The 115,343-nt window shown below is 40.2% G+C and carries 104 protein-coding genes and 1 tRNA gene (2 of these 105 cut by a window edge); 67 read left to right on the top strand and 38 right to left on the bottom strand.

Annotated elements, in window-relative coordinates:
• Both AACV33_RS09700 and motX read left to right on the top strand, forming a co-directional pair.
• A protein-coding gene (locus AACV33_RS09700) for an adenylosuccinate synthase (RefSeq protein ID WP_017022671.1) crosses the window boundary here: on the top strand, positions 1-1,084 show its 3' portion. Its footprint begins 233 nt before the window's first position; only the last 1,084 of its 1,317 coding nucleotides appear in the window; its start codon lies off the left edge, out of view; its stop codon occupies positions 1,082-1,084.
• Positions 1,085-1,310: 226 nt separating this feature from the next.
• Complete coding sequence (gene motX, locus AACV33_RS09695) at positions 1,311-1,949, top strand: flagellar protein MotX (protein ID WP_422107277.1); 639 nt, start codon at positions 1,311-1,313, stop codon at positions 1,947-1,949.
• Between the two features lie 100 nt (positions 1,950-2,049).
• Here the strand turns inward: motX and hmpA are convergent, their stop codons facing one another.
• Positions 2,050-3,234 (bottom strand): NO-inducible flavohemoprotein, encoded by a 1,185-nt coding sequence (gene hmpA / locus AACV33_RS09690; RefSeq protein ID WP_023604138.1) that lies wholly within the window; start codon positions 3,232-3,234, stop codon positions 2,050-2,052.
• Positions 3,235-3,368: 134 nt separating this feature from the next.
• Between hmpA and nsrR the strand changes: the two genes are divergently transcribed.
• The 8 genes from nsrR (at position 3,369) to metF (ending at position 10,035) form a co-directional block, all read left to right on the top strand.
• Positions 3,369-3,794: a nitric oxide-sensing transcriptional repressor NsrR gene (nsrR, locus tag AACV33_RS09685; protein WP_023604139.1), complete on the top strand. Its 426-nt coding sequence runs from the start codon at positions 3,369-3,371 to the stop codon at positions 3,792-3,794.
• Between the two features lie 79 nt (positions 3,795-3,873).
• Complete coding sequence (gene rnr / locus AACV33_RS09680) at positions 3,874-6,381, top strand: ribonuclease R (protein ID WP_023604140.1); 2,508 nt, start codon at positions 3,874-3,876, stop codon at positions 6,379-6,381.
• Positions 6,382-6,451: 70 nt separating this feature from the next.
• Positions 6,452-7,195, top strand: coding sequence for a 23S rRNA (guanosine(2251)-2'-O)-methyltransferase RlmB (gene rlmB, locus AACV33_RS09675; RefSeq protein ID WP_017022666.1), 744 nt, complete (start codon positions 6,452-6,454; stop codon positions 7,193-7,195).
• A 233-nt stretch (positions 7,196-7,428) separates the two neighbouring features.
• On the top strand, positions 7,429-7,809 hold the full coding sequence (gene rpsF, locus AACV33_RS09670; RefSeq protein ID WP_012551202.1) for a 30S ribosomal protein S6: 381 nt from the start codon (positions 7,429-7,431) through the stop codon (positions 7,807-7,809).
• A gap of 8 nt (positions 7,810-7,817) precedes the next feature.
• Positions 7,818-8,120 (top strand): primosomal replication protein N, encoded by a 303-nt coding sequence (priB, locus tag AACV33_RS09665; RefSeq protein ID WP_012551201.1) that lies wholly within the window; start codon positions 7,818-7,820, stop codon positions 8,118-8,120.
• A 15-nt stretch (positions 8,121-8,135) separates the two neighbouring features.
• Entirely contained in the window at positions 8,136-8,363 is a 228-nt protein-coding gene (rpsR, locus tag AACV33_RS09660; protein WP_005421136.1) for a 30S ribosomal protein S18, read from the top strand.
• A 40-nt stretch (positions 8,364-8,403) separates the two neighbouring features.
• Positions 8,404-8,853 carry a 50S ribosomal protein L9 gene (gene rplI / locus AACV33_RS09655; protein WP_012551200.1) on the top strand — a complete coding sequence of 150 codons (450 nt, stop codon included), beginning with the start codon at positions 8,404-8,406 and terminating at the stop codon, positions 8,851-8,853.
• 285 nt (positions 8,854-9,138) lie between these two features.
• Positions 9,139-10,035, top strand: coding sequence for a methylenetetrahydrofolate reductase (gene metF, locus AACV33_RS09650; RefSeq protein ID WP_012551199.1), 897 nt, complete (start codon positions 9,139-9,141; stop codon positions 10,033-10,035).
• A 160-nt stretch (positions 10,036-10,195) separates the two neighbouring features.
• Here metF and ppc read toward each other — a convergent pair whose 3' ends face one another.
• Together ppc and argE are read right to left on the bottom strand one after the other, a co-directional pair.
• Positions 10,196-12,826: a phosphoenolpyruvate carboxylase gene (gene ppc / locus AACV33_RS09645; protein WP_017022483.1), complete on the bottom strand. Its 2,631-nt coding sequence runs from the start codon at positions 12,824-12,826 to the stop codon at positions 10,196-10,198.
• Between the two features lie 177 nt (positions 12,827-13,003).
• On the bottom strand, positions 13,004-14,140 hold the full coding sequence (argE, locus tag AACV33_RS09640; RefSeq protein WP_182699265.1) for an acetylornithine deacetylase: 1,137 nt from the start codon (positions 14,138-14,140) through the stop codon (positions 13,004-13,006).
• Between the two features lie 206 nt (positions 14,141-14,346).
• Between argE and argC the strand changes: the two genes are divergently transcribed.
• The 4 genes from argC (at position 14,347) to argH (ending at position 19,564) form a co-directional block, all read left to right on the top strand.
• Positions 14,347-15,351, top strand: coding sequence for an N-acetyl-gamma-glutamyl-phosphate reductase (argC, locus tag AACV33_RS09635; RefSeq protein WP_017022485.1), 1,005 nt, complete (start codon positions 14,347-14,349; stop codon positions 15,349-15,351).
• A gap of 15 nt (positions 15,352-15,366) precedes the next feature.
• Positions 15,367-16,146, top strand: coding sequence for an acetylglutamate kinase (argB, locus tag AACV33_RS09630; RefSeq protein ID WP_026025521.1), 780 nt, complete (start codon positions 15,367-15,369; stop codon positions 16,144-16,146).
• Between the two features lie 67 nt (positions 16,147-16,213).
• The gene (locus tag AACV33_RS09625; protein WP_023604145.1) at positions 16,214-17,425 is read left to right on the top strand and encodes an argininosuccinate synthase; all 1,212 of its coding nucleotides are present in this window, start codon (positions 16,214-16,216) and stop codon (positions 17,423-17,425) included.
• A gap of 264 nt (positions 17,426-17,689) precedes the next feature.
• Positions 17,690-19,564 carry an argininosuccinate lyase gene (gene argH, locus AACV33_RS09620; protein WP_017022487.1) on the top strand — a complete coding sequence of 625 codons (1,875 nt, stop codon included), beginning with the start codon at positions 17,690-17,692 and terminating at the stop codon, positions 19,562-19,564.
• A gap of 153 nt (positions 19,565-19,717) precedes the next feature.
• Here the strand turns inward: argH and AACV33_RS09615 are convergent, their stop codons facing one another.
• The 3 genes from AACV33_RS09615 to AACV33_RS09605 all read right to left on the bottom strand — a co-directional run bounded on the left by AACV33_RS09615 (position 19,718) and on the right by AACV33_RS09605 (position 22,392).
• Positions 19,718-19,981 (bottom strand): DUF3624 domain-containing protein, encoded by a 264-nt coding sequence (locus AACV33_RS09615; protein WP_017022488.1) that lies wholly within the window; start codon positions 19,979-19,981, stop codon positions 19,718-19,720.
• A gap of 126 nt (positions 19,982-20,107) precedes the next feature.
• Positions 20,108-21,574: a dihydrolipoyl dehydrogenase gene (locus tag AACV33_RS09610; RefSeq protein WP_017022489.1), complete on the bottom strand. Its 1,467-nt coding sequence runs from the start codon at positions 21,572-21,574 to the stop codon at positions 20,108-20,110.
• 89 nt (positions 21,575-21,663) lie between these two features.
• Complete coding sequence (locus tag AACV33_RS09605; protein WP_017022490.1) at positions 21,664-22,392, bottom strand: glutathione peroxidase; 729 nt, start codon at positions 22,390-22,392, stop codon at positions 21,664-21,666.
• A gap of 179 nt (positions 22,393-22,571) precedes the next feature.
• On the opposite strand from AACV33_RS09605, the gene oxyR reads away from it, so the two are divergent.
• Positions 22,572-23,468 (top strand): DNA-binding transcriptional regulator OxyR, encoded by an 897-nt coding sequence (gene oxyR / locus AACV33_RS09600; RefSeq protein ID WP_023604148.1) that lies wholly within the window; start codon positions 22,572-22,574, stop codon positions 23,466-23,468.
• Positions 23,469-23,545: 77 nt separating this feature from the next.
• On the opposite strand, the gene AACV33_RS09595 is transcribed toward oxyR, so the two are convergent.
• Complete coding sequence (locus AACV33_RS09595) at positions 23,546-26,044, bottom strand: PBP1A family penicillin-binding protein (protein WP_182699264.1); 2,499 nt, start codon at positions 26,042-26,044, stop codon at positions 23,546-23,548.
• A 138-nt stretch (positions 26,045-26,182) separates the two neighbouring features.
• Between AACV33_RS09595 and pilM the strand changes: the two genes are divergently transcribed.
• The 17 genes from pilM to AACV33_RS09510 all read left to right on the top strand — a co-directional run bounded on the left by pilM (position 26,183) and on the right by AACV33_RS09510 (position 43,142).
• The gene (gene pilM / locus AACV33_RS09590) at positions 26,183-27,181 is read left to right on the top strand and encodes a type IV pilus biogenesis protein PilM (protein ID WP_023604149.1); all 999 of its coding nucleotides are present in this window, start codon (positions 26,183-26,185) and stop codon (positions 27,179-27,181) included.
• Positions 27,166-27,735: a PilN domain-containing protein gene (locus AACV33_RS09585; RefSeq protein WP_182699263.1), complete on the top strand. Its 570-nt coding sequence runs from the start codon at positions 27,166-27,168 to the stop codon at positions 27,733-27,735. The genes pilM and AACV33_RS09585 overlap by 16 nt, the downstream gene beginning before the upstream one ends.
• Positions 27,728-28,309 carry a type 4a pilus biogenesis protein PilO gene (locus tag AACV33_RS09580; protein WP_017022494.1) on the top strand — a complete coding sequence of 194 codons (582 nt, stop codon included), beginning with the start codon at positions 27,728-27,730 and terminating at the stop codon, positions 28,307-28,309. Before AACV33_RS09585 ends, AACV33_RS09580 begins: the two co-directional genes overlap by 8 nt.
• Positions 28,302-28,820 (top strand): pilus assembly protein PilP, encoded by a 519-nt coding sequence (locus AACV33_RS09575; protein WP_017022495.1) that lies wholly within the window; start codon positions 28,302-28,304, stop codon positions 28,818-28,820. Before AACV33_RS09580 ends, AACV33_RS09575 begins: the two co-directional genes overlap by 8 nt.
• A 26-nt stretch (positions 28,821-28,846) precedes the next feature.
• The gene (locus AACV33_RS09570; protein ID WP_182699262.1) at positions 28,847-30,568 is read left to right on the top strand and encodes a type IV pilus secretin PilQ; all 1,722 of its coding nucleotides are present in this window, start codon (positions 28,847-28,849) and stop codon (positions 30,566-30,568) included.
• Between the two features lie 224 nt (positions 30,569-30,792).
• Positions 30,793-31,311, top strand: coding sequence for a shikimate kinase AroK (gene aroK / locus AACV33_RS09565; protein ID WP_012551169.1), 519 nt, complete (start codon positions 30,793-30,795; stop codon positions 31,309-31,311).
• A 38-nt stretch (positions 31,312-31,349) separates the two neighbouring features.
• Entirely contained in the window at positions 31,350-32,438 is a 1,089-nt protein-coding gene (gene aroB / locus AACV33_RS09560) for a 3-dehydroquinate synthase (RefSeq protein WP_012551170.1), read from the top strand.
• A gap of 3 nt (positions 32,439-32,441) precedes the next feature.
• A complete protein-coding gene (locus AACV33_RS09555; RefSeq protein WP_182699261.1) occupies positions 32,442-33,959 on the top strand; it encodes an SPOR domain-containing protein in 1,518 nt (505 codons plus the stop codon).
• Between the two features lie 71 nt (positions 33,960-34,030).
• Positions 34,031-34,861 carry an adenine-specific DNA-methyltransferase gene (gene dam / locus AACV33_RS09550; protein ID WP_182699260.1) on the top strand — a complete coding sequence of 277 codons (831 nt, stop codon included), beginning with the start codon at positions 34,031-34,033 and terminating at the stop codon, positions 34,859-34,861.
• A 122-nt stretch (positions 34,862-34,983) separates the two neighbouring features.
• A complete protein-coding gene (gene rpe, locus AACV33_RS09545; RefSeq protein ID WP_012551173.1) occupies positions 34,984-35,661 on the top strand; it encodes a ribulose-phosphate 3-epimerase in 678 nt (225 codons plus the stop codon).
• Between the two features lie 5 nt (positions 35,662-35,666).
• A complete protein-coding gene (locus tag AACV33_RS09540; protein ID WP_182699259.1) occupies positions 35,667-36,350 on the top strand; it encodes a phosphoglycolate phosphatase in 684 nt (227 codons plus the stop codon).
• A 119-nt stretch (positions 36,351-36,469) separates the two neighbouring features.
• On the top strand, positions 36,470-37,486 hold the full coding sequence (trpS, locus tag AACV33_RS09535) for a tryptophan--tRNA ligase (protein WP_182699258.1): 1,017 nt from the start codon (positions 36,470-36,472) through the stop codon (positions 37,484-37,486).
• A gap of 96 nt (positions 37,487-37,582) precedes the next feature.
• The gene (locus AACV33_RS09530) at positions 37,583-38,161 is read left to right on the top strand and encodes an aminodeoxychorismate/anthranilate synthase component II (RefSeq protein ID WP_012551176.1); all 579 of its coding nucleotides are present in this window, start codon (positions 37,583-37,585) and stop codon (positions 38,159-38,161) included.
• Between the two features lie 308 nt (positions 38,162-38,469).
• Positions 38,470-39,684, top strand: coding sequence for an aspartate aminotransferase family protein (locus tag AACV33_RS09525; RefSeq protein ID WP_182699257.1), 1,215 nt, complete (start codon positions 38,470-38,472; stop codon positions 39,682-39,684).
• Between the two features lie 164 nt (positions 39,685-39,848).
• The gene (gene astA, locus AACV33_RS09520; protein WP_023604156.1) at positions 39,849-40,865 is read left to right on the top strand and encodes an arginine N-succinyltransferase; all 1,017 of its coding nucleotides are present in this window, start codon (positions 39,849-39,851) and stop codon (positions 40,863-40,865) included.
• Positions 40,866-40,877: 12 nt separating this feature from the next.
• On the top strand, positions 40,878-42,335 hold the full coding sequence (gene astD, locus AACV33_RS09515) for a succinylglutamate-semialdehyde dehydrogenase (protein ID WP_017022504.1): 1,458 nt from the start codon (positions 40,878-40,880) through the stop codon (positions 42,333-42,335).
• 12 nt (positions 42,336-42,347) lie between these two features.
• A complete protein-coding gene (locus AACV33_RS09510) occupies positions 42,348-43,142 on the top strand; it encodes a DUF1338 domain-containing protein (protein ID WP_012551180.1) in 795 nt (264 codons plus the stop codon).
• 84 nt (positions 43,143-43,226) lie between these two features.
• Here AACV33_RS09510 and crp read toward each other — a convergent pair whose 3' ends face one another.
• The gene (crp, locus tag AACV33_RS09505; RefSeq protein WP_005421074.1) at positions 43,227-43,859 is read right to left on the bottom strand and encodes a cAMP-activated global transcriptional regulator CRP; all 633 of its coding nucleotides are present in this window, start codon (positions 43,857-43,859) and stop codon (positions 43,227-43,229) included.
• A 245-nt stretch (positions 43,860-44,104) separates the two neighbouring features.
• On the opposite strand from crp, the gene AACV33_RS09500 reads away from it, so the two are divergent.
• A complete protein-coding gene (locus tag AACV33_RS09500; protein ID WP_182699256.1) occupies positions 44,105-44,506 on the top strand; it encodes an OsmC family protein in 402 nt (133 codons plus the stop codon).
• Positions 44,507-44,579: 73 nt separating this feature from the next.
• On the opposite strand, the gene hslU is transcribed toward AACV33_RS09500, so the two are convergent.
• From hslU to priA, 5 genes are all read right to left on the bottom strand, one after another.
• Positions 44,580-45,914, bottom strand: coding sequence for an HslU--HslV peptidase ATPase subunit (hslU, locus tag AACV33_RS09495; protein ID WP_012551182.1), 1,335 nt, complete (start codon positions 45,912-45,914; stop codon positions 44,580-44,582).
• A 12-nt stretch (positions 45,915-45,926) separates the two neighbouring features.
• A complete protein-coding gene (hslV, locus tag AACV33_RS09490; RefSeq protein ID WP_012551183.1) occupies positions 45,927-46,457 on the bottom strand; it encodes an ATP-dependent protease subunit HslV in 531 nt (176 codons plus the stop codon).
• Between the two features lie 177 nt (positions 46,458-46,634).
• A complete protein-coding gene (locus AACV33_RS09485) occupies positions 46,635-47,204 on the bottom strand; it encodes an SPOR domain-containing protein (protein WP_017022507.1) in 570 nt (189 codons plus the stop codon).
• A gap of 171 nt (positions 47,205-47,375) precedes the next feature.
• The gene (cytR, locus tag AACV33_RS09480) at positions 47,376-48,383 is read right to left on the bottom strand and encodes a DNA-binding transcriptional regulator CytR (RefSeq protein WP_012551185.1); all 1,008 of its coding nucleotides are present in this window, start codon (positions 48,381-48,383) and stop codon (positions 47,376-47,378) included.
• Between the two features lie 204 nt (positions 48,384-48,587).
• Positions 48,588-50,789 (bottom strand): primosomal protein N', encoded by a 2,202-nt coding sequence (gene priA / locus AACV33_RS09475; protein ID WP_182699255.1) that lies wholly within the window; start codon positions 50,787-50,789, stop codon positions 48,588-48,590.
• A 237-nt stretch (positions 50,790-51,026) separates the two neighbouring features.
• On the opposite strand from priA, the gene rpmE reads away from it, so the two are divergent.
• Both rpmE and AACV33_RS09465 read left to right on the top strand, forming a co-directional pair.
• On the top strand, positions 51,027-51,245 hold the full coding sequence (rpmE, locus tag AACV33_RS09470; RefSeq protein ID WP_012551187.1) for a 50S ribosomal protein L31: 219 nt from the start codon (positions 51,027-51,029) through the stop codon (positions 51,243-51,245).
• Between the two features lie 232 nt (positions 51,246-51,477).
• Positions 51,478-52,725: a malic enzyme-like NAD(P)-binding protein gene (locus AACV33_RS09465; RefSeq protein WP_012551188.1), complete on the top strand. Its 1,248-nt coding sequence runs from the start codon at positions 51,478-51,480 to the stop codon at positions 52,723-52,725.
• Between the two features lie 340 nt (positions 52,726-53,065).
• On the opposite strand, the gene metJ is transcribed toward AACV33_RS09465, so the two are convergent.
• Positions 53,066-53,386 carry a met regulon transcriptional regulator MetJ gene (gene metJ / locus AACV33_RS09460; protein WP_012551189.1) on the bottom strand — a complete coding sequence of 107 codons (321 nt, stop codon included), beginning with the start codon at positions 53,384-53,386 and terminating at the stop codon, positions 53,066-53,068.
• A gap of 187 nt (positions 53,387-53,573) precedes the next feature.
• Here metJ and AACV33_RS09455 point away from each other — a divergent pair, with 187 nt between their 5' ends.
• The 7 genes from AACV33_RS09455 (at position 53,574) to AACV33_RS09425 (ending at position 65,241) form a co-directional block, all read left to right on the top strand.
• Positions 53,574-54,740, top strand: a complete 1,167-nt coding sequence (locus AACV33_RS09455) for an O-succinylhomoserine (thiol)-lyase (RefSeq protein WP_012551190.1) — start codon at positions 53,574-53,576, stop codon at positions 54,738-54,740.
• The gene (locus tag AACV33_RS09450) at positions 54,740-57,160 is read left to right on the top strand and encodes a bifunctional aspartate kinase/homoserine dehydrogenase II (protein WP_023604160.1); all 2,421 of its coding nucleotides are present in this window, start codon (positions 54,740-54,742) and stop codon (positions 57,158-57,160) included. The genes AACV33_RS09455 and AACV33_RS09450 overlap by 1 nt, the downstream gene beginning before the upstream one ends.
• 341 nt (positions 57,161-57,501) lie before the next feature.
• A complete protein-coding gene (leuO, locus tag AACV33_RS09445) occupies positions 57,502-58,476 on the top strand; it encodes a transcriptional regulator LeuO (RefSeq protein ID WP_012551192.1) in 975 nt (324 codons plus the stop codon).
• Between the two features lie 247 nt (positions 58,477-58,723).
• Complete coding sequence (locus AACV33_RS09440) at positions 58,724-60,568, top strand: AMP-dependent synthetase/ligase (protein WP_182699254.1); 1,845 nt, start codon at positions 58,724-58,726, stop codon at positions 60,566-60,568.
• A 441-nt stretch (positions 60,569-61,009) separates the two neighbouring features.
• A complete protein-coding gene (locus AACV33_RS09435; RefSeq protein WP_182699253.1) occupies positions 61,010-62,731 on the top strand; it encodes an acetolactate synthase 3 large subunit in 1,722 nt (573 codons plus the stop codon).
• Positions 62,731-63,225 carry an acetolactate synthase small subunit gene (ilvN, locus tag AACV33_RS09430; RefSeq protein WP_012551156.1) on the top strand — a complete coding sequence of 165 codons (495 nt, stop codon included), beginning with the start codon at positions 62,731-62,733 and terminating at the stop codon, positions 63,223-63,225. The genes AACV33_RS09435 and ilvN overlap by 1 nt, the downstream gene beginning before the upstream one ends.
• A 120-nt stretch (positions 63,226-63,345) precedes the next feature.
• Complete coding sequence (locus tag AACV33_RS09425; RefSeq protein WP_182699252.1) at positions 63,346-65,241, top strand: sensor domain-containing diguanylate cyclase; 1,896 nt, start codon at positions 63,346-63,348, stop codon at positions 65,239-65,241.
• A gap of 311 nt (positions 65,242-65,552) precedes the next feature.
• On the opposite strand, the gene AACV33_RS09420 is transcribed toward AACV33_RS09425, so the two are convergent.
• From AACV33_RS09420 to AACV33_RS09400, 5 genes are all read right to left on the bottom strand, one after another.
• Positions 65,553-66,212, bottom strand: a complete 660-nt coding sequence (locus AACV33_RS09420; protein ID WP_017022517.1) for a GntR family transcriptional regulator — start codon at positions 66,210-66,212, stop codon at positions 65,553-65,555.
• Between the two features lie 228 nt (positions 66,213-66,440).
• Complete coding sequence (gene pykF, locus AACV33_RS09415; protein WP_023604164.1) at positions 66,441-67,853, bottom strand: pyruvate kinase PykF; 1,413 nt, start codon at positions 67,851-67,853, stop codon at positions 66,441-66,443.
• 387 nt (positions 67,854-68,240) lie between these two features.
• Positions 68,241-68,642 carry a hypothetical protein gene (locus AACV33_RS09410; protein ID WP_182699251.1) on the bottom strand — a complete coding sequence of 134 codons (402 nt, stop codon included), beginning with the start codon at positions 68,640-68,642 and terminating at the stop codon, positions 68,241-68,243.
• An 88-nt stretch (positions 68,643-68,730) separates the two neighbouring features.
• The gene (locus AACV33_RS09405) at positions 68,731-70,275 is read right to left on the bottom strand and encodes a long-chain-fatty-acid--CoA ligase (RefSeq protein ID WP_182699250.1); all 1,545 of its coding nucleotides are present in this window, start codon (positions 70,273-70,275) and stop codon (positions 68,731-68,733) included.
• A 187-nt stretch (positions 70,276-70,462) separates the two neighbouring features.
• Entirely contained in the window at positions 70,463-71,083 is a 621-nt protein-coding gene (locus tag AACV33_RS09400; RefSeq protein ID WP_017022520.1) for an outer membrane beta-barrel protein, read from the bottom strand.
• A 187-nt stretch (positions 71,084-71,270) separates the two neighbouring features.
• Here AACV33_RS09400 and AACV33_RS09395 point away from each other — a divergent pair, with 187 nt between their 5' ends.
• On the top strand, positions 71,271-71,453 hold the full coding sequence (locus tag AACV33_RS09395; protein ID WP_017022521.1) for a hypothetical protein: 183 nt from the start codon (positions 71,271-71,273) through the stop codon (positions 71,451-71,453).
• Positions 71,454-71,478: 25 nt separating this feature from the next.
• Here AACV33_RS09395 and AACV33_RS09390 read toward each other — a convergent pair.
• The 5 genes from AACV33_RS09390 to rpsU all read right to left on the bottom strand — a co-directional run bounded on the left by AACV33_RS09390 (position 71,479) and on the right by rpsU (position 76,210).
• Positions 71,479-71,554 (bottom strand) — tRNA-Ile (locus tag AACV33_RS09390).
• A gap of 151 nt (positions 71,555-71,705) precedes the next feature.
• Positions 71,706-73,550, bottom strand: coding sequence for an RNA polymerase sigma factor RpoD (rpoD, locus tag AACV33_RS09385; RefSeq protein WP_065610026.1), 1,845 nt, complete (start codon positions 73,548-73,550; stop codon positions 71,706-71,708).
• Between the two features lie 97 nt (positions 73,551-73,647).
• Positions 73,648-75,408 carry a DNA primase gene (gene dnaG / locus AACV33_RS09380; protein ID WP_023604166.1) on the bottom strand — a complete coding sequence of 587 codons (1,761 nt, stop codon included), beginning with the start codon at positions 75,406-75,408 and terminating at the stop codon, positions 73,648-73,650.
• A 113-nt stretch (positions 75,409-75,521) separates the two neighbouring features.
• Complete coding sequence (locus tag AACV33_RS09375) at positions 75,522-75,965, bottom strand: GatB/YqeY domain-containing protein (protein WP_182699249.1); 444 nt, start codon at positions 75,963-75,965, stop codon at positions 75,522-75,524.
• 29 nt (positions 75,966-75,994) lie between these two features.
• Positions 75,995-76,210 (bottom strand): 30S ribosomal protein S21, encoded by a 216-nt coding sequence (gene rpsU, locus AACV33_RS09370; RefSeq protein WP_005421025.1) that lies wholly within the window; start codon positions 76,208-76,210, stop codon positions 75,995-75,997.
• A 227-nt stretch (positions 76,211-76,437) separates the two neighbouring features.
• On the opposite strand from rpsU, the gene tsaD reads away from it, so the two are divergent.
• On the top strand, positions 76,438-77,454 hold the full coding sequence (gene tsaD / locus AACV33_RS09365; RefSeq protein ID WP_017022527.1) for a tRNA (adenosine(37)-N6)-threonylcarbamoyltransferase complex transferase subunit TsaD: 1,017 nt from the start codon (positions 76,438-76,440) through the stop codon (positions 77,452-77,454).
• A 57-nt stretch (positions 77,455-77,511) separates the two neighbouring features.
• Here tsaD and plsY read toward each other — a convergent pair whose 3' ends face one another.
• Positions 77,512-78,108 carry a glycerol-3-phosphate 1-O-acyltransferase PlsY gene (gene plsY, locus AACV33_RS09360; protein WP_017022528.1) on the bottom strand — a complete coding sequence of 199 codons (597 nt, stop codon included), beginning with the start codon at positions 78,106-78,108 and terminating at the stop codon, positions 77,512-77,514.
• Positions 78,109-78,253: 145 nt separating this feature from the next.
• Between plsY and folB the strand changes: the two genes are divergently transcribed.
• From folB to AACV33_RS09345, 3 genes are read left to right on the top strand one after another with little or no spacing between them, the layout of a single operon-like run.
• Positions 78,254-78,607 carry a bifunctional dihydroneopterin aldolase/7,8-dihydroneopterin epimerase gene (gene folB, locus AACV33_RS09355; RefSeq protein WP_182699248.1) on the top strand — a complete coding sequence of 118 codons (354 nt, stop codon included), beginning with the start codon at positions 78,254-78,256 and terminating at the stop codon, positions 78,605-78,607.
• Positions 78,604-79,092, top strand: a complete 489-nt coding sequence (gene folK / locus AACV33_RS09350; RefSeq protein ID WP_182699247.1) for a 2-amino-4-hydroxy-6-hydroxymethyldihydropteridine diphosphokinase — start codon at positions 78,604-78,606, stop codon at positions 79,090-79,092. Before folB ends, folK begins: the two co-directional genes overlap by 4 nt.
• 8 nt (positions 79,093-79,100) lie before the next feature.
• Positions 79,101-79,907 carry an undecaprenyl-diphosphate phosphatase gene (locus AACV33_RS09345; protein ID WP_017022530.1) on the top strand — a complete coding sequence of 269 codons (807 nt, stop codon included), beginning with the start codon at positions 79,101-79,103 and terminating at the stop codon, positions 79,905-79,907.
• A gap of 62 nt (positions 79,908-79,969) precedes the next feature.
• On the opposite strand, the gene AACV33_RS09340 is transcribed toward AACV33_RS09345, so the two are convergent.
• Positions 79,970-81,193: a multifunctional CCA addition/repair protein gene (locus AACV33_RS09340; RefSeq protein ID WP_182699246.1), complete on the bottom strand. Its 1,224-nt coding sequence runs from the start codon at positions 81,191-81,193 to the stop codon at positions 79,970-79,972.
• Between the two features lie 141 nt (positions 81,194-81,334).
• Between AACV33_RS09340 and AACV33_RS09335 the strand changes: the two genes are divergently transcribed.
• Positions 81,335-82,894, top strand: coding sequence for an ExeA family protein (locus AACV33_RS09335; protein ID WP_182699245.1), 1,560 nt, complete (start codon positions 81,335-81,337; stop codon positions 82,892-82,894).
• Positions 82,895-83,596: a general secretion pathway protein GspB gene (locus tag AACV33_RS09330; protein WP_182699244.1), complete on the top strand. Its 702-nt coding sequence runs from the start codon at positions 82,895-82,897 to the stop codon at positions 83,594-83,596.
• Between the two features lie 93 nt (positions 83,597-83,689).
• Here AACV33_RS09330 and AACV33_RS09325 read toward each other — a convergent pair whose 3' ends face one another.
• The 3 genes from AACV33_RS09325 to AACV33_RS09315 all read right to left on the bottom strand — a co-directional run bounded on the left by AACV33_RS09325 (position 83,690) and on the right by AACV33_RS09315 (position 86,482).
• A complete protein-coding gene (locus tag AACV33_RS09325) occupies positions 83,690-84,313 on the bottom strand; it encodes a TIGR04211 family SH3 domain-containing protein (protein ID WP_182699243.1) in 624 nt (207 codons plus the stop codon).
• A 174-nt stretch (positions 84,314-84,487) separates the two neighbouring features.
• On the bottom strand, positions 84,488-85,774 hold the full coding sequence (locus AACV33_RS09320) for an inorganic phosphate transporter (RefSeq protein WP_017022535.1): 1,287 nt from the start codon (positions 85,772-85,774) through the stop codon (positions 84,488-84,490).
• Between the two features lie 27 nt (positions 85,775-85,801).
• On the bottom strand, positions 85,802-86,482 hold the full coding sequence (locus AACV33_RS09315; protein WP_012551136.1) for a TIGR00153 family protein: 681 nt from the start codon (positions 86,480-86,482) through the stop codon (positions 85,802-85,804).
• A 186-nt stretch (positions 86,483-86,668) separates the two neighbouring features.
• Here AACV33_RS09315 and AACV33_RS09310 point away from each other — a divergent pair, with 186 nt between their 5' ends.
• Complete coding sequence (locus AACV33_RS09310; RefSeq protein WP_182699242.1) at positions 86,669-88,186, top strand: CYTH and CHAD domain-containing protein; 1,518 nt, start codon at positions 86,669-86,671, stop codon at positions 88,184-88,186.
• Positions 88,187-88,240: 54 nt separating this feature from the next.
• On the opposite strand, the gene AACV33_RS09305 is transcribed toward AACV33_RS09310, so the two are convergent.
• Positions 88,241-89,002, bottom strand: coding sequence for a potassium channel family protein (locus AACV33_RS09305; RefSeq protein WP_182699241.1), 762 nt, complete (start codon positions 89,000-89,002; stop codon positions 88,241-88,243).
• A gap of 109 nt (positions 89,003-89,111) precedes the next feature.
• Between AACV33_RS09305 and AACV33_RS09300 the strand changes: the two genes are divergently transcribed.
• The 3 genes from AACV33_RS09300 to hldE all read left to right on the top strand — a co-directional run bounded on the left by AACV33_RS09300 (position 89,112) and on the right by hldE (position 95,278).
• Positions 89,112-90,713, top strand: a complete 1,602-nt coding sequence (locus AACV33_RS09300; RefSeq protein ID WP_023604173.1) for a methyl-accepting chemotaxis protein — start codon at positions 89,112-89,114, stop codon at positions 90,711-90,713.
• A gap of 124 nt (positions 90,714-90,837) precedes the next feature.
• On the top strand, positions 90,838-93,678 hold the full coding sequence (gene glnE / locus AACV33_RS09295) for a bifunctional [glutamate--ammonia ligase]-adenylyl-L-tyrosine phosphorylase/[glutamate--ammonia-ligase] adenylyltransferase (RefSeq protein WP_182699240.1): 2,841 nt from the start codon (positions 90,838-90,840) through the stop codon (positions 93,676-93,678).
• Positions 93,679-93,847: 169 nt separating this feature from the next.
• Positions 93,848-95,278, top strand: a complete 1,431-nt coding sequence (gene hldE / locus AACV33_RS09290; RefSeq protein WP_023604175.1) for a bifunctional D-glycero-beta-D-manno-heptose-7-phosphate kinase/D-glycero-beta-D-manno-heptose 1-phosphate adenylyltransferase HldE — start codon at positions 93,848-93,850, stop codon at positions 95,276-95,278.
• Positions 95,279-95,353: 75 nt separating this feature from the next.
• On the opposite strand, the gene tolC is transcribed toward hldE, so the two are convergent.
• Positions 95,354-96,679 (bottom strand): outer membrane channel protein TolC, encoded by a 1,326-nt coding sequence (gene tolC, locus AACV33_RS09285; RefSeq protein ID WP_017022541.1) that lies wholly within the window; start codon positions 96,677-96,679, stop codon positions 95,354-95,356.
• 232 nt (positions 96,680-96,911) lie between these two features.
• Here tolC and nudF point away from each other — a divergent pair, with 232 nt between their 5' ends.
• From nudF to parC, 6 genes are all read left to right on the top strand, one after another.
• Positions 96,912-97,559, top strand: coding sequence for an ADP-ribose diphosphatase (gene nudF, locus AACV33_RS09280; RefSeq protein ID WP_017022542.1), 648 nt, complete (start codon positions 96,912-96,914; stop codon positions 97,557-97,559).
• Positions 97,552-97,983, top strand: coding sequence for a DUF1249 family protein (locus tag AACV33_RS09275; protein ID WP_182699239.1), 432 nt, complete (start codon positions 97,552-97,554; stop codon positions 97,981-97,983). Before nudF ends, AACV33_RS09275 begins: the two co-directional genes overlap by 8 nt.
• A gap of 23 nt (positions 97,984-98,006) precedes the next feature.
• Positions 98,007-98,831 (top strand): 3',5'-cyclic-AMP phosphodiesterase, encoded by an 825-nt coding sequence (gene cpdA, locus AACV33_RS09270; RefSeq protein WP_065610010.1) that lies wholly within the window; start codon positions 98,007-98,009, stop codon positions 98,829-98,831.
• Between the two features lies 1 nt (position 98,832).
• A complete protein-coding gene (gene yqiA / locus AACV33_RS09265; RefSeq protein WP_023604176.1) occupies positions 98,833-99,417 on the top strand; it encodes an esterase YqiA in 585 nt (194 codons plus the stop codon).
• Between the two features lie 143 nt (positions 99,418-99,560).
• A complete protein-coding gene (gene parE / locus AACV33_RS09260; protein ID WP_017022546.1) occupies positions 99,561-101,441 on the top strand; it encodes a DNA topoisomerase IV subunit B in 1,881 nt (626 codons plus the stop codon).
• A 3-nt stretch (positions 101,442-101,444) separates the two neighbouring features.
• On the top strand, positions 101,445-103,715 hold the full coding sequence (parC, locus tag AACV33_RS09255) for a DNA topoisomerase IV subunit A (RefSeq protein ID WP_017022547.1): 2,271 nt from the start codon (positions 101,445-101,447) through the stop codon (positions 103,713-103,715).
• A gap of 89 nt (positions 103,716-103,804) precedes the next feature.
• Here the strand turns inward: parC and degS are convergent, their stop codons facing one another.
• The 3 genes from degS to zapG form a co-directional block, all read right to left on the bottom strand.
• Positions 103,805-104,869, bottom strand: coding sequence for an outer membrane-stress sensor serine endopeptidase DegS (degS, locus tag AACV33_RS09250; protein ID WP_012551123.1), 1,065 nt, complete (start codon positions 104,867-104,869; stop codon positions 103,805-103,807).
• A gap of 132 nt (positions 104,870-105,001) precedes the next feature.
• Entirely contained in the window at positions 105,002-106,369 is a 1,368-nt protein-coding gene (locus AACV33_RS09245; protein WP_017022629.1) for a Do family serine endopeptidase, read from the bottom strand.
• A gap of 80 nt (positions 106,370-106,449) precedes the next feature.
• The gene (gene zapG / locus AACV33_RS09240) at positions 106,450-106,905 is read right to left on the bottom strand and encodes a Z-ring associated protein ZapG (protein ID WP_017022630.1); all 456 of its coding nucleotides are present in this window, start codon (positions 106,903-106,905) and stop codon (positions 106,450-106,452) included.
• A gap of 124 nt (positions 106,906-107,029) precedes the next feature.
• Here zapG and zapE point away from each other — a divergent pair, with 124 nt between their 5' ends.
• From zapE to sspB, 8 genes are all read left to right on the top strand, one after another.
• A complete protein-coding gene (gene zapE / locus AACV33_RS09235) occupies positions 107,030-108,136 on the top strand; it encodes a cell division protein ZapE (protein WP_012551120.1) in 1,107 nt (368 codons plus the stop codon).
• Between the two features lie 278 nt (positions 108,137-108,414).
• The gene (gene rplM / locus AACV33_RS09230) at positions 108,415-108,843 is read left to right on the top strand and encodes a 50S ribosomal protein L13 (RefSeq protein WP_012551119.1); all 429 of its coding nucleotides are present in this window, start codon (positions 108,415-108,417) and stop codon (positions 108,841-108,843) included.
• 15 nt (positions 108,844-108,858) lie between these two features.
• Entirely contained in the window at positions 108,859-109,251 is a 393-nt protein-coding gene (gene rpsI / locus AACV33_RS09225) for a 30S ribosomal protein S9 (RefSeq protein WP_012551118.1), read from the top strand.
• Between the two features lie 396 nt (positions 109,252-109,647).
• Entirely contained in the window at positions 109,648-110,241 is a 594-nt protein-coding gene (gene petA / locus AACV33_RS09220) for a ubiquinol-cytochrome c reductase iron-sulfur subunit (protein WP_023604180.1), read from the top strand.
• A complete protein-coding gene (locus tag AACV33_RS09215; protein WP_012551116.1) occupies positions 110,241-111,509 on the top strand; it encodes a cytochrome b in 1,269 nt (422 codons plus the stop codon). The genes petA and AACV33_RS09215 overlap by 1 nt, the downstream gene beginning before the upstream one ends.
• A complete protein-coding gene (locus AACV33_RS09210) occupies positions 111,506-112,243 on the top strand; it encodes a cytochrome c1 (protein ID WP_012551115.1) in 738 nt (245 codons plus the stop codon). Before AACV33_RS09215 ends, AACV33_RS09210 begins: the two co-directional genes overlap by 4 nt.
• A gap of 156 nt (positions 112,244-112,399) precedes the next feature.
• Positions 112,400-113,035, top strand: a complete 636-nt coding sequence (gene sspA, locus AACV33_RS09205; protein ID WP_017022631.1) for a stringent starvation protein SspA — start codon at positions 112,400-112,402, stop codon at positions 113,033-113,035.
• Positions 113,035-113,490, top strand: coding sequence for a ClpXP protease specificity-enhancing factor (gene sspB, locus AACV33_RS09200; RefSeq protein WP_017022632.1), 456 nt, complete (start codon positions 113,035-113,037; stop codon positions 113,488-113,490). Before sspA ends, sspB begins: the two co-directional genes overlap by 1 nt.
• Before the next feature lie 46 nt (positions 113,491-113,536).
• On the opposite strand, the gene AACV33_RS09195 is transcribed toward sspB, so the two are convergent.
• The 4 genes in view from AACV33_RS09195 to AACV33_RS09180 are tightly spaced (at most 5 nt apart) and all read right to left on the bottom strand, a layout consistent with a single transcriptional unit that may run on beyond the window.
• On the bottom strand, positions 113,537-114,124 hold the full coding sequence (locus AACV33_RS09195) for a BON domain-containing protein (protein WP_017022633.1): 588 nt from the start codon (positions 114,122-114,124) through the stop codon (positions 113,537-113,539).
• A 5-nt stretch (positions 114,125-114,129) separates the two neighbouring features.
• A complete protein-coding gene (locus AACV33_RS09190; RefSeq protein WP_012551111.1) occupies positions 114,130-114,720 on the bottom strand; it encodes a phosphoheptose isomerase in 591 nt (196 codons plus the stop codon).
• Positions 114,721-114,723: 3 nt separating this feature from the next.
• Complete coding sequence (locus AACV33_RS09185) at positions 114,724-115,095, bottom strand: YraN family protein (protein ID WP_012551110.1); 372 nt, start codon at positions 115,093-115,095, stop codon at positions 114,724-114,726.
• Positions 115,076-115,343 carry the end of a penicillin-binding protein activator gene (locus AACV33_RS09180; protein ID WP_182699238.1) on the bottom strand. It continues 1,544 nt past the right edge of the window, so 268 of the gene's 1,812 nt are visible here — the last part of the coding sequence; its start codon lies beyond the right edge, outside the window; the stop codon is at positions 115,076-115,078. Before AACV33_RS09180 ends, AACV33_RS09185 begins: the two co-directional genes overlap by 20 nt.

Below are 115,343 nucleotides of genomic sequence, written 5' to 3'. Positions count from 1 at the left end.
TGCCTTACTAAAAGAAATGGCGCCACTTGAAGCGCGTGGCATTCCAGTTCGTGAACGCCTATTCATTTCTGAAGCTTGTCCTCTAATTCTTCCTTACCACATCGCATTAGACCAAGCGCGTGAGCTTGCTCGTGGTAATAAAGCAATTGGCACAACTGGTCGTGGTATCGGTCCAGCGTACGAAGATAAAGTATCTCGTCGTGGTCTACGTGTTGGCGATCTGTTTGATAAAGTGACTTTTGCAGAAAAACTAAAAGAAGTAATGGAATACCATAACTTCCAATTAGTAAATTACTATAAAGTAGAAGAAGTAAATTACGAAGAAGTACTTGAGCAAGTGATGAGCTATGCTGATTTACTTGTATCGATGGTTATTGATGTTACTGATACTCTTGATGCAGCGCGTAAGCGTGGCGACAAAATCATGTTTGAAGGTGCTCAAGGTACGCTTCTAGATATCGACCACGGTACATACCCATATGTAACTTCTTCGAACACAACCGCTGGTGGTGTTGCTGCTGGTTCTGGTTTTGGTCCTCGTCACTTAGGTTACATTCTAGGTATTACCAAAGCATATTGTACTCGTGTAGGTTCAGGTCCATTCCCTACAGAGCTATATGACGGTCTAGATAAACAAGACCCAATTGGTAAGCACTTAGGCGATGTTGGTCATGAGTTTGGTGCAACAACAGGCCGTTTACGCCGTTGTGGTTGGTTCGATGCTGTTGCTATGCGTCGTGCAATTCAAATCAACTCATTATCTGGAATTTGTCTAACTAAACTAGACGTTTTAGATGGCCTAGAAGAGCTAAAAATCTGTACTGGTTACAAGATGAAAGATGGCTCTTTATTAGAAGTTTCTCCAATGGCTGCTGAAGCATTTGAAGAAGCGACGCCAGTATATGAAACTATGCCTGGTTGGTCTGAGAATACATTCGGTGCACAAACAATCGAAGCGCTTCCACAAGCGGCTCTAGATTACATTAAGCGTATCGAAGAACTAACAGGTGTTCCAATTGACATTATCTCTACTGGTCCTGACCGTAATGAGACAATCGTTAAAGTACACCCATTCGAAGTTTAATAACGAACGAATGAATAAAAGCCAGCTCATGTTCATGTAGCTGGTTTTTTTGTGCCTGAAATTTGAGAATAGATATAGAATTCGATCTAATCGGTAGCGTGATTTTTGTGTTTTTCATCTTTATCAATAACTTATAACTATGGGCAAAAACTTGCCACGAAAGGCAAATTTTGTCTAAAGATATTGCCGCTTACGTCGATATAATAAATACAGTTATAAAGAGTTGATGAATATGAAATTACGACATCTCGTCGTTGCGTGTATGGTGGCTTTAGCGCCAACGCATGCATCGACTAAAGAGATCGGAGAACCGGTCCCGATCTATACCGAAGATCAATTATTTAGATTATTTGATACGAACTCACATTTAACGCGAGTTCAAAAAGTAGATAATTGCCAACTAGTTGAAGATATTGTCGCCCGTGCAACAAAAATAGATTCTCCAGCTTATGAATTCTTGTATGGAGATATGTTGGCGTGGGGGGTTTGTGTTGACCGTGATGTAGAGCTTGGCCTCTATTATATGGAAAACGCAGCCAGACAAGGGTTACCTGCCGCATTAGAGCAAATTGGACGATACTACTCTAAAGGCACCTTAGTTCAGCAAGACAGAGAAAGAGCGATACCTTACTTACGTGAAGCCGCTGCAATGGGAAATCTTAATGCCCGTATTAGTTTAGCTGAGTTGCTTTTGAGTGATTATGGAAGTCCATTAGACTATGAAGATGCGTATCGATGGTTATACAATTCGGTTACGTCAGATGGGCGCAAACACCAACGTATTGCCAATCTTCGTGATGGATTAGAAATGCGAATGCCAGGAAATGTCATTGCTAGAGCAAAGCGTCGAGATACGTTCTGGTAGTGTAATTAAAATATTCGCATTAAGTTAACCTTAATGTAAACATCAGCTCTAAAAAAGCAGCATTGATAATATATCAATGCTGCTTTTTGCATTTTTAAGGTTATAGAACTTTATGAGGACCAAAACATTCATAGTGAATGCGATCTTCAGAAACCCCAAGCGCGATTAGCTGTTTAGCAACATGCTGCATAAATCCAACAGGGCCACAGAAGTAATAGTGACCATCATCAGAAATGATATCTTCTTTAACTTCAGTTAGGTTAATTAAGCCACTGAATTGAAAATCTTGACCGATTTTATCCATTTCTTGTGCTTGGTTATACCAAGTGTAAGCCGAAATATGCTCATGCTTTTCAGCTAAAGCAGAAATGTGTTGCTTGAACGCATGTTGAGAGCCATTTTCTGTCGCATGCAACCAAGTTACTTTTTCTTCATGCTTAGTGAGTGTTTCTAACATAGAAAGAGTCGGCGTTAAGCCTACGCCTGCTGAAATAAGCGTAACTGGTGTTGATTTCTCAACGTCTAAGAAAAAATCTCCAGCGGGTGCCGTAAGGTTTACTTTATCACCAATATTAAGTGAACTGTGTAGGTAGTTTGAGGCTTTACCACCTTCTTCTCGTTTTACGGAGATGCGATATGTTTTTTCTTGAGGCGCAGAAGATAAACTGTATTGGCGCACTTCTTGGTTTTCGAATTCTTCAGGATTTAAATAAATACCAATGTACTGACCAGGTTTATATGAAGAGACGGTAAGATCATCTGTCGGCATAAATGTGAAACTAGTGATGTATTCACTTTCTTTTTCTTTTGCAACTAATTCAAATTCGCGCAGGCCACGCCATCCACCCTCAAGTACATCATTTTCTTGGTAGATTTGTTCTTCACGTTGGATAAATACGTTAGCAAGAATGCCATAAGCTTCAGCCCATGCATCGAGAACTTCTTGACCAGGAGAGAACATCTCATCCAATGTTGCAATTAAGTGGCCGCCAACAATATTGTATTGTTCAGCAGTAATTAGAAAACTCGTGTGTTTGTGGGCGATTTTTTCAACGGCAGGAAGAAGGACCGCAAGATTTTCAATGTTACCAGCATAAGCACAAATAGCATTGAATAGCGCTTCACGTTGATCGCCATTGCGTTGATTGCTCATGTTGAAAATATCTTTTAGCTCAGGGTTATGATCAAACATACGATCATAAAAATGAGCCGTTAATGCTGGACCTGTCTGAGCAAGTAATGGAATAGTCGATTTAATGATATCAATAGTATTTTTGTTAAGCATTTGGCTGACCTGTTTAATTTATATTTATAGTATGAATGTAAAGTTGTATTTATAATGTATGTTATAAGTTGTATCTAAAATATATCTTTTAGTCAAGAGAAGAATTACAATGAAAAAACAGGATAGGAGAGCATATGCAACTTACAAACTTTACCGACTTTGGCCTTAGAGCCTTGATATACCTCGCTTCACTACCAGAAGGGGAGCTTACAAGTATTACTGTTGTGACTGAAACTTTTGATGTCTCACGTAACCATATGGTCAAAATAATTAATAAATTAGGCCAAGAAGGGTTCATAAAAACAGTAAGAGGCAAGAATGGAGGGATCTGTTTAGGCCGGCCAGCAGATCAGATTGTTATTGGTGAAGTGATACGATCTATCGAGCCTTTTAACATTGTAAATTGCGCGCCCGAATTCTGTCATATTACTCCTGCGTGTCGTTTGAAAACGGCGTTAGCTAAAGCAAAACAAGCGTTTTTAGATGAACTTGATCAACATACAATTCAAGATATGTTGACAGAAAATAATGAATTATTGATTTTGTTAAAACGAGTGTAATTACTGATACTTTCCTATCTGTTGTTTCTATACTCAGGTACAATTACCTTATTATCTCCCCTGACTAAGCAGGTCGCCTATGTCTAAGATTATTCAAAACGATCCTTTCAAAGATCGAGAAGCAGAAAAGTACGAGAATCCAATTCCAAGTCGTGAGTTCATTCTTGAATTTTTCCAAAAAGCAGAAGCGCCTTTAAATCGTAATGACTTATTCGAAGCCCTAGGTTTATCTGGTGAAGATAACTATGAAGGCTTACGTCGTCGTTTAAGAGCAATGGAACGAGATGGGCAATTAGTCTTTACTCGTCGTCAGTGTTACGCGCTACCTGAACGTATTGAAGTATTGAAAGGCCTTGTTCTTGGTCACCGTGATGGCTTCGGTTGGATCCGTCCTGAAGGCAGCATTGGTAAAGATAACGATGTGCTTTTGCCTTTCCACCAAATGAAAAAAGTCATTCATGGTGATGTGGTATTAGTGCAACCAACGGGTACCGATAAACGAGGCCGAAAAGAAGGTCGTGTTATCCGTGTATTAGAGCCTCATAACGATGGCATTGTTGGTCGATTCTTTACGGAAGATGGATTAAGTTTCGTTGTGCCTGACGATTCGCGTATTAACCAAGATATCTTCATTCCTAATGAGCATAAAATGAGTGCTCGTATGGGAAATGTTGTTGTGATTAATATCACTGACCGTGGTGGCCGTGCTCGCGGCATGTCAGGTCATGTTATTGAAGTTCTTGGTGAGAATATGGCACCGGGAATGGAAATTGACATTGCACTTCGTACTCACAATATTCCTCATGTATGGCCAGCTGCGGTTGAAAAACAAGTTGAAGGGCTAGCAGAGGAAGTGCCAGAAGAAGCAAAAGAAGGTCGTGTCGATCTTCGTGAACTGCCATTAGTCACCATTGATGGTGAAGACGCTCGAGATTTCGATGATGCGGTATTCTGTCAAGCAAAAGCCTCAGGTGGCTGGCGCTTATGGGTTGCGATTGCCGATGTTAGTTATTACGTTCGTCCAGAAAACGCATTAGACAAAGAAGCGATTCAGCGTGGTAATTCAGTTTACTTCCCTGCTCAAGTGGTTCCGATGTTACCGGAAATCTTGTCTAACGGTTTATGTTCATTGAATCCTCAAGTTGACCGTTTATGTATGGTGTGTGAGATGACTATCTCTGCATCAGGAAAACTATCAGGCTTTAAACATTACGAAGCGGTGATGAACTCACACGCGCGTCTTACGTATAATAAAGTAAGCGACATTCTTGATGGTGACGAAGAGCTAACTCAACGTTATGAACCGCTGGTTCCGCACTTGAAAGAACTGCACAACATGTATCAGGTGCTAAAAACAGCACGTGAAGCGCGTGGTGCCATTGAATTTGAAACCATTGAAACTAAATTTATTTTCAATGCTGAACGTAAAATTGATCGCATCGAACCTGTGATTCGTAATGACGCACATAAAATCATCGAAGAATGTATGATTTTGGCGAACATCGCTTCAGCGACCTTTGTAGAAAAAGCAAAAGAGCCAGCGTTGTACCGTGTGCATGAAGCGCCAGGTGAAGAACGCTTAACGGGTTTCCGTGATTTCTTAGGAGAACTGGGTTTAAGCTTATCTGGTGGGTTAACGCCATCTCCGACAGATTACGGTCAATTAGTTCATTTGATTGCCGATCGTCCAGATAAAGAATTGATTCAAACGATGTTACTGCGCTCAATGAAACAAGCGGTATATAACGCAGATAATCAAGGTCACTTTGGTTTGGCTCTTAAGCGTTATGCGCACTTTACATCGCCAATTCGTCGTTACCCTGATTTATTATTGCATCGTGCTATTAAGTATCTTATTGCAAAAGAAAAAGGTCATAACACCGATCGTTGGACACCAACAGGCGGGTATCATTATTCGTTTGATGATATGGATGTGTTTGGTGAGCAATGTTCAATGACAGAGCGTCGTGCAGACGATGCGACACGTGATGTGTCTGATTGGTTGAAGTGTGAATACATGCAAGACCATATTGGCGAGGAACTAGAAGGTGTGATTGCGAATGTTACGGGCTTTGGTTTCTTTGTTCGATTGAATGAGTTACACATTGATGGTCTGGTACATATTTCATCTTTGGCAAATGACTATTATCAATTTGATGCTGCGGGTCAGCGTTTAACGGGTGAGAGCTCTGGTCAGATCTTCCGATTGGGTGATCAAGTGACGGTGAAAGTGCTTGCTGTTAACTTAGATAGTCGCAACATTGACTTTGAATGCACAACCTCAATGCGTAAAGCGCGTGGCCAAGGCAAAACAGCCAAAGACAATGCAAAGAAGCGTGATGATAAAAAAGCCCCTCGCCGTGATCCTAACTTTAAAGCGAAAAAAGGCGATAAAGTTGAACCAAAAGGTCGTGGTCAATTAGGTGATCGTAAATCCAAAGGTAAGGGCAAAGTTAATTCAAAAGCTCAAGCCATGGTTGAACCAACAAAGCGTCCTGACAGCTCTGCTGAAGGTGCTCCGGCGAAGAAAAAACCAAGACACAAGAAAAAAGTACGCGCAAGAAAGCCGAAGCCAAAGGCTGAGTAAGTAAACATTCGATGATGAGGCAACGTTGCCTCATTAGCTCCACTAATTTGTAATAGAAAGAAGCGATAACATGAGTAATGAATTTCTTTTTGGTATCCACGCAACCAAAGCTGTATTAGAGCGTGATCCTGCCCGTTTCATTGAAATCTTTGTATTAAAAGGTCGTGAAGACGATCGTTTATTACCGATCATCACTGAACTGGGTGAGCTTGGATTTAAGATCCAAGAACTTCCACGTAAAACGTTAGACGACAAAGCGAAAGGTGCAAATCACCAAGGTATTATTGCTCGTGTTACGCCTGCTAAGCAGTTGAATGAACGTGATTTAGACGACATCATGGATAAAACAGAGAATCCATTATTCTTAGTTCTTGATGGTGTAACTGATCCTCACAATCTTGGTGCTTGTTTGCGTAATGCTGATGGTGCAGGTGTGGCCGCTGTTATTGTTCCTAAAGACAAATCAGCATCAATGACAGCAACAGTAAGTAAAGTTGCTTGTGGTGCGGCTGAAATGGTGCCTCTTGTACGTGTAACTAACTTGGCTCGTACTATGCGTGCACTTCAAGAGAAAGGTGTATGGTTTGTTGGTACTGCTGGTGAAGCGACGCAAGATGTATTCCAATCGAAGTTAACGGGTCCATTAGCTATTGTTATGGGTGCGGAAGGAGATGGCATGCGCCGTCTAACTCGCGAGACTTGTGATGACTTGATTAAAATCCCTATGGCTGGCTCTGTAACCAGTTTAAACGTTTCTGTAGCGTCTGGTGTTTGTTTGTTTGAAGCCGTACGTCAGCGTTCGTTACAAGACTAAATAGTCTATAAAAACAACTAGCTAAGAGTGAGGGTAATGATCATTTCATTGCCTTCTTTTTTTATACTAAATTAACAAAAATATTTTTGTGATTTAGGTATCTTTTTCTTGCTAATAACGCTGTTTTTCTATACTATCCGCCGTTCTTAATTCTCAGTCTTTTTTTTAGTTCCTTGCTTCCCTTGGATGACTGAGCCAATCGTGGAAGCTGAATAATCCGTAAGGAGCAACCAATGCGTCATTATGAAATCGTATTCATGGTGCATCCTGATCAAAGCGAGCAAGTTGCTGGCATGATCGAGCGTTACACAGGTTCAATCACAGAAGCTGGTGGTACTATCCACCGTCTAGAAGATTGGGGTCGTCGTCAAATGGCTTACCCAATCAACAAGCTGCATAAAGCACACTACGTTCTTATGAACGTTGAGTCTGAGCAAGCTGCAATTGATGAACTAGAAACTGCATTCCGTTACAACGATGCTGTTCTACGTAACATGATCATGCGTACTAAAGCTGCGATCACTGAGCCATCAGTAATGATGAAAGCTAAAGAAGAGCGTACTGCTAAGCGTGAAGACGCTGCACCACGCGCTGAAGAAGCTGCTGCTGAGTAATTGATTTGATGACCAATCGATTGGAGTTAAGCGGTCTTATCGCAAAGGCTCCGGTTCGAAGTCTTAGTCCTGCGGGCATACCTCATTGTCATTTTGTCATTGAGCATCGTTCGGTTAAACAGGAAGCTGGCTTATCACGTGAAGTCTATTGCAGAATGAACGTGGTAGTTAGTGGACAAGGGTCTCAAGCTTTAACTGCAAACTTGGCTCAGGGTAGTAACGTTATGGTAGGTGGTTTTATCACGTACCAGACAGGCCGAAATGGTGTGTCTAGAGTAGTGTTACATGCTGAGCATATTAAATTCATTTAGATCTGGAGATAGCCCATGGCTCGTTTCTTCCGTCGTCGTAAATTCTGCCGTTTTACAGCAGAAGGCGTACAAGAGATTGACTACAAAGACGTAGCAACTCTAAAAAACTACATCACTGAAGCTGGTAAAATCGTACCTAGCCGTATCACTGGTACTCGTGCTAAATACCAACGTCAGCTAGCTCGCGCTATCAAGCGTTCTCGTTACCTTGCACTTCTACCGTACACAGATAAGCATCTGTAAGTCGATAGCGGTTTAAATAAGTTTATAGAGGACTAAGATAATGCAAGTTATTCTACTTGATAAAATCGGTAACCTAGGTGGCCTTGGCGACCAAGTTAACGTTAAAGCTGGTTACGCACGTAACTTCCTTATCCCACAAGGTAAGGTTGTTATGGCAACTAAAGCTAACGTAGAGATGTTTGAAACTCGTCGCGCTGAATTAGAAGCTAACGTTGCTAAGCAACTAGCTGCTGCAGAAGCTCGCGCTGAGTCTGTTAACGCTCTAGAAGTTACTATCGCATCAAAATCTGGTGACGAAGGTAAACTATTCGGTTCAATCGGTAATCGTGACATCGCTGACGCTGCTACAGCTGCTGGCGTTGCAATCGCGAAAAGCGAAGTTCGTCTTCCTGAAGGCGCTCTACGTACAACTGGTTCTTTCGAAGTTAGCATCCAACTTCACTCTGAAGTATTTGCTACATTGAAATTAGAAGTTGTTGCTGCTGAGTAATCAATAGCCAACTAATAATTTTAAACGCCAGCACTCGTGCTGGCGTTTTTTTATGTTTGAATTTAATATCTAATTAATGACCTTAAAATAAATGGTCACGTTATCTCTTCTCTTTATTTCTGCTTGAAAATCCCTCATTGTTAACTTGAAAAAAATTCATAATCAGATCCTTGACTTTGAACTCTATAACATACATTCTGTAGACATATAGACGTCCAAAAATGATGTCACGGATGATAGAGTTTTGTAGTATTCCTTTTAATACTACAGCAGGGAGAGCAAGACATGGCCTATTCACACGCAAGCCACTTAGAGTCGTTAAATCAAAATATTGCAGAGCTTAATGGCTGTATCAATGTATCTTTTGAGTTTTTTCCACCAAGTTCAGAGAAGATGGAAGAAACGCTCTGGAACTCAATTCATCGTTTAAAAACACTAAAACCAAAATTTGTGTCTGTAACGTATGGGGCTAATTCTGGTGAACGTGATCGTACCCATTCCATTATTAAAGAAATTAAAGAGCAAACGGGTCTTATTGCTGCTCCGCATTTAACGTGTATTGATGCAAGCCGTTCAGAGTTAATCGACATTGCGAATGATTACTGGGCAAATGGTATTAAAGATATTGTTGCATTGCGTGGTGATATTCCAGCGGGTGGTGGTGCACCAGATATGTATGCTTCAGATTTGGTTGAACTGCTAAAATCTCAACATGATTTTGATATTTCAGTGGCTGCATTTCCTGAAGTACACCCAGAAGCTAAAAGCGCACAAGCGGATTTATTAAACCTAAAACGTAAAGTAGATGCGGGTGCTAACCGTGCGATTACTCAGTTTTTCTTTGATGTGGAAAGCTATTTACGTTTCCGTGATCGCTGTGTTTCTGCGGGCATTGATGTTGAAATTATTCCAGGTATTTTACCCGTTTCAAATTTCAAGCAAGCCTCACGTTTTGCTAAAATGAATAACGTAAGAATCCCAGGTTGGATGGCTCAGCAATTTGAAGGCTTGGATGATGATCCTGTGACTCGTCAAATGGTTGGGGCAAGTCACGCGATTGATATGACGCGAATTTTAAGTCGTGAAGGCGTAAAAGATTTTCACTTCTATACGCTAAATCGTGCAGAACATACCTATGCTCTTTGTCATACATTAGGGGTTCGTCCTGACGTTAATCGTTAATGATAATGTATTAAGAAAAACCGCCATTTGTGGCGGTTTTTTTGTTTGTATAAGATGATTTCTTAACGTTAATTCATCGTAATTGTTAATAATAAGATTATAAAAAAAGGCCACCGAAGTGACCTTAATGTAGAGTGCGTTATGTCATGCTAATCAGGCATTAACCAGTGTTTCGCATACCTGCAGCGATGCCTGCAATAGTGACCATCAGCGCTTCTTCAAGCTCAGGAGAGGTCTCTTCTTGCTGACGTGTTCGATACAGTAATTCAGCTTGCAGCATATTTAGTGGATCAACGTAGATATTACGCAGACGTATCGATTCCGATCCCCACGGGTCACTTTCCATTAAGTGGTCACTGTTTTCTACATTCAAGACCGCTTTAATGTCTGCTTGTAATTGATTACGTAGACGTACGCCTAGAGGCCATAAGGATTTATCCGTTAAGCGTTGGTCGTAGTACTCTGACATTTGTGGATTACACTTAGTGTAGACCATCTCAAGCATACCAAGACGGGTAGAGAAGAATGGCCATTCACGACACATTTCTTCTAATAGTTCTTGGTGACCTTTATCAATCGAGTATTGAATCGCTTCACCCGCGCCTAACCATGCAGGAAGTACCAGACGGTTTTGGCTCCATGAGAATATCCAAGGAATCGCTCGTAGACTTTCAACACCGCCATTTGGATTACGCTTTGCAGGGCGAGATCCTAACGGTAATTTGCCTAACTCTAACTCAGGGGTTGCTGCTCGGAAGTAAGGCACGAAGTCTTTTTCGCCACGAACAATATTACGGTACGCTTCACACGATACTTCAGAAAGTACTTCCATTAAATCGCGCCATTCTTGCTTAGGCTCTGGTGGTGGAAGAAGATTCGCTTCAAGAATCGCACTTGCGTATAAATTAAAGCTGTTTACTGCCACTTCAGGTAGACCAAGCTTAAACCGGATCATCTCACCTTGCTCAGTAACACGTAGGCCACCTTTTAAGCTTTTTGGTGGTTGAGATAGAAGTGCGGCATGGGCTGGTGCACCCCCACGACCAATTGTACCGCCACGGCCGTGGAATAAGGTTAGTTCAATGCTTTCTTTCTCACAGACATCAACTAAGGCTTCCATCGCACTGTATTGCGCCCAGCCAGCAGACATCACACCGGCATCTTTTGCTGAATCTGAATAGCCGATCATGACCATTTGATGATTTTGAATAAATCCGCGGTACCAATCAATAGAGAACAATTGTTCCATGACTTCTTTAGAGCGGTTTAAATCGTCTAATGTTTCAAATAATGGGCAAACATCCATACGGAATGGGCAACCCGCTTCTTGAAGCAGAAGATGAACAGCCAATACGTCTGATGCGGTGCGAGCCATTGAAATTACATAAGAACCGAGAGCTTCTTTTGATTGCTCAGCTACGATTTTACATGTATCAATAACTTCTTGAACTTCTGCTGTTGGAGTCCAATCGCGAGGAAGAAGAGGGCGTTTAGAGCTTAATTCGTTCACTAAGAAAGAAATCTTATCTTGTTCGCTCCATTGATCGTAATCACCAATGCCTAAGTAACGCGTTAGTTCAGAGAGTACATTTGAATGGCGAGTACTTTCTTGACGTATGTCTAGACGAACAAGATGGGCTCCAAAGGCTTTGACACGGCGTAGCGTATCTAATAAAGAACCTTCAGCAATGATACCCATACCGCAAGCGTGTAGTGACTGGTAACAAGCGTGCAAAGGTAACCATAATTGTTCAGCATTACGAAGGATTGGTTTGTTATTGGTTAACTCACCTTTCATTTGTGCATCAAGGTTTTCAAGCGTATCGTTTAATAGAGTACGAAGTTGTTTTAAGATAGCTCGATAAGGTTCGTGTTGATCACCGGCAAGCTCACGAACTTCATCGGTACACTTTACCATCGATAATTCACTGATTAACTCATTCACGTCTTTTAAGTAAAGATCGGCCGCTTTCCAGCGAGAAAGCAGCATAACTTCGCGTGTTATCGTGTGAGTTACAAATGGATTACCATCGCGATCTCCACCCATCCAAGAAGACATATGGACAGGACGAGCATCAATCGGTAAGCCTTCACCTAAATGATTTTCAAGACGTTGATCAAATTCACGTAAGAAATCAGGAATACCTTGCCATAATGAATTTTCAACAACGGCAAAACCCCATTTTGCTTCATCTAATGGCGTTGGACGTTCTTGACGAATAACATCAGAATGCCAAGCTTGAGCAATCAGTTGCTCAAGGCGACGTTCTGTTTTTTCTCGTTCAGAAAATGAGATATCACTCAGTTCAAGTTTTGATAAACATTCATTGATCTTTACCAATTTATTGATCATGGTACGGCGCGCAATTTCTGTTGGATGCGCAGTTAGCACTAGCTCAATGTTGAGTTCACGCACCGCTTGTACCGTATCTAATTTGCTGATGTTGTTTTGGCTTAATTTAGAAAACAGTGAGCTGATCGCATCAGGTTCGCATACGTGTTCTTCGCAGTGACGAGAAATCGTATGATACTGTTCTGCCATATTGGTTAAATTTAGGAACTGACTGAATGCACGAGCAACTGGAGTCAGTTGATCATTAGGGAGACTTTTAATCTCTTCAATTAATGCATTACGGTCATTGTCGCTTCCTGCGCGCGCTGTTTTAGACAGCTTACGAATGGTTTCAACTTTTGCTAATAGCTCTTCACCATGAGCGTCTCTAATTGTGTTTCCAAGTAGATGACCCAACATGCTTACATTGCTTTTTAAAGCCGCGTACTTTTCATTCATACATACTTCCTATACTGTAATTTTGTTACATCCTAAATTTTTTCTGCATTCAATCTATCCGAATTTACGGCTCTTCGTCAAACTTTGAAGAATAAACGATGATTTTTCAAACGATATATTGCCGTAGATCATCGAATATTGATTTGCTCTTCATGAGTGTTGTAAATTTATTTCAGATTAAAAGCAATGTTTATACATTAATTTGCTCAATATATTGATTGTCGGGTCAATGAATGAAAATGCTAAAAATTCATCAGGTTGGTGCGCTTGTTCAATGGAACCCGGACCTAACACTAATGTTGGGCAAAGGTCTTGTAAGAAAGGAGCTTCAGTACAGTAATTAACGGTTTCTACTTCTTGGCCACAAATTTCAGCAACACTTGTTACGATTGGACTATCAGCGCTACATTCGTAACCAGGGATAGGTTCATGCAATGGGGTTATTTCAATTCTTCCTGGCCACTTTGCTTCGACGTCTTTCAATGCATCACGCAGCATATTATCTAATCCATCAAGGCTAATTCCCGGTAATGGACGTACGTCATAATGAAGTTCACAACAGCCGCAAATACGATTCGGGCTATCACCGCCATGGATATGACCAAGATTAAGGGTTGGGTAAGGAATAGAAAAACCAGGGTTGTGGTATTCCTTAACTAATTTATTTTTTAAATTCATTAAAGCAAACATGATTTCATTCATGATCTCTAGCGCATTAACACCATAAGCAGGGTTTGATGAATGACCAGATTTACCGGTAACACGAACGGCGTTGGCTACATGGCCTTTATGACCACGAATAGGCATTAAGCTTGTTGGCTCACCAATAATACAGTAATCCGGTTGGATGCTAGTGTTTGAGGCGAAATGGCGGGCGCCAAGCATGGTTGTTTCTTCATCACAGGTGGCCAAAATATAAAGTGGCTTAGATTGGTCTTTCCAATTGATGTTTTTTATTGCCCCTAAGATAAAGGCAAAGAAGCCTTTCATATCCGCGGTTCCAAGCCCATAAAATCGATCGTTGGCTTCGGTTAGTGTGTGAGGGTCGTAGTTCCAACGTCCTTGATCATAAGGGACGGTATCTGTGTGTCCTGCGAGTAATAACCCGCCTTCTCCTGAACCTAATTTAGCCAATAGGTTGAGTTTTCCTTTCTCTATTTCTTCAATTTCAACTTCACAGCCTAAATCTTCACACCATTGCGCTAACTTATGTATGACTTCTGCATTACCTTCATCCCAGCTTGAGTCTGTAGAGCTGATTGAAGAGGTTGAGATGAGCTGTTGATAATATTCTTTAAATTCTGGTATTTTCATTTATTCATACATCCACTGTTGACACAAAAGAGAGAACCCTGTAAAACACATATTAAATCACAATAAGTGAATAGAAATACAGTTTAGTTTAATTTTAATGAATAAACTAAAATTTAAAAAGGAAAGCAGTATCTAATATGTGTAACGCTCAAGTTACCTTGAATGGCTTTTTCCTTCAATAGTTGAAGAGCTAAATGGACGTATTTATGTTGAAAACAACCATCATCGGAGCAAGCGGATACACAGGTGCTGAATTGGCACTGATGGTATTTAAACACCCGCACCTTTCTTTATCTGGCTTATATGTGTCTGAAAATAGTTTGGATAAAGGAAAAGCGATCAGTGAATTACATGGTTCATTAAAAGGGGTGGTGGATGACACATTGCAACCTCTAGTAAATGTAAATCAAGTGGCTAAAGAGAGTGATATTGTTTTATTAGCGACAGCTCATGAAGTGAGTCACGATTTGGCGGCCACTTTTTTAGAGAATGGTTGTGTTGTTTTTGACTTGTCAGGTGCGTTTCGTGTTCAAAAAGAAGGTTTCTATTCTGAGTTCTATGGCTTTGAACATAAATATGAAGATTGGCTAGATAAAGCGGTTTATGGATTGGCTGAGTGGAATGCGGATGCGATTGCTAAAGCTCAATTAATTGCCGTTCCGGGATGTTATCCAACGGCGTCACAATTAGCGTTAAAACCATTAGTTGATGCTGGATTATTAGATCAAAATCAGTGGCCTGTTATTAATGCAACGAGCGGAGTGACAGGGGCTGGACGTAAAGCTAATTTAGCCAGTAGTTTTTGTGAAGTGAGTCTTCAACCTTATGGGGTGTTCAATCACCGTCATCAACCTGAAATTGCCGCACATTTAGGGTGTGATGTTATTTTTACGCCTCACCTTGGTAACTTTAAACGTGGGATCTTAGCAACCATCACGACTAAATTACAAAAAGGGGTGACAGAAGAGCAAATTCAAAAAGCATTTGATGCCGCTTATACCGATACACCAGTGGTTCGTCTACTCGGTAATGAGATGCCAAAATTGCAATCAGTAGAGAAGACACCTTTCTGTGATATTGGTTGGAAAGTGCAAGGCGAACACTTAATTGTTGTTTCTGCGATCGATAATTTATTAAAAGGTGCATCAAGCCAAGCGATGCAGTGCATTAATATTCGTTTCTGCTTTCCAATGTTAACCGCTTTAATATAAGGTATGGGATATAGTATGAATCAATGTCCATTAGTGATTAAGTTAGGTGGTGCGGTATTGGCATCAACCGAAACGTTAACACTATTATTTAAAACGGTTTCAAATTATCAACAACAAGCCCAACGATCATTAGTGATTGTTCATGGCGGTGGGTATTTAGTTGATGAGTTAATGGAAAAGCTTCAATTAGAAACGATTAAAAAAGAAGGCTTACGTGTAACACCAAAAGAGCAAATTGGTTATATCACCGGCGCACTGGCAGGGACGGCAAATAAAATGCTGCAAGGCCAAGCGATGAAAAATGGTGTGAATGCGATTGGATTAAGTTTGGCTGATGGCGGTTTATGTAGCATCACTCAATTAAGCCCTGAGCTCGGAAATGTGGGTTTAGCGACAGCGGGTGATGCAAAGGTATTAAATGCCATTCTAGCGACACAAGTTACCCCCATTATCAGTTCTATTGGCATTACTGCTGATGGTGAGCTGATGAATGTGAATGCTGACCAAGCTGCTGTGGCGGTTGCTACCGTATTAAATGCAGATCTCGTTTTACTTTCGGATGTTGCTGGCGTACTCGATGCAAATAAATCATTGATACCAAGTTTGGATTCAGAGCAGGCCGAGTTGTTAATTCAACAAGGTGTTATCACTGATGGCATGATAGTGAAAGTGCGCGCGGCTCTAGAAGCGGCACAAACATTAGGCAAAGCGATAGAGGTCGCGTCATGGCGCTCACCTGAAAAATTAGCCGAGTTGTTTATTGGAAACAGCATCGGCACACAATTTCAGCCTTAATTGGCATTGAATCGAATTAACTTTATAGAATACAGTCGCCGCGAGTATGCGGATCAAGGAGAATAGAATGAATAAGAAAGTAAACGTAAACAAGGTCGTTGTTGCATACTCTGGTGGTCTAGATACATCTGTGATTATCCCGTGGTTAAAAGAAAACTACGATTGTGAAGTGATTGCATTTGTTGCTGATGTGGGTCAAGGGGCTGAAGAGTTAGAAGGTATTGAGGCTAAAGCGATTGCTTCCGGTGCATCTGAGTGTTATGTGGCTGACTTAAAAGAAGAAATGGTCTCTGAGTACATTTTTCCTACGTTAAAAACAGGCGCTCTTTATGAGGGTAAATACCTACTTGGTACGTCAATGGCTCGTCCTATTATCGCAAAAGCACAAGTTGAAGTAGCGCGTAATGTGGGCGCAGATGCACTTTGCCATGGCTGCACAGGTAAAGGTAATGACCAAATCCGTTTTGAAGGTGCATTCGCAGCATTAGCACCAGATCTACACGTAATTGCACCATGGCGTGAGTGGGATTTAGTGAGCCGTGAAGAGTGTCTTGATTACCTTGCTGAACGTAATATCCCTTGTACTGCTTCACTTACAAAGATCTACTCTCGTGATGCAAACGCATGGCATATCTCAACTGAAGGTGGTGTTCTTGAAGATACATGGAACGAGCCAAACGAAGATTGCTGGGCATGGACAGTCGATCCAGAGCAAGCGCCAAATGAATCAGAAACAGTATCAATAAAAGTTGAAAAAGGCGCGGTTGTTGCAGTTGATGGTAAAGCGATGACCCCTTATGAAGTGGTTGTTTATCTAAACGAGAAAGGAATAAAACACGGTGTTGGTCGTATCGATATCGTTGAAAACCGCCTTGTTGGAATGAAATCTCGTGGTTGTTATGAAACTCCAGGTGGCACGATTATCAATGAAGCACTACGTGCGGTTGAGCAATTGGTGTTAGATAAAGCGTCATTTGAATTTCGTGAAGAGTTAGGGATCAAAGCCTCTCATCTTGTTTATGATGGTCGTTGGTTTACACCATTGTGTAAATCAATCTTAGCGGCAACAGAAGAACTGGCTCAAGACGTTAATGGTGATGTTGTTATTAAGCTTTATAAAGGTCAAGCGATCGTAACTCAAAAGCGCTCTGATAATAGCTTGTATTCAGAAGAGTTTGCTACTTTTGGTGCTGATGAAGTTTACGACCAAAGCCATGCAGAAGGTTTTATCCGTCTTTACTCACTATCAAGCCGTATTCGTGCTCTAAATAGTAAGTAATTACTATTATGTAACAACTGTTTGATAATTTGTTTTACACTAGTCGAAGTTCATTTAATGATTAAATGGACTTCGATTTTTTTTTCTAAATTATTATAATAAGCACTTTTAGTAATAATTGAATAAATATGTAAAAACAATGCATTTAATTCTTTATTTTTATCTGGAATTGCCGTAAGTTTGAATCATCAAGAAAAATACTGAATTAAATCAGACTTAATAGTTTCAAAAAGCAGTGAGCACTGTGCATTTAGGAGAAACACCATGGCATTATGGGGCGGACGTTTTAGTCAAGCAGCAGACACAAGATTTAAACAGTTTAACGATTCACTTCGTATTGATTATCGCCTTGCAGAACAAGACATTGTCGGCTCTATCGCATGGTCTAAAGCACTACTTTCTGTCAATGTTATTACAGAAATAGAACAACAAAAACTTGAATTAGCATTGAATGAATTGAAATTAGAAGTGATGGAAGATCCTGAACAGATCTTATTGTCAGACGCTGAAGATATTCATAGCTGGGTTGAGACACAGCTTATCGGTAAAGTGGGTGATTTAGGTAAAAAACTCCACACTGGTCGTTCTCGTAATGATCAAGTGGCGACAGATTTAAAATTATGGTGTCGTCAACAAGGCCATCAACTGCTTCGCACATTAGATTTATTATTGAACCAACTCGTGAATGTAGCGAGTGAGCATCAGGCGACGGTGCTTCCTGGTTATACTCACCTACAACGTGCACAACCTGTGACATTTGCGCATTGGTGTTTGGCGTATGTTGAAATGATTGAGCGTGATTACTCTCGCCTTGAAGATGCGATTAAGCGTTTAGATACGTGTCCATTAGGATCAGGGGCTTTGGCTGGAACGGCTTATCCAATGGATCGTGAGAAATTGGCTCGTAATCTTGGTTTTCAAAGAGCAACACGTAATAGCTTAGACTCTGTATCGGATCGTGATCATGTGATGGAGTTAATGTCGATTGCTTCAATCTCTATGATTCACCTTTCTCGTCTTGCCGAAGACATGATTTTTTATAACTCAGGTGAATCTAATTTCATTGAGTTAGCGGATACCGTGACGTCTGGTTCATCATTGATGCCACAGAAAAAGAACCCGGATGCCTTAGAGCTTATCCGTGGTAAATGTGGCCGTGTATATGGCGCACTGGCTGGTATGATGATGACAGTAAAAGCGTTGCCCTTAGCCTATAATAAAGACATGCAAGAAGACAAAGAAGGTTTGTTTGATGCATTAGACAGCTGGTCTGATTGTATTGAAATGGCAGCACTTTGCTTTGAAGGCATTAAAATAAATAAAGAACGTACTTTAGAAGCGGCGAAACAAGGGTATGCAAACTCAACCGAATTAGCCGATTATCTGGTAGCGAAAGGCATTCCATTCCGCGAAGCTCATCATATCGTTGGTGTTGCTGTGGTTAGTGCTATAGAAAAAGGCTGTGCATTAGAAGAGTTATCTATTGCAGAATTAAAAGTATTCTCTGACGTGATTGAAGACGATGTGTATGCAATTTTAACTATCGAATCTTGTCTTGCGAAACGTAATGCCCTAGGTGGTGTTGCTCCTGAACAGGTAGCTTATGCTGTTGAGCAAGCAGGTAAACGTTTAGAAGAGCGTGATTCTACAGGGGTTAAAGTTCGTCCTGCACGATTAACGGATTTAGATGCATTAGAAGGAATGGTCGCTTACTGGGCTGGTCTTGGAGAGAATTTACCACGTAGTCGTAATGAGTTGGTGCGTGATATTGGATCGTTTGCAGTATCAGAACATCATGGGGAAGTGACTGGGTGTGCCTCTTTGTATGTGTACGATTCTGGTTTAGCTGAAATTCGCTCATTAGGTGTTGAAGCGGGGTGGCAGAGTCAAGGTCAAGGGAAAGCGATTGTTCAACACTTGGTAGAAAAAGCGCGTGAAATGGCGATTAATAAAGTGTTTGTATTAACGCGTGTTCCTGAATTCTTTATGAAACAAGACTTTATTCCAACATCTCGTTCGTTGTTACCAGAGAAAGTATTGAAAGATTGCGATCAGTGTCCTCGTCAACATGCGTGTGACGAAGTGGCATTAGAGGTGAATCTGCAAGAGCAAATTATTATCAAAACGAATGTGGCTTAACTGGCGTTCAATGGTAATGATCGGCACTGAGCTAAAAATACAGAATAAAAGAGAAAAAGTGGTGAACTTTTTAATTAAAGACTAGTCTTATTAATACTGCTTTTTCTTAGATAGATTCTAAGAGGCCCTAATATCTTTATTGGTATTGGGGCTTTATTTTTTGTGCTTACCTTTAATATTTGATGATTTTATCAAACGATAATAGCCCATCGCTAATAAATGCAATGTCAGTAATCCGCTAAATGCAGCGCTTACCATGAAAGTGGCAATGGCTTCGATTTGATAAGGTGTTGCTTGAAAAAACTCCAGCCATGTTAGCCATCCACCGATAGATAAAAAAGTAAGTTGTTTCATACAGCGAGAGCATCGGCCTAATTTTTGTTTAAATATATCAGAGTGACAAAATTGGCAAGCCATGTTGATTCCATTTTAAATGACGAGTTATGGCCGTTATTTTAACGAGTGATGGGTAAGATAGAAATAAAAAAGGTCGATGTTTTCACATCGACCTTTTTCTTTTGTTTTTATGTTAGTTGCTGGTGATTAACAACCAGGACCACAATCCATACAATGTTTAATCATTTCAGGGCCTAAATGCAGTTTCGCATTTAAATCACGAAGTGCAGTACGAATACCTTCTTCGATTACTGGGTGATAAAATGGCATATCTAGCATTTCAGAAATAGTCATTTTATTTTGGTGTGCCCAAGCTAATAGGTGGGCTAAATGTTCTGCATTTGGCCCCATCATTTCAGCGCCTAAGAAACGACCTGTTCCTTGTTCGCCGTACACATGAAGAATCCCTTTGTTTCGCAGCATTACTCGTGAACGGCCTTGATTTTCAAAAGAAACCTCACCAGTTGCGAAACAACCACAAGTCCCTAAACGAGTTGTGATTTCTTTATAGCTTTCTCCAACCATTGCGATTTGTGGGTCTGAGAATACCGCTGAGATTTTCGAGCGACGAAGGCCTGCGCGGATCTCGGGGAAACGTCCTGCATTATCACCAGCAATACGTGCTTGATCAGCGGCCTCGTGCAATAGGGGCAATTGATTACTGGCATCACCAGCAATGAAGATGGTTGGTAATGATGTTTGTAATGTGTAGTGATCGGCTGTTGGTACACCGCGTTCGTCTACTTCAACCGATGTGTTTTCTAAGCCCAATTTGTCGGTGTTTGGACGACGACCGGTTGCTGCAAGTACATACTCAACTAGGATAGTTTCTTGTTCGCCTTGTTTATTGATGAATTTGATTTCAACTTTATCTTCTTCATCATTAAGAGATATGCGTTTCATGCTCTCTATTTTCACATCGGCATCAAGGTAAAACTCTTCGTTGAAGGCCTTGTTTGCATAAGCCATTACTTCAGGATCTGTTACTGGACCGACTTGACCACCTAAACCAAAAAGCTTAGTTTCAACGCCTAAACGGTGAAGTGATTGTCCAAGTTCAAGACCAATAACGCCAGGACCAAATACGGCGACTGATGTCGGTAAATCATCCCAATCAAATACGTCATCATTGATGATAAGGCGATCACCTAGTTCATTCCATACCGCAGGGTAAGCAGGGCGAGACCCTGTTGCAATAACAATACGTTTTGCTGTAATGATCGTATGATCATCGACTTGCAATGTATTGTCGTCTAAAAATTTAGCGTAGCCAGAGATTTTATCTTCTGCTGGGATTTCATCAACGCCTTCTAAAACAAACCCAACAAAACGGTCACGTTCAAATTTAACACGGGCCATGACTTCGCGGCCGTTAATTACGATGTCACCTTGAGGGTGAATACCGAACTGAGGTGCTTTTTCAATTTGGTGAACGCTTTCTGCCGCTGCAATTAACAGTTTTGATGGCATGCAACCAACACGAGCACAAGTGGTACCGTAAGGACCGCCTTCGATCATGACAACACTGTCAGTATGTGCTTTTGCTGCACGGTAAGAGCCTAAACCTGCTGTACCACCACCGATAACAGCTACATCAACATTGACTTGTTTCATAATTCATATCTCACGTAGATTCATTTTAGAAGAAGTTTTGAAATGGCCCACGGTATCGTGGGCCATTTTTATTCATTTCGAGCTAGAGATTAAGCTAGGAAAGCTTCAAGCTCTTCGCTACCACCAATGTGTTTACCACCGATGAATACTTGAGGAACGGTAGTGCGGCCAGTAATTGCACGTAGACTTACTGTTGTCGCATCTTTACCCAGTACCACTTCTTCGTAGTTCAAACCTTTGTCGATTAGGTTTTGTTTCGCTTTCATGCAGAAAGGACAACCAGGTTTTGTGAATACAGTGATTGATTCTTGCTCTTTGTGCTCAGGAGCAAGGTAGTTCAGCATCGTATCTGCATCAGAAACTTTGAACGGGTCACCCGGTACGTTTTCTTCTATGAACATTTTTTCAACGATGCCGTTTTTCACTAGCATGCTGTAGCGCCATGAACGCTTACCAAAACCAATGTCATTTTTCTCAACTAACATGCCCATGCCATCGGTGAAATCGCCGTTACCATCTGGAATGAAGGTAATGTTTTCTGCTTCTTGGTCTGCTTTCCATGCGTTCATTACAAACGTATCGTTTACAGAGACACAAACAATTTCATCAACGCCGTTGTCTTTAAATACAGAATAAAGCTCGTTGTAGCGAGGTAGGTGGCTTGAAGAACATGTTGGTGTAAATGCACCAGGAAGACTAAATACGATAACGGTTTTGTCTTTGAATAGCTCTTCTGTTGTCACGTTAACCCAAGCGTCACCTTTACGTGTTGGAAAAGTTACTTGAGGAACTGATTGGCCTTCTTTAGATGTAAACATAATGATGTCCTTTAATTTTTAATAAATTTTAAATTTCTTTCCGGGGTCTGCCCGGTTGATGTAGCTATTATGCAAAAGCTGGCTTGATAGTTCTAATCGTTTGGTGTTATCGTTTCAATCGTTAAAAGCTATCGAACTTATTGCCATCAATAAGATATAAGCTTTCAGGAGTGTAATACATGAATATCCGTGATTTTGAGTACTTGGTCGCACTTGCTGAGCATAAACATTTTCGTAAAGCTGCAGAGTCTTGTTTTGTTAGTCAACCAACGCTAAGTGGCCAAATCAAGAAGTTAGAAGAAGAAGTAGGATTGACGCTGCTAGAGAGAACCAGTCGTAAAGTATTGTTCACCGAAGCGGGCTTACAATTGGTCGATCAAGCAAAGCGTATTCTTATTGAAGTAAAGTTATTTTCAGAGCTTGCTAATCAGCAAGGTAAAGAGATGACAGGGCCATTACATTTAGGCTTTATCCCAACGGTTGGTCCTTATTTGTTGCCTTGGATCGTACCGACATTAAAAGCACAGTTTCCTGATTTGAATTTATATCTTCATGAAGCCCAGACACATCAATTGGTTAAAATGCTAGAAGAAGGCAAGATTGATTGTATGATTTTGGCCTCGGTTGATGAGACGAGTGGCTTTATTGAAGTGCCTGTCTATGATGAACCGATGGTGTTGGCTGTTCCTAAAGAGCATAAGTGGGCAGAAGAAAAGTCGATCGATATGTCTCGTCTTAATGGTGAATCCGTACTGATGCTTGGCGATGGTCATTGCTTACGAGATCAAGCATTAGGTTTTTGCTTTGCGGCAGGAGCAAAAGACGACGATCACTTTAAAGCAACAAGCTTAGAAACGTTGCGAAATATGGTCGCCGCTGGAGGAGGGATAACATTGATGCCTTATCTTTCTGTGCCAAAAGAAAAAGAGCGTGATGGGGTGTGTTATTTGCCTGCGAAAGCACCTGTACCGCATCGCCAAATTGTATTGGCTTATCGTCCGGGTTCACCTTTAAAGAGTCGCTATGAGGCATTAGCAAAAGAAATAGAAAGTAAAATGGCTGACGTTATCCATTAAACTGTTTTATAGATAAAATACGAATAAAAAAGGGACGCTAAGTGAGCGTCCCTTTTTCTTTATTTCAACTAAGTCACTTAGAATAAGCTTTCGTCTTCTTCGCCGTCGCCATCAGCATCACCTGATGAGTAGATAGTATCTTGGAAATCTTGTTTTACGTATTCAGTTGGCTCCGTACCGCCAGCAAAATATTCCCACATACTCGTTTCATCATTTTTATTACTTAATAGGCCAGTTTCACGGTCTATTTTTACTTTAATGATGTTGGCTGGAAGTCTTAATTTTTCTTCAGGTACGCCTTCTAAAGCAACCTTCATGAAATTAACCCAAGCGTAGATTGCTGTTTTACCGCCAGCTTCTCCGCCGGTTAGCATCTCATCTTTGGACATGTTGTCATTTTTACTTGTGCTACCTAAATGGTGTGATGGGTTATCAAAACCAACCCAAGCCGTTGCAACAACGTTTGGACCGTAACCGTTATACCATGCATCAACAGAGTCATTGGTTGTACCGGTTTTACCACCAATATCACGACGTTTTAGCACTTGTGCTCGCCAGCCCGTACCATTCCAACCTGTACCTTTACTCCATACGCCACCACCCCAGATATTGCTATACATCATCTGTTTTGTGAGGAACGCATTTTGAGCTGAGATAACTTTTTTCGCATAAGGTGAGTTTTCATCATTTTGGTGATCGCACTCTTTTTGGCAGATAAGTTTTGGCGTTGCTTTGTAAACCTCATCGCCGTATGGGCTTTCAATATGGTCTATATAATAAGGTTCCACATAGTAACCATTATTAGCAAAGACTGAAAAGCCTTGTGCCATTTGTACTGGGCTTAAACTGCCCGCACCAAGAGCAATGGTATCTGAGCGAGGTAACTCATCTTTCTTGAAACCAAAACGAGTAAGATAATCAATCGTTTCATCTAAACCGACATCACGCAAAACGCGAACAGCCATTACATTTTTCGATTGAGCTAAACCAATACGTAAACGAGCAGGACCAATGTAGGTTGGTGGTGAGTTTTTAGGTCTCCATGCCGTACCTTGGCTTTCATCCCATGTATTGATCGGTGCATCGGTAATTAAGCTTGCTAGTGTTTTACCGTGATACAACGCCGCGGAATAAATAAATGGTTTAATACTCGAACCAACTTGACGAACAGATTGAGTCGCACGGTTAAATTTATTATGAACAAAGTTGAAACCACCAACCAGAGAGGTAATCGCTCCGTCATTAGGATCCATTGCAACAAATGCGGTATTCGCTGCGGGAACTTGGCTTAGCTTCCAGACGATAGTCGTAACGTCGTCTTTTGTTTCTTCGCTGAGAGGACGAACGTAAATTTGCTCACCAACGCTCAAAATATCAGAGGCACGACGAGGTGCAGAACCTTGACGTTTATCTGTTTTGAAGCGACGAGCCCATTTTAATCCATCCCAAGGAATGGTTGCTGTACCGTTATTTTTGATATTAACCGTGGCTGTTTTTCCTTTCACTTGAGTAACAATTGCAGGCATTAATTCACCGTACGAAGGTTCTTTTTTCAAGTGTTTTGCCATCGCGTCTTCATCAAGCGGTGTGGCTTTCTGTTCCCAGACTGTTTTGACTGCACCACGGAAACCATGGCGTTCGTCATAAGCAAGTAAGTTATCGATTGATGCTTTGTTTGCAGCGGCTTGCATTTTTGAATCTACAGTCGTGTAGATATTCATACCTGATGTATAAGCCGCTTCTTCACCGTACTTATTCACCATCCATGCACGAGCTATTTCTGCAACATAGGGGGCTTGTAGTTTAATTTCTGCGCCGTGATATTTAGAAATAACCACTTCCGCTTTTGCGTCTTCAAACTCTTGTTTTGTGATATAGCCTTCATCGAGCATACGAGCCAGTACGACATTTCGACGAGTCGTAGCACGGTCAACAGAATAAATAGGGTTCATCGTTGAAGGCGCTTTTGGTAAGCCAGCAATGATAGCGACTTCACCTAGCGTTAATTCGTTTACTTCTTTACCAAAATAAACATGAGCGGCAGCACCAACACCGTATGAACGGTAACCAAGATAAATTTTATTTAAATAGAGTTCTAAAATTTCTTGTTTTGTTAGTAATTGCTCAATGTGAACCGCGATAAAAATCTCTTTGATTTTTCGCATGATTTTCTTCTCATTTGATAAGAAGAAATTACGTGCAAGTTGCTGAGTAATGGTACTCGCCCCTTGTTTTGCGGAACCTGAAGCAAGTACTGCAAATGCGGCACGAGTAATACCAATAGGATCAAAACCATAATGGCTATAGAAACGACTGTCTTCAGTTGCAATGATGGCCTCAAGTAAATGAGGGGGCATGTCTTCCAATTTTAAAGGAATACGGCGTTTTTCACCAAATTGAGCGATCAACTTTCCATCGCGGCTATAAACTTGCATTGGCGTTTGTAGCTGAACGTCTTTCAATGTCGCAACATCTGGTAATTCTGGTTTCACATATTGGTAAAAACCAAAAATTGTAGTGACCCCAATAATTATGCAAACAAATGTAACTATGAGCAGTGCCTTTATGAACTTCACCTGATATTTCCCGTTTACTTTAATCTGTATTGTCGTTTCTAACCAATAACTGAGTAGTATAAATATAACACAACGAAAAATAACGTAAATTAACGCTTAATTTTGAGATATTTATTTTTTACTCGGAGCTAAATCAAGATGATTTATCCTACAGTCACTGGTGTAGACATAGGGCATCATAGCATTAAAGCGGCGTCTATAAGGTTAAAAAAAGGTCAATTTGAACTGATTGCTTGTCATGAAGTGTTATTACCTGACTCTGTTTTTATTGATACGAACTCAGTAAACCTCGAAGAGTTAACGCCATATCTGACTCGTTTAAAAAAAATGCTCTCATTTAATCAAAAGCGTATCGCTTTTTCTGTACCTGATAGCAACATTATCAGCAAGGTCATACAGATAGACAGTCAGCTTGATGAAAAAGAAACAGAGTTCGCGATTGCGCATACTTTTAACCAGCAATCCTCTTTTTCTGTGGAAGATCTTAATTTAGATTATGTCGCGTTAAATCAGCGAGGGGTAAGCAGCGTTAAAACAACAACATATCAAGTGTTTGCTACACGTAAGGATCTCATCGAATCTCGTCAATTATGTTTCTCTTCTGGAGGATTAACCCCCGTTTTAGCCGATGCTCATTCACATTCGTTATTCGCATTGTGGAAGAAGGCGACAGAATCCTATCCGAATAAAAAGAACTGGATGTTAATTGATATTGGGCACGCTCAAACTATTTTTTGTGTGATGTCACCGAATCATAACTTTTACTCTAAAAATATCATGTTTGGAGCGCAAGACTTACAGAGTAAAGACGAACAAGAAACCAGTGAAAGTATTAGTTTTGAACATGATACGACTTTTATTGCTCAACTCTCTGAGCATATTAAACGGCAAGTCACACTCTATTCGTCGATCCATCACCATAAAATTGAAGGTGTGTGGGTTGTCGGTGGTGGAGCACTGTTACCTGGCTTATCGGATTGCCTAAGCTATGAAGTCTCTCTCCCAACAATGGAATTAAATGTATCGTCTCTTTTTTTTCAAGATAAAAAACGAGTGATGCCTATGGCTGTCAATGCAAGTCAATATGCGGTTGCTTTAGGTCTGGCGTTGAGAGGGGTGTCATGGCTTACGAGATAAACTTGCTGTCTTGGCGAGATGAAAAAAGGCTTAAATATAAACAACGGTTTATAGCGATATTAGTCTTGGCGGTTATTCTTTCGGTTTGTTTGCAGTGGGGTTTTGCTCGGTATTTGAATCATCAAGCTTCATTGCAAGATTCACGTAATAACTCATTAACGACCCACGTGACTTGGCTTAATAGTGAACTAAAGGGATTGGCAGAAATAGGAAAGCAGCATGAGGCTATTTTGACTCGCTTAAAAGTGGTCGAGAATCTGCAGCAAAATAGAAATAAAACAACGCAAATTCTTAATCTATTACCGGAAGTGATTACTGAAGGTGTCTATTTAAACAAAATTAGAATGGATGCTCGCAGTATTGAAATGAAAGGGTTTAGTGACAGTAATGCTCGATTGGCGACGATGTTGGATAAATTGGAACGGTCCACGCAGATTGTTGATGTCGAAATGCATTCGATTGTTTCTGGGCAAACGATGTTTGGGCATGAAATGAGTCGTTTTGACGTGTCCTTTCGATTATTAGCCCCAAAGAAGAGGGGAAATAATGATTGATTGGCGTGAGTTAGATGTAGATGAAATTACTGAGTGGCCATTGTTACCTCAGTTACTTGTCGTGTTTTTACTGTGCCTATGTGTGCATGCCGCAGGGTATTGGTTTTGGTTATCACCGATTCAGGAAAAAACAGAGCAATTAAAGAGAGACGAATTAACGTTAAAAACAACCATCAAATATAAATACAATCAAGTCGCGGCAATGCCTGAAATGGAAGACCAATTAAATGAATTGAATTTACGTTATGAATTTTTAGCGCAGCAACTTCCTGCACAAAAAGAACTAGCGAGTATGTTGTCAGGGATAAATCAAGTTGGGATTCAAAACAAACTCACGTTTACTCGTATTGATTGGGGAGAAAAACAGAATCAAGAATTTCTATATAAACTGCCTCTAAACATCGAGTTAACGGGGCAATATCATGATATTGGGTCATTTTCAGAGGCAATTGCTGATCTTCCTAGAATTGTAAGTTTAGAGAATATTGATATTCAACGAGTGAGTAAAGAGAGCAGTACATTGCACTTTCGAGTAATGGCTTATACCTATCAATTTAGGGGGACCCATGAGTAAGCAATTATTCGTTATGCTCACTTTTCTTTTCGTGATGGTCGGGTGCAAAGCAAACAAAGACTCGCTAGATGACTTTTATGTAGAGGCTAAATTACAAGGCACTAGAGACGTTGAAGTATTAGCTGGCGTGCTTCCTTTTGACGTCGATTCCTATAATGGGGCTGATGAACGTTCCCCTTTCGTTTTACCTAAGTTGCCAGAAAAAGTGAGTCAGCCAATCGCTAAGAAATCATGCTGGCAACCAACATACAGAAAGAAAAGCGGCAGTTTAGAGCGTTATTCATTAAGGAAATTACGTCTTAAAGGTGTTATGGGAAGTGAAAATGACATTACTGCGTTAATACAAACACCAAAAGGTGGGGTTATAAAAATTCGAAAAGGACAATTTATGGGCATGAATAATGGTCAAGTTGTCGATATTCAATCAAAACAAATCACGCTAAAAGAAACGCTGTCTGATGGGATGGGGTGTTGGCAAAAACGGTACATAAAATTAGCGTTAAACAATTAATTAATTTTTAGGATTAGGAAAATAACATGTCGCAAGGATGCAGAGGTAACATGAATACTGGAGCAATGAGATGGTGTGCTTTTCTTATACTGTTTTTTGTTCATATTCATGTATTTGCTGAAGAGTCAGTTGAGAATCAACTCGTTTCTGTCGATTTTCAATTAAGTAAACAAAAAGAAGGGCTGATAACGGTTGAGCTTGCTTCAGGTGCGGCTACGGTAGATTTACGTAAAGAGAGCGGTAAGCTAGTCATTGAGCTTCATGACACTAAAGTAAATGATGATAAATTAGTCATTTTGGATGTTGAAGATTTTGCGACCTTGGTTTCTCGTATCGAGACGTTTAGAGAACCGAATAGTACGTTGCTTTTTGTTGATATTAAGGGGGATTATGATTATGACTATTCTCTTAAAGGGGCTTTTTTAGAAGTGATCGTGTCTGCCCCTGTTGTTTTAACCGCGCAAAAAGAAGCGACGAAAGCTAAAGAAGAGAGTAAACCGATCTCAATCAATTTCCAGGATATCCCCGTACGCCATGTATTACAGTTGATCGCTGATTATAACGACTTTAATTTAGTGGTTGCCGATTCAGTAAAAGGCAATTTGACGTTGCGTCTCGATGGTGTTCCATGGCAGCAGGTTCTCGATATTATTTTGAAAGTAAAAGGATTAGATAAGCGAGTTGAAGGTAATGTGGTTTTGATCGCACCTAAAGCCGAGCTCGATGCACAAGAGAAGCAAGTGTTAGAGCAAGCTCAGATGGCGTCAGAGTTAAGTGCATTATCGTCTGAAATACTGTCGATTAAATACGCTAAGGCCTCTGAGATTGCTGATTTATTGGTAGGCGAAGGTGATATAACCATGTTATCGAGCCGAGGTAGTATTACGGTCGATGAAAGAACGAACTCCTTATTATTAAGAGATTTATCAGAAAATATAACGGTAATAAAAGACATTATTGAATCATTAGATATTCCGGTTAAGCAGGTGCAAATAGAAGCCCGAATTGTTACCGTTAATGAAGGAAATCTTGATGAGTTAGGGGTTCGCTGGGGATTCTCAAATACCAACGGAAGTGCAACGGCAGGAGGGTCGATTGAAAGTAATTTGGCGGCTGTGGGTTTATATGATGGTGGAAAAGATGGGTTGCCCGTAGACGATTTTTTAAATGTGAATTTAGGGCTATCGAATCCAGCAGCATCAAGTATTGCTTTTCAAGTGGCGAAACTCGGTTCAAACTTATTACTGGATCTTGAACTGTCCGCGCTTCAATCGGAATCAAAAGCGGAGATTATTTCGAGTCCTCGCTTAATTACGACGAATAAAAAGCCCGCTTATATCGAACAAGGGACTGAAATTCCTTATTTAGAGTCGTCATCGAGCGGTGCAACAACCGTTGCCTTTAAAAAAGCGGTATTAAGTTTAATGGTTACACCACAGATAACGCCGGATAATCGATTGGTTCTTGATTTGATTGTGACGCAAGATAGACCAGGTCAAATTGTGAAAACGGGGACAGGTGAAGCGGTCGCAATTGAAACACAAAGAATAGGGACTCAAGTTTTAGTGGATAATGGCGAAACCGTTGTTTTGGGTGGTATTTATCAGCATTCCTTATCAAATAGTGTAGAAAAAGTACCACTACTGGGTGATTTACCCCTACTTGGAGTGCTATTTCGTCGCAGCTCCGAAAATATAGGTAAAAAAGAATTATTAATCTTTGTTACACCAAAAGTTGTTATACAATAGTAAGATAGCTTCAAATTTGATGGTTTATTTTTGATGAAATAGGTGTAAAGAAAAATAATTATGCTGAACTTTTCATCTAGCTATTGCAATTACTAGCTATTAACTGAGATAATTTTTGGTCTTATCACGAAATATCTGTGAGGAATATGGTGCCACAGAAGCATGTCTGTTGAAGAGACAACTGTTGGCAATGTCGTTAATGAACTTTGCATAATTTCTAAAAAATGGCTGAAAAACGAAATATTTTCCTTGTTGGCCCAATGGGCGCCGGCAAAAGTACAATTGGTAGACACTTAGCACAGCAACTTCACATGGAGTTTCTTGATTCTGATACGGTAATTGAAGAACGCACAGGCGCAGATATCGCTTGGGTATTCGACGTTGAAGGTGAAGAAGGTTTCCGTATACGTGAGGAAGGTGTAATTAACGATTTAACTCAAGAGCAAGGCATTGTACTTGCGACGGGTGGTGGCTCTGTAATTAGTAAAGAGAGTCGCAATCGTTTATCTGCTCGTGGTGTCGTTGTATATCTTGAAACTACGATTGAGAAGCAATTAGCTCGCACACAACGCGATAAAAAACGTCCGTTGCTTCAAACTGATGAGCCTCGAGAAGTGTTAGAAGCACTAGCGAAAGAACGTAATGCACTTTATGAAGAAGTGTCTGATTACGTTGTTCGTACCGATGATCAAAGTGCAAAAGTTGTAGCAAATCAAATCATCCAAATGCTTGAAGAGCGTTAATTCAAGTCATTTTATAAGACAGATATTGGGAACGAATCATGGAAACGATTCATGTAGATTTAGCAGAACGTAGCTATCCCATCTCTATCGGCGCCGAGTTGTTTTGCAACCCGGCGCATTTTTCATCTGTAATACCTGCCAAAAAACGTGTTGTCGTTATTAGTAATGTAACGGTTGCGCCGTTGTATGCTCAACAAATCATCGACACTTTAAATACGTTTGAATGCCAAGTATCACTGCTTGAATTAGACGATGGCGAACAATATAAAAATCTTGATACTTTCAATCAAATCCTGACGTTCTTATTAGAAGAAAATCACAGCCGAGACGTGACTATTGTTGCATTAGGCGGTGGTGTTGTTGGTGATGTGGTTGGTTTTGCCTCTGCGTGTTATCAGCGTGGTGTCGATTTTATTCAAGTTCCAACGACGTTATTGTCCCAAGTGGATTCATCCGTTGGTGGAAAAACAGCAATAAACCATCCGCTAGGTAAAAATATGGTGGGTGCCTTTTATCAACCTAAAGCGGTTATTATTGATATTAATTGTCTTAAGACGTTACCTGAACGCGAATTTGCAGCGGGCATGGCTGAAGTCATTAAATATGGCATTATTATTGATAGTGATTTCTTTGATTGGCTTGATGAGAACATGGAAAAACTCTATGCACTCGATCACGATGCATTGGTGTATGCCATTTCACGTTGTTGCCAAATCAAAGCGGATGTTGTGGCCAAAGATGAAAAAGAATCAGGCGTTCGCGCACTTTTGAATTTAGGTCATACTTTTGGCCATGCGATAGAGGCCGAAATGGGTTACGGTAATTGGCTTCATGGTGAGGCCGTGTCTGCTGGAACCGTAATGGCTGCAGTGACAGCTCAAAAAGAAGGCTTAATTTCACAGCAAGAAGTGGATCGCATCTGTGCTCTACTTAAAAAAGCGAAATTACCTTTGAAAGCACCTAAAGAAATGACGGTAGAGGCATTTATGAAGCACATGATGCGTGATAAGAAAGTATTGTCAGGCAAGTTACGTTTGGTGCTCCCAACTTCAATTGGTAGCTCTGAGGTCGTAACAGGTGTTTCTGAACGTGTTCTCGCTGATGTGATAGAGCAATGTAAGGCATAAACGATGAATATTGGTCATGATTCAACTGTTTTAGAATTAGAAAGTCAGATTGATGTGTTATCTCGCATTCAGTTTGTTTCTCGTTTTGGTTCTAATTTGGTACATATTGAAGGAGTTAAAGGCTCTGGAAAGTCATGGCTATCTCAGCGTTACCTTGAAAAATGGTGTGATGATGCAGATCAAGTACTATTGATGTGCCATACCAATCAATCAATATATCAACAGCGTGGGATCATTTTAAAACAGATGGTTCGTGATCCGCTTTTTAATGAGCTCGATACTGTTGTTGATAGTATTAGTCGGATGTTAGCGGGTGAAAAGTGCAACTTAGTTCTGGTTATTGATGACGCACATCTACTCTCTTCTGAGTTACTTAGTGAGTTGTGGTTACTGGTTCAAAAAGCACAGTCAGCGTCTAACTGGCAAATTAATGTGCTGCTTTTTGCTGATAAAGGAACGTTAACACAGCCTTTATCGCAGATGTCTTATGGGCAGGACAGTAAACCGATTGATATTGATATTGAGTTATTGACGCAAGATGAAGCGGCAACGTTTTCTGAAATGCTTGTGATTCGTTTTGCATCAAGCAAAGAAGAGAAAGCAAGAATTCGTCGCTTGGTGAATAAGAATAATAGATTGCCAGGGGAACTTATTATATTAGGTGAGAAAAAAGCAGAACGACGAGTAATTATTCGTTCAGTAGCGCAATCTCCCGTTGGTGTTTTAAGTTTAGCGGCTATTTTACTTCTTGGTTCCGCAGGTGGTTATTGGTGGATGAATCAGTCATCGCTGCCTTCTATGAACTCAATGCTTGATGATTCGCTGAATCAATCATTAAATAATGACAGTTTGGTCTTCGATGCACTTAATAAAGAAAACTCAGAGCTTAACAGTATTAATCTGCCTGAAGATGATTCACATACGATCCCTCCTGATGTGATTGATAAGCCGATAATTATCGAATCAAGTAAAGAGGAAGGTAAGCGTGTTGTCGTCCCCTCTGAAGTGGTTGATGCTTTAGTCGGTGGGTCTGAACCTTCGGATGAATCGGCGTCATTAACTTCTTCTGCGGATGATATTCTTGCTACTCAAGAGACGGTAAATAAAGAAAATACGACATCAGTGTCTTCTAAAAAAGAAGACATGACGAGTATTGTTGATGAGAGTAAGCCTTTAGTCGCCGAAAAAAATACAGACGTAGGCAAAGAACGTATTACGTTTACTTTGGCTAATTCTGAACTTAAAGCCATTTCTGAAAAACGCTATATATTGCAATTAGCCGCTTTAACAAATGAAGAAGCAGTGCAAGAGTTCTTAGATGAACATCAACTTGGACATTCAGCTCGAATTTATCAAGCATTAAGAAATGGTTCGATTTGGTATATTGTGAGTTATGGTGATTATGTCTCCATTTCAAAAGCTCGTGGTGCGGTGAAGAATCTGCCAAATTCAGTTCAAACTCTGGGTCCTTGGGCAAAATCTTTAGTTCAAGTACATCGAGAAATTGATTCTTTAAAATAACACTGAGTATTGATTAAAAATAGGGTACAATCGCCCGCTTTCTGGATTAGGGTAAAAGGCTAAAAAGACGTATGAAAAAGCATCGCGCATTTCTTAAGTGGGCTGGCGGCAAATATAGCCTAGTAGAAGAAATTCAACGTCATCTTCCTGATGCTAGAAAATTGATCGAACCCTTTGTTGGGGCGGGTTCTGTATTTTTAAATACAGACTATGATCATTATCTTCTTGCGGATATTAATCCTGATTTGATCAATCTTTATAACCATCTTAAAGAGAATCCAGAGCGCTTTGTTGAAGACGTTCGTGAATTATTCCAACCTGAATATAATCAAAAAGAAGCCTATTTAGATCTGCGTATTGAATTTAATCAATGTACAGATACGTACCGTCGTTCTTTGTTATTTCTCTATATGAACCGTCATGGCTTTAATGGGTTGTGTCGTTATAACAAAAAAGGAGGGTTTAACGTTCCTTTTGGTTCTTATAAAAAACCGTATTTCCCTGAAAAAGAAATGTATTTTTTTGCTGAGAAAGCAAAGAAAGCGACGTTTGTTTGCGAAGGCTATCTAGAAACCTTTAAGCGAGCACGCAAAGGTTGTGTGATTTATTGCGATCCTCCTTATGCCCCTTTGTCTACAACTGCGAACTTTACTTCGTACGCAGGGAATGGTTTCTCTTTAGATGATCAAGCAGCTCTCGCTGATATTGCGGAAAAAGCGGCATTTGAGCGAGATATTCCAGTTCTGATTTCTAATCATGACACCATTTTGACTCGTCGTTTGTATCATGGTGCAACGCTGAATAAGATAAAAGTTAAACGTACCATTAGTCGAAATGGTGCTGGCCGAAATAAAGTTGATGAACTCATGGCTTTGTTTTATGCACCAAAATGTACCGAGTAATCTAAGCGACCCTTTTCAAACAATTGCCTAAGACAGTGTTTAAAATATCAGGTAGAATTGCGCCGTCGATTTAATCGATTGCGTAACTCTTATCAGATACTTATTTTAACCTGAGGCTCAACATGAAAGATTTTTTGATCGCACCATCTATTCTCTCTGCTGATTTTGCTCGTCTTGGTGAAGACGTAGACAAAGTATTAGCGTCAGGCGCTGATGTGGTTCACTTTGATGTGATGGATAACCACTACGTACCAAACTTAACGTTCGGTGCGCCGATTTGTAAAGCGTTACGTGATTACGGTATTACCGCTCCAATTGATGTGCATTTGATGGTGAAACCAGTGGACAGTATTGTTCCTGAGTTTGCAAAAGCCGGTGCAACAATGATCACTTTCCATGTTGAAGCATCTGAACATGTTGATCGTACCCTTCAGCTAATTAAAGAGCACGGCTGTAAAGCGGGTGTTGTTCTTAATCCTGCTACGCCATTATCCTGTCTTGACTACATTCTTGATAAAGTCGATATGATCTTACTTATGTCAGTTAATCCGGGTTTTGGTGGTCAGTCATTTATTCCTAGTACGCTAGATAAATTGCGTGCAGTACGTAAATTGATCGATGACTCTGGTCGTGATATCCGCCTTGAAATTGATGGTGGCGTAAAAGTGGATAACATTCGTGAAATCGCAGAAGCGGGCGCGGATATGTTTGTGGCAGGCTCTGCAATCTTTAATCAACCAAATTATAAAGAAGTGATTGATGAAATGCGTGCTGAACTCGCTAAAGTGAAAGGTAATTAAGAGACATGTTTGAAAACATCAAACTGATCGCGTTTGATTTGGATGGAACACTGCTAGATAGTGTTCCAGACTTAGCTCGTGCGGTTGATCTTGCTATGCAAGACCTAGATTACCCTGGCGTTACATTAGAGCAAGCTTCTCATTGGATTGGCAATGGTGCGGATGTTTTGGTCTCTCGTGCTTTAAGTCAAAGTGTGGTCGTTGCTGAAGGTCTTAATCCTGAGTTGGTAAAAACAGCTCGTGCGCGTTTAGATCATCATTACCATGAGGGTGGTCATAAGCTGAGCCATCTTTACCCAAACGTAAAAGAGACATTAGAGTCGCTATATCAGGAAGGGTATACGCTAGCGCTTGTGACGAATAAGCCCGCGCAATTTGTTCCTGAATTATTAAAACAACATCAACTTGAACATTTATTTGTTGATGTTATTGGTGGCGATACCTTTGTCGAGAAGAAGCCTAATCCATTCGCTTTAAATTGGTTACTCGATAAGCATCATCTTTTGCCGACGCAAATGTTGATGGTGGGTGATTCTCAAAATGATATTCAAGCCGCTAAAGCCGCTGGTTGTTATAGTTTCGGATTAACTTATGGTTATAACCATGGGGAACCTATTGCAGACAGTGATCCTGATGTTGTGAGTGATGAATTTAATCATTTATTAGCCGTGATGAGTGTGGCAAGATAGTATTCGTTAATAAGTACACGGATTAACGTAATTCGGCATTATTAATATCGATAGAATAACCATTAAATGATCCGATAACGGGTCATTTAATTTTTACAGTTAAACAAGGAATCATAACCATGAGCAAGCCCATCGTATTAAGTGGTGTTCAACCGTCAGGTGAACTGAGTATTGGTAACTACTTGGGTGCTCTACGTCAATGGCAACAGATGCAAGACGATTATGATTGTCAGTACTGTGTTGTAGACCTTCATGCCATTACGGTTCGTCAAGATCCTAAAGCATTGCATGAAGCGACACTCGATGCTCTGGCAATTTGTCTCGCGGTTGGTGTTGACCCAAAGAAGAGCACGTTATTTGTTCAGTCACATGTACCAGAGCATGCTCAACTAGGTTGGCTTCTTAACTGTTATACCCAAATGGGTGAACTAAGTCGTATGACTCAGTTTAAAGATAAGTCTGCTCGTCATTCAAATGATGTGAATGTTGGGTTATTCGGTTACCCAGTCTTAATGGCGGCTGATATTTTATTGTACGGCGCGCATCAAGTGCCTGTGGGCAGTGATCAAAAGCAGCATTTAGAATTAGCGCGTGATATTGCGAATCGTTTCAATAATGCTTACTGCCCTGAATCGCCTTTATTCACGGTTCCAGAACCCTACATCCCACAAGTGAATGCTCGTGTGATGAGTCTACAAGATGCGACGAAGAAAATGTCTAAATCAGATGATAACCGTAAGAATGTTATTACGCTGTTAGAAGATCCTAAGTCGATTCTTAAGAAAATCAATAAAGCGCAAACAGACGCAGAAATGCCACCTCGTATTGCTCATGATTGGGAAAACAAAGCCGGTATTTCAAACCTTATGGGTCTGTATTCAGCAGCAAGTGGCCAAACGTTTGAAGAGATCGAAGCTCAATACCAAGGTGTTGAAATGTATGGTCCATTCAAGAAAGACGTTGGTGAAGCGATTGTGACGATGCTAGAGCCGATTCAATCTGAATATAAACGTATTCGTGATGATCGTACGCATATGGATTCAGTAATGAAAGCGGGAGCCGAAAAGGCATCAGAACGCGCTGCAGTTACACTGAAAAAAGCGTATGAAGCCGTTGGTTTTGTTACTCGCCCATAGTTAGTCTGCCAATGAGTTAAATGAATTGCTCGTTAGCTTTTTGCTAGCGAGCAATTTTTATTTCTTCTTCTCTACTTAGCGAATGTAGTCTTTTTTATGCTGTTAATGATCGATAATTATGATTCTTTTACTTATAACCTATATCAGTACTTTTGTGAGTTAGGTATAGAGGTCAAAGTAATACGTAATGATGAAATTGATATTAAAGGTATTGAGGCGCTTAACCCTTCACATTTAGTCATATCTCCTGGCCCTTGTACCCCGAATGAAGCGGGTATTTCATTAGAAGCCATTACGTATTTTTCTGACAAATTACCTATTTTAGGCGTGTGTTTAGGCCACCAAGCGATTGCTCAAGTTTTTGGTGGTGATGTTGTGCGTGCAAGAAAAGTGATGCACGGTAAAACATCGTTAATTACACACACCAATTGCAGTGTATTTACAGGGTTGAATAATCCGTTAACGGTTACTCGTTATCATTCTTTAGTCGTGAAAGCAGACACATTACCTGCGTGTTTTGATATCACTGCTTGGACTGAAAATGATGAGGGAGAAATGGATGAGATCATGGGGTTTCGTCATAAAACATTACCAATAGAAGCGGTTCAATTTCATCCTGAATCGATAATGACAGAACAAGGTCATGAGATTTTATCTAACTTTATTAATAAATAATTAATATCTCTCTTAATTAAGAGAGCGATCCAGTTCACCCTTCTTGCTTTTTCTTTTTTCTCCGTTTTAAAAATAATAAGTGCTGATTTATGCATGATAAATTGAGCGTTCATCCTAATAAAGTCGTTTACATATAAACAAACCTCCTATAGCTTGATTTTATAACTATTCTAAAATAATGACTGAGCAGTCATTTAATTACAGAAGGTGAAACTTTTTTAGTTCAAAAAAAGAATTTTGTACTATTGAAAAGGTTAATGGTTTGTAAATACTATGCTGAAAAACGGCATACGCAGAAGGAAAGTGTGATGACGACCAATTCACAAGTAGAACGTAAAGACTTTAATGATGTAATGGTACCTTGTTATAACCCGATGGAAATTATTCCAGTAAAGGGGCAAGGTGCACGAGTGTGGGATCAAGCGGGAAAAGAATACGTTGATTTTGCTGGAGGGATTGCAGTTAGTTGTCTTGGCCACTGCCATCCAATTATGGTTAATGCACTGCAAGAGCAGTCACAAAAACTGTGGCACTTAAGTAACGTGTTAACGAATGAACCTGCAATTCGTCTGGCTAAAAAATTAACTGAAGTTTCTTTTGCTGAAAAAGTTTTTTTTGCTAACTCTGGCGCAGAGGCAAATGAAGCGGCATTGAAATTGGCTCGTCGTTGGGCGGTTGATGTTCATGGTGCAGAAAAAAGTGAAATCATTGCATTTAAGCAAGGCTTTCATGGGCGTACTTTCTTTACCGTAACGGTCGGTGGGCAAGAAGCTTATTCTGATGGTTTTGGACCTAAGCCGGGTGATATCTCTCATCTTGAATACAATAACCTTGCCGAACTTGAAGCGCACATGTCAGAAAAAACCTGTGCGATCATGATGGAACCACTGCAAGGTGAAGGTGGGTTAATTTCACCAACGGCTGAATTTGTTGAGGGCGTCAGAGCGCTATGTGATAAATACAACGCACTGCTTATTTTTGATGAAGTTCAAACCGGAAACGGCCGTACTGGTGACTTTTATGCATACCAAGGCTTAGGGGTTACGCCTGACATTTTGAGTACTGCGAAATCACTCGGTGGTGGCTTTCCTATTGGCGCGATGCTTACCACAACCGAGCTTGCTCAACATTTAAAAGTGGGTACACATGGGTCAACTTATGGTGGTAATCCATTAGCTTGTGCAGTGGCAGAAGCCGTTGTAAACGAAGTGAGCAAGCCAGAAGTATTGGCTGGCGTGAAAGAGCGTGAACAATGGTTTCGTGACGGCTTAGAAGCGTTGAATACCAAATACGATATGTTTGCCGAGATACGTGGTAAAGGGTTATTGCTTGGTGCAGCATTAAATGAAGCATGGCAAGGGCGAGCTCGTGACGTGTTAGTTGCCGCTGGTGAACAAGGTTTAATGGTCTTAGTTGCCGGTGTTAATGTTGTTCGTTTTACGCCATCGCTAGTTATCACAAAAGAAGATGTTGAGTTAGGTTTCGAGCGTTTAGATAACGCATTAGCCTCATTAACTAAATAATCGTCATCTCTTAATTATGTCAGTGACCCACTAATTTGGGTCACTCTTCTCAGTTCGATCTCACTTTTATTTCTACAGTATAGTGCTCACTCCAATGAATAGTCTCGTGGTTTTATTTATTGGAATTAGCATGATCTTTATACATCGCATCGGAGGGATTATTGATGCTTGTTATTCGCCCTATTACTCAGGCAGATTATCCTGCACTTCATCAGTGTGCCGTAGAATCTGGACATGGTTTTACGTCATTACCCGTTAATGAAGAGCAGCTTAGAAATCGTATTGATCATTCCACAGAAAGTTTTGAAAAAGAAGCGCTTTCCCCTGGGACTGAAGGCTACCTTATGGTTGGCGAAGACACGGTTACCGGTGAAGTGACCGGAACCACAGGGATAGAAGCAGCAGTCGGACTCGATTCACCATTTTATAATTATCACATCAGTAAAGTGGTTCATTTCTCTCGTAAATTAAACGTAAACAATGTGGTAAAAGTGCTGACGTTCGGCAGTAATTACACGGGAAGTACTGAGATTTGTACTCTATTTCTACGTCCGGAATTTCGTGAAGGCCTCAATGGTCGCTTGATGTCAAAAGCCCGATTTTTAATGATGGCAGAACACCCGCATCGTTTCTCAGACACTATTTTTGCAGAGATGCGTGGTGTGTCAGATGAAGAGGGGCAATCGCCGTTTTGGAAATGGTTGCAAAAACACTTCTTTTCTATTGATTTCACCGAAGCCGATTATTTAACAGGTATTGGTTACAAAGGCTTTATTGCCGATCTTATGCCTAAATTACCGATCTATGTCAGTCTGTTAAGCACTGAGGCACAAGCGGTTATCGGCAAGGTGCATGACAGTACTAAACCGGCTTTAAAACTGTTAGAGAATGAAGGGTTTCGTTGTCGTGGTTATGTGGATATTTTTGACGCGGGCCCAACAGTAGAGTGCGATTTACGCAGCATTGAATCGGTGCGAAATTCATTTAAAGCCAAAGTTATCATTACAGAACATAACAGCTCTCAACAGTATTTAATTTCAAATACATCGTTTGAAAATTTTAGAGCAACGGCAACAACAGCTGCTTATGACAAAGCCACTGATACCGTTCATTTAACTAGAGATGCGGCAGATGCATTACAAGTCGATGTTGATGATTACGTACGTTTACTGGCTCAATAGAGGACAAAGGATATGACACATTGGATTGCAGGGGATTGGGTTTCTGGCCACGGTGAAACAATACAATCATTAAGCCCATACAACAGCAACGTTGTATGGCAGGGAGAAAGCGCAACCAAAGATCAAGTTGAGTCTGCGGTTAGTGCGGCACGACATGCCTTTATTGAGTGGAAAAAGCAGCCTTTCGAAGCGCGCCAAGTGATTATTGAGCGTTTTGCAGCGTTAGTGAAAGAGAACACGGATAAGATTGCTGAAGTCATTTCTAAAGAGACTGGAAAGCCTTTTTGGGAAACAAAAACAGAAGCGGGCGCGATGGTAGGTAAAATTGCCATCTCTATACGTGCGTATCATGAAAGAACGCCCCATAAAGAGCGTGAAGCGGCGGGAAATAAAATAGTACTCAGACATCGCCCATTAGGTGTAATGGCGGTCTTTGGACCGTATAACTTCCCTGGTCACCTCCCTAATGGCCATATCGTTCCTGCATTGCTTGCGGGTAACACGGTGGTATTAAAACCATCAGAGCAAACACCGTGGACCAGTGAAGTCATTATGACATTATGGCAACAAGCGGGTTTGCCAAATGGGGTGATTAATTTGGTGCAAGGCGCTCGTGAAACTGGTGAAGCGTTAGCGAGTGCCAAAGGTATTGATGGTTTGCTGTTTACTGGCAGTGCCAATACGGGGCATATCCTGCATCGTCAATTTTCTGGTGATACCGGGAAAATGCTCGCTCTAGAAATGGGTGGCAATAATCCAATGGTTATTTCCAAGTCCTTTGGTGAGCAAGAGGCCGCAGTTTATACGATTATTCAATCGGCATTTATTAGTGCAGGCCAGCGTTGTACTTGTGCCCGTCGTTTGTATGTTCCTACAGGTAAGGCGGGAGATGAGTTATTAGTTCGTCTCGTTGAAGTGGCAAAAACCATCGTGGTTGATCAACCTTTTGCCGAGAATACGCCATTTATGGGACCACAAATCTCAGTCGCAGCAGCAGAGTTTATTCTCAACGCTCAGAAGAATTTACAAGATTTAGGTGGGGAGTCTCTACTTGAAGCTAAAAGCCTAGGTCACGCCTTTGTTTCTCCGGGGATTATCGATGCTACTAACGTTGCTGAATTACCCGATGAAGAATACTTTGGACCATTACTACAAGTCGTGCGTTATGAGACATTAGAAGAAGCGGTAGAGCTTGCTAATGACACTCGCTATGGTTTATCTGCGGGTCTAGTATCGACGGATGACAGTGAGTGGGAATACTTTGTTGAACACATTCGTGCAGGTATCGTTAATCGCAATCGTCAATTGACAGGTGCGAGTGGTGATGCGCCATTTGGTGGCCCAGGTGCATCGGGTAATATGAAGCCGAGTGCGTATTATGCGGCAGATTATTGTGCTTATCCAATGGCATCGATGGAAGGTGACGCGTGTGAAATTCCTGCACAATTATCTCCAGGACTAACTCTTTAAGAGGTAACGAGTATGAATAATGTGAATTCTTTATTTTCGGCACTATGGCAAGATTATGTCGTTCGTTTATCTCCTTCTGCTGGGAAGGTTCGACAATTACTGTCTGGCGGTGACGAGATTATTAATGATCACATCGCATTAAGAACGTTTAATCTATCTAAAGTGGGTTTATCTACGTTAGCGGCGCCATTTTTAGCGATGGGCTATAAAGCGTGTGATGAATATGAGTTTGTTGCTAAAAAATTAAAAGCTCAACATTTCGAACACCCAGATCCAAAAGCGCCTAAAGTGTTTATTAGTGAATTATTAGTTGAGGAACTTTCTGTTCAGGCTCAAGATATTATTCATAAGTTAGTTAAACAAGTGCCTGCCCACTATTTTGTTAGTAATGACTTTTTGTCTTCTGGCCGACCTTGGTCATTAAGTTATGAAGAGTACGAAACGTTAGCAAAAGAAAGTGAATACGCTTCTTGGTTGGCGGCTCATGGTTATGGGGCAAATCATTTTACTGTGTATGTTAATCAGTTGGATGGTTTTGATAGCGTGGTGGATGTAAATCAACATCTTCGAAAAGCGGGTTTTTCTATTAATGAAGTTGGTGGAGAAGTCAAAGGATCTCCTGAGGTTCATTTAGAGCAGTCCTCAACGATGGCTGATAAAGTAACCGTAAACTTTACTGAGGGTGAATTTGATATTCCGGGTGGTTTTTATGAGTTTGCCAAACGTTATGCCTTACCTACAGGGGAATTATATCAAGGGTTTGTTGAGGCTTCTGCGGATAAGATTTTTGAAAGTACCGATGGGTAATTTACGTCTTTAGGTCGTAAAGTCTACTCATAAAAAAACGCAGCTTATGGGCTGCGTTTTTATTTGTTTATGGTTATCGTTAAATTAACGAGTGCCGTAAACTACAATTGTTTTACCGTGTGCTGAAATCAAGTTTTGCTCTTCAAGCATCTTCAAGATACGACCAACAGTTTCACGTGAACAACCTACAATTTGACCGATCTCTTGACGAGTGATCTTAATTTGCATGCCGTCTGGGTGAGTCATTGCATCTGGTTGTTTAGCTAGATTCAGTAGAGTCTGAGCGATACGGCCTGTTACGTCTAGGAATGCTAAATCACCCACTTTTTGGCTAGTGATTTGTAGACGAGTTGCCATTTGAGCAGAAAGACGCATCAGAATATCTGGGTTTACTTGAATCAGTTGACGGAATTTCTTGAATGAAATTTCAGCGACTTCACAAGGACTTTTTGCACGAACCCATGCTGAACGTTCTTGGCCTTCTTCAAACAAACCAAGTTCACCAATGAAGTCACCTTGGTTAAGGTAAGAAAGGATCATTTCCTTTCCTTCTTCATCTTTAATCAGTACAGCAACAGAACCTTTTACGATGTAGTAAAGAGTCTCAGCTTTTTCACCCGCGTGAATCAAAGTACTTTTTGATGGGTACTTATGAATGTGACAATGAGATAAGAACCACTCTAATGTTGGATCTGTCTGAGGTTTACCTAGAACCATACTTTATACTTCCTCTGCGTTTGCCAAGTAGGCGATGTCCATTTTAAAATAACTGAGCCAAATATCAGTTTGGCCTATAGAATATGGTTATCGGAACAAGGCTGCATGTTCGTTGAGATAATTGATAAAATAATACCCTGTTTCGCAATCGATTTCTTGACTTTGATCGTATGAATAGTGCGACCAAGGGCACAATTTCGTGAAATGGATCACGAGTTTTCCTTTTATGTTGTAAAGAGGCTTTTATGAATGCTGAAGTTAAATGGATTGATGGATTTACTTTCTTAGGTCAATCACAATCTGGTCACTCTGTTGTTATGGATGGTAATGGTGGAGAAAAAGCACCAAGCCCGATGGAATTGGTATTAATGGCGGCGGGAGGATGTAGCTCTGTTGATGTGATTGATGGCTTGAAATCAGCCAATCAAGCGGTCACGGGTTGTGTCGCTAAGCTATCAAGTGCTCGTCGAGATGTGGCACCAAAATTATTTACTCACGTAAATATTCATTTTGAGATAACAGGGGATAAGCTTGATCCTACGATCGTGGAAAGAGTGACGGCAGATTCTTTACAGAAATATTGTTCAGTGTGTTTAATGCTCGGCTCGGGTATTGAAATGACTCACAGTTGGGAAATCATTGCGTAATTACATTTGAAAAAATTAATGTAAAAAGGCCCGATTCAGTGTTGAATCGGGCCTTTTTTAAAAGGGGGAATGATTACAAAATGAAGCGACTTAAGTCTTCATTTTCAATTAATTCACCTAAACGAGAGGTTACATAAGCGTCATCTACCGTTAAGCTGTCACCGCCTTTCTCTGAAGCATCATAAGAAATTTCTTCCATTAGACGTTCCATTACGGTGTGCAAACGACGAGCACCGATGTTCTCTGTCGTTTCATTAACTCTAAATGCAGACTCTGCAATACGACTAATACCATCTTCAGTAAATTCGATATTGACATTTTCAGTCGCTAATAGAGCGATGTATTGCTCAGTTAGTGAGGCATTTGGCTCGGTTAAAATACGCTTAAAGTCATTTGCCGTTAGCGCTTCTAGCTCAACACGGATCGGTAAGCGACCTTGTAATTCAGGGATCAAATCGGATGGTTTCGCCATTTGGAATGCACCTGATGTGATGAATAGCATGTGATCAGTTCTAACCATGCCATGTTTCGTGCTTACTGTGCTGCCTTCCACTAATGGAAGAAGGTCACGTTGAACGCCTTCGCGAGATACATCACCAGATTGAGAATTTGATCCTTTGCAGATTTTATCGATCTCATCAATAAAGACGATGCCGTGATTTTCTACGTTAAATATGGCTTGTTCTTTTAGCTCTTCAGGGTTGACTAATTTAGCGCCTTCTTCTTCAGCAAGGGCTTTAAGCGCATCTTTGATTTTCATCTTGCGCTTTTTCGTTGTTTCGCCACCAGATAGGTTCTGAAACATGCCCTGAAGTTGGTTCGTCATTTCTTCCATGCCTGGAGGAGCCATGATTTCGACACCCACTTGAGGTGCAGCAACATCAACGTCAATCTCTTTATCGTCTAATTTGCCTTCACGCAATTTCTTACGGAAAGATTGACGAGTGCCAGAGTCATTATCACCTTCTTCATTCTTACCCCATGCATCGCGAGCGGGTGGTAATAAAATATCAAGGATACGATCTTCAGCTTGCTCTTCAGCGCGGAATTTTACTTTTTCTACCGCCTGTTGATGTGTCATTTTGATCGCGACATCGGTTAAATCACGAATGATGCTGTCGACTTCTTTGCCTACATAACCGACTTCTGTGAATTTAGTCGCTTCTACTTTAATGAACGGTGCATTGGCCAGTTTCGCTAAACGACGAGCAATCTCTGTTTTACCGACACCTGTAGGTCCGATCATTAAAATGTTTTTAGGCGTTACTTCTGCGCGTAATTCTGGTTGAAGTTGCATTCGACGCCAGCGGTTACGTAATGCAATGGCGACTGATCGTTTTGCTTTATCTTGACCAATAATATGGCTATCTAATTCGTGTACAATTTCACGAGGAGTCATTTCAGACATGGGTATTCCTTACTATTTGTTGGTATCAAGAACTTCAACGGTATGGTTATGATTGGTGTATACATCAGTATCACCAGCGATAGTCAGTGCTTTCACTGCAATATCGTATGCATCTAAATCTGTATTTTCTAATAATGCGGTTGCCGCAGAACGAGCAAAATAACCACCAGAACCAATAGTGAGGAGGTCATTATCTGCATTGATTAAGTCACCAGTACCACTGATGATCAGTGAGGTAGTGTCATCGGCAACAATTAGCATGGCTTCAAGACGACGTAAATTACGATCACTACGCCAATCTTTTGCTAGTTCAACGGCGGCTTTCGTTAAATTACCTTGGTGCATTTCTAATTTTCGTTCACATAGGTCGAACAAAATGAAGGCATCTGCGGTGCTGCCTGCGAATCCAACGAGTACAGAATCGTTATATAAACGACGAACTTTTTTTACGTTGCCTTTAGCGATCATATCGCCTTGAGATGCTTGGCCATCACCAGCAATAACGACTTTGCCTTCACGGCGAACAGAAACAATTGTAGTCACGAGTAAAACCTCTTATTCGATGAAGTAGTTACTTTTTAAATAACTGTCTTCTTCATGATTATTACTTATGTAATGGGGGGAGGGATTGCGGTTTTCAAGTTGCTTGAATAGAAAAAGGAGCACCTTAGGTACTCCTTTTTAAATATGTGATGTGTTGTCTACTTTTTTAAATGACGGTTATTGATCTTTCCAAATTGCACAAGGTTCTATTTTTGCACGTTGCAATTTATGACGATCTTTTTCTGCGTCACGCTTGAATTTATAAGGTCCAAGCACAACTTTAAACCAACTGCTTCCTTCTGAGTGTCGAACCGTCGACGTTAACCCTTGGAAAGCAATATTCATTTTTCGCTCTTCTGCTTGAGAACGATTTTTATAAGCACCACATTGCATTATGTATGGAATTTCTGAGACTTTTAGGTCTTTTTGCTCAACGGCGATTTCTTTATTTGGAAGCTCATCCATGTAGCTCCACTGCTCTTTTGGTAGCGGTGGAATATTGCTTGTTGAGTCTTTTGGCTTAGGAGCAACAGCTTCTACTATTTCAGGTTTTGTTTTTGGTTCTGGCGCATCGTTTAGAAAGTACAATGCATAACCAAATACGGCGACAAGTAATCCTGCAACAGCAACAGCTTTCCATGGCGTTGAGCCACTAGATACTGGTTTTTTTGCGCCTTTTTTCTTGGCGGTTTTTTTTGGCGCTTTCTGAGGAGAGCGTCCACGTTTCACATAATCTTTATTAGCCACGGTCTTTACTTAAATGCAGTCACTGATACTTACAATGGTAATCAGTTGTGAGAACTCATACCAGTCTTAGTGTAAAAAAGTACGCAAAAAGTCACTATTTGGACAAAATTATTGTTCTTAATAATGACTTTACTAAAGTGTGCTTAATTAAGTTATGAATAAAAGGCTCAATTAGGTGTTTTTAGGGGGAGCCGTACTTTCTCTTACCACTAAAGATGACTCTAAAAGTCGAGAGCCTGAACGCACATCATGACCTTTTAATAAATCTAAAAGCATTAACATAGATTGGCGCCCTATCTCATATCTAGGCTGAGATATGGTGGTGAGTGGCGGATCGCAGTACTGTGAAAATTCAATGTCATCAAAGCCCATGATTGAAATGTCTTGTGGAACTCGAAATCCCATTTGTTTTGCTTTTTGAATCGCACCAATCGCCATTATATCGTTATGACAAAAAATAGCCGTTGGCGGTGATGATAATGAGAGTAAGCTTGTGATTGCTTTAGCGCCAGCCTGAAAAGAAAAATCAGAATAATGAACATAAGTGGTGTTCATTGTTATTCCTGCGCGGCGTAATGCTTGTTGGTAACCTTGATGCCTAAATTGGCACAATGCTGAATCTTCAGGACCTGAAATTTCAGCGACGCGCTTATGACCCAGTTTTGTTAGGTAATTCACCGCTTCATAAGCCGCGGTTAGGTTATCAATGTGAACGGTAGGTAATTCGAGTTCTGGAGCGTATTCACACGCCATCACTAATGGGGGTAAATTCTTTTGTTCTTGACGACTGACGCTAAATGGAAGATCTGAACCGAGGAGAACCATACCGTCAACTTGTTTGGTATAGACTAAATTGACAAAAGTTTGTTCACGTTTCTTTTGTTGGCTACTGTCGCCAACCAAAATGATGTAGCCATTCTCTACGGCTGCATCTTCAATACCACGTAGGATATCACTGAAATAGGGATCACAGATATCAGGCACAATGGTTACGATGGTTTTTGATTCGTTACGACGCAAAGTTCGCGTCAATGTTGTTGGAGAGTAACCCGTCTCCAAAACGGCGTCCTCCACTCTTTTTCGAGTGCTTAATGATACCTTCTCTGGTGTCATTAATGCCCGTGATACGGTTGCTGTTGATACTCCCGCAGACAAAGCAACATCCTTCATTGTCGCCATAAAGACCTCTCCTAACTATTTATATAAAGTTAAACACCACACGTAAAGTAAACGATTGCTTTGTTTATTGAGAAGATATTTTATGTGTAAAATAAAGATTTAAATACGGCGCATTTAACAAAAGTTACATCTATATTGTGATATCCCTCACATGAGAGGGTATTTCCTGAGTAAGTCTTAATTTTGAAATTAAAAAAAGCGTGATTAACTAAGGTCTTGTGGCTCAATGTCTAAAGTCCAACGTACTTTTTTAGCTAATGGTAATAGCTCAATCGCGGTTTTTGCACCACGCAACATTGATTGCATTACGGTACGATTTGGCGCTTGAAAGAGCAGTTGCCAACGGTATTTTCCGGCTCGACGTGCTAAAGGTGCCGGAATAGGCCCTAGCACTGGTGTGGCGTCATAATATTGAGGGTGACTTTCTAAAATATCACGGACTTGTCGTAAGAATTGCTCGACATTGTCATTGTTATTGGATTCTGCTCTAAAGAGAGATAAATGCGTATAAGGAGGAAGCTGAGCGAATTTGCGCTCATTTAACGCATGTTCAGCAAAGTGACCATAACCATGATGTAGAAGGCTTTGTAAAAGAGAGTGTTCAGGGTGGTGAGTTTGTAAGATTACTTCCCCTGGTTTACTTGCTCGCCCTGCGCGTCCAGCGACTTGGATAAACAACTGAGCTAAACGTTCAGGAGCTCGAAAATCACTACTAAACAATGAACTATCTACATCAATTAAACCGACAAGGGTTACGTTAGGGAAATGGTGCCCTTTTGCTAGCATTTGAGTGCCAATAAGGATTTGGTATTCGTTGTTTTTAATTGCGTCTAGATAGTTTTCTAAGCTGCCTTTTCTGCGAGTACTGTCTCGATCGATACGAACGGTTTTGTATTCAGGAAAGAGGGTCATTAGTTGAGTTTCGAGCTGTTCGGTACCGACCCCGACAGAAATAAGCTGAGTGGATCCACAGCCTTGGCATTGATGCATTATTGGCTGCTGTGAACCACAGTGGTGGCAGCGAATTTCATTACTGTGTTGGTGGAATGTATAATAAGCATCACAGCGCTTACATTCGGCCATCCAGCCACATTCATGACACATTAAGGCTGGGGAGAACCCTCGGCGATTCAAAAATAACATCACCTGATTGCCTTCAGATAAATGTTTTCTCATTTGAGCAATTAAAGGTGCAGATAACCCACTGTTTAGATACAAGCCTTTGACATCTAACACACCATGTCGAGCTGGGATTGCAGTACCCGCGCGTTTGGTTAATGTGAGATGGTGGTATTTACCGACCTTAGCATTATGTAATGTCTCTAGAGCTGGCGTCGCTGAGCCTAACACAATCGGAATATTGTCTAAGTTTGCTCGCATTACTGCCAGATCTCGGGCGTGATATCTCATGCTGTCTTGCTGTTTATAAGAGGCATCGTGTTCTTCATCGACAATGATGATACCGAGATCATTAAATGGGGTAAAAAGTGCTGAGCGAGTACCTATAATGATGCCGGCATGGTTGTCTCGTGCCGCTAACCATGCATTCAAACGTTCGGTATCATTAAGTGCAGAATGGATCATATCGACAGGCACATTAAAACGACGCTTAAAGCGATTAATGGTTTGTGGGGTTAATCCTATTTCAGGAACAAGAATCAGTGCTTGTCGGCCTGCTTGTAAAATAGGCTCTAATAACTGGAGATAGACTTCCGTTTTACCCGATCCCGTAACGCCATCTAATAAGTAACAACCAAATTCAGGGTTTGCATTAACCGTGGCAATAGCAATGGCTTGCTCCTCATTTAACTGTGGCTTTTCTTGTGTTATTTCGACATTACGTTGCCAATAAGTTGGTTTTGGAGCGAGAGAGATTTCTTCTATCCATCCTTTATCCACGACGGCTTTTAAGGTTGCAGCAGTAATGTCTTTTTCAAGCATTTGTTCGTGACTGCATTGTTGGTGACGAACAAGGTTTAGGGCCTTGGCTTGTTTCGGTGCTCGAGTCAGTTTGTTGAGATCTTGATTTTTTCCTAGCTCAGTAATTTGCCACGCTTTTAGTGCCGCAAAACTGGCTTCTCTGCCTTTACGTAGCCACGCTGGCATCGCATTCGCTAAGGTTTCCCCTAATGGGTATTGATAATAAGTGCTGCTCCAATTAAGAAGCTTATAAAGGTGAGGAGGCCAGAGAGAAGTGCTATCGAGTACGGAGTCTAATCCTTTTAATTTCTCACGAGCAAATTCAGAGTCATTGCTTAATTTTGTGACTATACCGATAAGGCGTTGACGACCAAAAGGCACTTTTACACGGCCCCCAATGACAGGGTGTTGTCCGGCTTTAATTAAGTAATCAAAGGTGCGGTCAAGAGGAACGGGCAGTGAAACGTGTGCAATTGAATAGGACATAGCCAACATTAATCAGGAATAATAGGATGAATAGTCTACTCTTAGATAAAAATATCGCAAAGGAGTAAAATAATCGGTGGAAAAAGTAACAGATTAGTTGATTGATTGGCCGCGATTCATTATTATACGCGACCTTAAGTAGGTGTAATTTATTTATGCTTATTATTTTTGTTACACGACGTGTGGTGTCCGGCTTAGATTCGGATGGCGACACGGCCTAAATTATAAGGTTTTCCCATGAAAGTAGGTATCCACCCAGAATACAAAGCTGTTAAAGCTACTTGTTCTTGCGGCAACGAATTTGAATTCAAATCAGCGCTAGGCAAAGACACAATCCACCTAGACGTATGTGGCGAATGTCACCCGTTCTACACTGGTAAGCAACGTATCGTAGATACTGGCGGCCGTGTTGATCGCTTCAACAAACGTTTCGGTGCAATTGGTTCTAAAAAATAATTACCAATTTCCGATAAGAAAGGAGTCCATTAGGACTCCTTTTTTTATGTCTAAAATTCAGAGTAAGGTCACTTTCTTATTTGAAATTAAGTCATAAAATCATCAATTAACCCGACATTTTTGTTGGTACGATCTGTAAGCGAAGACTATGAAGTTTGAGCTAGATCAACTATTATATAGTTTACTATTTTGAAACAATTCTCTTATATTTATTAGCATTCAGGAAAACCCCATGTCTGAAGATTTTCGCGAACAAGCTCTCCATTATCACGCTTACCCAACGCCGGGTAAAATTGAAATAGCACTGACTAAACCCGCCGATACGGTAGAAGACCTTGCTTTGGCTTATAGCCCAGGAGTAGCTGAACCAGTACGTGAAATCGCGAAAAACCCAGACGATGTTTATAAATACACATCTAAAGGCAACATGGTTGCGGTTATTTCAAATGGTACGGCTATTTTAGGCTTAGGTAATTTAGGTCCTCTGGCTTCAAAACCTGTAATGGAAGGCAAGTCATTACTTTTCAAACGATTTGCCGGTCTAGATTCGATTGATATCGAAGTGAAACACCGCACTATTGATGAATTTGTAGATACGGTAGCGAACATTGCAGATACTTTTGGTGGTATTAACTTAGAAGACATCAAAGCCCCTGATTGTTTTGAAATTGAACGTCGTTTAATTGAACGTTGTGATATTCCTGTATTCCACGATGATCAGCACGGTACTGCAATTGTAACGGCAGCTGGCATGTTGAATGCTATCGAGCTTCAAGGTAAGAAGTTAGAAGATGCGATCATTGTTTGTTTAGGTGCGGGTGCCGCGGCGGTTGCCTGCATGGAAATGCTGATTAAATGTGGCGCGATGCGCGAGAAGATCTACATGCTTGATCGTAAAGGCGTAATTCACACTCGTCGTGATGACATTAATGAATATAAACAACGTTTTGCGAACAACACAGATAAACGTACGCTTGAAGATGTTATTGAAGGCGCTGATTTATTCTTAGGGGTATCGGGTCCTAACCTATTGCCACCTGAAGCGCTTAAATTAATGGCTGATAAGCCCGTTGTATTTGCTTGTTCAAATCCAGATCCTGAGATCAAACCAGAATTGGCTCATGAAGTTCGGAATGATTTAATTATGGGTACTGGTCGTTCTGATTATCCTAACCAAGTAAATAACGTACTTTGTTTCCCATTTATCTTCCGTGGTGCACTCGATGTTCGTGCAAGCGTGATTAATGATGAAATGAAATTGGCTGCGGTTGAAGCAATTCGTCAATTAACGAAAGAACCTGTGCCTGTCGAAGTATTAAAAGCGGCGGGTGTTGATTCTTTAGAGTTTGGCAAAGGTTACATCATTCCTAAACCGATGGATCCTCGTTTACTTCCTCGAGTTGCAAAAGCGGTAGCACAAGCAGCGGTTGATTCAGGCGTCGCTCGTATTGAAATGCCAGAAGGATACATGGAAGCGTAAACTGCTTTTATATATTAATTAAAGTAAAAAGGCTTCCTACGTCATTGATGAGGAAGCCTTTTTATTAGGGGGAATTAAATTATGGGTTTACCACCAAGCGTTAACTTGAATACCACTAATGTATTCGTTGTTGTTTAGCACTATTGTAATACAGTCGGTAGAGTAAATTATCATTCGCTTTTAGAACTTGAACATGGCCAATTGGATAGGGTAAGTATGAGACAGAGAGGTAATGTAAAATTGAAATGAGCAGAAAAACAGAGGGGATAAAGAAAGTAGGAAATAATCGAAAATGTGATCTAGCTAATGACTGTTCTCATTAGCTAGGAGTTAATCACTTTTATTCTTCGTCGAATGCTTCGAATTCAATGCCCATTGCGGTCATTAACGCTTTTGCTTCTGTTGGAATATCATCAGGACGATCTTTACGTAAATCTTCATCTGTTGGCAATGGTTGGCCAGTATAAGCATGAAGAAACGCTTCACATAACAATTCGCTGTTTGTGGCGTGGCGAAGATTACTTACTTGACGACGAGTACGTTCATCCGTAAGGATTTGTAGTACCTTCGTTGGAATTGACACGGTAATTTTTTTTACCTGTTCACTTTTTTTACCATGCTCGGCATAAGGACTTAAATAGTCACCATTCCAATCAGCCATTGCTCACCTTCGTTCTAATATTATTGTTGTTTAAAATGCGATGAGCTAATTCTAGCGATATTTACGTCTATAAGCAAAGATATATAGACGTCTAGAAGTATTGACGTCTCATTTTGTGATGGTAAAGTAGAAGAATATAACTTATGGATTAGATTATACCACTGCATAGCAGTTTGGAAGGGAAATAATGAGCGAGAGAAAACCTGCAACTATTGCTGTTCGTACTGGCATTGAAACCGATTCACAACACAATGCGGTTGTGCCTCCTATCTATTTATCGACTAATTATAGCTTTCCAGAATTTGGAGATGTTCCAACGTACGATTACGCTCGCTCAGGGAATCCAACCCGAACTCAATTAGAAACAACATTGTCTGATTTAGAGTGTGGTGCGGGTGCGGTGGTGACGAACTGTGGCACTGCGGCTCTTAATTTAATGGTATCAGCCTTGCTTGGTCCTGATGATTTAATTGTTGCCCCTCATGACTGCTATGGCGGCACTTATCGACTCTTTAACACCAGAGCAAATAAAGGTGATTTTCAAACGTTGTTTGTGGATCAGTCTAATGCCGCCGCTTTAGATGAAGCGCTTGCTAAAAAGCCAAAACTGATCTTATTAGAAACGCCTTCTAATCCATTAGTTCGCGTAGTCGATATTGCCGAAATTTGTAAAAAAGCGGCAGAAGTCGGTGCATTAGTTGCGGTTGATAACACGTTCCTTTCTCCTGTATTACAGCAGCCACTGACTCTTGGGGCTGATTTCGTTCTTCATTCCACAACAAAATACATTAATGGGCATTCAGACGTTGTTGGTGGTGTGATCATATCTAAAACGAAAGAACATGCCGATGAATTGGCATGGTGGGGGAACTGCATTGGTGCAACAGGTACTGCATTTGATAGCTATTTAACCCTGCGAGGAATTCGTACTCTTAGTGCTCGTATGCGAGTGCATGAAGAAAATGCGATGGAAGTATTAAAATGCTTACAACAGCAAGAGTTAGTGGGAACGATCTATCACCCTAGTCTACCTGAGCACCCAGGGCATGAAATAGCAAAGCGTCAGCAAGCGGGTTTTGGTGCAATGCTGAGTTTTGAATTAAACGGTTCGTTAGACCAACTTAAAGTTTTTGTGAAAGCGTTAAAATATTTCTCTTTAGCTGAATCGTTAGGGGGAGTAGAAAGTCTGATTGCTCATCCGGGAACGATGACACATAGAGCGATGTCAGATGAAGCTCAGGCTGCTGCCGGTTTAGTGCCGACGTTATTACGTATTTCTGTTGGCCTAGAAGACAGTAGAGATTTAATCGCAGATCTTACACAAGCGTTTGCTGTGGCTGCAGAGGTGAAATAATGACAACGTCTTTGGTGCAACGTCAGTTACATAAATTTGGTGGCAGCAGTCTTTCTGATCCTGAGTGTTATCGCCGTGTGGCAACCATCTTAAAAGAATATTCAAACGAGCATGATCTTGTTGTTGTTTCTGCCGCGGGTAATACAACAAACCGTATTCTTGAATGGATTGATAACTTATCTAAAGATGGTCGTTTGGCTCACGATACATTGGAGTCTTTGCGTCATTATCAGCAACAGTTAATTTCTGAATTGTTAGAGCCAGATCAGGCGGAAGTATTGCAGGCATTGTTGCATAAAGAGTTGATTGCAATCGGTCAATTACATGCTCCGCTAAATGAAGTTCAACAAGCCGATGTGCTTGGTCATGGTGAAATATGGTCGTCTCGTTTGTTGTCGGCTTATTTAAACCAGATTGAATTAAAATCGGCACCGTTGGATTCTCGTCATTTTTTAAGAGCAGAAAGAGGGGCTCAGCCTGAGGTTGATCGTGTTCTTTCATGGCCTTTATTTAAAGAACAAATAGCACAACACCCTCATGGCCGTCTTGTTATTACTGGATTTATGGCCCGTGACCAAAAGGGTGAAACCGTATTATTAGGGCGTAATGGATCGGATTACTCAGCAACTATGATTGGTGCATTAGCTGAAGTTTCTCGTGTTACGATTTGGAGTGATGTTGCTGGGGTATTTAGTGCGGATCCTAGAAAAGTGGAAGACGCTTGTTTATTGCCGCTACTTCGTTTGGATGAAGCCAGTGAATTGGCCCGTTTAGCTGCCCCTGTTTTACATAGCAGAACATTACAGCCAGTAGCGCAAAGTGCGTTAGATTTGAGTCTACGTTGCAGTTATCAACCAGAATCGGGTTCAACACGCATTGAACGTGTCTTGGCCTCTGGTCGTGGCGCTAAAATTGTTACTTCGTTGGATGATGTGTACTTAATTCAACTTGGCTTTGGCCGTGGGCAAGATTTTGAACGAGCTCAAACCGAGGTGCTTTCTCTTTTAACTCGTGCTCAACTTCAACCTCTTGCGTTAGAAGCACAAGCCGATAAATTTACTTTATTACTTGCCTACACTTCAGAGATCGTCAGTGATGCTTTAGATATGCTGCAAAATACAGCGGTGCATGCTGAAATTAAATTAAAAGAAGGGTACTCAATGGTTGCAGCAGTAGGTGCTGGTGTAACGGCTAATGCCATTCATAGCCATGGTTTTTACCATCAATTAAAAAATAGACCTTTAGAGTTTGTGTGTGAATCGGAATCAGGGTTAAGTCTTGTTGCTATTCTTCGTAAATTAGACACCGATGAATTGATCAATGAGATTCATACCAGTTTATTTCAAGCTCAGAAACGAGTTGGCCTTGTTTTGTGTGGTCACGGTAATATTGGTGCGCAGTGGCTTACATTGTTTACTCAGCAAAAACGAATTTTAGAAAAACGTCGAGGCATGATTTTTTCATTAGTCGGAGTCGTTGACCGTCATCGATACTGGTTCGATTTTGATGGTATCGATAGTGCATCGGTAGTCAGTCATTTTGATGATGAAGCGGTGAGCTACGAAGAATTTGAATGGATTGAAAAAATCGGTTCAGTCCAAGGATACGATGACGTTGTTATTTTAGATGTAACGGCAAGCCCTGAGCTTGCAAGTCAATACACTAAAATTGCAGAACAAGGCATGCACTTGATCTCTGCAAATAAGGTCGCGGGTTCAGCACCAAGTCATGAATATCAAGCGGTTGTTGATGCGTTTGCAAAAACTGGTCGACATTGGTTATACAATGCAACGGTTGGCGCGGGATTACCAATTAATCATACTGTGCAAGATTTGCGTGAAAGCGGAGACAGCATTGTTGCACTCTCTGGGATCTTTTCTGGCACTCTTTCTTGGTTATTCCAACAATATACTGGAGAGACTCCCTTTACTGAGTTAGTCGATTTAGCATGGCAACAAGGATTGACAGAGCCAGATCCTAGGCATGATTTAGATGGTTCCGATGTAATGAGAAAGCTTGTTATTTTGGCAAGAGAGTCAGGGTTACAAATCGAACCGAATCAAATCGAAGTCGAATCGTTGGTTCCCGCCGAATTACAGCAAGTGAGTCTTGATGACTTCTTGGCAAAAGGTGATGCCTTAAATGAAGCATTATCGGAACGTTTGGAACAAGCGCAGCGAGAACAAAAAGTACTTCGTTATGTTGCCCGTTTGAATAAAAATGGCAGTGCAACGGTTGGGATTGAAGCGCTGTCTGAACATCATGCATTGGCTAATTTATTACCGTGCGATAATATTTTTGCGATTGAAAGTCAGTGGTATAAAGATAACCCTTTAGTGATAAGAGGGCCAGGCGCCGGAAGAGAGGTTACCGCCGGAGCAATCCAGTCTGATTTGAATAAAATTTCAGCGTTATTTTAACCAAATGTAATACTTATTAACGTTTCGTTATATTTTAAACCATGCCATGTTGCATGGTTTTTTTCGTTTAATGTAGGAAAAATCGGAAACTATTGATATTTAGGTTATTTTATGTTTTTGCCTAATTGGTTGATTTGTAAATAAAATTAATCGGTTAACTTTGATTAAGCATAAATTAAAATTAAAATCTGTTACGTGCTATGGATTTTGTAAATCTATTCAGTGATTATGTTGAACAGTTGGCTAGCATACGTTCTGTCAATAACGTGTATAACTATAATAATATGCAGCTTACTTTTTCTTATTTTAATAATTTGCTGAAAAATAGAGAGAGCCTTTAAATGAGTATGTCTGAATTTTCCTCTGCATCTAATAGCGTTAGAGCAGAACAAGTATTACGTGGAGTAGATTTAAATCTACTGACTGTTTTTGATGCAGTAATGCAAGAGCAAAATATTACTCGAGCAGCTCAAAACCTAGGTATGTCACAACCGGCAGTGAGTAATGCGGTATCACGACTAAAAGTGATGTTTAATGATGAACTCTTTATTCGCCATGGTCGTGGTATTCAACCAACGCAACGTGCTCGTCAATTATTCGCACCAATGCGTCAAGCACTGCAATTGGTAAAAAATGAATTACCAAGTTCGACGTTTATTCCTGAAACATCAATGAGACAATTTAAGCTCTCAATTTGTAGCCCTTCGGATATTCGTTTTGCTCCACGAATCATGAGAGATATTCAGCAAAAATCGCCTCATATTAGTTTAAAGTTGTCTGGTGAACATGAAGCGGATATTGCTCAAAAGCTTCGTTATCAAGAAATTGACTTTGTGATTGATTATGTTCGTTTTGACGAACCTGGTTTTATGAGCACTGAGTTATTTACTGATGAATTAGTGGTTGTTGCTGCCGTTAATCACCCTCGAATTCAGGGTATGATTACTAAAGAGCAATTGGCAAATGAGAAACATGCTGTTCCTGCTCGTATTGAAAATACAAAAGGGTTTGCAGACCATTTATATCAAGATGCTATTTATGAGCAAGCTTACAAAGGGGCTAGCATCAGCAACATTCTTTATGTTGTTTCTCAATCAGAGTTGATTACGGTTGCTCCTAAGTGGTTGGTCAGTTCAATGCCAAACCGCGATCAACTGGCTATTCTTCCATTGCCAATTGAATCAAAAGGGATCAGTGGCTATTTAAGCTGGCATGACTCGTACCAAAAAGACAAAGGTCATATTTGGATGCGTGATCAATTGATGCTTATTTGTGGTGAAGAAGTCGTTGCTTCAAGTAAAGGTATGATGTTTTAGCGTTGAAATACTCTAAAATTAGAAGAATAAAAGGCAGCATCATTGATGTTGCCTTTTTTGTAGGATCTCATTCGATATAAATGAAATGTATATTATTAATAATGAACTTGTTAATACGGCTCATCAGAAATGAGTTTCGTACAACATTCCTTACATTTTATACAGGGAAAGTATTGCCTTTTTTAGCACCACTTGTACACTTTGTTTAGATTATAGCTTACAAGTGTAAGCCTAAAGGTGATACGAGATGACTATTCAAAATCCACATATTGTAAAAGAGATCCGCCAGCACATTGCAACTCGTGCAAATGACACTGCATTACGTGAACGTAAATGTGGCGCTTGGAGTGACACTCAGTGCTCAGCATGGAGTGACATCACTTGGGGTGAATTTGGTCAGCAAATGGATACTCTGTCTTTAGCACTATTAGCTCATGGATTGAAAATACAAGAGAAAGTAGGGATTTTCGCCAATAATATGCCTCGCTGGACTGTTGCTGATTTTGCAACAATGCAATTGCGTTCAGTGCCTGTGCCTATTTATCCAACGAACACACCAACACAAGCGGCTTATGTTATTAATGACGCAAATATCCGCATATTATTTGTGGGTGAACAAGCGCAGTATAATTCGGCGGTTGTGATTTTTGAACAATGCCCACAATTAACTCATATTGTCGCGTTAAGTGATGACATTGATTTAAATGATCACGAAGCTGGTGTTTCGTGGAATGACTTCATTTCTGCAGCAAATGAATCTCATCAAGAAGAGTTAACTCATCGTCTTGATACGGTTGAAATGGATGATTTACTGACATTGATCTACACCTCTGGTACGACGGGAGAACCAAAAGGGGTAATGCTAGATTACACCAATATTGGTTCTCAATTAGAGGGACATAACACGAATTTAGCGCTAACGGAAAAAGACGTATCATTGTGTTTCTTACCGTTATCGCATGTTTTTGAACGTGCTTGGACGTTTTACGTTCTTTATAAAGGCGCGATTAACTGCTATTTACCAAACACAAACTTAATTAAAGACGCACTCACTGAAGTTAAGCCAACGGTTATGTGTGCGGTTCCTCGTTTTTACGAGAAGATTTTCTCAACGGTTCATGAAAAAGTATCCCGTGCTCCTGCTCATCGTAAAGTGATGTTTACTTGGGCTGTAAATATGGGGGCGAAGATGTCTGCTTGCAAACAAGAGGCACGTGAACCTTCATGGATACTGAAACAGTCTCATAAAATTGCAGATAAGTTAGTGTTGTCTAAGTTACGAATGATTTTGGGTGGTAACATCAATTTCATGCCGTGTGGTGGCGCTAAATTGGATGCAACCATTGGCCGATTTTTTCATGCGCTTGGCGTCAATGTTAAATTAGGTTATGGCATGACAGAAACCACTGCAACGATTTCATGCTGGGAAGACGGTAAATTTCATCCTGATTCTATAGGCACATTAATGCCTGGCGCTGAAGTTAAGATTGGCAAAAAGAATGAAATTCTAGTTCGTGGTCCGATGGTCATGAAAGGATATTATAATAAGCCAGAAGAAACCGCATTGACCTTTACTGAAGATGGTTTCCTAAAAACAGGTGATGCTGGTGAGTTTGATGCCGACGGTAATTTATACATTACTGATCGTATTAAAGAGCTTATGAAGACCTCTGGTGGTAAATATATTGCACCACAAGTGATTGAAGGGGCGATTGGTAAAGATCATTTTATTGAGCAAATTGCCGTTATTGCTGACACGCGTAAGTTTGTTTCTGCATTGATTGTTCCTTGTTATGATGCTCTTGAAGAATACGCAAAAGAGTTGAATATTGCTTACCATGACCGTATGGAATTAGTTAAGCACAGTGAAATTGTCGAAATGCTTGAAAAGCGTGTCGCTAATTTACAAAAAGAATTGGCTCGTTTTGAGCAAGTGAAAAAATTCACATTATTATCGAAAGCATTTTCGATGGATAAAGGTGAATTAACCCCAACACAAAAGTTACGTCGTAAAGTTATCAGTGAGCGTTATCAAGACGAAATTGAAGAAATGTACGATGAGAAGAAAGAGAAAAAAGATAAAGTAGAATAGTATATCTCTGTAGATTCATAGATAAAAAAACCAGTCATTTTTCGGCTGGTTTTTTTTCGCCTAAAAAATGAGATCTTACTCAATGTAGAAAGCGTGATGCCTTCGTTTTTTAGTGAAACGTAACTATTTTAATCTCTCTTTATTGCCTGTAACTTGGCTTTTACTTCTAATTTATCTTGGTTAGATTGCTCTTAAATATTGATAATTAGTCAAAGACTGAATTTATATTCTGTAGAGTTAAAATGACGCTAGACCAAGGTGCTATGAAAAGGTTAAAGTTGTTTCGTAATGTTGGCTTTTGTTATCACATATAGCCATATGCATAGGGATTTAATTTAATTAATTCGGTTTAGGCTAAAAATAAGCCCTAACTATGTAAAACCAATAATTTGTAGATAATTCAAATCTTCTATTTGAGGTTTTCAGCGTCTGGAGATAAATATGGAAATGTTATCTGGCTCAGAGATGATCGTACAATCTTTGATTGATGAAGGTGTAGAGCACATATTCGGATACCCTGGCGGTTCTGTTCTTGATATTTATGATGCGTTGCATATGAAAAGCGACGATATTCAACATGTATTAGTGAGACATGAGCAAGCAGCAACACACATGGCTGATGGTTATGCACGTGCAACAGGTAAACCTGGCGTGGTTCTTGTGTGCTCAGGCCCGGGAGCAACGAACACGATTACAGGAATAGCAACGGCCTATATGGATTCTATTCCAATGATTGTGCTATCTGGCAACGTACCAAACAACATGATTGGCACTGATGCCTTTCAAGAGTGTGACATGGTAGGCGTCTCTCGCCCGATAGTTAAGCATAGTTTTTTAGTTAAAAAAGCCGAAGACATTCCTGAAATTATAAAAAAAGCATTTTATATTGCATCGACAGGCCGACCTGGCCCTGTTGTTATTGATATTCCTAAAGATGTCATGAGCCCTGCATTTACATTCCCTTATCAGTACCCTGAAGCGGTTTCGTTACGTTCTTATAATCCCACAATGAATGGCCATAAAGGGCAAATTAAAAAAGGGCTAAAAGCATTACTTTCTGCTAAGAAGCCTGTCCTTTATATTGGTGGTGGTGCAATTATTTCTTCCGCTGATGCTCAAATATTAACGTTAGCTGAAGCGTTAAACTTACCCGTTATAAGCACCTTAATGGGTCTAGGAGCATTCCCAGGTACGCATAAGAATGCATTAGGTATGCTGGGTATGCACGGTACGTATGAAGCAAATATGACAATGCATAATGCGGATCTAATTTTTGGTATTGGCGTTAGATTCGATGATCGGACGACGAATAACTTAGAAAAATATTGTCCAGATGCAACCATTATGCATATTGATATCGACCCATCTTCTATTTCTAAAAATGTTCGAGTGGATTTACCTATTGTTGGCTCTGCTGATATTGTCCTCGACTCAATGCTGTCATTAATGAATGAACAAGATGGACATAATGATGCCGAAGCGATGGAAGCATGGTGGAAAGATATCGCAGGGTGGCGTGCTCGTAATTGTTTAGCGTATAAAAAATTACCGGATAAAATTAAACCGCAACAAGTGATAGAAACACTCTATAAATTAACCAATGGTGATGCTTATGTTGCTTCTGATGTCGGTCAGCATCAAATGTTCGCCGCATTATATTATCCATTTGATAAACCTCGTCGTTGGATAAATTCGGGTGGTTTGGGAACAATGGGCTTTGGTTTACCTGCGGCTTTAGGGGTTAAATTTACGCATCCTGATGAAGTTGTTGTGTGTGTTACTGGAGATGGCAGTATTCAGATGAATATCCAAGAGCTATCAACGGCGCTTCAATACGATATCCCGGTAAAGATTATTAATCTTAATAACCGATTCTTAGGCATGGTTAAACAATGGCAGGACATCATTTATCAAGGCAGACACTCAAATTCTTACATGAGTTCTGTTCCTGATTTTGCAGCGATTGCAGAAGCTTATGGTCACGTTGGAATCCGAATTAATCATCCTGATGAATTGGAATCTGGTCTAGAAAAAGCGTTAGCAATGACAGGTCGATTGGTCTTTGTTGATATTAATGTTGACGAAACGGAACATGTTTACCCAATGCAAATTAAAGGGGAAGCAATGGACAAGATGTGGCTAAGTAAGACGGAGAGAACGTAATGAGACATATAATATCACTGCTATTAGAAAATGAATCAGGGGCGTTATCTCGTGTTGTAGGTCTCTTCTCTCAACGAGGTTATAACATTGAGTCACTAACGGTTTCTCCAACTGAAGATAGAACCTTATCGCGCTTAAATATCACGACGGCAAGTGATGCTATGGAGCTTGAACAGATTCAGAAGCAATTACATAAATTAATAGATGTCATTAAAGTACAAGAAGTCACAGACGCTGACCATGTAGAGCGAGAACTTTTACTTATTAAGGTTAAAGCCAGCGGTTTTGCACGCGAAGAAGTCAAGCGTACTGCTGATATTTTCCGTGGACAAATCGTTGATGTAACTAGTTCTTTATATACCATTCAATTAACAGGGACATCAGAGAAACTCGATGCGTTTATTACCGCGGTTTCTGAAGTGACGGATGTTATTGAAGTGGCAAGAAGTGGTGTTGTTGGTATTGCTCGAGGAGAAAAATCTCTTAGAGTGTAATATTCATTTACAATTCACTTAGATAGATTTATAAATCAAGCCTTCTTTTTGAGAAGGCTTGATTGTTTATATAATGATAAAAATATAGAATGGCGCCCTGTATATTTAAGTTCAACTGAAATGAATAAGAAAAGTTTTAAAATAGTAGCTTATTCTAGCTGTGTTTATCTTGTGTTATCAATGATAACGCTTGTGTATTTTTATAGTGAATATCAGAAAGAAAAACTGGTTATTATTGAGCAAGTTCAAAATGAGTCAACTCGACAGTTAGCTTATACGCATCATGAATTTGATGAGTTATTAACTCGTATCCAAAATACATTAGGCTTACTCTCTGATAGCCGACCTGTTTATGATTATTTTTTATACCCTTCCAATCGTGTTAAAGCAGCGGTAGAAAGCTCATGGGTTAATTTGGTTAAAGCTGAAAAGTTCTTCTCTCAATTAGAGCTTATCGATAACCAAGGGATTGCTTTATTTAGCTTATCTTATAACGCCATCAATAATGAGACATCTAAACATAATTTGCCCTTAACTGTCGTGAATCACTCCTTATTAACAACGTTATCCCAATTACCTGCCGGACAAGTATTTTCGGAAGGGGTGGTATTAAATGAAAAGTTAGCGACGTCGGGTGTTTATAAGCCAGTCATGCAAATTATTATTCCAATTGAAGTGTTGGGATCTCGTAAAGGGTATGTTGTTGCTGAACTGAGTGAGACGAGAATTGAAAATGTGATTAAGTTTTCTCCTACACTTAATATTTCGCCCTCTATTGTTAACCAAGATGGTTATTATTTGTTAACGAATCAGAGAAATAAAGTGTTTGGCCATCTGGTCAATGGACGGGAGGACCAAACATTAAAGGCTGAAAATGCGGAATTATGGCGCTTAATGAGTACTCAGAAAATAGGCAGCGCTTACATTGATAAAAATATTTTTTCGTTTTATAAGTTCGCTCTTAATCAAAAAGTACCAAATAAAGAAGTGTACTTTTTATTGGATTACTCTGAAGAAAGCTTGAATGTTTTATTTCAAGAAGCGAAGTCTGAATTAATCGAAGAAACAACGATTGTATTATTGTTATTAAGCTTAATCGTACTTCCTTGTGGGGTCGCTTTAACATTATGGGATAAATCAAATCTTGAAAGCCAACTTGCGAAGTCAGCTCTTGAGGGGATGACTGCTGTTGTGATAACTGATAAACATCAACGGATCATAAAAGTAAATTCAGCGTTTTCTTTAATTAGCGGATACTGTGCATCAGAGACGATAGGAAAAACCACATTTGATGTATTGAAGTCAGATGTTGAGCGTTCAGAAAAGCGAGTTCAGAACTGGAAACAAGTCGAAGAATTGGGTGTTTGGCAAGGTGAAATCGAAGCATTGAATAAGTACGAAAAAAAATTGAGTTTGCTAGTAAGAATTCAAGTCGTTAAGAATAAGCGTAAAGACATTCAATATTATATTTTGTCTTATATTGATATTACTCAACGAAAATTATTAGAAAAAGAATTGCGTTATTTAAGTGAAAAAGACAGTTTGTCGGATTGTTGGAATCGCAGAAAATTCGAGTTTGAATTAGAGAATCAGACATTATTAACGAATCGTTATTACCCAGTACATCAATGTTGCTTAGCTATTCTTGATATTGATTGGTTTAAGAGAATTAATGATACTAAAGGCCATGATGTCGGTGATAAGGTCATTTGTCTTGTCGCTGATATACTACAACAAGGCTCTAGAGACACGGATTTTGTTGCTCGTATTGGCGGCGAAGAGTTTGCGATAATTATGCCTCATACCGAGTTGAAAGATGCTGAGAGGGTCGTCAATCGTTTGCGTGTCGCGGTTTCTCAATTGGAAGAATATCAATTAACGATTAGTGGTGGTTTGGCTGATATAGGTATTGCGGGTCATGATGCTTATAAGTGTGCTGATTTGGCATTATATGAATCAAAAACCAATGGACGTAATCTTATTTCTATTTGTAGTGATTTAGGTGATTTGGCTTAGATACATGAGCGTTTATTAGACTAAAGTCGTAAGGTAGCTATACTTATTAGTATTGTTTAATTTGTCTACAGCAGGAAGCTGATATTGCAAAGTGATACGCAGGGCTAAAGAGGCTGAGGTATTTATGCTTACAGATTTTTTAGTGAGGTTAACAATCGGCAGTTTGGCTATTCTAGGGTTTAAGTTAAGTGCAATATACTTTTTACTTATGGTGTTATTGATTGGTACGCATAATAAAGAGTTTTTTGGATGGTAAGCTCAACACGAATACAAAAAAACCAGGTGATTTACCTGGTTTTTTTGTAGGTAAATTAAGCTTCAAAATAGGCAGAGAGTAGATCCATGGTCTTAATATAATGACTTTCTAATAATACAACAGCTTGGTCTGTATTTCGAGAAAGCGCTAATTTCATGATTGTTTCATGTTCTTCCAAATAATCAGTATGTTCTTTATTAAACATTTTATGTGTATTTTGAAGGTGGCGATAACGCCTAATTTGGTTTGTTAATTCTTGATAAAACTGGAACATAATAGGAGCGTCTGCGCCAGAAAGAAGTGAATTATGAAAGTCAGAGTGGCGCTGTGTCCATTCTTGGATTGCTTCTGGTGTATTCTCTAAGTTGACTTTACTTAATCTGTGGTAGCTTGTTAATACACTAAGTTCCCACGCTTCATCACCTTTAGAAATGGCTTTTTCTAACAGCATTTTTGCTACAACTCGTAAACCTTCGAATAGCTCTTCAAGTTCAACAATTGAGATTGTTGCAACCCAGCATCCCTTTTGAGGTTCTAGCTTAACGTATTTGTTCCATGATAATTGAACAAGAGCTTCACGAATTGGAGATGCACCTACGTTGTAGCGTTTTTTTAATTCAGCAACAACCAGTTTTTGACCGGGGTGAAGATCGCCACTAAGAATATCTTGATGGATCATTTTTGATACTTTATCAGTAAGGGTAGGGCTAGACACTGCGATTCTCTCTATAAATATTCATAGCAGATCATCGGTTTAGGCCTGTGTTTAGCTTATCGAGTAAGGCGTGCTAAATAAAGGGTAGCTATACCATCTGCTGTGTGGTTAATAATGCGAGAGAGAGTATACCGTATTGTATGTTTGGTGCAAATGATAATTCATAAAAAAAGAGAGCCGAAGCTCTCTTTTATTGATTGTTACGTAATTTTTATATATTCAACTGAATTATAATACGTGAACAGATGCTGTGTTAGTTGTGCCTGATGGTACTAGAGCACCAGAAACCATAACAACGATGTCGCCTTTAGCGCCAATACCAGACTCAAGAGCTAGCTCTTTGCCGCGTAGGTAGAATGCGTCAGTGCTATCGATAGCATCAACAACCATTGGTGTAATACCTTTAGAAAGACAAAGTTGAGCTGCTGTCTTAGTATTAGTCGTTACGGCAATGATTCTTGCTGTTGGGAAGTATTTACGGATAGAACGAGCTGATTTACCCGCTTCTGTCGCTACTACGATTACAGGTGCACTTAGTTTCTCTGCTGTATCAACTGCGCCTTTACATACCGCTTCAGTGATACGTAGACGTGGGCTGTCTAGGCGAGAGCTAAGTTCTGCTTTTAATACTGCATCTGTACGAGCACAGATTGTTGCCATGATAGTTACAGCTTCGATAGGGTATTTACCTTTCGCAGACTCACCAGAAAGCATTACTGCATCTGTACCATCAAGGATTGCGTTAGCTACGTCGCCCGCTTCTGCGCGAGTTGGACGTGGGTTTTTGATCATAGAATCAAGCATTTGAGTTGCAGTGATTACAACTTTACGTGCGCGATTACATTTCTCGATCATCATCTTCTGTGCAAAGATTACTTCTTCAACAGGGATTTCAACACCAAGATCACCACGAGCAACCATGATACCGTCAGAAGCTTCTAGGATTGAATCGAAGTTATCTACACCTTCTTGGTTTTCAATCTTAGAGATGATTTGGATGTGCTCGCCGCCGTTAGCAACAAGTAGAGCACGGATTTCTTTAACATCTTCTTCTTTACGAATAAAAGATGCAGCAACGAAATCAACGCCTTGCTCACAACCAAATTTAAGGTCAGCTTTATCTTTTTCAGAAAGAGCTGGAAGCTTAACTGAAACGCCAGGAAGGTTAACACCTTTGTTTTCGCCTAGGTCACCGTTGTTAAGAACTTTACATTTAACTTCAGTTTCAGTAGTCGAAACTACTTCCATTTCAATTAGACCATCATCAACAAGGATAGTGTTACCAGCAACAAGGTCTTTTGCAAAGCCTGGGTAAGTAACAGCAACAACGTCTTTATTACCAACAACTGATACATCAGTTGTAAATGTGAAGTCTTGACCAGCAACTAAAGCGACATCATTGCCGTTGTCTAGTTTGATAGTACGGATTTCAGGACCTTTAGTATCAAGAAGGATAGCAAGTTGCTTACCTGTGTTCTTCATTACTTGACGAAGATTATCGATACGGTTGCCGTGCTCTTGGAAATCGCCGTGTGAGAAGTTAAGGCGCATTACGTTCATGCCAGCATTTGCTAATTCAGTTAGTTTTTCTACTGATTCAGTTTTTGGGCCAATCGTACAAACGATTTTGGTCTTTTTCATGTGAGAAATCTCTCCAGATAAGTATATTTAAAATGATAAACACAGTTACGCTCAGCGTAATGGTATGAAGTGTTGAAATATAACAACAAATTCTTGCTTCATTACTCATATGGCTAAGCATATAAATTCAATAATTATTGGTAGTGTAGACCGAAAAGAGTAATGGATTATTGATTCAGGTAAACAATTTGCTCTTTAATCACAATATTAAAAACAAATTTACATTACTTAACATTGTCTCGGTCAGATCTTTTTCGTAATTTTCTATCTATTTTCGGGCAAATTCTAACAGTAAAACTGATGAAGATCACTTTCTTGTTGTTATGTTCGTCAGCAAATATTTATTTTACAAATCAAAATAAAAAAGGCACATAGAGTGCCTTTTTATTATTGATTTTCAATTGGTTGATATGCCTTAAGTTTTTGCATGCCTTTAGCTAATTTTACAAACCAAGTCCCAATTGCTAATAATGAAATTATGGCACCAATAACGGGAATAGCAGAATAGATTTTCTCTAAAATAGAGCTATGTACCCAGTATTCTAAGCCGGCAACCATTCCACTCATTGTTGCAGCAGTAACACCAAGAACAACAAAGAAAGTGAGAAACAAAAAGAAGCTCTTGATAATGGCATAGTAGTGACTATTAATGACTTCGTCATTAGTCCCTTTATTCATTTGATAACCAGCGTATATGATGGCAACAATACCTGAGGCCATTAATGTTAACGGAGTAAGAAGGCTGGCAATGTAGGCAAACCAAATGCCTTTATTTGTTTTATTCGACATGGTAGTTATCCAATTATTAAATTGTGTTGCAAGTATATACCTATTCTTTGTATGGGAATATACCTGCAAAAATAGTGGTGAGGGGGAGTTAAGGTTTTAGCATTCGCTTTAAGATTTTCCCCGTTGCTGTCATTGGTAGAGCTTCAACGATATCGAGATGTTTAGGGCATTTATAGTCGGCTAAATGCTGCTTGCTCCATTTTATCAATTCTTTTTCTGATATTGAGTGGCCTTCTTTTAAAATAACAAATGCTTTTACTTCTTCCCCAAATCGAAGGTGTTCAATGCCAATTACTGCCACCAAATGAACCGAAGGGTGCTTCATATACACTTCTTCAACTTCTCGTGGATACACATTATAGCCACCGCTAATGATCAGCTCTTTTAAGCGGTCAACGACATAGATATAACCTTCGTCATCAAAGCGTACAATATCTCCGGTATGAAGCCAGCCATCAATAATGGTTTTTGCTGTTTCTTGGGGCTTTTTGTAATAGCCCTTCATCACATTATGACCTCGGATTACCAATTCGCCTTCTTGTCCTACAGGTAATTCATGACCATTTTTATCGACGACTTTCATTGTTACGCCCGGCAAGGGTTGACCAATACTGCCGGGCTTGCGTTGAAACTCTAGATGATTAAAAGCCGCTACCGGAGATGATTCAGATAAACCGTAACCTTCAATGACAGGAACTTGTAGTTTCTCCTCAAATTGCTTTAGTACTTCTACCGGCATTGAAGCCCCACCTGAAATAGCCACTTTTAATGTTTGTGCTATTTCTTTTAAGTAGTCACCTTTATTTTTTTCGGCATAAGCAAGCAACCCAATAAACATGGTAGGCACACCTGCAAGGTGCGTAACTTTATGCTCATGAATTTGCTGCAAAACGGTTTTAGGTACAAAGCGAGAAATAAGCACTAATGCACTGCCAGCTAAGATAGAGGTGTTCATTATTAACGATTGGCCAAACGTATGGAAAAGAGGAAGTATGGCAATGCTAACGTCCGTTCCTTTTTGGTTCGTTAATGATTGGCAAGCCTGTGCATTACAAAGCATATTACTCTGACTTAATTCTGCGCCTTTTGCTGTACCTGTTGTTCCTGAGGTATATAAAATTACACAGCTGTCTTGAGCGGTTCTGCAAACGGTATCAAAGGTATCTCTGCCAGTGTTTAACCATTGATTAAAAGAATGGGCAGCCACTGGCTTCTGTGATTCGGTTGTCTCAATTAAAATGAAATGTTCACAAAAATCGGCTTTTTCGTAGCCATCATAACCAAATTTACCTATCGGCATTGCATCAGAGCCTTGGTATGAAATAAGAGCAACAGCGTCGGAGTCTTTTAAATGATAAGCAACTTCATCACTTTTCAACATTACGTTGAGAGGTACGACTACTGCACCTATTTTTTGTATTGCGTAATAAGCGATAACAAACTCAGGGGTATTTGGGCACGAAAGTGCGATTTTGTCATCAGGTTGGATGTGCAGTTGTGTTAGATGATCAGCAATGGCATTTACTTTTTTATTGAGCTCTGAATAAGTCATCTTTAGATCATGAAAAATTAGGGCAGTATTATTTGGACGAAATGTGGCGTTACGCTCAAGGTTGGTCGCAAGATTGTACATATATAACCTTTCTTGGTTTTTGTTGTTGATGTTATATCGAGATCTAAGTCTCTCTAAATGCGTTAAGTGTATATCAAGAAATGAAAAAAAGTAGGGAGGTCAAAGGGGATTTTGTGTTTTTATTATCAATAAGAGCAGTAACTTACTTATTTGTCGATTACTGCTTATTTATTGAGATAGATTGGATTTAAAATTTATAGGAAGCACCTACATAAAGGGAATCCAATGAGTATAAGTTGGTCTCTGTGGTTAAGCCGCTGCCGCTTTGATAATCGAGATACTCCACAGAATATAGATCCATTTCATAAGCGGCTCTAAATTGAACGCCGTTCAATGCTGTTGGGGTATATTCAACACCAAATCCAAATTTAAATGCGGCGCCTTTATCATCAGTTAACAATTCCTCATTTTGATTTAAATCTAAGCTAGACATACCGACTAAGCCAAAAGGTCTAAGCCCATTATCAAAGGTATAGCCTAAATTAGCCGCTAATGAGATAGAGGTTGGCTTCATTGAATAGTTACCTACTTTGGCTTTTGCTGTTCCATAATCAGTATAGGTCCCTTCTATGCCGACTATTTTATTAAATTGATAACCAAGATAAATTTTAGTGGAGTTACCATCCGCCTTTGCTGAAATCTCGTTACTATTGTATCCCCAAGAATCTTCTTCTGAGTATCCAAAAGTGCCGAAGCCAGCACCAATATAAACGCCACTGATTTTAGGTCCTTGTGTTGAAATATCCTCATTTGCAATAGCGAAAAGTGGGGATGTTGCTAGAACAAACGGAAGTAATATTTTTTTCATTGATAACTCCATAATCAAATTAATTCGTTATCAGTATAGGTAGGTTTATTTAATATCCAAGGTGCGAATGATTGATTCTGAGGGATGGATAGTGCAATTGGTTCTTTGATAGAGGAAAAGGCTATTTTTCAATGCTCGCTTAATATTGAATAATGGATTTTTCTATGGCGTATCAAAGGAATTGAGAATGAATAATAAAGGGATCATTAGCGTTGTGATTTTATTGATTATGGCTGCGATATTTACTTCTGGATTAATAAGAGCAATGATTGAACTCTCTATTTTCTCCATACTCATTGGGTACGTATTACTGGAGAAAAAGAAGAAAACAAATCACTTTCCTCTCAATGACAAAAAGCCAGATAAGTAGTGATACTTATCTGGCTTTTTTAATTTGGTGGCCCCTCCCAGATTTGAACTGGGGACCGAACGATTATGAGTCGTGCGCTCTAACCACTGAGCTAAGGGGCCTTAGTAGGTGGTGATTATAGGGGAAGATGAAAAGGGTGTCTAGAGAGAAGGCGTTTGCTTTTTAATCAGTTAGTCAAAAATATGGATTTAGATCGAAAAAAGGTGAGCCTAAGCCCACCTTTTTGATTCTATTGATGAATAATTGTAATTATTATTCGTCTAAGAAACTACGTAATACTTCAGAACGACTTGGATGACGCAATTTACGAAGCGCTTTTGCTTCGATTTGACGAATACGTTCACGTGTTACGTCAAATTGCTTGCCCACTTCTTCTAGCGTATGGTCAGTATTCATATCAATACCGAAACGCATACGAAGTACTTTTGCTTCACGAGGCGTTAAACCAGCAAGAACATCGTTAGTTGCAAATTTCAAACTGGTTGAAGTTGCAGAATCAACAGGAAGCTCAAGGGTATTATCCTCGATGAAATCACCTAGGTGCGAATCTTCATCATCACCAATTGGTGTTTCCATTGAAATAGGTTCTTTTGCAATTTTCAAAACTTTACGGATCTTGTCTTCTGGCATTTGCATGCGTTCAGCAAGTTCTTCAGGTAATGGTTCGCGACCCATTTCTTGTAGCATTTGACGTGAAATACGATTCAATTTATTGATCGTTTCAATCATGTGTACAGGAATACGAATAGTACGCGCTTGGTCGGCAATTGAACGAGTGATAGCTTGACGGATCCACCATGTTGCATAAGTTGAGAACTTATAACCACGACGGTATTCAAACTTATCAACCGCTTTCATTAGACCAATGTTACCTTCTTGAATTAGATCCAAGAATTGTAAGCCACGGTTGGTGTATTTTTTCGCAATTGAGATAACAAGACGTAAGTTAGCTTCAACCATTTCTTTTTTCGCACGACGAGCTTTCGCTTCACCGATAGACATACGACGGCTGATGTCTTTGATGTTTAGAACAGGTAAACCTGTTTCTTTAACAATGCTGTTAATTTTCTTAATTGAACGGCGAATGTCTTCTTCGTAACGCTTTAGGCGTTCTACGTATGGCTTATCTGACGCAAGAATTTCGTTAAACCATTCGTCAGAAGCTTCATTGCCTGAGAACAGAGCAATAAATGACTTCTTAGGCATTTTCCCGTATTCAACACACATACGCATAATTAAGCGTTCTTGTGTACGAACACGATCCATGCTGCCACGCATTTCACGAACAAGAAAATCAAATTGTTTAGGGATCAGTTTGAATTCACGGAATACATCAGTGAGTTCACCGATTGCTTCACGAGCTTTTCCGTTATCACGACCATGCTCTTCGAAAGCAAGTTGCATGTTATGATAAGAAGTACGAAGTTGAGTGAATTTTTCCAAAGCAAGCTCTGGATCGATACCTACATCTTCTTCCTCTTCATCTTCTTCATCATCTTTTGCTTCTTTATCTTCATCAGCAAGATCTGATTCGCTCAATTCTGAGCCGATATGAGTCGCAGTTGGTGCCGCTGAACCGTCATCATTAGGATCAACAAAACCAGAGATGATGTCAGTTAAGCGAATTTCTTCGGCTTGAACTTTATCAAACTGTTCTAGTAAGTATGAAATAGCGCCTGGGAATTCAGCAACAGAACACTGAACCTCATTGATGCCTTCTTCAATACGTTTAGCGATGTCGATTTCGCCTTCACGAGTAAGAAGTTCAACGGTACCCATTTCACGCATATACATACGAACTGGGTCCGTAGTACGGCCAATTTCACTTTCAACACTTGATAGTGCGGCTGCAGCGGCTTCTGCTGCATCTTCATCAGTTACGGCATCATCATCATTCAATGACATATCATCAGCATCAGGAGCGGTTTCAACCACTTTGATACCCATGTCATTGATCATTTGAATAATATCTTCAACCTGCTCAGAATCTACAATTTCTTCTGGTAGGTGATCGTTAACTTCTGCGTAGGTCAGATAGCCTTGTTCCTTGCCTTTAATTACAAGTAATTTTAGCTGTGACTGCGGATTTTGATCCATAGACGGTTCCTACTTTTGGTCTGTGTGACAGAATTAGTATGCGAAATGCAAACCACAAATAATAACAAATTTTTTTATTGATGACGATGTCGGGATTCTATGCTTTTAATTCTAGCATTAAGGCTAGTAGCTCCCGCTTTTCTTCGACTGATAAGCCAAGCGTTCTTTCTTTCGTCTGCAAACTTTCAATTTGTTGGTTGATGCACTGGGCCAAAACATTGTCCAGTGAATCCATAAATACATCTTGGGTATTGTCTTGATCTATGGGTAATTCCCATACTGCCAAGCGCGATAATAGTTTTTCACTTTTATCCCCACGCCAATATTCTAATAATTGGCCTGTAGAGATATGGGGATTATGTCGGCAATTTTCAAGTAATTGCAGAAATAAACTTAAACCCGGCAGTGGAATATCTTGAACACTGCTTAAATCTGGGACTAATTGAGCTAAATTTGGATTTTGTAATAGCAACGTAATAACTTCGCGCATCGCTGTTCGTTTAATATCTGGCTGTACCTGCCGCTTGGTTTCAGGAGCACCTTGTTTAGATATTAGTTGCTGTAATTGGCTTTCATCCATAATTCCAAGCGTTTTGCCAAGTTGCTCACGTAAATAAAGGCGTAACGTACCACCAGGAACTTTGTCGATGAGAGGAACAGCAAGTGTTGTGAGTTTTGCTTTGCCTTCTCGGCTGCTTGTATCTACTTGATCAACCAAGCTTCTAAACATGAAATTAATCAATGATTCAGATTGAGCGATTTCTCGCTCGAAGGCTTCTTTACCATATTGACGGATATAGGTATCTGGATCTTCACCGTCGGGTAAAAACATGAATTTTAATTGGCGGCCATCATTGAGGTAGGGAAGCGCTTGTTCCATTGCTCGCCATGCAGCCTCCCGACCCGCTCTGTCTCCATCGTAACAACATACGACGGTGCTTGTTTGACGGAAAAGTAATTGCATATGATCGCCGGTGGTTGCTGTGCCTAGAGAGGCAACGGCATAATCAACACCGAATTGAGCAAGGGCGACAACATCCATATAGCCTTCAACAACCAAAGCTTGAGGCAGGTCTTTATACGCTTGTAATGCTTCGTATAAGCCATAAAGTTCTTTGCCTTTATGGAAAATAGGCGTTTCTGGAGAATTTAAGTATTTCGGTGTACCTTCACCAATAACTCGACCACCAAAACCAATAACACGTCCGCGACGATCTCGAATAGGAAACATGACTCGACCACGAAAGCGATCATAGCGTCGCCCTTTATCGTTTTCAATTAACATCCCGCCACTCACTAAAGCATCTTGTGATGCTTTGTCGCGACCGAAGTTATTTTTCACTAATTCCCATTCATCAGCAATATAACCAACCCCAAATTTTTGAGCAATCTCACTAGAGAGACCGCGTTCTTTAAGGTAGTTAATTGCAACAATGTTATTAGCAGATTTTAATTGAGAACGATAAAACTGACTAATACCGCCCATTAGATCGTATAAACTGCGTTTTTGCTCTGAATTTGCGGTTGGACCGGAAGGCGCACTAAAGCCACTGCGCTGTTCGCGAGGAACATCTAAACCAAGCATTGAAGCAAGTTCTTCGATGGCTTCTACAAACTCAAGACGGTCGAATTCCATTAAGAAATCAATGGCATTACCATGAACGCCACAGCCAAAGCAGTGGTAGAATTGCTTTTCTTGGCTTACAGAGAAAGAAGGACTTTTTTCATTATGAAAAGGGCAACAAGCACCGTAGTTTTTCCCTTGTTTTTTTAGTTTTACTCTAGTGTCGATGATGTCGACAATATCGTGTCGATTTAAAAGTTCATCAATAAAACTACGAGGGATATGTCCGGACATGCTACTTCTTACCTCAATGGTTTTTCATACTATTCTAGTGTTTATATTATCTCAGATACAAACAAGCCGTGCATATCAAAGATAGCACGGCTTGCTTTATAAATAGAGTAGTATTAAGCCAGTTTCGATTTGACGAGTTGGCTTACTTTACCCATGTCAGCGCGGCCTTGGATTTGAGGTTTTAACACGCCCATCACCTTGCCCATATCTTGCATTCCAGCAGCACCAGATTCAATAATTACTTTGTCTAATAACTCAGCAACTTCTTCATCGGTAAGTGCTTGCGGCATAAAATCATCAAGTACTAAAATCTCAGCACTCTCTTTATCAGCAAGATCATCACGACCAGCGGCAGTAAACTGCAACACTGAATCACGACGTTGTTTAACCATCTTAGTTAACACAGCAATGATATCATCGTCAGACAAAGTTGTATGACCATCGATTTCACGTTGTCTAATTTCAGATAAAGCTAAACGAATTGTGCCAAGGCGTAATTTGTCCTTGGCTTTCATCGCTAACTTTTGCTCGTCTTTGAGTTGTTCAATTAGAGCCATAACTTAGTCCTAAATAGTTAGGTAAGTTATTAGTACAGGCGAACGCGACGTGCGTTTTCGCGAGACAACTTCTTAGCATGACGCTTTTGAGCTGCTGCTTTAGCGCGTTTACGTACTGTAGTAGGTTTTTCGTAATGCTCACGACGGCGAACTTCAGAAAGAATACCTGCTTTTTCGCAAGAGCGCTTGAAACGACGTAGTGCAACGTCGAACGGTTCGTTTTCACGTACTTTAACTACTGGCATATGCCTTTCACCTCAGGTGTTAGTCAATTCGCTGGTAGTTATAATTAACCAGCTATTATTCAAATTGGTGCCGAATTTTAATCCGATCACGTCGTTTTGTAAAGCATTCTTGATTAAGAATTGAGTAATTTCTTTGTTTATTTTAGCTATGCTAGTCATCTCCTTGCTTGAGCTAGCTTAGGGATGTAGGTAATATGGCGATAAATTAACAGGTAACAGAGAAAAATATGCGAATTTTAGGTATTGAAACCTCGTGCGATGAAACGGGTGTGGCTATTTATGATGACGAAAAAGGGCTATTGGCTCATCAGCTGTACAGCCAAGTTAAGTTACACGCAGATTATGGTGGTGTAGTACCTGAATTAGCGTCTCGTGATCATGTTAAAAAAACAATTCCATTGATTCAAGCGGCATTGAATGATGCTGGCATGACAAAAGATGACATTGATGGTATTGCGTATACCGCTGGCCCCGGTTTGGTTGGTGCGTTATTGGTTGGTTCAACTATTGGTCGTAGCATTGCGTACGCATGGGATGTACCTGCGATTCCTGTTCATCATATGGAAGGGCATTTATTGGCTCCAATGCTGGAAGAGAACCCACCGGAGTTTCCGTTTGTTGCATTGCTCGTGTCTGGTGGACATACGTTAATGGTTGAAGTTAAAGGCATTGGTGATTATCAAATTCTTGGAGAATCTGTGGATGATGCTGCGGGTGAGGCGTTTGATAAAACAGCAAAACTAATGGGATTAGATTACCCAGGTGGCCCACGACTTTCTAAATTAGCGGAAGCGGGTGTGAAAGGTCGTTTTAAATTCCCTCGCCCAATGACTGATCGTCCGGGACTTGATTTTAGTTTTTCAGGATTAAAAACATTTGCTGCAAATACCATTCGAGCAAATGATGACGATGAACAGACTCGTGCAGATATTGCATTTGCTTTCCAAGAAGCAGTGGCGGATACGTTAGCGATAAAGTGTCGTCGTGCTTTAAAACAAACAGGTATGAAGCGATTGGTGATGGCGGGTGGTGTGAGTGCAAATACGTATCTTCGTCAGGAATTAGAAGCCATGATGAAGAAAATTGGTGGCGAGGTATTTTACCCTCGAACTGAGTTTTGTACGGATAACGGTGCGATGATTGCTTATGCAGGAATGCAACGTTTGAAAAATGGCGAAACAACAGATTTGGCCGTTCAAGCTAAACCTCGTTGGCCGATAGATCAATTAGCACCGATTAAATAAGAAAAGATCGACAGAGATCGTAATGGATCTTTTTTGCGAAATAAAGAAGGGGGCTTATTAGTCCCTTTTTCTTTGCCAAATTTTCTTTTCTTTTCCGGCAAAAAAACGTCGAATATTTTCGTGATGTTTTAAGACGATTAGGCATGAAAGCATCGCAACGGGTAACGTATATTGAGGTTTTACAAGCCACGTGAATAAAGGGGCGAGTAATGCGGTGGCCATTGAGGCTAACGAAGAATATCCAGTAATTAGTACGATTACGACCCAAGTTCCAAATAGAAGACCAGTTAGATCTAAACCGATAGGAGCCAGTGCTCCTAATGCGGTAGCTACGCCTTTCCCTCCTTTAAAATGGAAAAAAAGCGGATACATATGCCCTAAGCACGCCGCAATAGCAATAATGCCAAGTAGTAGTGGATTGATCTCAAGAAAGTAACCTCCCCACACCGGTAACATTCCTTTCAAAATATCACACAGTAGAACCAGACCTGCCGCCCCTTTTCCACCCAGTCGGAATACATTGGTTGCACCAGGATTTTGAGAACCTGATGTTCTAGGATCGGGTAAGCCTCTTAATCGGCAAATAAGCACAGCACTAGAGATCGATCCCAGTAGATAGGCGATGATGATCATAATTAGCGCAATAGGAGTCATGAATGAGCCTTTATTTAAGTGTTCAACAGCGATCAGAAATAACTTTTATAGTATATTGCTCTACACATTGAGCAAGGTAATAACAATATTACGTTGTTTTTCTTTTGATGGGTATCCGACCTCTTAATAAAAAGTGTGATCAAAGATGGATTTAGTATTTATAAAACAACTTGAAGTTATTACAACCATTGGTGTTTATGAGTGGGAACAGGGCATTAAACAGAAGCTAGTATTAGATATTGATATGGCTCACGATAATAAACCAGCTGCGAATTCTGATAATGTAGAGCAATGCTTAAATTATGCAGAAGTCAGCGACGCGGTTACTGCGCATATTCAACAAGGGCGTTTTTTACTTGTTGAGCGAGTGGCAGAAGAAATTGCCGAGCTAATAATGACTCGTTTCTCTGTTCCTTGGGTTCGCATTCATTTATCAAAACCTGGTGCGGTAGTTAACGCGCACAGTGTTGGTGTGGTGATTGAACGAGGATCAAAATGAGCACTGTGTATATCGGTGTAGGTTCCAATATTGATCCTGAAAAACACGCAAAAATAGCAATAACAGAGCTAAAGAAATTGGGTAAGTTAAAAAAAGTATCAACAATTTATGAAGCGGAACCGGTTGGTTTTTCGGGGGATAATTTCTTTAATTTTGTTGTTGAGCTTGAAACAAAGCACAGTTTATCTTTGTTAGGCGATTATTTGCGTGCTATCGAGATTAAGTGGGGTCGCAAGCCCCAAGCACAAAAAAATCAAGATAGAACCTTAGATCTTGATATTTTACTTTATGATAATGTCGTATCTAAATCAGATCCAACATTACCAAGAAACGATCTTTTTAAGTTCGCTTTTGTGATTTTGCCTATGGTTGAATTAAATCCTGAATTGGTTATTCCAAGTACAGATAAAACCATTAGTGAAATATGGGCGGGTTTCCCTAGAACTCAATCATTAACACCTGTCACTTTGACATTGATTATTTAAGAGATGTAATGACGTATTTTGAAGCATTTTTTCTTGCTTTACTGCAAGGATTTACTGAATTTTTACCAATATCTAGCTCGGCTCATTTAATTTTACCGTCGGAGGTACTTGGTTGGTCTGATCAAGGTTTAGCTTTTGATGTGGCTGTTCATGTTGGTACGTTAGCCGCGGTTGTTATTTATTTCAGAAAAGAAGTAGTGACATTACTTTCTGCTTGGACTCTCTCTATTGTAAAAAAAGAACACAATAAAGAGTCTAAACTAGCGTGGTTAATTATATTATCAACGATTCCTGCCGCAGTATGTGGGCTGATGTTTAAAGACTTCATTGAAGTTTATTTACGTAGTGCTTGGGTGATTGCGATAACGACTATCGTGTTTGGTCTATTACTGTGGTGGGTAGATAAAAACTCAACGCTTGTTAAAGATGAATATGAAATGACGTGGAAAAAAGCCTTGTTCCTTGGTATTGCTCAGGCAACAGCTATGATCCCAGGCACATCACGCTCAGGTATCACAATCACAGCGGCGTTGTATCTTGGCTTTACTCGTGAGGCAGCAGCGCGTTTTTCTTTCTTAATGTCGATACCAATTATTACCTTAGCTGGTTCTTATCTTGGATTAAAATTAGCATTAAGTGATGCGATTATTCACTTTGGTTTCTTAGGTACCGGTATTATTGTTTCATTTATTAGTGCTTATATTTGTATTCACTTTTTCTTGAAACTGATTTCGAGTATGGGAATGACGCCATTTGTTATATATCGATTATTGTTAGGGACGAGCCTACTTGCTTGGTTAGCGTTAACGCAATAATTAGAGTCTAGATTAAGGTGGTTGTTGTAAGTGATGAACTTATTAACAACCACTTTTTAATTCTAGTTTATTAAAAGCGCCACTTTGACAGCTTCAATTCTTCTCTTGGTTAATTCATCTCTGATTTCTGGTCCTTTAAACCCTGCTGCGACCACTTCTTTTACCTCTACACGTTGTGCTGCATTAAATGCGGATTTCATTCGTTCTTTTTGAGGGTATGGATTTAATTCTAACCCTAGTCGCCCTGCATGATCGGCTTGGCAGCACAATAGAATCGATTCTAAACGTTCTGGTTTACGCCATAAGTCCATTTTATCGAATATCTTGATAAAGGTTTGCGCTCGTAGTTCTGAAGCTCTGTGGACATTTGTGTGATGCTCACAAACCAATAAGGCTAGCTCTTTGTATTCATTAGGGACTCGAACTCGCTTACACAAATTCTTGATTACTTTTATTCCTGTATGGCAATGCATTTTGTGGCTTGGCCATTCTGATTCAGGAGTAATCCCCTTACCTAAATCATGAACTTGCGCTGCAAAGCGTATTGGAAGTGAGGTACTGAGTAATGATGCTTGCTGAGAAACCATCAGTGTATGAATTCCAGTATCAATTTCTGGGTGCCATTGTTCTGGTTGAGGAACGCCAAATAAAGCATCAATTTCCGGCAATACGACCGCTAATGCACCACATTCTTTGAGTACAGAAAGAAAAATATCTGGGTGTTTACTTGATAATGATTTTTCCCATTCTTGCCATACTCGTTCTGGGGTTAAATGAGAGAGTTCGCCACTCGAAACAAGTGTTTTCATTAATTGCATTGTTTCTGGTGCAATTGTAAAACCAAGATAATGAAAGCGAGCGGCAAAACGAGCAACTCGTAGTACCCGTAACGGGTCTTCGACAAAGGCATTGGATACATGGCGTAATAACCGATTCTTTAAATCTTCTTGCCCATGGTAAGGATCAATTAATAGGCCGTTATCTGATTGAGCTATCGCATTAATCGTCAAATCTCGACGCAACAAATCTTCTTCTAATGTGACATCTGCTTCTGCGTAACAAGTGAATCCTTTATATCCTTGACCACTTTTTCGTTCTGTTCTGGCTAAGGCGTATTCTTCTTTTGTTTTTGGGTGTAAGAAAACAGGAAAGTCTAGTCCTACGCTTTGGTAGCCAAGCGAATTCATGTGAGTGGGTGTAGAACCAACAACGACCCAATCTTTATCTTTTACGTCAATATTGAGGAGTGAATCTCGAACTGCACCACCTACTAAATAAATTTGCATCTGTTTTTCCTACACACAATCAAGATAAAGAGAACTTTCTTTACTTTCTGACTTCCAATGATACCGTGCAATGACAATATTTCGACTTTTTATTCGAAGACTCACTCATCGATATAGATAAATTAGGTAGATACCCCTTTTATGTACCAAGACTTCTTTGGCTTTACTGAATGTCCATTTTCAATGACTCCTAATGCGCGTTTTCTTTATTTAAGCGAGCGTCACAAGGAGGCATTAAGCTATTTGCAATCAGGATTAGGGCAAGGGGGCGGATTTGCTTTATTAACGGGAGAAGTTGGTACTGGTAAAACGACAGTATCGAGAGCACTTTTTTCGGAGTTAAATGAAAATATACATCTTGCTCTTATTTTAAATCCGACATTTACCGCATTGGAATTATTCACGGCTATTTGTGATGAGTTAAAAATTGAATATTCATCAACACCGTCATTAAAACAATTAACGGAAGTGATTGTTGAGTTCTTAGTGAGTGAAGATAAAAAGGGATTTCAAACCATTGTCGCGATAGATGAAGCCCAACATTTAGGCCCTGATGTATTAGAACAGCTTCGTTTATTAACTAATTTTGAAACGGACAGTGATAAATTATTAAAGGTTCTGTTGATTGGTCAGCCTGAACTGCAACAGAAACTGCAACAAGCTAATTTACGCCAGTTGGCTCAGAGGATTACCGCTCGATATCATTTATTGCCGTTAACAGTAGAAGACATCCAATATTATATCGATCACCGTTTGCAGGTTGTTGGTAGTAATGCGACGTTATTTTCGTCTTCGGCGATTAAAATCATCGCATTGCGATCAAAAGGCATTCCCCGTTTGATTAATCTATTATGCGATAAGGCACTATGGGTGAGTTACCAACAGGGAGAAAAAAACGTTAATGCTTCATCGGTAAAGCGTGCTTGTGAATTGGTTTTAGAGTGGGAAATTCCAGCAGTAAGTCACATTGATCTACCCGCTAAAAACAACACGCCTTGGTTAATGTTATCTATTGCAATTGCACTATCAGTTAGTTGTACTTTGGGGGTTTATAAAGCACTTCCTAGCTACTTAGCATCGACGTATCCTATCGTCGAGCAAGTGAAAGAACACCCATTAATCGGCTTTGATTCCGAGCAAGCGGCTTTTCAACAATTACTCGAAGTATGGGGTTATGAAACAAATACATTTCAAGCCAACTGTACTAATGCAAAAAGAGCGCAGTTATATTGTTTAGATAATAATGGGTCTTTAAATGATCTATTAGCACTAAATCGCCCCGCGATTGTATGGTTACAACAAGAGAATGGAGATGACTTACTGGCTATTGTTTATCATATCTCATCTAAAAATATTGCATTATTATTGCCAGATCGCCAGATTGAAGTTTCTCATCAATGGTTTGAAAAACATTGGAATGGCGCTTATATGCAACTCTGGAAAAAACCAATTATGACCAAAAGAGCGATGAGACTTGGTGATGAAGGTGAAGCCATTGTGGAATTGAATCAATTACTTTCTTTTGCCTTAGAGCAACCACTGACTGATTCGAATCGTTTTACTGAAGAAACCGAAGAACAAGTTAAGCAATTTCAAGCTATTTTCGGTTTGAAGAAAGATGGAGTGGTGGGGTCAAGTACGTTAATGTGGTTAGACAGTGTGATAAATACCAATGTCCCTATGCTTCAAGGAGACAAATAAATGAGTACTTTCTTTTCTCATCCTTCAAAGTTTTTGATAGGTTCATTGGTGATATTACCTCCCTTTGTTTTATCCTTGGTTATCGCGTTGCCTTATTATGAAGCAAGTAAGCAAGAAATTGTTCCCTATCATGCCAATTATGCTGAGTTAGCATTCCCTACATGGGAAACACAAAAGATCCCTATGCGCCGTCATTTGTTAGCGCTTAATTCTTCAAATAATGCAAAGAAAGAGGTAGAGAGGCCTCTACCTGATAAGACTGGATTCGGTACAGTCAAGCGTGTTCCCGCTCAAACCAATTCAAATATTACGCCAGCGAAAAAAGAAAAAGATTTTAATATTAATAATTTAGATTTATCTGGGTTGTCACCTGAGCTTGCAGCGCGATTTGAATCTGCTATGAATGATCCGGCAGACGTTAATCAAGAGAAAGAACTTGTTTGGGATAATGATGAATCAACCATTGAGCTTGTTAAAAATGGTGCTGAATTTATGGGGCGATTACCCGCGTTGAATTTTCAGACGCACAATTACACATCTAAGCTCAGTCAGCGGTGGGTAAAAGTGAATGGAAAAGAAGTCAGTGCAGGGGAGAACATTACACCTAGTGTGTCATTACTTGAGATTAACCCAAGAAATGTCATCATTGAGTTTGAAAATAAGAAAATTGAAGTGCCAGCACTTTATGAGTGGAAAGGATGATGGATGTTTTTCTGCATAAATAAGTGGACTATATAGATACAAAAAAGCTCAGAATAATTCTGAGCTTTTTTGTATTAGTTGAACCTTAATGAATTAAGACCAACCGTTTTGTTTTTTCTTGCGGCTTGGGATCATGTGCGGAAGTAGAAGTCCAAAGAGTAGACCAATACCAGCAACACCACCGCCATACATGAAGTACTTAAGTAATAAGTCTTCTTTTTGAGTATCTAGTTTAGCGCGTAATTCACGAATTTCAGACTGAGAGCTAACCAATTGGTTATTCACATCGCTGTAGCTTTGCTCTAAATCTTGCATTTGTTGATTACGTTGAGTCAAGCTATCTGCCAACCCTGCTTTCTCATCATTTGCGGCTTTACGCGCATTTGCAAGCTGTGCTTTAACTGACGTTAATTCAGCTTGAACTTTTGGTAAGCGCTCTCCAAGACCCGCTTGGCGAGAAACAAACTTGCTTTCAACCCAGCCTTTACGGCCTTTAGTATCGACAATCTGAGTAAAGCTCGCATTTTTGTTGCTGCTTAATAGAGTCACTCGATCACCCGCATCTACGCTGCCAATGATTTTATATTGGTTACTTGGACCTGAGTGCATGTACGTAAACAGGTTATCAGAAATATAACGAGTTTGAGCTTGCGCTTGCGCTTGCGCTGGCGCAGCAATAGCCCAAGCAAGTAAAATCAGGCTAATAAAATGCTTCACAATAATATTCCTTTGAAAAATTGGTATTGAATCGTTTAAGTTAAAGAAAAAATGACACTCTTATCACTGTAAATTCAAACGAAGATATAGATACTAAAAATATTTAAGCCCAGATGCAAGAAAAGAGGAGATTTTACTCTCCTCTTTGTGCAATTGTTTCAAAATTGATTAAGCTTATACTGGAGCGCCGATACCGAAGATGGCTTGCATTGCGTAGTAGAAAACGACCGCCAATAACGCACCAGCTGGTAGGGTAACAACCCAAGAGGCAACAATGTTACGTACTACACCTAAGTTTAGTGCGCCAATACCACGAGCAAAGCCTACCCCAAGAACCGCACCAACCAATGTTTGTGTTGTTGAGATTGGAAGACCAGTACCTGATGCTAATACAACAGTCGAAGCCGTTGCTAACTGTGCAGCAAAGCCACGGCTAGGAGTCAGTTCTGTAATACCAGTACCAACGGTAGCCATTACTTTATGACCTAAGGTTGCAAGACCAACAACGATACCAATACCACCTAGCGGAAGGATCCACCAAGCAATAGAGGTTTGAGAGGTAATTTGACCCATGTTTTCAATGGTTGAAACAACCGCAGACAATGGACCGATCGCATTGGCAACATCGTTAGAACCGTGAGCAAATGCCATCGCACAGGCTGTAATTACCATTAACGTACTAAAGATACTTTCTACGCCAGTAAAGCCACGGCTGTCTTTCTCATCATTTACTGTATTTGCAAATTTACGAGAAATATAAAGATACCCACCAACCATTACTAATGCAGAGACTGCAATAGAGGCTAGCCATGCTTCGCCGCTTGATAGGTGTAAGCCAACGTGTTTTAGACCTTTCTTGATCGTAACAAGTGCAATGACCATTGTCGTAATGAACATGTAAACAGGAACAAAACGTTTTGCGTTCATCAATGGTTTATCAGTATCGAAGATTAATCGCTGAGCACTAATGAAAATCATATAGGCAAAAATACCGGATATGAGAGGCGTAATTAACCAACTTCCCACAATACCTTGCACAGAACTCCAATTAACCGCTTCCGTACCAACAGCAACACAAGCAAAACCGATGATAGCACCGATAATTGAGTGCGTTGTTGATACCGGCCAACCCATGTAAGAAGCAAGTAATAACCAAGTACCAGCGGCAAGAAGCGCTGACATCATGCCATAAACTAAAACTTCAGGTTGATGAGCGAAAAGAGAGGTATCAATTACCCCTTTACGAATTGTATCTGTAACCTCACCACCAGCAAGGTACGCCCCTGCAAATTCGAAGATCATAGCAATGATAATTGCTTGTTTTACTGTTAACGCTTTAGAACCTACAGAAGTGCCCATCGCGTTGGCTACATCATTAGCACCAATACCAATAGCCATTAGAAGACCGAAGAAGGCCGCAACTATAATTAGGGTCGTGCCGTAGTTAGCAAGAATATCCATTGTAGTACCTGTTACTGAATCACAAACTTATGAGCGAGATAACATCAGTTCTAAACGAGAACCAACACGTTGTGCTTGGTCGGCAATGCCACCAACCCACTCAAGAATTTTATAAAGGAACATAACATCGATTGGGTTGTATTTGTGCTCGATGCCCATGAGTTGTTGACGCAATTGAATCTGCAGATCATCAGTATCATCTTCAATGATATCTAGTTTGTTGATCATTTCTGCAACTAAGGTGACTTCACGTCCTTTAAAGCCGGTCTCTAACAGTTCGTCTAATTCGCTGATTACTTCTTGGGCTTGGTTAGCCGCATCTAAACAACGCTGAACATAAGCTAGAAATGCATCCTGCATAGAGGTTGGAATTTCAAGTTGACGACCGACAACGCGACCTGCGATGTCTTTAGCCAAGTTTGCGAGTTTATCTTGTTGAGTCAGAAGACCGAGCATATCGGTACGATCAACAGGCATAAACAACCCGCGAGGAAGTTTTAAACGAATTTCACGTTTCAGAACATCCGCTTCTTTCTCAAGATGAGAAATTTGCGCACGAAGTTCATTCGCTTTTTCCCAATCACCAGTTGCACACGTTTCGAAAAACGGAATAAGCAGTGAGCAGCATTCATTGACACAAACAACGTGACGCTGCAAAGGTTTCATTGGGGACTTTGCGAATAACCCCATAATAGTATTTACTGGCATGGTTTCTTAACCTAATAAAACAACCACCTAATGGTGGATTGTTAGACGATGGCCACAAAGGCGCGAATGTTAACCCAATCCCACAATCAATAAAACTACTTTAGATCATGGTTTGGCTATTATTTCTTACTTGATACGGGATAGTTTAAGCCATATCCTTGGAAAGACAACGGTTATGAGGTCATTATGGAAACTGAAATAGAACTAAAGTTTTTTGTTTTTCCTGAATTTGCAGACACTATTATAGACAAAATTTCGGATGCGAAAGTCATAGAACACAGCAGTCTTGATTTAGGGAACACCTATTTTGACACGCCAGAACAGCATTTACGTAAGCACGATACGGGGTTACGTATCCGTCGCTTTAATGATGAACGTATTCAAACACTAAAGACCGCGGGTCGTGTTGTAGCAGGATTACATCAACGTCCTGAATATAATGCAGAGCATGATTCGGATGTACCTAATGTGTTATTACACCCCGCAGATGCATGGCCAAACGACATTACATTAGATGCACTTCAATTGCAGCTTGCTCCTTTGTTTTCAACTAATTTTACTCGTAAGCAGTGGTTGATTTTAATGTCTGATGGCAGTGAAATTGAATTAGCTTTTGATCAAGGTGAGGTTCTCGCTGGTGATAAAACAACACCGATATGTGAAGTTGAACTTGAGTTGAAGTCAGGTCAAACGGATGCCTTGTTTACATTAGCCCGGGATCTTTGCCGTTCTGGTGGGATGCGCTTAGGTAATCAAAGTAAGGCTGCTAAAGGGTATCGTTTAGCCATGAATAGCCCTAAAGATAATGTAAAACCATTATCATTAGTCAAAACGAGTTCTAACGACAGTGTTGAAACGTGTTTTGTAAACTCGCTAGAGCATGCTTTGTCTCATTGGCATTATCACGAACAAATTTACGTTGATACACACGATAAATTAGCGTTGCAGGAAATTCGAATCGCAATCGCGTTTTTACGTCAGATCTTCCTTGTCTTCGGTGAAATGGTGCCAAAGCGTGCGAGTGAGTTATTACGACAAGAATTAAAATGGTTAGAAGAAGAATTGCATTGGCTTGATGTTTCTGAGCATATTGAATACCTGACAGAAGAAAAAGGCAACGTACTAAGAAAACTGAATGCGCGTAAGTTTTTAGTTTCTAGTTTAGAAGAAGGCGCAAAAACACTGCCAAGTGATGACGAAATGCTCTCTCTATTAAGGTCATCTCGTTATTGTGGTTTATTGCTTGATTTAAGCCGTTGGATTTTAACACGAGATTGGCAACCTTTTTTAGATGATAAAAAACGTCAATCATTGCAAGAACCAATAGATGCTCATTCAGGAACGCTTCTTGATCGCACTTGGGAGGCGCTAGAGTCTGCTTTTTCAAGTTCCAATCAATTATTACCACAAGATTATTTTAAACAGAAAATGCGCTTACGCCGAAATTTGATGACGGGAACGTGTTTTGCTCTTATCTATGATGATGAGCGTCGTACTGGTTTTCGATTACCTTGGCTTGATTTATTGCAAGGCATTGATGATTTGATGAGTTTGGAGCCATTAAGAGCACGTGTTGACTTGCTTACCGGTGAAGAAGAGCGTGATCAGTTAGAACGTTGGATTATCCGTCAAGAGCGATCCATGCTCCATGCAATGGAACAAACACGACGGGCTGGGTTAGCGTACCCTCCTTATTGGCAATAAAAATACGATCTATTTATTGTCTTAAGCTGTCATGAAATATAAAGAGAAGTGTGCTTACTTCTCTTTTTTATTTTCGATTTGATTAAGTCGTTCTAAAATTTCGGTTTGTTGCTGGAGGAGCAAATCAAGCTTTTGGCTTCGTACTATTTGCTCTTGCTCGTGTATATGCTTTTCTCTGACTTTTTCAGGCTCTGTAATTATGGAGGTAATTAAACCTGAAATCATACCAAAGATCCCAACGCCTGAAATGATGATAAAAACGGCCAGTATTTTCCCCGCAACAGTAATAGGATAATGATCACCATAACCGACGGTTGATATTGTCACAAAAGCCCACCATATCGCATCCCCTGCGGTTTGTATGTTTGCATTCGGGTTTTGCCCTTCAAATACAAGCATAAAGACAGAGCCAAGCGAAATTAATGTCACCATCAACACAAGAATAGACGCAATAGTGGCTTCTTTTCGGTTTTTCTTAATCTGTTTCAAGACGGATTGACTGGATCGGAAAAGTCGGCATATTCTTAAAATATGAAAAATTCGGGCATATCGAATGGGTTCAATGATCGGAATACTGGCAATAAAATCGATCCAATGATCTTTCATATATTGACGACGATCTTTACTTCTAAGTAAATCAATACTTAATTGCAGAAGAAATAAGGCACAGATGGTGGTGTCGATACCAATCAACATTGCTTTACTGGCACTATTTAGTGGTAGAAACAGCAAGCTTGAGATCACAATTAATGATAAAAACGACAGTATCAGTGACATTAAGCTCATGGGGTTAAGGTCAATTTTGGTATGATTCATTTTAAATTTATATGTATCTCAGTAGATATAAAAAATGTGTACATAGGCTTACACAGCTTGCTCCATGATGCACTAAATAATCAGAGACTTAAAGGAATGAGGAAATGCTATGCCCGTAATAACATTTAAGCCATGGGAAAGGCTGGTAACTGATATTAAGTTAGTCCCTAAATTGGTCATGTTAATGGTATTTAGTACCGTTTTGTTAGTATCAAAACAATTATGGGATGCAAATACGTTCTATCATGCCGTTATTGATGTTCAAAAAGAAAGCGCACAAAGCGCTGCGACAGCGAATGCAGAATTAATTAACGGTATTTTAAACAGCCAATCGGGCAATCAGCAATTGGTGGCAGAGGCCATCACCGCTCAAGCAAAGGCATGGACCACCGGAAACTACATTTACGCGATTGATCGTAATAGTGGGGAAGTTTTTGGTCATAAATCGATTCAATCGTTGTCTTCATTAACCGGATCTATTGATGGTGGAAACTCCGTAAACCAACTCTTGCGTAATGTATCGTCTCAGCAAGCGTATTCTCTTAATGATAATACTCGCTATGAATTTGCCGTAAAAGTGGCAAATCATAATTGGGTTGTTGTTTCTTCATTAACAACAAAAGGTGCAGAAGCTTATTATCAAGAATATTTGATGCAAGTGATTTGGCAGACCATTGCCATGATTGTTGCTTTTATGGTTATTCTGTTGGGTGCTTCAAGCATTATGCTGCGCCAAATGCGTTACTTGAACAGTTCAATGAAAGAGATTGCGGCGCAAAATTTATCGCTACCTGTAGAGATGAATTGCAAAGATGAATTTGGTGATCTAGCAAGAGAATTAGATAAAACGCGTTTACAGCTTAAATCGGTTGTGGAGAATCAATTATCGGCATCTCAAGAGTTGGCCAGTTTGACTGAAATCATGACGATAAGCATGGAAGGAACAAAAGAAGCGGCCCAAGAAGAGTTTGCAGAAATTGATCAGCTAGCGACAGCAATGAGTGAAATGAATTCTACGGTTCAAAACGTAGCAGAAAATGCGCGCAGTGCCTCTATAGGGACAGAGCAAGCTCAAATCCAAGCAAAAGTAGGTCAAGAATTTGTTCAAGGGACCATCATTAAAATTCAAGCACTGTCTGGTGATATAGCGGCTTCTGCTGAAGTGGTTAATCAAGTAGAAGAGCGAGTAATATCCATTAGTTCAGTGGTTGAGACGATTCGTGGTATCTCAGAACAAACGAATTTATTAGCATTAAATGCGGCAATTGAAGCGGCACGCGCAGGTGATGCTGGTCGAGGTTTTGCGGTCGTTGCTGATGAAGTGAGAAACCTAGCACAGAGCACACAAGGTGCAACGGTTGAGATCCAAGAAATGATCACTCAGCTTCAAAACAGCGCGAATCAAGCCGTTGACCTAATGGAAAAAAGTGTTGTTGAAGCGGCTGAAGGCGTGGAATTGGTGACGAATGCAGGGACAGAACTAGACAGCATTGTGAATCAAGTGAATAACATTAATGAAATGAACTTCCAAATAGCGAGTGCTGCGGAGCAACAAAGCAGTGTGGCTGAAGAAATGGATCAGAACCTAACGAATGTTCGTGAACTGGTTGAAGCGTCAGTGGTTGTAATGACAGAGCTAACTGAAACCTCAGAAGAAATGCAGAAGAATGCTGAAGATCTCGAAAGTAAAATGAAGATGTTTAAGATCTAGTTTACGACGGTCTCTTTTTTATGAACGCCCGCACTCAGTTGTGGGCGTTTTTGTTTGCGACAAAATACAAAGTTTGGCACAGTGTTAGCATTACCTTTGTATGGAATTTTCGATAAGGAATATCATGTCTTTGCCTTCATCATTAGCGTCTCTTGCTCAGCAACGTTTAGACGAACTAGCCTATCTTTCTCATGTGAAAATGTGGCCTGAAGAATTTCAACAACAGTTACTGGTTTCTTTCGGTTGCAGTGATTTTTTGTATGACGCATTTCAACAAGATGAGTTTCTATGCGAACACTTTCCCTCATTTTTTGAGAATACGCCTCGATCAGACTCATATCGTTCTCGATTAGAGGTCCAGCTTCAGTTGTGTCTTGATGAAAATCTATTAATGAGAGAACTGCGTTATTTTCGTCGCAGAGAAATGAGTTACATTGCGTGGCGCGATTTCAACCGTTCGTGGTCATTAGAAGAAAGCCTGTCACACCTTTCTTTACTTGCAGAGGCGTTAATTGTTGAGTCTTATCAATGGATATACAAGCAAGCGTGTATCGATTGGGGCACCCCTAAAAATGAGCAAGGGGAAGAACAACCCATGCTTATTATTGGAATGGGTAAACTTGGTGGTGGAGAACTTAACTTTTCTTCGGATATCGATTTGATTTTTACCTACCCTGAAAATGGAGAGACAGAAGGAGCACGTCGAAGCATTGCTAATGCACAATTTTTTACACGTTTAGGACAAAAGCTGATTAAAGCTCTTGATCAAACCACCTTCGATGGGTTTTGTTATCGAGTGGATTTACGTTTGCGCCCATTTGGGGACAGCGGCCCGTTAGTCATGAGTTATGCGGCATTAGAAGATTATTACCAAGAACAAGGTCGTGATTGGGAGCGCTATGCCATGATAAAAGCCCGAGTGATGGGCAAAGAAACATATAGCCATTATCAAGAATTGCGTCAAATGCTTCGTCCTTTTGTTTTTCGTCGTTATATTGATTTTGGTGCAATTCAAGCATTACGCCGTATGAAATCAATGATAAGTACAGAAGTTCGCCGTCGTGGATTAAGCAATAATATTAAATTAGGGGCGGGCGGGATCCGTGAAATTGAATTTATCGCTCAAGTGTTTCAATTAATTCGTGGAGGCAGAGAGCCTTCTTTGCGAGGGCGTGGTTTATTAGAAACATTAGAGGCAATTAAAGTGTTAGGACAATTGCCTCCACAAGATGTTGATGATCTTGTCGATTCTTATTGTTTTTTACGTCGTTTAGAAAACTGCCTTCAGGCGATTAATGATAAACAAACTCAAACCCTGCCTGATGATGAAAGAGATCAACATCGTTTAGCCTTTGCGATGGGTGAAAATAATTGGGATGATTTATTTGTTACAATCCAACAACGAATGAATACCGTCCATACCGTTTTTGAAGAGCTTATTGGTCATGATGACGATGAATCAGAAAGCAATATTGATAAATCGTACAGTGAACTTTGGGATATGGCTCATAACCAAGATGTTTTAGAGCACATTCTGGAAGAGTTAAACCCAGAGCAAGCAGAAATCCTTGTCTTACAAATCATTAGATTTAAAGGGGAACTGAAAAAGAAAACGTTAGGTCCAAGAGGACGAGAAGCCATCACGCATCTAATGCCCAAACTATTTAGTATTGTGATTAGTCGAGAAGATGCGAAAGATACGTTACCGAGATTAACAAACCTGATTCAAGCAATCGCTACACGTACGACGTATTTAGAATTACTTGATGAGAACTCAGGGGCATTGCAACATCTTGTCCGTTTGTGTGCGGCAAGCCCGATGGTGGCCGAGCAACTTACTCGCTACCCAATCTTGTTAGATGAATTACTGGATATTAACCAACTCTATAATCCTATTGAATTAAGCCAATATAAAATTGAGCTGCATGAGTTTCTTGCTCGTATTCCTGAAGATGATATGGAACAACAGATGGAAGCATTACGCCAATTTAAGCAAGTTGGCTTATTGCGTATCGCCGCGTCTGATATTTCTGGTGGCTTATCATTAATGAAAGTGAGCGACCACTTAACGTACTTATCTGAAGCGATTGTTGAAGCCGCGTTAAACCAAGCTTGGTTACAAGTGACTGAAAAATTTGGAGTCCCCACACATCTTGAAGGTCGAGACAGTAAAGGGTTTGCGGTTATAGGTTATGGCAAAGTGGGCGGTTGGGAGCTTGGCTATAATTCTGATCTTGATATTGTGTTTATGCATGATTGTGATGCCAATACATATACGAATGGCAAAAAAGAGATTGATGGACGTCAGTTCTATTTGCGTTTAGCACAGCGAATTATCCATATTTTCTCGGTACGAACCGCGTCAGGTATTTTGTATGAGGTTGATACACGCTTACGTCCATCAGGATCATCTGGGTTACTTGTTAGTACCAGTGACGCTTTTGATGAATACCAAAGAAAAGAGGCGTGGACATGGGAGCATCAAGCGTTAGTTCGTTCTCGTATGATTTATGGTGATCCTATTTTACAGGATGCATTTAATACAACGCGCCATGAGATTTTATGCTTGAGACGTGAGAGTGCAAAATTACGACAAGATGTGGTCGAAATGCGTGAAAAAATGCGCGACCATCTGGGAAGTAAAAAACAAGGTCGGTTTATGTTGAAACAAGATGCCGGTGGCATTACCGACATTGAATTTCTCGCTCAATATCTTGTGTTAAACAACAGTCACGATAATCCTAAATTAACACGTTGGTCTGATAATGTTAGAATATTTGAAAGTCTTGCTGAACAAGGCGTGATATCTGAAAGTCTTTCATCAACGCTGATTGATGCGTATTGTGTCATGAGAAATGAGATACATCATCGCAATTTATTAGGATTTGATGCTGATGTGGCGGATGATTGCTTTCTTGATGAGAAGAGTGCGGTAATGACTGCATGGAAAGATTGGCTTGAATAGTCGTTTATTTACCTAATGATTTGGGGTGATTAGGGTTATTTAACCATGAGTTCAGTAATCCTAAGTTGGCGCAGAACTTGCGTAAATGCTACCATTTATAAAGATATTATTTTTGATAGATAGCAACTGTGAGTAAACAAGTGATTGCTATTTACTGCCGGAGAAAAAAATGAAACCGACACTTCCGAATTATGATCAATCTGGTGTATTGATTGTAGGTGATGTGATGCTTGACCGTTACTGGGTTGGTCCTACAAGTCGTATCTCACCAGAGGCACCCGTTCCTGTAGTTAAAGTTGAAAATAATGAAGAACGTCCAGGTGGCGCAGCCAACGTAGCAATGAACGTTGCGGCGTTAGGCGGACAAGCACATTTGGTTGGCTTAGTTGGTGAAGATGAACCAGCACAAGCATTAACAACAACGTTAGAATCATTAAAAGTACATTGTGATTTTGTCGCGTTACCTAATTTCCCGACGATTACTAAATTACGAGTGATGAGTCGTGGTCAGCAATTGATTCGTTTAGATTTTGAAGAAAGTTTCCATGATATTCCTGCTGAACCGATCATTAGCCGTATGCAAGCGACGTTATCAAAAGTAAAAGCCGTTGTATTATCTGATTATGCAAAAGGTGCTTTAGAGCATGTGCAGCTGATGATCCAAGAAGCACGTAAAGCGGGAGTACCTGTATTTATCGATCCAAAAGGCGCTGATTTTGAACGTTACCGTGGTGCGACATTATTAACGCCTAATATGCTTGAATTTGAAACGGTTGTTGGCAAAGTAAAAGATGAAGAAGATTTAGTCGTTAAAGGCCAACAAATCATCGAAGAGTTTGACTTTGAAGCCTTACTGGTTACACGCAGTGAGCATGGAATGACACTGCTTCGTCGTGATATGGCACCATTGCATTTACCGACGCAAGCTCGTGAAGTTTTTGATGTTACTGGTGCCGGTGATACGGTTATTTCGGTTTTAGCAGCATCAGTCTCAACTGGGAAACCTCTTGATGAAGCGTGTGCGTTAGCAAATGCCGCAGCAGGCGTTGTTGTCGGTAAGTTAGGCACATCAACACTATCAACGATTGAATTAGCTGAAGCGATTCATGGTAGCCAAGATTCTGGTTTTGGTATTATTAATGAAGAGCTACTGATCAGTGCGGTAAAACAAGCGCGTGAGCGTGGCGAAAAAGTCGTAATGACGAATGGTTGTTTTGATATTCTACACGCAGGTCATGTGTCTTATTTAAACCATGCAGCAGAGCTAGGCGATCGCTTGATCGTGGCTGTGAATACGAATGAATCAGTACAACGCCTAAAAGGCCCTGGTCGTCCTATTAATCCGACGGATCGCCGTATGGCGGTACTTGCAGGTTTAGGTGCTGTTGATTGGGTTGTTCCCTTCTCTGAAGACACACCACAACGTTTAATCTCTGAAGTATTGCCTACTTTATTAGTTAAAGGTGGCGATTATGAGATTAAAGACATTGCTGGTGGTGCTGAAGTGATTGCCGCAGGCGGTGAAGTGAAAGTATTAAATTTTGAAGATGGTTGTTCAACAACGGGAATCATTGAAGCCATTAAAGGTGGTAGAGGCTAATTTAGTTTTTACTCTTTAATCGCTAATAAAAAAGCCACATTATAAATAATGTGGCTTTTTTTATTTGATATTAGGTTATTTAGCTTGAGTTGTTTTACCCGCTTTTAGACCCATGTTGATATCGATAATATCTTGTTCGCTTAGTGTACCAACGGCTTGTTTTAGCTGAAGAACACTTAAAATGTAATCGTAACGAGCATTTGCTAGGTTACGGTTTGCATCGTATAAACGACGAGTTGAATCCAACACATCAACAATAGTACGAGTACCTACATCAAAGCCTGCTTCTGTTGCTTCTAATGCAGAGTTTGCTGAGATAACCGTTTGTCCGTAGGCTTTTAATGCACCAATAGAGGCATTAATGTTGTTATTGTAAGCTCGAACATCTTTAGTGACTTCGCGGTATGTAGCTTCAAGATCTTGGCTTGCTGCGACATATTGGAATTCAGCTTGGCTTGTTAATGAACTTGTATTACCACCTGTGTATAGAGGGATATTTAAGTTAATGCCTGCGTTGATGTCACCGTAGTTACCGTCGTTTGCTGATAAGCCCGAATTGCTTTGGTCAGTATAATTATAACCAGCATCTAATGTTAACGATGGCATGTGACCAGAGCTTGCTAAGGAGATGTTATCTTTTGCAATATCAGCACTAATGCGAGAAGCCAATAGGGTTAAGTTTTTCTTTTGAGCTTCTTCAATTAAAGTATCAGATGATTGTTCTGAAGGACTCGCAGAGAAACGCTTAGTATCTAATACACTTAGAGAGGTATGACCTAAACCGGTAATAACACGAAGATCTTCGTAGCTGTTTACTAGTTGGTTTTCGGTTAATACTTCATTCGCTAGTACGCTATCGTATTCAGCTTGTGCATCATGAACATCCGTAATTGCGGATAGACCAACATCAAAACGTTGTTTTGTTTGTTCAAGTTGACGACCAACAGCGGCTTTTTCTGAGCGGACAAATTCTAGATTGTCGTTAGCACGTAATACATCAAAATAAGCCTGAGCAACACGTAAAATCACGTTTTGTTGCTCTGCTGCATAAGCAGAATCTGCTTGGCGAGCATTTTTCTCAGAAATATCTAAACTTACCCAACTTGATTGTTGGTAAAGTTCTTGAGATAAATTAATACCTGCAGTTAATCGGTCATTATCTCTACGATCTTCATCACTACGTAATATGTTGTAACCTGCGGTTAAATCTATTTGTGGTAATAATGAACTTTGAGAAGAGTTCACCGCTTCAAATGCCGCATCTTTAGTCGCCGCAGCTCTTAATAATTGAGGGTCATTTTCTTTAGCTTGATTGTAGATTTGCGCTAGGTCATCAGCAGCAGCTAGAGAGCTGAAACTACCTAATGCCATTCCAATAAAAAGCGGAAGCAGTTTTTTCATGGTGGTTGATCCTGCAAAATTGTTTTATATAAAAATAGTACATAGAGTGTACCTTATCTCTATAGACTATGGCTGCAAAGATTACATTTTTTTACGTTTAATGAACTTTACCTATTGTAATAATGTGGAAAGGATCTAAAAAAAATGTAAGCATTATCAAAAAAAATGAGTTAAAAAATTGTTGCTCTGTATTATGAGTGATAAAACAGAGCTGAAATATTGGGAAATAAAAATGAATTCATCATCAAGTATAGTACGAGCAAATCAATTTACGGTTGATGATGTTGATGTTGTATCGAAAAATTCGTTATACAACGGTTTTTTTAAAATGACCAATATTGCTTTTCGTCATCGGTTATTCAGTGGTGGTTGGAGCGATATTATAGAGCGTGAATTATTTGAACGCGGTCATGCCGTTGCTTTGTTGCCTTATGATCCGGTGACTGACAGTGTTGTTATTATCGAACAAATCAGGGTTGGGGCTTTAGAGTCGGCTTCTCCATGGCAATATGAAATCGTTGCGGGCATGATTGATAACGATGAGTCTGCGGAACAAGTCGCGATTAGAGAAACAGAAGAAGAAGCGGGGATTTCGGTCTCTAAATTAGAGAAAATATCACACTTTTACCCTTCGTCGGGTGGGTGTACTGAACAGTTAGATGTGTTTGTTGGTTGCATTAACTCATTAGAAGCCATCGGTATACATGGCCTCGAAGAGGAAGGTGAAGACATCAAGGTTCATGTTATGACTCGAGAAGATGCGTATGCTTTAGTGACTCGTGGCATAATTGAGAATGCAGCCACAATTATTGCGCTCCAATGGTTGGAATTAAATGTTTCTCGCTTAAGATCACAGTGGAACATGATAGAAAATGCGTAAATATCACGTTAATTTATCAGAGTTAATGCGAGTATATGAAACCAATTATGCCAAAATGGTGTCACTATTACCTAGGCCAGAAGTGATTGGTGCTCTTGCTAGTTATCGAGTATGTAAACAACAATACCAGATAAAAGTATTGGAAATAACGGTATACACAACATTAGTTGAGCTTTACCAGATAGATGAAAAACCAGTGTACCCTTTGCCTAAATTAACCGTGAGACTGTATCACGACGCAAGAGTTGCCGAGGTTTGTGCTATTCAGCAATTGGCTTATATAAAAGCGAAATATGATTACCCGAATGGGAAGATGCTGCAAAAAGATGAAAAGCATCAATTGAATCAATTTTTAAGTGACTGGCTCACGTTTTGTTTGAAGAATGGGATAAGTCAGGAACCCATTTTTTTAGAGAAAAGTTAAAGAATTAAAAGGTTGTAGCTATTTTGCTGTCTGAAACACTACTTAATAAAAAAAACGGCCCAATTCGGTTGTTACAGATAACAGATACCCATTTATTTGCGCTCCCTGAAGGAGCGTTACTTGGCGTGCCTACGTTAAAAAGCTTTCAGAGTGTTGTCGAACAAGTTCAGCAACAGAGTCCTCATTTTGATGCGATTTTAGCCACTGGCGATATTTCTCAAGATCATACGGTTCAATCGTATCAGCATTTTGTTGAGGGCATTGAACCATTAAAAAAACCGTGTTACTGGCTTCCTGGAAATCATGATTATAAGCCGAGTATGGGGGGCGTTTTACCGTCACCTCAAATAAAAGATTGTGAACATTTGTTGATAGGAGAGCACTGGCAAGTTGTTATCTTAGACAGCCAAGTCGTGGGGGTTCCTCATGGCGCACTATCAACAGAGCAGTTACAGCTATTAGATTCTGCATTATCTCAACACTCCGAACGGCACAGTTTGATTTTACTTCATCATCATCCACTTCCTGCGGGTAGTGCATGGCTTGATCAACATCAGCTCAAAGACAATGAAGTGTTTTGGGAAGTGTTAGCCAAGCATCGTAATGTGAGTGGCATTCTGTGTGGACATATTCATCAAGAAATGGATTGTATTGTGAATAATATTCGTCTAATGGCAACGCCTTCAACATGCGTGCAGTTTTTGCCAGATTCGAATGATTTTGCTTTAGATTCAAAAGCACCAGGTTGGAGAACATTGGATTTATTACCCAATGGAGAGATCGTGACTCAAGTGTACCGCTTAGAACATTGTGATTTTTCGGCAGATGCAGATGCAGGAGGATATTAAGATGAAAAAGCCAAGTTTATTATTGTACATTCATGGTTTTAACAGTTCCCCATTGTCACATAAAGCTCAGGTCATGAGTCGTTATTGTAAAAATGAGCGTCCTGATATTCGCGTTATAACCCCACGCTTGCCTTCTTACCCTAAAGAAGCCGCTGAATTTTTAGTGAATCTAATTGAAGAATATAGATCTGACTATACGATTGGTTTAGTGGGAAGTTCACTTGGTGGGTATTTATCAACATGGTTAAATGATCAATATGGTTATAAAGCCGTCCTAGTTAATCCGGCGATTAAGCCTGACGAGTTGTTAGCTGATTATTTAGGTAAACAAGTTAACCCTTACACAAATGAAACGTATTTTCTTGAAGCACAGCATATGGCTGAGTTACAAGCATTAGCAATAGCGACCATTACTTCACCAGAAGATCTGTGGTTATTGCAGCAAGAAGGTGATGAAGTTTTAGATTATCGTCAGGCTGTTGAGAAATACGCACAAAGCAAACAAATAGTAGAAAAAGGGGGCGATCACAGTTTTGTTGATTTCGAACGCTATCCTGAACAAATAATTCAATTTCTAAATTTATAGTTACTGTTTATCTACAGTGAACACACACTAACTATACAATCTTTAATACAAAGCCACATATTTAGAGAGGAATAGGGGCGATTGCTTGACTTTCCTTTCTGCCTTTCAGACTATGTAACAAATTTTAAGAAGCCTTCCGAGATATGACTGAACAATATAATGCAGGAGCCATTGAGGTTCTAAATGGCCTTGAGCCCGTTCGTCGCCGTCCTGGTATGTATACCGACACCTCTCGCCCAAACCATTTAGGGCAAGAAGTTATAGATAACAGTGTCGATGAAGCCTTAGCCGGACACGCGAAAAAAGTTGAAGTAATTTTGCATGCAGATCAATCGCTTGAAGTGATTGATGATGGCCGTGGTATGCCTGTAGATATCCATCCAGTAGAGAAAGTCTCTGGTGTGGAGCTTATTTTATGTAAGTTGCACGCCGGTGGTAAATTCTCAGGTAAAAACTACGAATTCTCTGGTGGTTTGCATGGGGTTGGTATCTCGGTCGTAAATGCGTTATCAAAACGTGTTGAAGTGACAGTTCGTCGTGATGGCGAAATTTATGAAATTGCGTTTGAGCATGGTGAAAAAGTATCAGACTTAACTGTCGTTGGTACTTGTGGTCGACGTAACCGTGGTACCAGTGTGCATTTTTGGCCGGATACCAGTTACTTTGATTCACCTAAATTTTCGGTTTCTCGCCTTGTTAATAATTTAAAAGCCAAAGCGGTATTATGCCCAGGTTTAGAAATTGTTTTTAAAGACAAAGTAAACGATAAAGAATACCAATGGTGTTATGAAGATGGTTTAAAAGATTATCTTTTAGAAGGTGTCGCGGGTTATACCCTATTACCTGAAATTCCATTCACTGGTGCATTTTTAGGCAAAGGCGAGGCGGCTGATTGGGCGGTTACGTGGTTACCTGAAGGTGGAGAATTAGTTTCTGAAAGTTACGTTAACCTTATTCCTACTGCGCAAGGCGGTACACACGTAAATGGTATGCGCCAAGGACTTCTTGATGCAATGCGTGAGTTTTGTGAATTCCGTAACTTGCTCCCACGCGGGGTTAAGTTAACCGCTGATGATATTTGGGATCGTTGTGCTTATGTCTTGTCGGTTAAGATGCAAGATCCACAGTTCGCGGGTCAAACCAAAGAACGTTTATCATCGCGACAATGTGCTGCGTTTATATCTGGCGTACTTAAAGATGCTTTCAGCTTATGGTTGAACGAAAAACCACAAATCGCAGAACTTATCGCCGAAGCATGTATTGCTAACGCCCATCGTCGTATGCGTGCAGCGAAAAAAGTCGTTCGTAAGAAAATTGCTTCTGGTCCTACGTTACCAGGAAAATTGACAGATTGTTCAATTCAAGATTTGGCTCGTACTGAACTTTTCTTAGTGGAAGGGGACTCGGCGGGGGGCTCAGCTAAGCAAGCGCGTGACCGTGAATTCCAAGCGGTAATGCCATTACGTGGTAAAATTCTTAATACATGGGAAGTCTCAGCGGATCAAGTGTTAGCCTCTCAAGAGGTACACAATATTTCAGTCGCGTTAGGTATTGATCCTGATTCGGACGATTTATCGGGATTACGTTACGGTAAAGTGTGTATCTTAGCCGATGCCGATTCAGATGGTCTTCATATCGCAACATTGTTGTGTGCTTTATATCTAAAACACTTCACGTCTTTAGTTCGTGCTGGTCATGTCTATGTGGCAATGCCGCCACTCTATCGTATCGACTGTGGTAAAGAAGTTTTCTACGCCCTTGATGAGGCAGAAAAAGAAGGTGTGTTAGATCGTTTAAGTAATAAACGTGCAAAAATTAATGTTCAACGATTTAAAGGATTGGGTGAGATGAACCCACTTCAACTTCGTGAAACAACCATGGATCCAAACACCCGTCGTCTTGTTCAACTGACCATTGATGATGATGAAAAAACTAATGAAATGATGGATATGCTTTTAGGTAAAAAACGTGCTGACGATCGTCGAGCTTGGTTACAATCTAATGGCGATCTGGCAGAGGTATAACAAATGAGTGCAGAAATGTCCTTAGAAGGTGTTGAACAGCTGCCGCTGCGCAAGTTTACAGAAGACGCTTATCTAAATTACTCCATGTACGTAATCATGGATCGCGCGTTACCTTATATTGGTGATGGTTTAAAACCGGTTCAACGTCGTATTATTTTTGCGATGTCTGAATTAGGTTTGTCTGCGAATGCAAAATACAAAAAATCGGCACGTACGGTTGGTGATGTACTCGGTAAGTATCACCCACACGGTGATTCTGCGTGTTACGAAGCAATGGTATTAATGGCTCAACCTTTCTCTTATCGTTATCCATTGGTTGATGGTCAAGGCAACTGGGGGGCTCCAGATGACCCTAAGTCGTTCGCCGCAATGCGTTATACAGAATCAAAACTGTCTAAGTTTGCCGACGTATTACTTGGTGAGATAAGCCAAGGTACGGTTGATTGGCAGCCCAACTTTGATGGGACGATGAAAGAGCCAAAAATCTTACCAGCACGTCTGCCTCATATATTACTGAATGGTATTATGGGAATCGCGGTTGGTATGGCGACAGATATCCCACCTCATAATGTACGTGAAGTGGCGAATGCGACCGTGCATTTATTGGATAATCCCAAAGCGGATTTAGATGAAGTGATGAACTTTATCCAAGGCCCAGATTACCCAACAGAAGCGGAAATCATTACATCGCATTCTGATATTAAGAAGATTTACAGTACGGGTCGAGGCAGCGTTAAAATGCGCGCAGTGTGGCATAAAGAAGGCAGTGATATTGTTATTACTGCATTGCCACATCAAGTGTCGGGCAGTAAGTTATTAGAACAAATTGCCAATCAAATGCGAGCGAAGAAATTACCAATGGTAGACGATCTTCGTGATGAATCGGATCATGAAAATCCGACACGTATCGTGATTGTTCCTCGTTCAAATCGTATTGAAGCAGAACCATTAATGAATCATCTGTTTGCATCAACGGATCTTGAAAAGAGTTTCCGTGTAAACTTAAATATGATTGGTTTGGATTTACGTCCACAGGTGAAGGGCTTAGTTAGCATTCTTAATGAATGGATTGAATTTCGTCGCACCACGGTACGTAAACGTCTGCAGCATCGTCTAGATAAAATATTAGCGCGTTTGCATATTTTAGATGGTTTGCTTGCTGCGTATTTGAATATCGATGAAGTTATCGAAATTATTCGTACAGAAGACGATCCTAAACACGAGTTAATGACTCGCTTTGATTTAACCGCGATTCAAGCGGAAGCCATTTTAGAGATTAAACTTCGTCAGTTAGCAAAACTGGAAGAGATTAAGATCCGTGGTGAGCAAGATGAATTAGCGAAAGAGCGTGATCAACTTGAGAAACTGTTGGGTTCTGAGCGTCGTTTAAGTACGTTAATTAAGAAAGAAATCTTAGCCGATGCTGAAAAGTTTGGTGATGATCGTCGTTCTCCATTAATCGAACGTGAAGAAGCGAAAGCAATGACGGAACGTGATCTGATTCCAAGTGAAGCGATTACGGTTATTCTTTCTGATAAAGGTTGGATACGTCATGCAAAAGGTCATGAGGTTGATCCAACAACGCTAAACTTTAAATCTGGTGATAAATACCTTACTCATGCTCATGGTAAGAGTAATGCACCTGCGGTCTTTATCGGAAATAATGGTCGAAGTTATGCGCTTGAATCACATACATTACCGTCAGCAAGAAGCCAAGGCGAGCCAATTACAGGTCGTCTAAATATTACTGCTGGTAGCCAAATTACGCATGTAGTTATGGGTGAAGAAGATCAAACGTGGTTAATCAGTTCTGATGCGGGTTATGGTTTTGTCTGTAAAGGCAGTGACTTATTATCAAAGAATAAGAATGGTAAAACATTGTTAACGCTTCCTGATAATTCCTTAGTTATGAATCCAGAGACGGTATCGGATCTTGATAATGATGAGATACTCGCAATTACGAACGAAGGCAGAATGCTTCTGTTCCCTATCAAAGATTTACCTCAATTAGGTAAAGGTAAGGGAAACAAGATCATTAATATTCCAGCGGCTCGTTCTAAATCGCGTGATGAGTTCTTGTCTTATTTATTGCCATTACCTCAAGGCGCAACGATTACCCTCTATGCCGGTAAGCGTAAATTAGGCTTGAAACCAAGTGATTTAGATAACTTCCGAGGTGAGCGTGGCCGTCGTGGTAGTTTGTTACCAAGAGGCTTACAGCGAGTTACTCGTATTGATATCAATGGTGATAATGGTTCTACAGAAGAGAGTTAAGCATTCTCGATAGAGCGATTGAATCGTCAATAAAAAATAGCGCATGATGAATGCGCTATTTTTTTATTTCGATTATTGGGGGGCGGGGGTTAGTCCGCGGGGTCTTCTTCTATCATTAGTGGAATAGTTTGAGTCACCCCTTTTCGAATCACATCGACATTAACGTTAGTTCCTGGACGTAATTCAGTCACAATATCAATGACACTTTGTCGATTAGTGACTGTTTGCCCATCAATACTGGTAATTATATCCTGAGTCATAATACCACTTTTTTCAGCTGGGCTATCAGGAGCAACCCCAAGAACTAAAATACCATTGATATTATCGGCATTCATTAAGCGAGCCATTGCTGGATTTATGTCTCTGCCATCAATGCCTATATAACCACGGATAACTTGACCATCAGCAATTAAGCGACGCATTATCTTATCTGCCAGTGCGTAAGGAATCGCGAAAGAAATCCCATAGGTTTCTAGCTCTGTGGCTTGTTGAAAAGAGGCGGTATTGATACCGACTAATTCTCCTCGAGTATTAACGAGCGCACCGCCTGAATTACCGCGGTTAATCGCAGCATCTGTTTGAATAAGGCCTTGAGTACCATCAGAACTTAAAGCTGCACGACCCGTTGCTGAAATAATACCAAATGTGGTGGTCTGTCCTAAATTATAAGGATTACCAATAGCCAACACGACATCACCAATATCCGCTTGATATTTCGGATTTAAAGGGATCACTGGAAGGTTGGTGTCTTTAATTTGTAGAACGGCAAGATCGGTACGTTTATCTTTCCCAATTAATTGAGAATTAAACAATCGTCCATCTTGAAGGGCAACAATAATTTGATCGGCTTCTGCAACTACATGGTAATTGGTAATGATGTAGCCTTTATCGCTAACAATAACACCAGAACCAAGGCCTTCTGTATCTAGTCGTAATCGATCTTTATCATTATATTTACGGCTATAAATATTTACGACAGCAGGCGCAGCTCGACGTACCGCATCATTAAATGAAATTTGGTTACTGATTCGAGGTGTTTGTTGGTTCGTATCTTGTTCAGGCGTTATACCTGAGCGAAGGTTAGGAAAAGCAAGAAGTAATACAGCGGCAGTTACTGTGCCTATTACAGCAGAACGCAGTAAAAATGAGAGCATTGGCTTCCTAAACTTGTAAGTAATAAATGACAAGAAGTTAGGATAACATTAATGTTGCCAAGAAGTAGAGAAGAAAGAGCAGGCTCTGCTCATCGAAATGAAGAATAGAACCTACTTTTTATATTCTACCTATTAACGAATAACAAGATATAAGGTTTGCTTCCCACGTTGAATATTGAGAGCTAAAACGGGCGGTTTGCTGTCGAGTAATTGTCTAAATTGTTGCAAATTCTTAATCTGAGTTCGATTGACGCCAATAATAATATCGTCTTTCTGTAAGCCATAACGTTGTGCCATTGACCCTTTTTGTATTGCACTTACTTTTACACCCTTTATCGGATCTGACGATGCAGTATTTTTTAATTGAGCGCCTTTTAGTCCTTCATGTAGATTTTCTGCTTTTGTTTTTATTTGATCGGCTTCTGCGAGAGTGGCAATAACAGTTTTCTCTTTGCCATCACGGATTAACCCTAAAGTGATTTTTTTACCGGCGCCAAGTGTGGCTACTTTGGCTCTCAGTTCCCCAAAACTTTGAATATTTTTTCCATTCAGGGAAATTAAAATATCGCCTGCTTTTATTCCCGCTTTTTCGGCAGCGCCATCGGGTAATACTTGGCTGACAAATGCACCGTGATTAGTGTCATAATCGAATGCTTCAGCAAGCTCAGCGGTGAGTTCTCCACCTTGAACGCCAAGGATCCCTCGCTTGACGTGACCAAACTCAATAATTTGCTCAGATAAGTTTCGAACCATGTTCGATGGGATGGCAAAACCAATACCGACATTACCGCCATTCGGACCTAAAATTGCGGTATTTATCCCAATCAGCTCACCATTAAGATTGACTAATGCCCCGCCAGAGTTACCGCTATTAATTGCTGCATCGGTTTGGATGAAGTTTTCAAAATTTTCAAGATTTAGTCCGCTGCGTCCTAAGGCTGAGACGATACCCGAGGTGACGGTTTGCCCTAAACCAAAAGGATTACCGATAGCAACACTGAAATCTCCCACGCGTAAATCATCTGAATCAGAAAGCACTATCTGTGTTAAGTCTTTAACTTCCTCTAATTTTAATAAGGCAATGTCTGACATTTCGTCACTGCCAATGAGTTCTGCTTTATATTCTCGGCCATCATGCAACTGAACGAGGATTTCTTTGGCATTATTAATGACGTGATGATTGGTAACGATATAGCCTTTTTGGGCATCAAGTATAACACCAGAGCCTAACCCTTTGAATGGGCGCTCTTGAGCTTGCTCTTCTGGGAAATCTGGACCTAAAAAGAAACGAAATTGTTCTGGGATCTGACGTTTTGATAGTTGAGTCCCTTCGACAGAAATACTAACCACTGCGGGGGTTATTTTTTCGAGCATCGGAGCCAAACTTGGTAGCTGCTGAGAATTGACAGCAAGAGGAAGGGCAGCTTGAGTTTGAATTGGGGTGATGATGGTACTGATCGTTAACGTCAGTAAGCCTAAAATTAATAAAGGTTTCTTCATCTACATATACTCCATTTATAATAAATATGTATATGTGAGACTTAGAAACCTTTAAAAAAGTTCATTGTAGTGTTTATTTATTATGCAATTTTATCTTCTTTCTTTGCGCTGATATCCATTAATGGTTCATCTTTAAGTAGACCGGTTGCGCCATTTGCATAATCTTTGGGTTGTTTGCTTACTTCTTCTTTTATATGAGCCACTTTCTTATTTAATTCAGGAGAAAGTGTCATTTCATCTAAACGAGCGGTAAATGGGTTATCTTGCTCTGGAAGATTTGGCATTAGCTCTTTAGATGTTGACGCCATGTGGTCATACATTTTATTAAAATCTTTTGCTAACGCTTCAAGCATTGTCGCGCTAGTTGCAAAGTGATCAACCAGCTCTTGTCGGTATTGCTCTAATTCATATTTTGATTTTTCTAAATCTTGTTTTAATGATTTTTGCTGTTTAATACCCGGTACAGTAAATCGAGAAATGATAAAGCCAATACTTATACCAATAGCTAAACCAATTAATGCGTATGTCCAAGCCATGAAGTGCTCCTTGTCATTTTATTATGCATGAGTAGGCATAAATGTGAGTAAGCCCACTCATAGTGTTTATTGCGATCATGCTACTATGAACAGAGTGAATCAACAAAAGAAAAGATAAAAACTGATGACACCATTAGAAAAATACCAGCTTGACCTTACGCAAGATACATTTCATCACGACAGTGCTCAGCAACACGCCGTAGAGTGTTTGGATGAGTTATATCATCGATTATTGCAACCAAAAACGACACCCAAAGCAGAACGAAAATCTTGGTTGTCTGTATTTAAAAAATCAGAACCTCAGACCGTCGTGCCAGAGAAAGGATTGTATTTTTGGGGAGGAGTGGGGAGAGGAAAAACGTATTTAGTCGATACTTTTTACGATGCCTTGCCTACTGAACGTAAAATGCGAGTGCACTTCCATCGGTTTATGCAGCGAGTTCATGATGAGCTTGGTGAGCTTCAACAACAAGCGGATCCATTGTTGATTGTGGCTGATAAATTTAAACAAGAAACCGATATTATCTGCTTTGATGAATTCTTTGTTTCTGATATTACCGATGCCATGATATTAGCGACATTATTAGAGGCGTTATTTGAACGAGGCATTGCCCTTGTTGCGACATCAAATATTGTCCCTCAGGAGTTATACCGAAATGGATTGCAAAGGGCGCGTTTTATTCCTGCTATTACGTTGATCGAACAACACTGCCAGATAGTTAACGTGGACAGTGGCATTGATTATCGTTTAAGGACGTTAGAGCAAGCTGAAATCTATCATTTCCCTCTCGATAGTTTAGCTCAACAAAATATGTTGGATTATTTCCATCAGTTAACGTCAGAAACGGAACATGAAGAGAAAGAGATAGAAATTAATCATCGGATATTGTCTGTGAATGCAGAAGGAGATGGGGTTGTGCATTTTGAATTCACTTCTCTATGTGAAAGTGCGCGCAGTCAACATGATTACATTGAATTGTCTCGTTTGTATCATACGGTTCTTCTTTCTAACGTTAAGGTCATGGGAGAGCTCAATGATGATGCAGCTCGTCGTTTTATTGCCATGGTTGATGAGTTTTATGAACGAAACGTGAAATTAATCATTTCAGCGGAAGTCCAATTAGCTGATTTGTATCAAAATGGACGATTAACCTTTGAATTTAAACGTTGTCAGTCAAGGTTGATTGAAATGCAAAGTCATGAGTATCTAGCAAAAGAACATTTATCTTAGTCGAAATGGGATGATTTTCTTTTGTTAACGTATTTATTTAGTGTGATAAGGCTCAAATTTCATTTTTTTTAATGTTTTTTACTGATATGTGAAAAATCTTCAAAAAAAAGGTGATTTTTTCTTCACGCTTCACTATAATCCTCCGACCCACCGTTACTGTACTGGCTTAATAGCCAAGAGTGCCAACCACTCGAAGGGGTGATGACTGGGCTCGAAAATATACAGTGGGAGCGAAAGCTCCTAATCAGTGAATTTATTTAATAACGGGTATCATTAGCATGAAAACTTTCGTTGCTAAACCAGCCGCTGTAAAGCGTGACTGGTATGTTGTAGACGCTGAAGGGAAAACTCTTGGTCGTATCGCAACTGAAATCGCATCTCGCCTACGTGGCAAGCATAAAGCAGAATACACTCCTCACGTAGATACTGGTGATTACATCATCGTTATCAACGCAGAGAAAGTTCGCGTAACTGGTAACAAAGCAGCTGGCAAGATCTACTACCGCCACTCAGAGTTCCCAGGCGGTCTAAAATCTATTTCTTTCGAGAAACTGATTGATCGTAAACCTGAAATGGTTATTGAATTAGCTGTTAAAGGTATGCTTCCACGTGGTCCTCTTGGTCGTGCTATGTACCGTAAACTTAAAGTTTACGCTGGCGTTGAACATAACCACAGTGCTCAACAACCACAAGTACTAGACATTTAACCGAGGATCATGGCAATGGCAGAGAATCAATACTACGGCACTGGTCGCCGTAAAAGTTCAGCAGCTCGTGTTTTTATCAAACCGGGTACTGGCAACATCGTAATCAACAAGCGTAGCCTTGAAGTTTACTTTGGTCGTCCAACAGCACGTATGGTTGTTAACCAACCTCTAGAGCTAGTTGAAATGACTGATAAACTAGACCTATTCATCACTGTTTCTGGTGGTGGTATTTCTGGTCAAGCTGGTGCGATCCGTCACGGTATCACACGTGCGCTTATGCAATTCGATGAAACATTACGTCCTGCACTACGTGCTGCTGGCTATGTTACGCGTGACGCTCGTTGCGTTGAACGTAAGAAAGTTGGTCTACGTAAAGCACGTAAGAAACCACAATTCTCTAAGCGTTAATATTACGCTTACCAAGTGGCTTTGTTTCAAAGCTACTTTGGTTATTGTGGAAAAAGCTCAGCATTTATGCTGGGCTTTTTTTGTTTTTGTGAGGTGTAAACATCTTTAGTTCTTGAATCCTTTCCTCTTTTCTTATCATTTCTCCTATCTCGACTTCAAAAGTAAATCTAGTTCACAAATGTTGCAAAAAAGTAGCTTTACCTTGTCAAAAAGTAAGGTTTTCTTTATCATTTATGGGTTAAAACAACAGCGTAATAATTATGAACAAATTCTTAGCTTTTTTTTAAAGCTTTGGACATCAATATTCTGTTGTTCCACACCTTAAAAAGTTAGCCGTAGCTCGACAATGTATGGACATAATAAAAACTATATAAAGAGCACATGGGAGAAAGTTGGATGAGCAATGCGCCAGTGAGTAATGGTCGACGTCGTTTCTTGACTGCAACAACAGCTGTTGTTGGTGGTTTAGGGGCAGCGGCGGTGGCCGTACCTTTTATTAAATCTTGGAACCCGAGTGCACGAGCCAAAGCGGCAGGTGCACCGGTTGAAGTCGACATCAGTAAGCTTGAAAACGGGCAAATGGTTCGTGTTGAATGGCGAGGTAAGCCTGTATGGGTTGTTCGTCGTTCAGAAGCACTTCTGCAATCATTAACTGAAATTGACGGACAACTTAGAGACCCATCTTCAGGTGAAGAGCAGCAACCTCAATATGCACAAAATGCATATCGCTCAATTAAACCTGAGATATTTTTAGCCGTTGGTATTTGTACTCACCTTGGTTGTTCACCTACCTATTTACCTGACAGTTTTAGTGAACAAGTTAAAGGAGTTAACTCTGGTTTCTTCTGCCCATGCCATGGTTCTAAATTTGATATGGCAGGTCGAGTATTCCAAGGCGTACCTGCACCATTAAATCTCGTGGTGCCAAAACACATGTACCTTAGTGATACTCGTATCCTAATTGGGGTTGATGACGGAGGGGAAGCCTAATGCAACCATTACTTGATTGGGTAGAAAAACGTCTACCTGCAATGAATGCCTATAAAAAGCATTTATCTGAATATCCAATGCCGAAAAACTTTAACTTTTGGTACTTTTTTGGCTCATTAGCAATGCTTGTACTGGTTAATCAGTTAATTACGGGTATTTGGTTAACAATGAATTATGTTCCTTCTGGAGAAGGTGCATTTGCTTCTGTTGAATACATCATGCGTGATGTCGATTACGGTTGGCTATTACGTTATATGCACTCCACTGGGGCGTCAGCTTTCTTTGTTGTGGTTTATCTTCATATGTACCGCGGTTTAATTTACGGCTCTTACCAGAAGCCACGTGAACTGTTGTGGTTATTTGGTATGTTGATTTTCTTAGTGTTAATGGCTGAAGCTTTCATGGGGTATTTATTACCATGGGGACAAATGTCTTACTGGGGAGCTCAAGTTATTATCTCTCTGTTTGGTGCTATCCCTGTTATTGGTGATGACCTAACACTGTGGATCCGTGGTGATTATGTTATCTCGGGTGCGACGCTCAACCGTTTCTTTGCCTTACACGTTATCGCTTTGCCGATTGTCTTATTGCTTTTAGTTGTTCTGCATGTTCTTGCTTTGCATGAAGTCGGGTCAAACAACCCTGATGGCATTGAACTTAAAAAACCAAAAGCGAAAGATGACAAGGGTGAACATAAAACTCAATTTAAATTCCATGAGTATTATACGAAGAAGTACAACATTATTGATTCTGTTCCTTTCCATCCTTATGGAACGGTAAAAGATATGATCGGTGTTGCTGGCTTCTTATTCTTCTTTTGCTATGTATTATTCTTTAATCCTGAAATGGGTGGTTACTTCTTAGAAGGACCAAACTTTGAAGCAGCAAATCCACTGAAAACGCCAGAGCATATTGCCCCTGTGTGGTACTTCACTCCATTTTATGCAATCTTGCGTGCCGTTCCTGATAAGTTAATCGGTGTTGCAGCAATGGGTGCTTCAATTGTTGTGCTGTTCCTTCTTCCTTGGTTGGATCGCTGTAAAGTAAGGTCGTACCGTTACCGTAGTAAGTTGCATTTACTTAATATTGCGCAGTTTACTGTGAGCTTTATTGCTCTTGGTGTTTTGGGTTCATTACCTGCAACGTCACTGTATACATTGTTAGCTCAGATATTCAGCTTAACTTACTTTATGTTCTTTGTTCTTTTGTTTGTTTACAGTAAAAATGAAAAAACAAAACCATTACCAGAAAGGGTGACATTCAAATGAAAAAGTTGATTTTAGTACTTTTTGCTTTGTTGCCATCAATGGCAATGGCTGCAGGGTCGGGAGCGCCATTAGATAGCGCAAATAATGACATTCGTGATCAAGCATCTCTTCAAAATGGTGCTAAGTTGTTCATGAACTATTGTGCGGGTTGTCACTCTACTCAGTACCAACGTTACGGTCGAGTTGCTGAAGATCTTGGTATCCCTGTTGATCTAATGATGGATAATCTCGTGTTTAATCCAGATGCGAAGATTGGCGACTTAATGGAAAATGCGATACCAGAAGAACAAGCGGCTAGTTGGTTTGGCGCTCCACCACCAGATCTAACGTTAGTTGCTCGCGTTCGAGGTACCGATTGGTTATATACGTATCTACGTACATTTTATGCCGATCCAACTCGTCCATTCGGTGTAAATAACATGGTTTTCCCTAGTGTCGGTATGCCTCATGTTCTTCAAGAACTGCAAGGCGTAACAACCCCTATTTATGAAACCACTGTTGTTGATGGCGTTGAACATAAAACGGTTATTGGTGTGGAATCTGATGGTACTGGTGAGTTAACGGTCGGAGAGTTTGATGACTCTGTGCGCGATTTAGTTAATTTCTTGGAGTATTCAGGTGATCCAGTTCAGCTTGAGCGTCATCGTTTAGGTTGGTGGGTGATGGGATTCCTAGTGATATTCGCTTTTGTTTGTTATTTACTTAAGAAAGAATATTGGCGCGATGTCCATTAATCGTGATATTCTAGGTCGTTAATTGTATGCAATGGAGGCTCTGCCTCCATTGTTTTTGTGTCACTACTTATTTTTATACGAATGTTATAAAAAAATTAGCTGACTGGCACCAGAAAATGGTGCTTTTTGCTCCTTAGATAAATACCGGAGGGCTCAATGGCTGTTGCTGCCAACAAACGCTCAGTAATGACGCTTTTTTCAGACGCTTCTGACATGTACAGTCACCAAGTACGCATTGTATTGGCTGAGAAAGGAGTAAGTGTTGAAGTTGAATTGGTTGAACCATCCAACTTACCTGCAGAACTTGTAGAGTTAAACCCTTACAAAACGGTTCCAACATTAGTTGACCGCGAGCTTGCACTATATAACTCAAACATCATTATGGAATATTTAGATGAGCGTTTTCCTCATCCGCCATTGATGCCTGTTTATCCTGTCGCTCGTGGTAATAGTCGTTTGATGATGCACCGTGTTGAAACTAACTGGTACTCATTGGCTAAGATCATTGCTACTGGTACTTTTGAAGAATCAGAAGCGGCACGTGCTAAATTGCGTAATGATTTATTGATGTTAGGTCCTATCTTCGCTGAGTACACTTACTTCATGAGTGATGAATTTAGCTTAGTTGACTGTTATTTAGCTCCGCTGTTATGGCGTTTACCTTCTATGGGTATTGAGTTATCTGGTCCGGGTTCTAAAGAGATGAAAGTGTATATGAATCGTGTATTTGAACGAGATTCATTCCTAGCATCTTTAACTGAAATTGAACGTGAAATGCGTCTAACGAACTAATGGATATTAGTTCTATGATGCCTCGTCGCCCATATTTATTACGTGCTTTTTATGAATGGATTGTAGATAACGAGTTGACTCCTCATCTTGTTGTTGATGCCACTATGAATGGTGTTCGTGTACCTGAAGAGTTTATCCAAGATGGACAGATTATTTTAAATACTGCCCCTCACTCTGTTGGTAATTTAGAAATGGGAAACGAAGCGGTAACGTTTAATGCTCGTTTTAGCGGTCGTCCTCATTCGATCATTGTGCCAATTTATGCAATTCAAGCTATCTATGCCCGTGAGAATGGTGCTGGGACTATGTTTGAACCTGAAGAAGCTTATGAGATGGATGCAGATGAAGGTATCTTCGAAGAAGAATCATTAGATTCAACTGAAAATACGCTATCTGATGATAAACCCGAGCCACCACGCCCAAGTGGTCGTCCGAGTTTACGAGTCGTCAAATAAAAAAAAGCCTGCATATGTGCAGGCTTTTTTGTATGTCTTTATTTATCTACTTTTCAACACTGCCGCCTTGGCCATATTCAAACGCTTTTATAACCCCTTTAACACCGGTTACGTTTCGTGCGATATCGGCTGCTAAATTGCCTTGCTCTTCAGTGACAAAGCCGACCAAAAATACTTCCTGAGCTTCAGTGTAGACACTCACTTTAATCCCATTTAATTCAGAATCGGCTAACAATGACGATTTCACTTTGGTTGTGATCCAGCTGTCATTATTAATTTGAGTGAAAGTTAATAAAGGGCGAATTCGAATTTGATTATAAACGGTTTTAACGCCTTTAATTGTTTTTACTTGTTGCTCAAATTGTTGATTTATCTCTTTGTCTTTTGCCTGCCCCATAAGCAATACTTTACCGTCATAAGCAACAGCACTTACTCTCATGTTGTATTGGTAAGGGGATTTATTTGCTAATCCCGTCGCTTCTAACGCGCGATTCTTATCTGATAATTGTTCTTTCATGCTTCGGTGGTCAGTAACAACAGAAGCAGTGGTAGCCGCACCAGCAATAAATAGTCCTGCACAGCCTTGCAACAGTACGATAGAGAGCAACAATGCACTTAGTTTAAAGGCTTTCATGATATTTACTCTGTGTGCTGTGGGAAGAGGACTTGATCAACAAGATCACAAATACAATGCAATGTAACTAAATGAACCTCTTGAATTCGAGCTACTCGGTGTGATGGTATTCTTATTTCAACGTCTGATTCACCTAATAAACCAGCCATTACACCACCATCCATTCCTGTTAGTGCAATAATTGTCATGTCGCGACTTACGGCGGCTTCCATTGCTTTTAGAATGTCTTGGCTATTACCACTTGTTGATATGGCTAATAATATGTCCCCAGGTTGGCCTAATGCTCTCACTTGTTTTGAGAAGATCTCATCATAGTTATAGTCGTTTGCAATCGCCGTTAATGTTGATGTATCAGCCGTTAATGCCATGGCAGGAAGACTTGGTCGTTCTGTTTCAAAACGGTTTAGCAAACAAGAGGCAAACTGTTGAGCATTTGATGCAGAACCACCATTACCGCAGCAGAGCACTTTATTGCCGTTCAATAGCGTTGAAACCATCGCTTGAGAAGCATGCATAATATGATCTGGGAGTGCTTCCGCAGCCGCAATCTGGATTTGAATACTTTCAGTAAAGCTTTCTTTGATATGTTCTAGCATTGTTTACCCTTCAACAATTGCATTTTTGATCCAGTTGATGTCCTGACCTTGAGAGTGGATAGCAACTACATCAAATCTAAAAGATGTGTGTTCAACCGAGAGGCCATTTTTCATTAGCCAGAAGAGAGCGGTTCTTTGTAACTTGCGTTGTTTTTGCCATGTTACCATTTCTTGAGCAGAACCGTAATTTGAAGATGCTCGGTATTTTACTTCGACAAAAACGAAAGAATCTCGATCTCGCATAATGAGATCGAGCTCTCCTGTTTTTGAATAAAAATTACGCTCGATGAATGTGAGTTGATGTGTCTCTAAATAGCGCTTTGCCATCAACTCATAATATTCACCTTTAATTCGTTTATTCGGTTTCTTCTCCATGAATAGCCCAACTCATTTTTCGTTGAATCACACATTCTTGGTTAATGCTTAACTCACCGGTTTTACCTTCCATTTGATAATTATCCACTGCTTTCATCTGTGGTAATTCGGTAATTAGTTGGTAAGCATCCATACCAAGTGCGTGAAGTCGAGTTTCACCATTACTGCTGTCAGGCCATAGTTTTTCAAACTGAACATTAAAACTGTGGTTTTCATTTGTCAGTAGTGGAATGTCACTGAATTCAACA

It is taken from the genome of Aliivibrio sp. SR45-2 (assembly GCF_963890165.1).
Classification (GTDB): Bacteria; Pseudomonadota; Gammaproteobacteria; order Enterobacterales; family Vibrionaceae; genus Aliivibrio; species Aliivibrio salmonicida.
The sequence above is the reverse complement of the archived record's forward strand: the minus strand, read 5'-3'. Positions and strand labels throughout refer to the sequence as shown.

Excerpts from the sequence above, each read along its gene's own strand:
- AACV33_RS09540 (WP_182699259.1), top strand. The coding sequence starts at position 35,667 with ATGTTTGAAAACATCAAACTGATCGCGTTTGATTTGGATGGAACACTG.
- folK (WP_182699247.1), top strand. The coding sequence starts at position 78,604 with ATGAGCACTGTGTATATCGGTGTAGGTTCCAATATTGATCCTGAAAAA.
- AACV33_RS09215 (WP_012551116.1), top strand. The coding sequence starts at position 110,241 with ATGCAACCATTACTTGATTGGGTAGAAAAACGTCTACCTGCAATGAAT.
- trpS (WP_182699258.1), top strand. The coding sequence starts at position 36,470 with ATGAGCAAGCCCATCGTATTAAGTGGTGTTCAACCGTCAGGTGAACTG.
- cytR (WP_012551185.1), bottom strand. The coding sequence starts at position 48,383 with ATGGCGACAATGAAGGATGTTGCTTTGTCTGCGGGAGTATCAACAGCA.
- ilvN (WP_012551156.1), top strand. The coding sequence starts at position 62,731 with ATGAGACATATAATATCACTGCTATTAGAAAATGAATCAGGGGCGTTA.
- AACV33_RS09210 (WP_012551115.1), top strand. The coding sequence starts at position 111,506 with ATGAAAAAGTTGATTTTAGTACTTTTTGCTTTGTTGCCATCAATGGCA.
- glnE (WP_182699240.1), top strand. The coding sequence starts at position 90,838 with ATGTCTTTGCCTTCATCATTAGCGTCTCTTGCTCAGCAACGTTTAGAC.
- AACV33_RS09405 (WP_182699250.1), bottom strand. The coding sequence starts at position 70,275 with ATGTACAATCTTGCGACCAACCTTGAGCGTAACGCCACATTTCGTCCA.
- rpoD (WP_065610026.1), bottom strand. The coding sequence starts at position 73,550 with ATGGATCAAAATCCGCAGTCACAGCTAAAATTACTTGTAATTAAAGGC.
- argH (WP_017022487.1), top strand. The coding sequence starts at position 17,690 with ATGGCATTATGGGGCGGACGTTTTAGTCAAGCAGCAGACACAAGATTT.
- AACV33_RS09465 (WP_012551188.1), top strand. The coding sequence starts at position 51,478 with ATGTCTGAAGATTTTCGCGAACAAGCTCTCCATTATCACGCTTACCCA.
- AACV33_RS09400 (WP_017022520.1), bottom strand. The coding sequence starts at position 71,083 with ATGAAAAAAATATTACTTCCGTTTGTTCTAGCAACATCCCCACTTTTC.
- rplI (WP_012551200.1), top strand. The coding sequence starts at position 8,404 with ATGCAAGTTATTCTACTTGATAAAATCGGTAACCTAGGTGGCCTTGGC.
- dnaG (WP_023604166.1), bottom strand. The coding sequence starts at position 75,408 with ATGTCCGGACATATCCCTCGTAGTTTTATTGATGAACTTTTAAATCGA.
- AACV33_RS09315 (WP_012551136.1), bottom strand. The coding sequence starts at position 86,482 with ATGCCAGTAAATACTATTATGGGGTTATTCGCAAAGTCCCCAATGAAA.
- AACV33_RS09275 (WP_182699239.1), top strand. The coding sequence starts at position 97,552 with ATGCGTAAATATCACGTTAATTTATCAGAGTTAATGCGAGTATATGAA.
- argB (WP_026025521.1), top strand. The coding sequence starts at position 15,367 with ATGAATCAATGTCCATTAGTGATTAAGTTAGGTGGTGCGGTATTGGCA.
- parC (WP_017022547.1), top strand. The coding sequence starts at position 101,445 with ATGAGTGCAGAAATGTCCTTAGAAGGTGTTGAACAGCTGCCGCTGCGC.
- priB (WP_012551201.1), top strand. The coding sequence starts at position 7,818 with ATGACCAATCGATTGGAGTTAAGCGGTCTTATCGCAAAGGCTCCGGTT.
- AACV33_RS09395 (WP_017022521.1), top strand. The coding sequence starts at position 71,271 with ATGAATAATAAAGGGATCATTAGCGTTGTGATTTTATTGATTATGGCT.
- AACV33_RS09425 (WP_182699252.1), top strand. The coding sequence starts at position 63,346 with ATGAATAAGAAAAGTTTTAAAATAGTAGCTTATTCTAGCTGTGTTTAT.
- AACV33_RS09450 (WP_023604160.1), top strand. The coding sequence starts at position 54,740 with ATGACAACGTCTTTGGTGCAACGTCAGTTACATAAATTTGGTGGCAGC.
- petA (WP_023604180.1), top strand. The coding sequence starts at position 109,648 with ATGAGCAATGCGCCAGTGAGTAATGGTCGACGTCGTTTCTTGACTGCA.
- AACV33_RS09190 (WP_012551111.1), bottom strand. The coding sequence starts at position 114,720 with ATGCTAGAACATATCAAAGAAAGCTTTACTGAAAGTATTCAAATCCAG.
- astA (WP_023604156.1), top strand. The coding sequence starts at position 39,849 with ATGCTTGTTATTCGCCCTATTACTCAGGCAGATTATCCTGCACTTCAT.
- AACV33_RS09320 (WP_017022535.1), bottom strand. The coding sequence starts at position 85,774 with ATGGATATTCTTGCTAACTACGGCACGACCCTAATTATAGTTGCGGCC.
- rpe (WP_012551173.1), top strand. The coding sequence starts at position 34,984 with ATGAAAGATTTTTTGATCGCACCATCTATTCTCTCTGCTGATTTTGCT.
- argE (WP_182699265.1), bottom strand. The coding sequence starts at position 14,140 with ATGAAAATACCAGAATTTAAAGAATATTATCAACAGCTCATCTCAACC.
- tolC (WP_017022541.1), bottom strand. The coding sequence starts at position 96,679 with ATGAAAAAACTGCTTCCGCTTTTTATTGGAATGGCATTAGGTAGTTTC.
- leuO (WP_012551192.1), top strand. The coding sequence starts at position 57,502 with ATGAGTATGTCTGAATTTTCCTCTGCATCTAATAGCGTTAGAGCAGAA.
- rpsU (WP_005421025.1), bottom strand. The coding sequence starts at position 76,210 with ATGCCAGTAGTTAAAGTACGTGAAAACGAACCGTTCGACGTTGCACTA.
- rpmE (WP_012551187.1), top strand. The coding sequence starts at position 51,027 with ATGAAAGTAGGTATCCACCCAGAATACAAAGCTGTTAAAGCTACTTGT.
- metJ (WP_012551189.1), bottom strand. The coding sequence starts at position 53,386 with ATGGCTGATTGGAATGGTGACTATTTAAGTCCTTATGCCGAGCATGGT.
- sspA (WP_017022631.1), top strand. The coding sequence starts at position 112,400 with ATGGCTGTTGCTGCCAACAAACGCTCAGTAATGACGCTTTTTTCAGAC.
- oxyR (WP_023604148.1), top strand. The coding sequence starts at position 22,572 with ATGAATATCCGTGATTTTGAGTACTTGGTCGCACTTGCTGAGCATAAA.
- AACV33_RS09625 (WP_023604145.1), top strand. The coding sequence starts at position 16,214 with ATGAATAAGAAAGTAAACGTAAACAAGGTCGTTGTTGCATACTCTGGT.
- AACV33_RS09335 (WP_182699245.1), top strand. The coding sequence starts at position 81,335 with ATGTACCAAGACTTCTTTGGCTTTACTGAATGTCCATTTTCAATGACT.
- AACV33_RS09525 (WP_182699257.1), top strand. The coding sequence starts at position 38,470 with ATGACGACCAATTCACAAGTAGAACGTAAAGACTTTAATGATGTAATG.
- folB (WP_182699248.1), top strand. The coding sequence starts at position 78,254 with ATGGATTTAGTATTTATAAAACAACTTGAAGTTATTACAACCATTGGT.
- pykF (WP_023604164.1), bottom strand. The coding sequence starts at position 67,853 with ATGAAAAAGACCAAAATCGTTTGTACGATTGGCCCAAAAACTGAATCA.
- AACV33_RS09605 (WP_017022490.1), bottom strand. The coding sequence starts at position 22,392 with ATGTTTACATCTAAAGAAGGCCAATCAGTTCCTCAAGTAACTTTTCCA.
- metF (WP_012551199.1), top strand. The coding sequence starts at position 9,139 with ATGGCCTATTCACACGCAAGCCACTTAGAGTCGTTAAATCAAAATATT.
- AACV33_RS09305 (WP_182699241.1), bottom strand. The coding sequence starts at position 89,002 with ATGAATCATACCAAAATTGACCTTAACCCCATGAGCTTAATGTCACTG.
- AACV33_RS09245 (WP_017022629.1), bottom strand. The coding sequence starts at position 106,369 with ATGAAGAAACCTTTATTAATTTTAGGCTTACTGACGTTAACGATCAGT.
- hldE (WP_023604175.1), top strand. The coding sequence starts at position 93,848 with ATGAAACCGACACTTCCGAATTATGATCAATCTGGTGTATTGATTGTA.
- hslU (WP_012551182.1), bottom strand. The coding sequence starts at position 45,914 with ATGTCTGAAATGACTCCTCGTGAAATTGTACACGAATTAGATAGCCAT.
- rpsI (WP_012551118.1), top strand. The coding sequence starts at position 108,859 with ATGGCAGAGAATCAATACTACGGCACTGGTCGCCGTAAAAGTTCAGCA.
- rpsR (WP_005421136.1), top strand. The coding sequence starts at position 8,136 with ATGGCTCGTTTCTTCCGTCGTCGTAAATTCTGCCGTTTTACAGCAGAA.
- AACV33_RS09500 (WP_182699256.1), top strand. The coding sequence starts at position 44,105 with ATGAATGCTGAAGTTAAATGGATTGATGGATTTACTTTCTTAGGTCAA.
- rplM (WP_012551119.1), top strand. The coding sequence starts at position 108,415 with ATGAAAACTTTCGTTGCTAAACCAGCCGCTGTAAAGCGTGACTGGTAT.
- AACV33_RS09435 (WP_182699253.1), top strand. The coding sequence starts at position 61,010 with ATGGAAATGTTATCTGGCTCAGAGATGATCGTACAATCTTTGATTGAT.
- hmpA (WP_023604138.1), bottom strand. The coding sequence starts at position 3,234 with ATGCTTAACAAAAATACTATTGATATCATTAAATCGACTATTCCATTA.
- rlmB (WP_017022666.1), top strand. The coding sequence starts at position 6,452 with ATGAGTAATGAATTTCTTTTTGGTATCCACGCAACCAAAGCTGTATTA.
- AACV33_RS09455 (WP_012551190.1), top strand. The coding sequence starts at position 53,574 with ATGAGCGAGAGAAAACCTGCAACTATTGCTGTTCGTACTGGCATTGAA.
- AACV33_RS09510 (WP_012551180.1), top strand. The coding sequence starts at position 42,348 with ATGAATAATGTGAATTCTTTATTTTCGGCACTATGGCAAGATTATGTC.
- AACV33_RS09410 (WP_182699251.1), bottom strand. The coding sequence starts at position 68,642 with ATGTCGAATAAAACAAATAAAGGCATTTGGTTTGCCTACATTGCCAGC.
- AACV33_RS09300 (WP_023604173.1), top strand. The coding sequence starts at position 89,112 with ATGCCCGTAATAACATTTAAGCCATGGGAAAGGCTGGTAACTGATATT.
- rpsF (WP_012551202.1), top strand. The coding sequence starts at position 7,429 with ATGCGTCATTATGAAATCGTATTCATGGTGCATCCTGATCAAAGCGAG.
- AACV33_RS09530 (WP_012551176.1), top strand. The coding sequence starts at position 37,583 with ATGCTGTTAATGATCGATAATTATGATTCTTTTACTTATAACCTATAT.
- AACV33_RS09310 (WP_182699242.1), top strand. The coding sequence starts at position 86,669 with ATGGAAACTGAAATAGAACTAAAGTTTTTTGTTTTTCCTGAATTTGCA.
- AACV33_RS09330 (WP_182699244.1), top strand. The coding sequence starts at position 82,895 with ATGAGTACTTTCTTTTCTCATCCTTCAAAGTTTTTGATAGGTTCATTG.
- AACV33_RS09610 (WP_017022489.1), bottom strand. The coding sequence starts at position 21,574 with ATGAAACAAGTCAATGTTGATGTAGCTGTTATCGGTGGTGGTACAGCA.
- dam (WP_182699260.1), top strand. The coding sequence starts at position 34,031 with ATGAAAAAGCATCGCGCATTTCTTAAGTGGGCTGGCGGCAAATATAGC.
- AACV33_RS09440 (WP_182699254.1), top strand. The coding sequence starts at position 58,724 with ATGACTATTCAAAATCCACATATTGTAAAAGAGATCCGCCAGCACATT.
- motX (WP_422107277.1), top strand. The coding sequence starts at position 1,311 with ATGAATATGAAATTACGACATCTCGTCGTTGCGTGTATGGTGGCTTTA.
- AACV33_RS09195 (WP_017022633.1), bottom strand. The coding sequence starts at position 114,124 with ATGAAAGCCTTTAAACTAAGTGCATTGTTGCTCTCTATCGTACTGTTG.
- degS (WP_012551123.1), bottom strand. The coding sequence starts at position 104,869 with ATGCTCTCATTTTTACTGCGTTCTGCTGTAATAGGCACAGTAACTGCC.
- AACV33_RS09615 (WP_017022488.1), bottom strand. The coding sequence starts at position 19,981 with ATGGCTTGCCAATTTTGTCACTCTGATATATTTAAACAAAAATTAGGC.
- AACV33_RS09375 (WP_182699249.1), bottom strand. The coding sequence starts at position 75,965 with ATGGCTCTAATTGAACAACTCAAAGACGAGCAAAAGTTAGCGATGAAA.
- zapG (WP_017022630.1), bottom strand. The coding sequence starts at position 106,905 with ATGGCTTGGACATACGCATTAATTGGTTTAGCTATTGGTATAAGTATT.
- AACV33_RS09580 (WP_017022494.1), top strand. The coding sequence starts at position 27,728 with ATGATTGATTGGCGTGAGTTAGATGTAGATGAAATTACTGAGTGGCCA.
- nudF (WP_017022542.1), top strand. The coding sequence starts at position 96,912 with ATGAATTCATCATCAAGTATAGTACGAGCAAATCAATTTACGGTTGAT.
- parE (WP_017022546.1), top strand. The coding sequence starts at position 99,561 with ATGACTGAACAATATAATGCAGGAGCCATTGAGGTTCTAAATGGCCTT.
- AACV33_RS09585 (WP_182699263.1), top strand. The coding sequence starts at position 27,166 with ATGGCTTACGAGATAAACTTGCTGTCTTGGCGAGATGAAAAAAGGCTT.
- AACV33_RS09345 (WP_017022530.1), top strand. The coding sequence starts at position 79,101 with ATGACGTATTTTGAAGCATTTTTTCTTGCTTTACTGCAAGGATTTACT.
- AACV33_RS09555 (WP_182699261.1), top strand. The coding sequence starts at position 32,442 with ATGAATATTGGTCATGATTCAACTGTTTTAGAATTAGAAAGTCAGATT.
- astD (WP_017022504.1), top strand. The coding sequence starts at position 40,878 with ATGACACATTGGATTGCAGGGGATTGGGTTTCTGGCCACGGTGAAACA.
- zapE (WP_012551120.1), top strand. The coding sequence starts at position 107,030 with ATGACACCATTAGAAAAATACCAGCTTGACCTTACGCAAGATACATTT.
- AACV33_RS09340 (WP_182699246.1), bottom strand. The coding sequence starts at position 81,193 with ATGCAAATTTATTTAGTAGGTGGTGCAGTTCGAGATTCACTCCTCAAT.
- nsrR (WP_023604139.1), top strand. The coding sequence starts at position 3,369 with ATGCAACTTACAAACTTTACCGACTTTGGCCTTAGAGCCTTGATATAC.
- rnr (WP_023604140.1), top strand. The coding sequence starts at position 3,874 with ATGTCTAAGATTATTCAAAACGATCCTTTCAAAGATCGAGAAGCAGAA.
- aroB (WP_012551170.1), top strand. The coding sequence starts at position 31,350 with ATGGAAACGATTCATGTAGATTTAGCAGAACGTAGCTATCCCATCTCT.
- AACV33_RS09575 (WP_017022495.1), top strand. The coding sequence starts at position 28,302 with ATGAGTAAGCAATTATTCGTTATGCTCACTTTTCTTTTCGTGATGGTC.
- aroK (WP_012551169.1), top strand. The coding sequence starts at position 30,793 with ATGGCTGAAAAACGAAATATTTTCCTTGTTGGCCCAATGGGCGCCGGC.
- priA (WP_182699255.1), bottom strand. The coding sequence starts at position 50,789 with ATGTCCTATTCAATTGCACACGTTTCACTGCCCGTTCCTCTTGACCGC.
- tsaD (WP_017022527.1), top strand. The coding sequence starts at position 76,438 with ATGCGAATTTTAGGTATTGAAACCTCGTGCGATGAAACGGGTGTGGCT.
- pilM (WP_023604149.1), top strand. The coding sequence starts at position 26,183 with ATGATTTATCCTACAGTCACTGGTGTAGACATAGGGCATCATAGCATT.
- yqiA (WP_023604176.1), top strand. The coding sequence starts at position 98,833 with ATGAAAAAGCCAAGTTTATTATTGTACATTCATGGTTTTAACAGTTCC.
- crp (WP_005421074.1), bottom strand. The coding sequence starts at position 43,859 with ATGGTTCTAGGTAAACCTCAGACAGATCCAACATTAGAGTGGTTCTTA.
- ppc (WP_017022483.1), bottom strand. The coding sequence starts at position 12,826 with ATGAATGAAAAGTACGCGGCTTTAAAAAGCAATGTAAGCATGTTGGGT.
- sspB (WP_017022632.1), top strand. The coding sequence starts at position 113,035 with ATGGATATTAGTTCTATGATGCCTCGTCGCCCATATTTATTACGTGCT.
- plsY (WP_017022528.1), bottom strand. The coding sequence starts at position 78,108 with ATGACTCCTATTGCGCTAATTATGATCATCATCGCCTATCTACTGGGA.
- AACV33_RS09570 (WP_182699262.1), top strand. The coding sequence starts at position 28,847 with ATGTCGCAAGGATGCAGAGGTAACATGAATACTGGAGCAATGAGATGG.
- argC (WP_017022485.1), top strand. The coding sequence starts at position 14,347 with ATGTTGAAAACAACCATCATCGGAGCAAGCGGATACACAGGTGCTGAA.
- AACV33_RS09185 (WP_012551110.1), bottom strand. The coding sequence starts at position 115,095 with ATGGAGAAGAAACCGAATAAACGAATTAAAGGTGAATATTATGAGTTG.